110 protein-coding genes and 1 tRNA gene (2 of these 111 cut by a window edge) are annotated in these 110,336 nt (G+C 69.1%); 72 read left to right on the top strand and 39 right to left on the bottom strand.

The window, feature by feature from the left end; genetic code table 11:
* Positions 1-874 carry the end of a xanthine dehydrogenase family protein molybdopterin-binding subunit gene (locus tag HHL11_RS23310; RefSeq protein WP_169420944.1) on the top strand. The gene continues 1,355 nt to the left of window position 1, outside the view, so the window shows 874 of its 2,229 coding nt (coding positions 1,356-2,229); its start codon lies beyond the left edge, outside the window; it ends in the stop codon at positions 872-874.
* A 27-nt stretch (positions 875-901) separates the two neighbouring features.
* Here the strand turns inward: HHL11_RS23310 and HHL11_RS23305 are convergent, their stop codons facing one another.
* Positions 902-1,090, bottom strand: coding sequence for a 4-oxalocrotonate tautomerase (locus HHL11_RS23305; protein WP_169420943.1), 189 nt, complete (start codon positions 1,088-1,090; stop codon positions 902-904).
* A gap of 70 nt (positions 1,091-1,160) precedes the next feature.
* Here HHL11_RS23305 and HHL11_RS23300 point away from each other — a divergent pair, with 70 nt between their 5' ends.
* On the top strand, positions 1,161-2,000 hold the full coding sequence (locus tag HHL11_RS23300) for a ZIP family metal transporter (protein ID WP_169420942.1): 840 nt from the start codon (positions 1,161-1,163) through the stop codon (positions 1,998-2,000).
* Positions 2,001-2,061: 61 nt separating this feature from the next.
* Here the strand turns inward: HHL11_RS23300 and HHL11_RS23295 are convergent, their stop codons facing one another.
* Positions 2,062-2,445: a YXWGXW repeat-containing protein gene (locus tag HHL11_RS23295; RefSeq protein WP_169420941.1), complete on the bottom strand. Its 384-nt coding sequence runs from the start codon at positions 2,443-2,445 to the stop codon at positions 2,062-2,064.
* A 240-nt stretch (positions 2,446-2,685) separates the two neighbouring features.
* Here HHL11_RS23295 and HHL11_RS23290 point away from each other — a divergent pair, with 240 nt between their 5' ends.
* The 3 genes from HHL11_RS23290 to HHL11_RS34490 are packed head-to-tail and all read left to right on the top strand — an operon-like array spanning position 2,686 to position 5,183.
* Positions 2,686-3,978, top strand: coding sequence for a hypothetical protein (locus HHL11_RS23290; protein ID WP_169420940.1), 1,293 nt, complete (start codon positions 2,686-2,688; stop codon positions 3,976-3,978).
* 59 nt (positions 3,979-4,037) lie between these two features.
* Positions 4,038-4,541 carry a DUF4142 domain-containing protein gene (locus HHL11_RS23285; RefSeq protein WP_169420939.1) on the top strand — a complete coding sequence of 168 codons (504 nt, stop codon included), beginning with the start codon at positions 4,038-4,040 and terminating at the stop codon, positions 4,539-4,541.
* 42 nt (positions 4,542-4,583) lie between these two features.
* Positions 4,584-5,183 (top strand): DUF4142 domain-containing protein, encoded by a 600-nt coding sequence (locus tag HHL11_RS34490; protein WP_169420938.1) that lies wholly within the window; start codon positions 4,584-4,586, stop codon positions 5,181-5,183.
* A gap of 3 nt (positions 5,184-5,186) precedes the next feature.
* Here HHL11_RS34490 and HHL11_RS23275 read toward each other — a convergent pair whose 3' ends face one another.
* Positions 5,187-5,657 (bottom strand): DUF4019 domain-containing protein, encoded by a 471-nt coding sequence (locus HHL11_RS23275; RefSeq protein WP_169420937.1) that lies wholly within the window; start codon positions 5,655-5,657, stop codon positions 5,187-5,189.
* A gap of 50 nt (positions 5,658-5,707) precedes the next feature.
* Complete coding sequence (locus HHL11_RS23270) at positions 5,708-6,613, bottom strand: DUF72 domain-containing protein (RefSeq protein WP_169420936.1); 906 nt, start codon at positions 6,611-6,613, stop codon at positions 5,708-5,710.
* 75 nt (positions 6,614-6,688) lie between these two features.
* Here HHL11_RS23270 and HHL11_RS23265 point away from each other — a divergent pair, with 75 nt between their 5' ends.
* The 11 genes from HHL11_RS23265 (at position 6,689) to HHL11_RS23215 (ending at position 16,668) form a co-directional block, all read left to right on the top strand.
* Entirely contained in the window at positions 6,689-8,758 is a 2,070-nt protein-coding gene (locus HHL11_RS23265; protein WP_169420935.1) for an ATP-dependent helicase, read from the top strand.
* A gap of 246 nt (positions 8,759-9,004) precedes the next feature.
* On the top strand, positions 9,005-9,556 hold the full coding sequence (locus tag HHL11_RS23260) for a hypothetical protein (RefSeq protein WP_169420934.1): 552 nt from the start codon (positions 9,005-9,007) through the stop codon (positions 9,554-9,556).
* Between the two features lie 32 nt (positions 9,557-9,588).
* Positions 9,589-10,284 (top strand): tyrosine-protein phosphatase, encoded by a 696-nt coding sequence (locus HHL11_RS23255; RefSeq protein WP_169420933.1) that lies wholly within the window; start codon positions 9,589-9,591, stop codon positions 10,282-10,284.
* Between the two features lie 164 nt (positions 10,285-10,448).
* Complete coding sequence (locus tag HHL11_RS23250; protein ID WP_205964532.1) at positions 10,449-10,787, top strand: serine/threonine protein kinase; 339 nt, start codon at positions 10,449-10,451, stop codon at positions 10,785-10,787.
* A gap of 22 nt (positions 10,788-10,809) precedes the next feature.
* Complete coding sequence (locus HHL11_RS23245; RefSeq protein WP_169420932.1) at positions 10,810-11,628, top strand: alpha/beta hydrolase; 819 nt, start codon at positions 10,810-10,812, stop codon at positions 11,626-11,628.
* A 69-nt stretch (positions 11,629-11,697) separates the two neighbouring features.
* Complete coding sequence (locus HHL11_RS23240) at positions 11,698-13,017, top strand: cation:proton antiporter (RefSeq protein ID WP_169420931.1); 1,320 nt, start codon at positions 11,698-11,700, stop codon at positions 13,015-13,017.
* A gap of 247 nt (positions 13,018-13,264) precedes the next feature.
* A complete protein-coding gene (locus HHL11_RS23235; RefSeq protein ID WP_240980371.1) occupies positions 13,265-13,765 on the top strand; it encodes a hemerythrin domain-containing protein in 501 nt (166 codons plus the stop codon).
* Positions 13,766-13,910: 145 nt separating this feature from the next.
* Positions 13,911-14,213, top strand: coding sequence for a hypothetical protein (locus HHL11_RS23230; RefSeq protein ID WP_169420929.1), 303 nt, complete (start codon positions 13,911-13,913; stop codon positions 14,211-14,213).
* Between the two features lie 2 nt (positions 14,214-14,215).
* Complete coding sequence (locus HHL11_RS23225) at positions 14,216-14,521, top strand: hypothetical protein (protein ID WP_169420928.1); 306 nt, start codon at positions 14,216-14,218, stop codon at positions 14,519-14,521.
* 99 nt (positions 14,522-14,620) lie between these two features.
* Positions 14,621-15,685: an adenosine deaminase gene (gene add / locus HHL11_RS23220; RefSeq protein ID WP_169420927.1), complete on the top strand. Its 1,065-nt coding sequence runs from the start codon at positions 14,621-14,623 to the stop codon at positions 15,683-15,685.
* Positions 15,682-16,668 (top strand): Bug family tripartite tricarboxylate transporter substrate binding protein, encoded by a 987-nt coding sequence (locus HHL11_RS23215; RefSeq protein WP_169420926.1) that lies wholly within the window; start codon positions 15,682-15,684, stop codon positions 16,666-16,668. Before add ends, HHL11_RS23215 begins: the two co-directional genes overlap by 4 nt.
* 4 nt (positions 16,669-16,672) lie before the next feature.
* On the opposite strand, the gene HHL11_RS23210 is transcribed toward HHL11_RS23215, so the two are convergent.
* The 3 genes from HHL11_RS23210 to HHL11_RS23200 form a co-directional block, all read right to left on the bottom strand.
* Positions 16,673-17,557, bottom strand: a complete 885-nt coding sequence (locus tag HHL11_RS23210) for a sulfurtransferase (protein WP_169420925.1) — start codon at positions 17,555-17,557, stop codon at positions 16,673-16,675.
* 77 nt (positions 17,558-17,634) lie between these two features.
* Positions 17,635-18,534 carry a DMT family transporter gene (locus HHL11_RS23205; RefSeq protein ID WP_169420924.1) on the bottom strand — a complete coding sequence of 300 codons (900 nt, stop codon included), beginning with the start codon at positions 18,532-18,534 and terminating at the stop codon, positions 17,635-17,637.
* Between the two features lie 3 nt (positions 18,535-18,537).
* Positions 18,538-19,680, bottom strand: a complete 1,143-nt coding sequence (locus tag HHL11_RS23200) for an aromatic ring-hydroxylating oxygenase subunit alpha (protein WP_169420923.1) — start codon at positions 19,678-19,680, stop codon at positions 18,538-18,540.
* A gap of 137 nt (positions 19,681-19,817) precedes the next feature.
* Between HHL11_RS23200 and HHL11_RS23195 the strand changes: the two genes are divergently transcribed.
* From HHL11_RS23195 to HHL11_RS23125, 15 genes are all read left to right on the top strand, one after another.
* Positions 19,818-20,045, top strand: a complete 228-nt coding sequence (locus HHL11_RS23195; RefSeq protein WP_169421231.1) for an exodeoxyribonuclease VII small subunit — start codon at positions 19,818-19,820, stop codon at positions 20,043-20,045.
* A complete protein-coding gene (locus HHL11_RS23190) occupies positions 20,042-20,929 on the top strand; it encodes a polyprenyl synthetase family protein (RefSeq protein WP_342593262.1) in 888 nt (295 codons plus the stop codon). The genes HHL11_RS23195 and HHL11_RS23190 overlap by 4 nt, the downstream gene beginning before the upstream one ends.
* Before the next feature lie 113 nt (positions 20,930-21,042).
* Positions 21,043-22,932: a 1-deoxy-D-xylulose-5-phosphate synthase gene (gene dxs / locus HHL11_RS23185; protein ID WP_169420922.1), complete on the top strand. Its 1,890-nt coding sequence runs from the start codon at positions 21,043-21,045 to the stop codon at positions 22,930-22,932.
* A gap of 63 nt (positions 22,933-22,995) precedes the next feature.
* Positions 22,996-24,024 (top strand): hypothetical protein, encoded by a 1,029-nt coding sequence (locus HHL11_RS23180; protein WP_169420921.1) that lies wholly within the window; start codon positions 22,996-22,998, stop codon positions 24,022-24,024.
* A 225-nt stretch (positions 24,025-24,249) separates the two neighbouring features.
* Complete coding sequence (locus HHL11_RS23175; protein WP_169420920.1) at positions 24,250-25,332, top strand: TRAP transporter substrate-binding protein; 1,083 nt, start codon at positions 24,250-24,252, stop codon at positions 25,330-25,332.
* 91 nt (positions 25,333-25,423) lie between these two features.
* Entirely contained in the window at positions 25,424-26,503 is a 1,080-nt protein-coding gene (locus tag HHL11_RS23170) for a TRAP transporter substrate-binding protein (RefSeq protein ID WP_169420919.1), read from the top strand.
* A gap of 89 nt (positions 26,504-26,592) precedes the next feature.
* Positions 26,593-27,675, top strand: a complete 1,083-nt coding sequence (locus tag HHL11_RS23165; RefSeq protein ID WP_169420918.1) for a TRAP transporter substrate-binding protein — start codon at positions 26,593-26,595, stop codon at positions 27,673-27,675.
* A gap of 97 nt (positions 27,676-27,772) precedes the next feature.
* The gene (locus tag HHL11_RS23160) at positions 27,773-29,458 is read left to right on the top strand and encodes a cation:proton antiporter domain-containing protein (protein WP_169420917.1); all 1,686 of its coding nucleotides are present in this window, start codon (positions 27,773-27,775) and stop codon (positions 29,456-29,458) included.
* A gap of 282 nt (positions 29,459-29,740) precedes the next feature.
* Positions 29,741-30,763 (top strand): NAD-dependent epimerase/dehydratase family protein, encoded by a 1,023-nt coding sequence (locus tag HHL11_RS23155; RefSeq protein WP_169420916.1) that lies wholly within the window; start codon positions 29,741-29,743, stop codon positions 30,761-30,763.
* Position 30,764: 1 nt separating this feature from the next.
* Positions 30,765-31,832: a dihydrodipicolinate synthase family protein gene (locus HHL11_RS23150; protein WP_169420915.1), complete on the top strand. Its 1,068-nt coding sequence runs from the start codon at positions 30,765-30,767 to the stop codon at positions 31,830-31,832.
* Between the two features lie 85 nt (positions 31,833-31,917).
* Positions 31,918-32,916, top strand: a complete 999-nt coding sequence (locus HHL11_RS23145; protein ID WP_169420914.1) for a tripartite tricarboxylate transporter substrate binding protein — start codon at positions 31,918-31,920, stop codon at positions 32,914-32,916.
* A 12-nt stretch (positions 32,917-32,928) separates the two neighbouring features.
* Positions 32,929-33,462 (top strand): tripartite tricarboxylate transporter TctB family protein, encoded by a 534-nt coding sequence (locus tag HHL11_RS23140; protein WP_169420913.1) that lies wholly within the window; start codon positions 32,929-32,931, stop codon positions 33,460-33,462.
* Positions 33,463-33,481: 19 nt separating this feature from the next.
* Complete coding sequence (locus HHL11_RS23135) at positions 33,482-35,017, top strand: tripartite tricarboxylate transporter permease (protein WP_169420912.1); 1,536 nt, start codon at positions 33,482-33,484, stop codon at positions 35,015-35,017.
* Positions 35,018-35,023: 6 nt separating this feature from the next.
* On the top strand, positions 35,024-35,875 hold the full coding sequence (locus HHL11_RS23130) for a sugar phosphate isomerase/epimerase family protein (RefSeq protein ID WP_169420911.1): 852 nt from the start codon (positions 35,024-35,026) through the stop codon (positions 35,873-35,875).
* Complete coding sequence (locus HHL11_RS23125; protein ID WP_169420910.1) at positions 35,868-37,262, top strand: enolase C-terminal domain-like protein; 1,395 nt, start codon at positions 35,868-35,870, stop codon at positions 37,260-37,262. Before HHL11_RS23130 ends, HHL11_RS23125 begins: the two co-directional genes overlap by 8 nt.
* A 42-nt stretch (positions 37,263-37,304) precedes the next feature.
* Here HHL11_RS23125 and HHL11_RS23120 read toward each other — a convergent pair whose 3' ends face one another.
* Positions 37,305-39,065, bottom strand: coding sequence for a TRAP transporter large permease (locus HHL11_RS23120; RefSeq protein WP_205964531.1), 1,761 nt, complete (start codon positions 39,063-39,065; stop codon positions 37,305-37,307).
* A gap of 19 nt (positions 39,066-39,084) precedes the next feature.
* Positions 39,085-39,681, bottom strand: coding sequence for a TRAP transporter small permease subunit (locus tag HHL11_RS23115; protein ID WP_169420909.1), 597 nt, complete (start codon positions 39,679-39,681; stop codon positions 39,085-39,087).
* Between the two features lie 167 nt (positions 39,682-39,848).
* Between HHL11_RS23115 and HHL11_RS23110 the strand changes: the two genes are divergently transcribed.
* Positions 39,849-41,096 carry an SUMF1/EgtB/PvdO family nonheme iron enzyme gene (locus HHL11_RS23110; protein ID WP_240980370.1) on the top strand — a complete coding sequence of 416 codons (1,248 nt, stop codon included), beginning with the start codon at positions 39,849-39,851 and terminating at the stop codon, positions 41,094-41,096.
* A 107-nt stretch (positions 41,097-41,203) separates the two neighbouring features.
* On the opposite strand, the gene HHL11_RS23105 is transcribed toward HHL11_RS23110, so the two are convergent.
* The gene (locus HHL11_RS23105; protein ID WP_169420908.1) at positions 41,204-42,310 is read right to left on the bottom strand and encodes a substrate-binding domain-containing protein; all 1,107 of its coding nucleotides are present in this window, start codon (positions 42,308-42,310) and stop codon (positions 41,204-41,206) included.
* Between the two features lie 112 nt (positions 42,311-42,422).
* Between HHL11_RS23105 and HHL11_RS23100 the strand changes: the two genes are divergently transcribed.
* The 8 genes from HHL11_RS23100 to HHL11_RS23065 all read left to right on the top strand — a co-directional run bounded on the left by HHL11_RS23100 (position 42,423) and on the right by HHL11_RS23065 (position 50,515).
* Positions 42,423-43,157, top strand: coding sequence for an ABC transporter permease (locus tag HHL11_RS23100; protein ID WP_169420907.1), 735 nt, complete (start codon positions 42,423-42,425; stop codon positions 43,155-43,157).
* On the top strand, positions 43,154-43,852 hold the full coding sequence (locus tag HHL11_RS23095) for an ABC transporter ATP-binding protein (protein ID WP_169420906.1): 699 nt from the start codon (positions 43,154-43,156) through the stop codon (positions 43,850-43,852). The genes HHL11_RS23100 and HHL11_RS23095 overlap by 4 nt, the downstream gene beginning before the upstream one ends.
* A complete protein-coding gene (locus HHL11_RS23090) occupies positions 43,849-44,655 on the top strand; it encodes an ABC transporter substrate-binding protein (protein ID WP_169420905.1) in 807 nt (268 codons plus the stop codon). Before HHL11_RS23095 ends, HHL11_RS23090 begins: the two co-directional genes overlap by 4 nt.
* A gap of 40 nt (positions 44,656-44,695) precedes the next feature.
* Positions 44,696-45,712 (top strand): iron ABC transporter substrate-binding protein, encoded by a 1,017-nt coding sequence (locus HHL11_RS23085; RefSeq protein ID WP_240980369.1) that lies wholly within the window; start codon positions 44,696-44,698, stop codon positions 45,710-45,712.
* Complete coding sequence (locus HHL11_RS23080; protein ID WP_169420903.1) at positions 45,712-46,722, top strand: FecCD family ABC transporter permease; 1,011 nt, start codon at positions 45,712-45,714, stop codon at positions 46,720-46,722. Before HHL11_RS23085 ends, HHL11_RS23080 begins: the two co-directional genes overlap by 1 nt.
* Before the next feature lie 2 nt (positions 46,723-46,724).
* A complete protein-coding gene (locus HHL11_RS23075) occupies positions 46,725-47,483 on the top strand; it encodes an ABC transporter ATP-binding protein (RefSeq protein WP_169420902.1) in 759 nt (252 codons plus the stop codon).
* A 110-nt stretch (positions 47,484-47,593) separates the two neighbouring features.
* Positions 47,594-47,938, top strand: a complete 345-nt coding sequence (locus tag HHL11_RS23070; RefSeq protein WP_169420901.1) for a hypothetical protein — start codon at positions 47,594-47,596, stop codon at positions 47,936-47,938.
* Positions 47,939-48,052: 114 nt separating this feature from the next.
* On the top strand, positions 48,053-50,515 hold the full coding sequence (locus HHL11_RS23065) for a membrane-bound PQQ-dependent dehydrogenase, glucose/quinate/shikimate family (RefSeq protein WP_169420900.1): 2,463 nt from the start codon (positions 48,053-48,055) through the stop codon (positions 50,513-50,515).
* A gap of 22 nt (positions 50,516-50,537) precedes the next feature.
* On the opposite strand, the gene HHL11_RS23060 is transcribed toward HHL11_RS23065, so the two are convergent.
* From HHL11_RS23060 to HHL11_RS23040, 5 genes are all read right to left on the bottom strand, one after another.
* Positions 50,538-50,960: a GNAT family N-acetyltransferase gene (locus HHL11_RS23060; protein WP_169420899.1), complete on the bottom strand. Its 423-nt coding sequence runs from the start codon at positions 50,958-50,960 to the stop codon at positions 50,538-50,540.
* Between the two features lie 97 nt (positions 50,961-51,057).
* A complete protein-coding gene (locus HHL11_RS23055) occupies positions 51,058-51,732 on the bottom strand; it encodes an AbiU2 domain-containing protein (RefSeq protein WP_169420898.1) in 675 nt (224 codons plus the stop codon).
* 644 nt (positions 51,733-52,376) lie between these two features.
* The gene (locus HHL11_RS34940) at positions 52,377-52,676 is read right to left on the bottom strand and encodes a transposase (RefSeq protein ID WP_169420897.1); all 300 of its coding nucleotides are present in this window, start codon (positions 52,674-52,676) and stop codon (positions 52,377-52,379) included.
* Complete coding sequence (locus HHL11_RS23045; protein ID WP_169420896.1) at positions 52,624-52,938, bottom strand: helix-turn-helix domain-containing protein; 315 nt, start codon at positions 52,936-52,938, stop codon at positions 52,624-52,626. Before HHL11_RS23045 ends, HHL11_RS34940 begins: the two co-directional genes overlap by 53 nt.
* Positions 52,922-53,233, bottom strand: coding sequence for a type II toxin-antitoxin system RelE/ParE family toxin (locus HHL11_RS23040; RefSeq protein ID WP_169420895.1), 312 nt, complete (start codon positions 53,231-53,233; stop codon positions 52,922-52,924). The genes HHL11_RS23045 and HHL11_RS23040 overlap by 17 nt, the downstream gene beginning before the upstream one ends.
* 106 nt (positions 53,234-53,339) lie before the next feature.
* On the opposite strand from HHL11_RS23040, the gene HHL11_RS23035 reads away from it, so the two are divergent.
* Genes HHL11_RS23035 through HHL11_RS23025 form a run of 3 tightly spaced genes read left to right on the top strand, consistent with a single transcriptional unit; the run spans position 53,340 to position 55,979 of the window.
* Complete coding sequence (locus HHL11_RS23035) at positions 53,340-54,323, top strand: Bug family tripartite tricarboxylate transporter substrate binding protein (protein ID WP_169420894.1); 984 nt, start codon at positions 53,340-53,342, stop codon at positions 54,321-54,323.
* Positions 54,324-54,327: 4 nt separating this feature from the next.
* Positions 54,328-55,467, top strand: coding sequence for a mandelate racemase/muconate lactonizing enzyme family protein (locus HHL11_RS23030; protein WP_169420893.1), 1,140 nt, complete (start codon positions 54,328-54,330; stop codon positions 55,465-55,467).
* A 2-nt stretch (positions 55,468-55,469) separates the two neighbouring features.
* Positions 55,470-55,979: an SRPBCC family protein gene (locus HHL11_RS23025; RefSeq protein WP_169420892.1), complete on the top strand. Its 510-nt coding sequence runs from the start codon at positions 55,470-55,472 to the stop codon at positions 55,977-55,979.
* Here the strand turns inward: HHL11_RS23025 and HHL11_RS23020 are convergent.
* The 5 genes from HHL11_RS23020 to HHL11_RS23000 form a co-directional block, all read right to left on the bottom strand.
* Complete coding sequence (locus HHL11_RS23020; RefSeq protein ID WP_169420891.1) at positions 55,949-56,596, bottom strand: methyltransferase domain-containing protein; 648 nt, start codon at positions 56,594-56,596, stop codon at positions 55,949-55,951. The genes HHL11_RS23025 and HHL11_RS23020 overlap by 31 nt on opposite strands.
* A gap of 44 nt (positions 56,597-56,640) precedes the next feature.
* Positions 56,641-57,084: a hypothetical protein gene (locus tag HHL11_RS23015; RefSeq protein WP_169420890.1), complete on the bottom strand. Its 444-nt coding sequence runs from the start codon at positions 57,082-57,084 to the stop codon at positions 56,641-56,643.
* A gap of 152 nt (positions 57,085-57,236) precedes the next feature.
* A complete protein-coding gene (locus HHL11_RS23010; protein WP_205964529.1) occupies positions 57,237-57,692 on the bottom strand; it encodes a GNAT family N-acetyltransferase in 456 nt (151 codons plus the stop codon).
* Between the two features lie 11 nt (positions 57,693-57,703).
* Positions 57,704-58,450, bottom strand: a complete 747-nt coding sequence (gene map, locus HHL11_RS23005; protein ID WP_169420888.1) for a type I methionyl aminopeptidase — start codon at positions 58,448-58,450, stop codon at positions 57,704-57,706.
* Complete coding sequence (locus HHL11_RS23000; RefSeq protein ID WP_169420887.1) at positions 58,447-58,944, bottom strand: hypothetical protein; 498 nt, start codon at positions 58,942-58,944, stop codon at positions 58,447-58,449. Before HHL11_RS23000 ends, map begins: the two co-directional genes overlap by 4 nt.
* A 409-nt stretch (positions 58,945-59,353) precedes the next feature.
* Between HHL11_RS23000 and HHL11_RS22995 the strand changes: the two genes are divergently transcribed.
* From HHL11_RS22995 to HHL11_RS22980, 4 genes are all read left to right on the top strand, one after another.
* Positions 59,354-59,740: a response regulator gene (locus HHL11_RS22995; RefSeq protein WP_169420886.1), complete on the top strand. Its 387-nt coding sequence runs from the start codon at positions 59,354-59,356 to the stop codon at positions 59,738-59,740.
* 2 nt (positions 59,741-59,742) lie between these two features.
* Entirely contained in the window at positions 59,743-61,473 is a 1,731-nt protein-coding gene (locus tag HHL11_RS22990; protein WP_169420885.1) for a tannase/feruloyl esterase family alpha/beta hydrolase, read from the top strand.
* 66 nt (positions 61,474-61,539) lie between these two features.
* Positions 61,540-64,203 (top strand): response regulator, encoded by a 2,664-nt coding sequence (locus HHL11_RS22985; RefSeq protein WP_169420884.1) that lies wholly within the window; start codon positions 61,540-61,542, stop codon positions 64,201-64,203.
* 32 nt (positions 64,204-64,235) lie between these two features.
* A complete protein-coding gene (locus tag HHL11_RS22980; RefSeq protein ID WP_240980368.1) occupies positions 64,236-64,847 on the top strand; it encodes an ATP-dependent Clp protease proteolytic subunit in 612 nt (203 codons plus the stop codon).
* 63 nt (positions 64,848-64,910) lie between these two features.
* On the opposite strand, the gene HHL11_RS22975 is transcribed toward HHL11_RS22980, so the two are convergent.
* The 5 genes from HHL11_RS22975 to HHL11_RS22955 are packed head-to-tail and all read right to left on the bottom strand — an operon-like array spanning position 64,911 to position 70,947.
* Positions 64,911-65,156, bottom strand: a complete 246-nt coding sequence (locus HHL11_RS22975) for a formate dehydrogenase subunit delta (RefSeq protein WP_169420883.1) — start codon at positions 65,154-65,156, stop codon at positions 64,911-64,913.
* The gene (fdhD, locus tag HHL11_RS22970) at positions 65,146-65,976 is read right to left on the bottom strand and encodes a formate dehydrogenase accessory sulfurtransferase FdhD (protein ID WP_169420882.1); all 831 of its coding nucleotides are present in this window, start codon (positions 65,974-65,976) and stop codon (positions 65,146-65,148) included. Before fdhD ends, HHL11_RS22975 begins: the two co-directional genes overlap by 11 nt.
* Positions 65,973-68,831 carry a formate dehydrogenase subunit alpha gene (gene fdhF / locus HHL11_RS22965; protein ID WP_169420881.1) on the bottom strand — a complete coding sequence of 953 codons (2,859 nt, stop codon included), beginning with the start codon at positions 68,829-68,831 and terminating at the stop codon, positions 65,973-65,975. The genes fdhD and fdhF overlap by 4 nt, the downstream gene beginning before the upstream one ends.
* Positions 68,832-68,842: 11 nt before the next feature.
* Entirely contained in the window at positions 68,843-70,378 is a 1,536-nt protein-coding gene (locus tag HHL11_RS22960; protein ID WP_169420880.1) for a formate dehydrogenase beta subunit, read from the bottom strand.
* Positions 70,375-70,947 carry a formate dehydrogenase subunit gamma gene (locus HHL11_RS22955; protein WP_169420879.1) on the bottom strand — a complete coding sequence of 191 codons (573 nt, stop codon included), beginning with the start codon at positions 70,945-70,947 and terminating at the stop codon, positions 70,375-70,377. The genes HHL11_RS22960 and HHL11_RS22955 overlap by 4 nt, the downstream gene beginning before the upstream one ends.
* A gap of 287 nt (positions 70,948-71,234) precedes the next feature.
* On the opposite strand from HHL11_RS22955, the gene fdnG reads away from it, so the two are divergent.
* From fdnG to HHL11_RS22905, 10 genes are all read left to right on the top strand, one after another.
* Positions 71,235-74,321 carry a formate dehydrogenase-N subunit alpha gene (fdnG, locus tag HHL11_RS22950; RefSeq protein WP_169420878.1) on the top strand — a complete coding sequence of 1,029 codons (3,087 nt, stop codon included), beginning with the start codon at positions 71,235-71,237 and terminating at the stop codon, positions 74,319-74,321.
* 1 nt (position 74,322) lies between these two features.
* The gene (gene fdxH, locus HHL11_RS22945) at positions 74,323-75,252 is read left to right on the top strand and encodes a formate dehydrogenase subunit beta (RefSeq protein WP_169420877.1); all 930 of its coding nucleotides are present in this window, start codon (positions 74,323-74,325) and stop codon (positions 75,250-75,252) included.
* Position 75,253: 1 nt separating this feature from the next.
* Positions 75,254-75,874 (top strand): formate dehydrogenase subunit gamma, encoded by a 621-nt coding sequence (locus HHL11_RS22940; RefSeq protein ID WP_169420876.1) that lies wholly within the window; start codon positions 75,254-75,256, stop codon positions 75,872-75,874.
* Positions 75,871-76,854 (top strand): formate dehydrogenase accessory protein FdhE, encoded by a 984-nt coding sequence (fdhE, locus tag HHL11_RS22935; protein ID WP_169420875.1) that lies wholly within the window; start codon positions 75,871-75,873, stop codon positions 76,852-76,854. Before HHL11_RS22940 ends, fdhE begins: the two co-directional genes overlap by 4 nt.
* A complete protein-coding gene (gene selA / locus HHL11_RS22930) occupies positions 76,854-78,302 on the top strand; it encodes an L-seryl-tRNA(Sec) selenium transferase (RefSeq protein ID WP_169420874.1) in 1,449 nt (482 codons plus the stop codon). The genes fdhE and selA overlap by 1 nt, the downstream gene beginning before the upstream one ends.
* Complete coding sequence (gene selB, locus HHL11_RS22925) at positions 78,299-80,206, top strand: selenocysteine-specific translation elongation factor (protein ID WP_169420873.1); 1,908 nt, start codon at positions 78,299-78,301, stop codon at positions 80,204-80,206. Before selA ends, selB begins: the two co-directional genes overlap by 4 nt.
* 4 nt (positions 80,207-80,210) lie before the next feature.
* Positions 80,211-80,306 (top strand) — tRNA-Sec (locus tag HHL11_RS22920).
* A 17-nt stretch (positions 80,307-80,323) separates the two neighbouring features.
* Entirely contained in the window at positions 80,324-80,749 is a 426-nt protein-coding gene (locus HHL11_RS22915) for a glycine cleavage system protein H (RefSeq protein ID WP_169420872.1), read from the top strand.
* Positions 80,746-81,132, top strand: coding sequence for a DsrE family protein (locus HHL11_RS22910; protein WP_169420871.1), 387 nt, complete (start codon positions 80,746-80,748; stop codon positions 81,130-81,132). Before HHL11_RS22915 ends, HHL11_RS22910 begins: the two co-directional genes overlap by 4 nt.
* A 60-nt stretch (positions 81,133-81,192) precedes the next feature.
* Positions 81,193-81,402, top strand: coding sequence for a TOBE domain-containing protein (locus tag HHL11_RS22905; RefSeq protein WP_169420870.1), 210 nt, complete (start codon positions 81,193-81,195; stop codon positions 81,400-81,402).
* Here HHL11_RS22905 and tsaA read toward each other — a convergent pair.
* From tsaA to modA, 5 genes are read right to left on the bottom strand one after another with little or no spacing between them, the layout of a single operon-like run.
* Positions 81,399-81,887, bottom strand: a complete 489-nt coding sequence (gene tsaA, locus HHL11_RS22900; protein WP_169420869.1) for a tRNA (N6-threonylcarbamoyladenosine(37)-N6)-methyltransferase TrmO — start codon at positions 81,885-81,887, stop codon at positions 81,399-81,401. The genes HHL11_RS22905 and tsaA overlap by 4 nt on opposite strands.
* A 32-nt stretch (positions 81,888-81,919) precedes the next feature.
* A complete protein-coding gene (locus HHL11_RS22895; RefSeq protein WP_169420868.1) occupies positions 81,920-82,786 on the bottom strand; it encodes a glycosyltransferase family 25 protein in 867 nt (288 codons plus the stop codon).
* A 5-nt stretch (positions 82,787-82,791) separates the two neighbouring features.
* Positions 82,792-83,862 carry a molybdenum ABC transporter ATP-binding protein gene (gene modC, locus HHL11_RS22890; RefSeq protein ID WP_169420867.1) on the bottom strand — a complete coding sequence of 357 codons (1,071 nt, stop codon included), beginning with the start codon at positions 83,860-83,862 and terminating at the stop codon, positions 82,792-82,794.
* A complete protein-coding gene (gene modB, locus HHL11_RS22885) occupies positions 83,859-84,542 on the bottom strand; it encodes a molybdate ABC transporter permease subunit (RefSeq protein WP_169420866.1) in 684 nt (227 codons plus the stop codon). Before modB ends, modC begins: the two co-directional genes overlap by 4 nt.
* 3 nt (positions 84,543-84,545) lie before the next feature.
* A complete protein-coding gene (gene modA / locus HHL11_RS22880; RefSeq protein ID WP_240980367.1) occupies positions 84,546-85,307 on the bottom strand; it encodes a molybdate ABC transporter substrate-binding protein in 762 nt (253 codons plus the stop codon).
* Between the two features lie 28 nt (positions 85,308-85,335).
* Here modA and HHL11_RS22875 point away from each other — a divergent pair, with 28 nt between their 5' ends.
* Entirely contained in the window at positions 85,336-86,082 is a 747-nt protein-coding gene (locus HHL11_RS22875) for a TOBE domain-containing protein (RefSeq protein ID WP_169420865.1), read from the top strand.
* A 14-nt stretch (positions 86,083-86,096) separates the two neighbouring features.
* Here HHL11_RS22875 and HHL11_RS22870 read toward each other — a convergent pair whose 3' ends face one another.
* Positions 86,097-86,654, bottom strand: a complete 558-nt coding sequence (locus HHL11_RS22870) for a hypothetical protein (protein WP_169420864.1) — start codon at positions 86,652-86,654, stop codon at positions 86,097-86,099.
* Positions 86,655-86,840: 186 nt separating this feature from the next.
* Positions 86,841-87,962 carry a sigma-54-dependent Fis family transcriptional regulator gene (locus HHL11_RS22865; RefSeq protein ID WP_169420863.1) on the bottom strand — a complete coding sequence of 374 codons (1,122 nt, stop codon included), beginning with the start codon at positions 87,960-87,962 and terminating at the stop codon, positions 86,841-86,843.
* Positions 87,963-88,131: 169 nt separating this feature from the next.
* Here HHL11_RS22865 and HHL11_RS22860 point away from each other — a divergent pair, with 169 nt between their 5' ends.
* The 13 genes from HHL11_RS22860 (at position 88,132) to HHL11_RS22800 (ending at position 102,631) form a co-directional block, all read left to right on the top strand.
* Positions 88,132-88,602, top strand: coding sequence for a (2Fe-2S)-binding protein (locus HHL11_RS22860; protein WP_169420862.1), 471 nt, complete (start codon positions 88,132-88,134; stop codon positions 88,600-88,602).
* Position 88,603: 1 nt separating this feature from the next.
* Entirely contained in the window at positions 88,604-90,979 is a 2,376-nt protein-coding gene (locus HHL11_RS22855) for a xanthine dehydrogenase family protein molybdopterin-binding subunit (protein WP_169420861.1), read from the top strand.
* Positions 90,980-90,994: 15 nt separating this feature from the next.
* Entirely contained in the window at positions 90,995-91,789 is a 795-nt protein-coding gene (locus HHL11_RS22850; protein ID WP_169420860.1) for an FAD binding domain-containing protein, read from the top strand.
* A gap of 107 nt (positions 91,790-91,896) precedes the next feature.
* Entirely contained in the window at positions 91,897-92,808 is a 912-nt protein-coding gene (locus tag HHL11_RS22845) for an AAA family ATPase (protein ID WP_169420859.1), read from the top strand.
* A gap of 13 nt (positions 92,809-92,821) precedes the next feature.
* Complete coding sequence (locus tag HHL11_RS22840; protein WP_169420858.1) at positions 92,822-93,997, top strand: vWA domain-containing protein; 1,176 nt, start codon at positions 92,822-92,824, stop codon at positions 93,995-93,997.
* A 15-nt stretch (positions 93,998-94,012) separates the two neighbouring features.
* Positions 94,013-94,597 (top strand): SRPBCC family protein, encoded by a 585-nt coding sequence (locus tag HHL11_RS22835; protein WP_169420857.1) that lies wholly within the window; start codon positions 94,013-94,015, stop codon positions 94,595-94,597.
* Positions 94,598-94,679: 82 nt separating this feature from the next.
* Positions 94,680-95,609, top strand: coding sequence for a tripartite tricarboxylate transporter substrate binding protein (locus tag HHL11_RS22830; protein WP_240980366.1), 930 nt, complete (start codon positions 94,680-94,682; stop codon positions 95,607-95,609).
* A gap of 2 nt (positions 95,610-95,611) precedes the next feature.
* The gene (locus HHL11_RS22825; RefSeq protein WP_169420855.1) at positions 95,612-96,358 is read left to right on the top strand and encodes an ABC transporter ATP-binding protein; all 747 of its coding nucleotides are present in this window, start codon (positions 95,612-95,614) and stop codon (positions 96,356-96,358) included.
* 145 nt (positions 96,359-96,503) lie between these two features.
* Positions 96,504-97,415: a PQQ-dependent catabolism-associated beta-propeller protein gene (locus tag HHL11_RS22820; protein WP_342593261.1), complete on the top strand. Its 912-nt coding sequence runs from the start codon at positions 96,504-96,506 to the stop codon at positions 97,413-97,415.
* On the top strand, positions 97,412-98,587 hold the full coding sequence (locus tag HHL11_RS22815; RefSeq protein ID WP_169420853.1) for an ABC transporter substrate-binding protein: 1,176 nt from the start codon (positions 97,412-97,414) through the stop codon (positions 98,585-98,587). Before HHL11_RS22820 ends, HHL11_RS22815 begins: the two co-directional genes overlap by 4 nt.
* Positions 98,584-99,390: an ABC transporter permease gene (locus HHL11_RS22810; protein ID WP_169420852.1), complete on the top strand. Its 807-nt coding sequence runs from the start codon at positions 98,584-98,586 to the stop codon at positions 99,388-99,390. The genes HHL11_RS22815 and HHL11_RS22810 overlap by 4 nt, the downstream gene beginning before the upstream one ends.
* Before the next feature lie 56 nt (positions 99,391-99,446).
* Positions 99,447-101,564: a TonB-dependent receptor family protein gene (locus tag HHL11_RS22805; protein WP_169420851.1), complete on the top strand. Its 2,118-nt coding sequence runs from the start codon at positions 99,447-99,449 to the stop codon at positions 101,562-101,564.
* A gap of 11 nt (positions 101,565-101,575) precedes the next feature.
* Positions 101,576-102,631 (top strand): XdhC family protein, encoded by a 1,056-nt coding sequence (locus HHL11_RS22800; RefSeq protein ID WP_169420850.1) that lies wholly within the window; start codon positions 101,576-101,578, stop codon positions 102,629-102,631.
* 7 nt (positions 102,632-102,638) lie between these two features.
* Here the strand turns inward: HHL11_RS22800 and HHL11_RS22795 are convergent, their stop codons facing one another.
* Positions 102,639-103,607: a TRAP transporter substrate-binding protein gene (locus HHL11_RS22795; RefSeq protein WP_169420849.1), complete on the bottom strand. Its 969-nt coding sequence runs from the start codon at positions 103,605-103,607 to the stop codon at positions 102,639-102,641.
* A gap of 131 nt (positions 103,608-103,738) precedes the next feature.
* Between HHL11_RS22795 and HHL11_RS22790 the strand changes: the two genes are divergently transcribed.
* The gene (locus tag HHL11_RS22790) at positions 103,739-104,605 is read left to right on the top strand and encodes an alpha/beta hydrolase (protein WP_169420848.1); all 867 of its coding nucleotides are present in this window, start codon (positions 103,739-103,741) and stop codon (positions 104,603-104,605) included.
* 7 nt (positions 104,606-104,612) lie between these two features.
* Here the strand turns inward: HHL11_RS22790 and HHL11_RS22785 are convergent, their stop codons facing one another.
* From HHL11_RS22785 to HHL11_RS22760, 6 genes are all read right to left on the bottom strand, one after another.
* Positions 104,613-105,908: a TRAP transporter large permease gene (locus tag HHL11_RS22785; protein WP_169420847.1), complete on the bottom strand. Its 1,296-nt coding sequence runs from the start codon at positions 105,906-105,908 to the stop codon at positions 104,613-104,615.
* A complete protein-coding gene (locus HHL11_RS22780) occupies positions 105,901-106,410 on the bottom strand; it encodes a TRAP transporter small permease (RefSeq protein ID WP_169420846.1) in 510 nt (169 codons plus the stop codon). The genes HHL11_RS22785 and HHL11_RS22780 overlap by 8 nt, the downstream gene beginning before the upstream one ends.
* Before the next feature lie 84 nt (positions 106,411-106,494).
* Positions 106,495-108,243: a M14 family metallopeptidase gene (locus tag HHL11_RS22775; RefSeq protein ID WP_169420845.1), complete on the bottom strand. Its 1,749-nt coding sequence runs from the start codon at positions 108,241-108,243 to the stop codon at positions 106,495-106,497.
* A complete protein-coding gene (locus tag HHL11_RS22770; protein WP_169420844.1) occupies positions 108,240-109,109 on the bottom strand; it encodes an ABC transporter permease in 870 nt (289 codons plus the stop codon). Before HHL11_RS22770 ends, HHL11_RS22775 begins: the two co-directional genes overlap by 4 nt.
* A gap of 2 nt (positions 109,110-109,111) precedes the next feature.
* Positions 109,112-110,035, bottom strand: a complete 924-nt coding sequence (locus HHL11_RS22765) for an ABC transporter permease subunit (protein ID WP_169420843.1) — start codon at positions 110,033-110,035, stop codon at positions 109,112-109,114.
* A 21-nt stretch (positions 110,036-110,056) separates the two neighbouring features.
* Positions 110,057-110,336: the 3' portion of an ABC transporter substrate-binding protein gene (locus HHL11_RS22760; RefSeq protein WP_169420842.1), read on the bottom strand. It continues 1,235 nt past the right edge of the window; 280 of the gene's 1,515 nt are visible here — the last part of the coding sequence; the start codon falls outside the window, past its right edge; the stop codon is at positions 110,057-110,059.

Genomic DNA, 110,336 nt, shown 5'->3' with positions numbered 1-110,336 from the left:
CGGCAACTTCCTGCGGCCGTCCAAGTGCAAGGTGCATATCGACGGCAATGGCATGCTGACGGCGAAGATGTCGATGACCGACATCGGCACCGGCAGTTACACGGTGTTCACGCAGGTCGCGGCGGAGATGCTGGGCCTGCCGCCCGCGCAGGTGAGCATGCAGCTGGGCGACAGCGACTTCCCGGAAACGGCCGGTTCGGGCGGCTCGTTCGGCGCGGCAAGCGCCGGCTCGGCGCTGTACGACGCCTGCGACAAGCTGCGGACGAAGCTGGCGCAGTCGGCCGGCATCGACCCTGCACAGGCCCGCTTCGCCGACGGCAAGATCACCGGCTGCGGCAAGACGGCGACGCTTGCCACCTTGGCGGGCGCCTCCGGCATCGAGGCCGACGGCGAGATCCAGCCCGGCGACATGATGAAGAAGTATTCGCAGCAGGCCTACGGCGCCTTCTTCGCCGAGGTGGCGGTGGACACCGAGTCGGGCGAAGTGCGCGTGCGGCGCATGCTGGGCGTGTTCGCCGCCGGCCGCATCCTCAACGCGAAGACGGCGCGCTCGCAGGCGATCGGCGGGATGATCTGGGGCGTCGGCGAGACCCTGCACGAGGAAGCGGTGCTGGACGCGCGCCACGGCTGCTTCGCCAACCACGACCTCGCCGAATACCACGTGCCGGCGCATGCGGACATCCCGGCGCTGGACGCCTACTACCTGCCCGAAGTGGACGACAAGACGAACCCGCTGAAGATCAAGGGCGTCGGCGAACTGGGGATCAGCGGCGCCGGCGCGGCGATCGCCAACGCGATCTACAACGCCTGCGGCGTGCGCGTGCGCGATTTCCCGATCACGCTGGACAAGGTGCTGGCGGGGATGTCGGCCTGATTCAGGTGCGCAGCGGAGCTGCGCACCCTACTTTTTCTCCGACCACAACTCCCCGCCCGTCGCCCAGTCCTGCTTCTTCAGTTCGTAGATCAGGACGTCGATGCCTTCGGCCTTGCTGCCCAGGGTCTGGACGCAGGCTTGCGTGAGCGCTTGCACGAGGTTTTTCTTCTGTTCGAGGGTGCGGCCCTCGAACATCTCGACGCGGATGGTCGGCATGGGATCTCCTGGCTTGGGATGAGGCCCGGATTGTGCGCCCTGCCGCGTTGATAAGATCGCGCGGCCCTTCATGACCGCAACTCTCGCCTTCATCCTCCTCGCGACCTTCGCCGCCGGCATCGGCAGCGTGTGGCTGGCCGCCGGCCTCATGCGCCTGGGCTGGGGCCCCGAGCCGCGCGTGCGCGGACTCAAGGAGCAGCACCTCCTCAGCCTCGCCGCCGGCGCGCTGCTGGCCACCGCCTTCATGCACCTGCTGCCCGAAGCGCTGGAAAGCCAGGCCGGCGCGCACGCGATGTTCGCCACGCTGCTGGTCGGCGTGGTGTTCTTCTTCCTCCTGGACAAGGCGGAGCTCTGGCACCACGGCCACGAACACCACCACGGTTCGCACGACGAGGAACACAGCCACGCGCACGGGCTGGCGCATGCGCACGACCACGACCATGAGCACAAGGACCAGCGTACCGGCGGCTGGGCGGTGCTCACCGGCGACAGCGTGCACTGCTTCGGCGACGGCATCCTGATCGCCTCGGCCTTCGCGGCGAGCACGCATCTCGGCCTGGTGGCCGCGCTCGCGGTACTGGCGCACGAGGTGCCGCACCACATCGGCGACCTGGCCGTGCTGCGGCAGTCCAGCCGCTCGCGGCGCGCGGCCTTGGTGAAGGTGTCGCTGGCCGGCGCGGTGACGCCGCTGGGCGGCCTCGTCGGCTGGTGGCTGGTGGACCGGCTGGCGGACTACCTGCCTTACTTCCTGGTCGTGGCCAGCAGCAGCTTCATCTACGTGGCGCTGGCCGACCTCATCCCGCAATTGCAGAAGCGCCTGGGCGCGCGGGAGACGCTGGCCCAGGTCGCGTGGTTGCTGTCGGGGATTGCGCTGGTGACGGTGGCCAGCTTGATGGGGCACGGACACTAGCGTTGCAAGCTGGGGTCGGCGTCCGCCGAACCCAGCCTGCGAAGGGCGCCGAACCCCGCTATCAGCTGCGGTGCGGGTTGTCCGGGTGGCGATCGAAGCGGTCCGGCACGCCGTCGTGATCGCGGTCGCGTTCCGCGCGTTCCCAGCGGCCCGGCTCGTAGCTCCAGCGGCCGCCCACCTGCACCCAATGGGGCTCGGCATAGCGGTAGCCCGGGCGCATCGCCACGTAGTAGCCCGGCGCCCACACGTACTGGTGGCGGCGCCATTCCCAGTGGCCCGGCACCCAGCTCTGGCCATGGCGCGGCTGCGGCACGGCTTCCACGCGCGGCGCCGGCGGCGCGATCTCGACATACACGCCGGCCGCCTGCGCTGGCGCAGCGAGCAGGGCGCTGGCCGCGGCGAGCGCGGCGGCGGCGGTGACGATCCAGGTTTTCTTGCTGCCCATCGACGTTCTCCGGTTGGTTGGGGGTGAGGCCATCCTGCGCAGCGCATGTGAATGCGCTCCCACTGCCGTGCAAATGCCGCGTGAACGCTGCAGCCGTTCGTAAATGCAAGGCCGGGCAGTCCTACACCTGCCCGGATGTTGTCCGACAGGGTGACGGGAGGGGGCGGCCCAAGATGAACCGGCGGATGGAGGACACGCTCCATCCGGCATCGACCGACTTTGATCCCGAAGGAGAATGAGATGGCATCTCGTGACTACGAAGACCGCGACCGCCAGGGCCGCTGGGGCAGCGGCGACCAGCAGCAGGATCGTGGCCAGGGGTACGGTGGCGGGGATTCGCGCGGCGGCTGGGGCAGCCAGCAGGGCCAGCAGGGCGGCAGCTCCGGCATGCAGGGTTCGCAAGGGGCACTTGGCGGCTACGGCCAGCGCGCCGGCACCGAGTTCGGTTCGCAGCAATCTTCGGGCTACGGCGGCTATGGCGGCGAGAGCCACGGCTATGGCCGCGGCAATTCCGAGTTCGGCGGGCAAGGCGGCGGCCAGGGCAGCTGGGGCCGCGGCGAGCAATATGGCGGTGAATACGGCGGCGGCACGCGCAACGCGGCGGGCATGCAGTCGTCCGGCTTCGGCGGCTCGAGCGGCACCTATGGCCAGGGTGGCGGCTACGGTGGCCAGAGCTACGACCAGCGCGGCCAGGCCTATGGCCAGCGCGGAAGCTGGAGCGGCGGCAGCTACGGCGGTGGCTCGACCTACGGCCAGGGCGGCAGCAGCTACGGCGGTGGCTCGTCCTACGGCCAGGGCGGCAGCGGCTACGGCGGCCAGGGCGACACCTACAACCGCGGCAGCGACGGCGGTGGCATGGGCGGCAGCATGGGCCCGCAAGGCGTGCAGGGCGGCGGCATGCAGGGCAGCTATGGCGGCAGCCAGGGCTACGGCTCTGGCAACCAGGGCCATGGCGGCGCCAACTACGGCGGCGGCATGGGCAGCACGCGCATGGGCCAGCAGGGCTCGGGCTACGGCCAGGACGCATGGGGCCAGGGCGCCGGCAGCTTCGGCGGCCAGGCGCAAGGCGGCGCCTGGGACCAGGGCGGCGGCACCGGCATGCACACGCACACCGGCGGCTACAGCCAGGGCCACCACGACCCCGAATACCACCAGTGGCGAGAAGAACAGATCCGCAACCTGGACAACGACTACCAGAACTGGCGGCAGGAGCGCTACAAGAAATTCAGCGACGAGTTCACGAGCTGGCGCAACAGCCGCAGCGGCGGCCTCGGCCCGAACCAGGGGCAGGGCAGCGGTGGCTCGGGCGCGGGCAGCGGCGGCGGCATGTCCGGCACCGGCGGGTCCGGCGCCAGCTCGGGCAGCCCCGCGGGTTCCGGCCAGGGCAGCTCCAGCAACCTGGGCGGCTCCAGCGGCATGGGCAGCGCGGGTACCACGATGAGCGGCGCCAACGCCAACCCGGGCAGCGTGGGCAGCGGTTCCTCGGGCGGCAACAGCGGCGCGTCCTCCGGTTCGTCCTCCAAGAGCAAGTGATGGCCTGACCCGGCCGCAGCGGCGCCGCGATGCGGCGCCGCCTTTCTGGGAGATCACGGATGAAGCGATTCGCGCTGCTCGTGCTGGCGCTGGCCTTCGGCGCCGCGCAGGCCGGGAACCTGGCGCACGCCGACCGCAAGTTCATCGAGCACGCTGCCGAGAGCGGCATGTTCGAAGTGCAGATCGCCCAGCTGGCCAACGCGAAGGCCAACGACCTGCAGGTGAAGAACTTCGCCGGCATGCTGGCGGACCAGCACACCGCCGCCAACAACGAGCTGGTGAAGATCGCCAGCGCCAAGGGCGTGGAGCTGCCGCCGGCGCCCACCCGCAGCCAGCGGCGCGAGATCGACAAGCTGGGCAAGCGCAACGGCGCCGACTTCGACCAGCACTTCGTGCGCGAGGTCGGCATCAAGGCGCACGAGAAGGACATCAAGTCGTTCCAGAAGGCCCGCGACGACGTCCAGGACGCCGACCTGAAGGCCTTCATCGAGAAGACCCTGCCGATGCTGCAGGACCATCTCGCGCAAGCGCAGAAACTGCCGGAAGCTGCGGCAAAGAAGTAACTCGACCGTTCACGCTGGCTGGACCGCTCCTAAAATCGGCGCGTGATCCGAGGTCGAAAGCAGTTCCCCGCATTCCCGCCGCTGGCGTTCGCAATCCTGGCGCTGGCGCTTGCCGGCGCGCACGCGCAGCCGCGCCCCCCGAGCTACGCCGCGGCCGCCGCCGCCGAGGCCAGGCCGCTGGGCAGCGCGCAGAAGCTCGAGCGCCACTTCCTGCAGCTCACGGCGGCCAACGCCCGTTTCGAGGCCGATGCCTCGCGGCTGGTGCCCACCCGTTCCACCAGCCCCGCCGCCAAGGAAATCGCCCGGGCGGTGATGGACCGCCAGAAGACGATGCAGCCGGAACTGTTGCACCTGCTGCAGGCGCGCGGCATGGCCATGCCCATCCTGAGCAACGACCACAACAAGGTGATGAAGCAGCTGGGCAAGGCCAGCGGCGCGAAGTTCGACCGCATGTACGTCGAGGAGGTCGCGCTGCGCACCTACCAGGCCGACATCGAGAACTTCGAGAAGATGGCCACGCAGGCCGAGGACCCGGTGCTGAAGGCCTGGGTCGAAAGGCAGCTGCCGGCGCTGCGCAACCAGCTCGCCGCCGTCAACCGCGCGCTGCCCAGCGCTTCGCTGCGCGGGCAACGCGCCGTGTGAGGCTCAGTTGGCCGGCGAGGGCTGGTAGCCCGTCACGCGCCAGCGGCCGTCCTGTTCGCGCACCGTCGCGACGATCTCCTGCAGCGTGCCCTTCTGGAACTTGCTGAGAAAACGCACGGTCACGTACTGGCCGTCCGGGCGGCCCGGCAGGCTGGTCTTGTAGATCGCTTCCACCGGTTCGCGCTCCACCAGCGGCCCGAGCGGCTGGCGCACCGGCGGCACCTTGTCCATCCACGTGCCCAGCGGCACGCTGCTGCGGAACATCGCCGCGGACGCATCCCAGGCGGTGCCCCAGTCATTGCGATCCAGCAGCGTCAGCCAGCCGGTGGCGGCCAGCTGGCCAGCCTTGGCCATGTCTTCGACGCTGGGCGCCGAGGCCGCGGCGGCGGCCGGGGCTGCGGCGGGCTGCGCCTGCGCGCCTGCGCACAGGGCGAGGCCAAGGGCCAGCAGGGAGAGGCGGGAATTCACTTTCATGGGGCGCAGTCTAGCGGCTGGGCAAAGGCACCCCGGCGAGGTACAACTTTTTACCGCGCCTTTACCCGCAGCAGCTGCCTCAGCATGCGGGCGCCGAGCTGCCCCTGGTCCTCGTTGTTGGTGTTGAAGACCACGTGCACGCGGCGCGCCTGGGTGGCGAGGTGCTCGATTTCCGGCACCATGGCCGCCAGTTCGTCGGCGCTGTACTGGTAGTCGAAGCGCGACGAGGAAGCCGCGAGCCCTTTCTTGTTCCAGGTCTCCTTGTTGCGCCCGTGCAGGCGGACGACGGCGAGCTCGGGGCTGGTCACGTCCCAGACGCAGGGCACGCAGTCGGCGAAGCCCTGGGGCGAATCGACCACCGTGTGGACGACGCCCAGTTCGCGTTCCCAGTCCAGCGTCTGCTCCAGGTGATCGCCGTGGAACCAGGTGGCATGGCGGAACTCCGCAGCCACGAGGTGGCCCTGCATCCTTTCCACGCAGTGCTCCACGTGCGCGATGCTGGCGCGATCGCGCAGCAGCCAGGGCGCGAACTGGAAATGCACGGCGCCCAGCTTGCCGCTGGCGCGCAGCGGCTGCAGCGCCGCGATGAAGCGCCGCCAGAGTTCGTCGCGCAGCTCCGGCGGCAGCTTGTCGTAATACAGCGTGCGCGGCGCCTCGGGGCCCAGCGCCTTCTGCAAGTCGCGGTCCAGCGCGGTGACCAGCGCCTGGTGGCCGGTGAACAGGCGGAAGGCCTTGACGTTGAAGGTGAAGTCGCTCGGCGTGCGCTCGGCCCACAGCTGCGCGGTCTGCGGCAGCGGCATGGCGTAGTAGCTGGAATCCACCTCCACCAGCGGGAACTGCTGCGCGTAGAAGCGCAGGCGCTGTTCGGCGGTCTTGCACTGCGGCGGGTAGAAGCGGCCGCATCGGATCAGGGTGGGGTCGGTCCACGAAGCCGAGCCGACCAGGACATTTTCCATAGTCAGTTGGGGACAGAGCAGGCGCTGCGCTTCCTGGTCTGTTCCGCAAAAATACTGGACTAATATACAGGTTCCATGCAGTCCCGTGACCCTCTCGAATCTCTCAATCAGCAGCAGCGCGAAGCCGCCACCCACGGCACCGGCGAGTCCGCCGGCGACACGCGGCCGCTGCTGGTGATCGCGGGCGCGGGCTCCGGCAAGACCAACACGCTGGCGCATCGCGTCGCCAACCTGATCCGCCACGGCGCCGACCCGCAGCGCATGATGCTGCTCACCTTCAGCCGGCGCGCGGCGCAGGAGATGGAGCGCCGCGTGGGCGGCGTGCTGCAGCAGGCGCTTGGATTGCAAGGCACGCAGTCCCTACCCAACCTGCCCTGGAGCGGCACCTTCCACAGCATCGGCGCGCGCCTGCTGCGCGAGTACGCGCCGCGCATCGGGCTGGAGGAGAACTTCACCATCCACGACCGCGGCGACTCCGAGGACCTGATGGGCCTGGTGCGCCACGAGATCGGCTTCTCGGAAACGAAGAAGCGCTTCCCGCTCAAGGGCACCTGCCTCGGCATCTATTCACGCGTGCTCAACACGCGCGACCCGCTGTCGCTGGTGCTGCAGAACACCTACCCGTGGTGCACGCAGTGGGAGGACGAACTGAAGAAGCTGTTCGGCGCCTATGTCGAGGCCAAGCAGCAGCAGAACGTCCTCGATTACGACGACCTGCTGGCCTTCTGGGCCGACATGATGGCCGAGCCCGCGCTGGCCGAAGAGGTCGGCGCGCGCTTCGACCACCTGCTCGTCGACGAATACCAGGACACGAACAAGCTGCAGGCCGAGATCATCCTCGGCATGAAGCCGACGGGGCAGGGCGTCACGGTGGTCGGCGACGACGCGCAGAGCATCTATTCCTTCCGCGGCGCGACGGTGCGCAACATCCTCGACTTCCCGCGCCAGTTCACGCAGGAAGCGCGCATCGTCACGCTGGAGCGCAACTACCGCAGCACGCAGCCTATCCTGGAAGCGAGCAACGCGGTGATCGCGCAAGCGCGCGAGCGCCATGCCAAGGACCTGTACACCGACAAGGTGTCAAGCCAGAAGGCGCAGCTGGTGCTGGTGCCGGACGAGGCGCAGCAGGCGCGCTGGGTGGCCGACCAGGTGCTGCGCCAGCGCGAGGCCGGCGCGGTGCTGAAGTCGCAGTCGGTGCTGTTCCGCGCCAGCCACCACAGCGCCGCGCTGGAGCTGGAACTGGCGCGCCGCAACATCCCCTTCGTCAAGTTCGGCGGGCTCAAATTCCTGGAAGCCTCGCACATCAAGGACCTGCTGGCGGTGTTGCGCTTCGCCCAGAACCCGCGCAGCCGCATGGCGGGCTTCCGCGTCGCGCAGCTCGTGCCTGGCGTCGGCGCGGCCACCGCCACGCGCCTGCTCGATGCGATGGGCGAGGCCAGCGACCCGCACGTGGCGCTGCAGGGCTTCGAGCCGCCGGCGCAGGCGAAAGAAGACTGGGCGCCGCTCGCCTCGCTGTTCGCGAAGCTCAATGACGCCGAACTCGCCTGGCCGGCCGACATGGAGCTGGCCAAGGCCTGGTACCAGCCGCACCTGGAGCGGCTGCACGAGGACGCGCAGGTGCGCAAGCTGGACCTGGACCAGCTCGCGCGCCTCGCGGCCGGCTATGGCAGCCGCGAACGCTTCCTCACCGAGCTGACGCTGGATCCGCCCGAAGTGACCAGCGACCAGAGCGGCCCGCCGCTGCGCGACGAGGACTACCTGATCCTCTCCACCATCCACAGCGCCAAGGGCCAGGAGTGGAAGGCGGTGCACGTGCTGAACTGCGTGGACGGCTGCATCCCGAGCGACATGGCCACCGGCACCACCGAGGAACTCGAGGAAGAGCGCCGGCTGCTCTACGTGGCGATGACGCGCGCCAAGGAGCAGTTGCACCTGCTGGTGCCGCAGCGCTTCTACATCTCGCAGCAGGCGAGCGGCGGTGACAAGCACGTCTATGCCGGGCGCACGCGCTTCATCAGCGAAGCGATGCTGGCGGCCTTCGAGCAGGTGTGCTGGCCGGACGCGCCATCGCTTTCGGCCGCCTCGGCGCAGCCGCAAGCGCCGGTGCTGCAGGTGCGCAGTCGCGCCCGCTCGATGTGGAAGTAAGCCTCGCGACAGCAAGAGCAGCCGTTCGCGCTGAATGCAACGAAGGTGCGACCTTTTACCGGAGGCCGATCGCTCTGATTCCTATACTCGATTCGTAGTTTCCTAACATTGAATCGAGGAGAGAATGCGGAGAAATGCAGTATTGGCGGGCCGCGCGGCGGCCTTGGCCCTGGCCGTGCGGCAGCCACCAGCTGGGACATCACGCCGCGCGCCGTCCTGGCCGGGGCCGCCAGCAGCTCGGAGTACATGATTCCCAGCTGGCTCACGCGCAGCGGCAACACGTTGACCTTCCAGCCGCCCGCGACCTTGCTGCCTACCGATGGTCCTTACGGGCTGGAGTTCCAGCTGGAGGCGAACGTACCGGATGTGAAGGACCCCAGCTCGACGCAGCACCTGGTGCGCAAGCTGACCGTGCGGCACGCCGTCGTGCCGACCGGCTTGTATGCGATGACGCCGGCGTCGGAAACCGTCACGGCTACCGCCTCGCTGGACGCCCATCCGGCTGGCACGATCATCCCGCAGCTGGTGGCGCAGGTGCCGGGCACCTTCTCCCGCCGCGGCACGCGCACCGATTCCTATCCCGCGGCGGCCGCCGGCAATCCGCTGCTCGCGAACTGGCTGGCCTTCTATGCATTCAATGGCGGAGTCAGCGAGCACGTCCTGAACTACTGCGACCCGTTCACCCGCGCCTGCCTGCCGGCAGGGACCTACAACGGTGCCTTGCTGATGCGGTTCACCGCGAACGATGGCCGGACTGCGGATTTCGAGTTCCCGGTCTCGCTGACATTGACGCCCTGAGCGGGGCAAGGCCGGTGCGGGACAATAGGGGCATGCGCCTCGCCGGTTCCACCAACTTCCGTCCCGTCCACACCCTGCGTCCCGTCCTGTTCCGCTCCGACCACCTCGGGGCGCTGCAGGAGGACGACCTGCGCCAGCTGCGCGCGCTGGGCATCCGGCGCGTGCTCGATTTCCGCGGCGTGACCGAGCGCGAGGCCGCTGCCTGCAGGCTGGCCGGCGTCGCCGTGCATTCGCTGCCGATCGAGCCGACCATCGTGCAGCGGCTGCACGCGCTGCGCGAGGCCGGCGAACGCATCACGCCGGCCGACGTGGCGCTGCACATGCAGGACACCTACCGCGGCTTCGTGCGCGAGAACACGCCGCGCTTCGCCGAGTTCTTCGCGCACCTGCTGGAATCCGACGCCCCCACCGTCTTCCACTGCACCGCCGGCAAGGACCGCACCGGCTTCGCCGCGGCGCTGGTGCTGCGCGCCGTGGGCACCAGCGAGGCCGAGGTGATGCAGGACTACCTCCTCACCAACGAGCGGCTCGCCTTCCCGGCCGAAGGCCGCTACGCCATGCCGCGCGAGGTGATGGAGGTGCTGTGGCGCGTGCAGCCGGATTTCCTGGCCGCGGCCTTCGACGAAGTCGATTCGTCCTACGGCTCGCTGGAGGCCTACTTCCAGCGCGGCCTGGGCCTCGGCGAGGCCGAGCGCGCGCGCCTGCGCGCCTGGTACCGACCCGCTTGAGGGCGGGCGGCTCTCCGCGCCTGCAGGCGTCCATTTCCTGATCCGCTGCCGGGCCGGCTTCCTACGCCACGTCCCTGTGGGTGCCGACAGGTCGGCCGTTGGCCACGGGGAACACTCCATGCCATGGCGGACCACAAGCCCGCCGGGAAGCAAAGGAGAAGACGATGCCCAAGCAGCAAGAACCCCGCGACGGGATGCCCCGCACGGACAAGGGCGACGGCTCCGGCAAGGTCGGCGTGACCAGCGACCGGCAGCCCGACCTGGTCCCCCCGTCGGGCGCCAACCAGGGCGACCACGGCGTGGCCGATGACCGGCCCGACGCCGGCGGCGAGCTGCAGTTCGACGACGGCACCGACATGGTCCACCCGCGCGGCAAGGTCACGGAGGCCGGCCGCACGTGGGACGACAAGAAGCCCAGCGACGCCGGCGAACTGGGTGCGCCGAATCCCGGCATGTCCGACAGGAACGGCCCCAGTGACCCCGACGCGAAGCGCGGTCGCTAGGCCCATGCCCGGAGGAGGCAACATGGTTTACGCGATCTTCACCGCCTCCGTCCTGCTGGCCATCGGCGCCGTCTACGCCGGTGCCGTGGGATGGCTCTGGTTCCGCCAGGAACGGCTGCTGTTCGAGCCCGACCCGCTGGCGCTGGACGAACCGATCTCGAAGGACCCCGACACCCGCGAGTTCTTCGTCGACGTGCCGGGCGCGCGCCTCTCCGTCGCGCACCTGCAATGCCCCAATCCGCGCGGCGTCTTCTTCTTCCTGCACGGCAACTCCGGCAACTTGAAGAAGTGGTTCGTGGAGCTGGACGCCTTCCGCCAGGCCAACTTCGACGTCGTGATGTTCGACTATCGCGGCTTCGGCAAGAGCAGCGGCCAGATCGAAAGCGAAGAACAGCTGCGTGCAGACGTGCGAGCGGTTTGGGAGCAGGTCGCGCCCATGTACTCGGGCAAGCGCGTGGTGATCTCCGGCCAGTCGCTGGGCACGGGCCTGGCCGCGGGGCTGGCGGCGCACCTGTGCTCCGAAGGCCGCGCGCCGGACCTGACGATGCTCGTCTCGGCGTACAGCAGCATGCGCGTGCTGGCGGCGGAGATCTATCCCTGGGTGCCGGTGCAGGTGCTGCGCTATCCGCTGCACACGCTGGAACATGCGGCCAAGCTGCTCGGTCCGGTGATGTTGATCCACGGCGACAAGGACGAACTGATCCCGATCTCGCACAGCGAGAAACTGTGCAGCGCCTTCCGCTCGGCCCAGCTGCTGCGCGTGACCGGCGCGGGCCACAGCGACGTGCACCAGTTCCCCACGGTGCGCAAGGCGCTGAAGGCGGCTCTCGGGAGGCTCTGAGTTCGCGGCAGGCAAGGACGCGGCGTTTGCTCACACGCAGGCGCCATCCGCTCCTGAACAATTCCCCGCATGGAATTTGCCATCTGGTCCGTCCTCGTGGGCTTGCTGCTGGTGCTGATGGCCCTGGGTTCCACGGTGCTGAAGCGGCTGCCGCTGTCGACCGCCATGCTCTACCTCCTGGTGGGGCTGGCGGTCAGTCCTTTGCTGCTGCACCTCGTGGCCCTCGAGCCACGCCTCGATGCGCACTTGCTGGAGCGCATCGCCGAAGTGGTGGTGCTGCTGTCGCTCTTCACCTCCGGCCTCAAGCTCAGTTCGGGCCTGCGTGACAAGCGCTGGGCGCTGCCGGTGCGGCTCGCGGTCAATTCGATGGTGCTGACGGTGCTGCTGATCGCCGTGGCGGCCTGGATGTTCCTCGGCCTGCCGTTCGGTGCGGCTGTGCTGCTGGGGGCGATCCTGGCGCCCACCGATCCCGTGCTCGCTTCCGAAGTGCAGGTGCACGACGTCGGTGACCGCGACAAGCTGCGTTTCGCGCTGACGGGCGAAGGCGGCCTCAACGACGGCATCGCCTTTCCCTTCGTGATGCTGGGCCTCGGCCTGATGGGGCTGCACGAGATGGGCGCTTTCGAGTGGCGCTGGTTCGCGCTCGATGTGGTGTGGGCCACCACTGCGGGGCTGGGCGTGGGCTGGGCGCTGGGCCTGGCCGTGGGCCGGCTGGTCCTGTACCTGCGGCGGCAGCACCAGGAGGCGATCGGGCTCGACGACTTCCTCGCGCTGGGCCTCATCGCGCTGTCCTATGGCTGTGCGCTGCTGCTGCACGCGTACGGCTTCCTCGCCGTGTTCGCCGCCGGCGTGGCCCTGCGCCGCCTCGAGCAGCGCCAGAGCGGCGACGCCAGCCTGAAGAAGGCGGAAGAGGCATTGGCCTTGCCGCATCGCAGCGCCGCCGAGGCGCTGGCGGTGGATCCGCAGCACGCGCCGGCCTTCATGGCGCAGGCGGTGCTGGGTTTCAACGAGCAGGCCGAGCGCATCGGCGAAGTGGCGATCGTCATCACCCTCGGCGCGCTGCTGTGGTCCGTGCAGTGGCAGTACGCGGCATGGTGGTTCGTGGCGCTGCTGCTGCTCGTGATCCGGCCGGTGGCCGTGAACATCGGCCTGGCCGCCGCCGGCGCCACGCGCAGCCAGCGCCTGTTGATCGGATGGTTCGGCATCCGCGGCGTCGGCTCGCTGTACTACCTGATGTACGCGCTGAACCACGGCGTCAGCGGCGAGCTGGCCGATCGCCTGGTGACGCTCACGCTCTCGGTCGTCGTGGTGTCGATCATCGTGCATGGCATTTCCGTGACACCACTGATGTCCGCTTACGAACGCCGCATGCAGAGGCAGCACGGCTGAGTCCCTTTACAGACCTCCCGCTTTCCTACAAGACCGGCTTCTCCGGGCTGACAGCATTCGGACAGCGCTTCTCTAGAGTAAGCCTGCACAAGAGGTCACACATGGAATCACGCAAAAGCAAGCCTTCGACGCAAGAATCCCGCAAGCCGCAGGCGAAGCGCGTGCCCGCCACCGACATGCAGACCGAAGACGCCGGCACCGGCCGCCGCGGCAAGCAATGAAAGCATTGGCAAACGCAGGCAACACCATGAAGAAGCAAGCGCCCGACGCCATCGACCTGCTCGATGCCGACCACCTGGCCGTGCACGCGCTGTTCGAGGCCTACCGCGAGCTGGTGCGCAAGCGCGCCCCTGCGCTGCAGCGCCGCGCGCTGGCCGAGGAGATCTGCCTGGAGCTGACCATCCACGCGAAGCTGGAAGAGGAGCTGTTCCATCCCGCCGTGCGCGAGGCGCTGCACGACGACGACCTGCTGGACGAAGCCGAGGACGAGCACGGCAGCCAGCGCGAGTTCGTCGCGCAGATCCTGGCCACGCAGCCGCAGGACGAGCTGTACGACGCCAAGGTCGCTGTCCTCGGCGAATACGTCGAACGCCACGTGCGCAAGGAACGTGAAGAAGTGTTCAACCGCGTGCTGGCTTCGCGCCTCGACCTGCAGGCGCTGGGCCGCTCGATCACCGTGCGCAGGGAGGAACTGCGCGCGGTGGCCGACGCCCTGCGCGAAGACGCACTCGCCTCGGCGATGGCCTGAGGCGTGCCTCCGTCCCGCTGTGCCTTGTCCTACAGCCTTCGACATTGGCGGATGACACGGCCGTGGAGGCCGGTCCCGAAAATGCACCGCAGGCCAGCGGAAACGCTGTCCCTCTCTCACACCTGAACGAAACAAGGAGTTCCTGATGAAGACCATTTCTATCGCGGCCGCCGTGGCCCTGATGGCTGCCCTGGGCCTGTCGGCCTGCAGCAAGCACGAAGCGACCGACACTTCGACGACGTCGTCCACCACGACGACCACGCCGTCGCCGTCGTCCACCGACACCACCGCCTCCACCACCACGCCGGCCACCCCGAGCACCGACACCACCGCGGCGGGCAGCGCCAGCATGGGCGCGGCTCCGGGCGCGGCCGGCACCGCGGGCACGACGCCCGACACGAGCGCCGCGACGCCCAGCACGCCCAGCACCACCACCACGACGCAGTGACGATGAAGCGGACCGCCTGGACGACCCCGGCCAGCCTGCTGCTGGCGATGCTTGCATCGCTGGCGCTGGACGCCTGCAGCAAGCAGGCCGAGACCGGCGCGGTCCCGCCCGCTGGCACCACCGGCGCCGGCACCATGGGCGCGGCCCCGGTGCCCGGCACGGGCCTCAATGGCGGCCTCGGCACGGGTGGCGGCCTTACGCTCAGCACGACCAGCAGCGGCAGCGCCACGGCGCCCCTTGGCAACCCGGCAGCCGTCCCCGGCAGCGCCAACACCACCACCAACAGCTCGGTCGGCAACCGTCCCTGACGCCAATCTGACTCGAGACTGACCGGTGCCTGACCCGGAGCGCCAGTCATGTGGAGATTGCGGACCACGGCCCCCCTTGGCCGCGGCTAGCATTTGTGCATGCCGCTGTCCCTGGAAGATTTCCTGCGCCAGATCCCCAAGGCCGAACTGCATTGCCACCTGCTCGGCACGGTTCGCCGCGAGACCTTCACGGCGCTGGCGAAGCGCGAAAACGCGCCCATCCCTGACGAAGAGATCGCCGCCTTCTACACCCGCGGCGAGAAGCCCGTGGGCGCGATCCGCGTGCTGCGTGCGCTCGACGCCTGGCTGATCCGCAAGCCGGACGACCTGCACCGCCTCACCTACGAATACCTGCAGGACGCCGCCGCGCACAGCGTGCGCTACGCCGAGTTCTTCTGGAACCCGACCGGCACCGCGCGTGAATCCGGCATCGCCTACCCGCAGGCGCAGGCCGCCATCCTGCGGGCGGTCGAAGACGCGCAGCAGGACTTCGGCATCACCGGCCGCATGATCGCCGCCATCGACCGCGAGGCGCCAGCCGCCGACGCGTTGGAGATGGTGCAGTGGGTGCTGGCGAACCGCGACGAGCGCGTGCCCGGCATCGGCATCGACTACCGCGAGAACGACCATCCGCCCGAGCATTTCGCGCAGCCCTATGCGGCCGCGAAGAAGGGCGGCCTGCGTTCCACCGCGCACGCGGGCGAGTTCGGCATGCCGTGGACGAACATCCGCACGGCGATCGAGGACCTGCAGGTGGACCGCATCGACCACGGCTACACCGTCGTCGACAACCCCGAATTCGCGGCGCGCTGCGCCGAGCGCGGCATCGTCTTCACGGTGGTGCCCACCAACACCTACTACCTGCGCACGCTGCCGCCCGAGCGCTGGGCGCTGGACCACCCGATCCGCCGCATGCCCGGCCTGGGCCTGCGCATCCATCCCAACACCGACGACCCGACGCTGCACCACGTCACGCCCACGCAGGCCTGGCACATGATGGTCAAGGACTTCGGCTTCGGCCTCGACGACCTGCGCGGCTTCCTCGTGAACGGCATCGACGGCGCCTGGATGGACGACTCCGACAGGAACCGCCTGCGCGCAGAGTGGACGGCGCACTTCGATGCGCTGCGCGCCGGCCTGGACGCACCCGGAGGAAAAGTATGATCACCCGACGCACTGCGCTCGCGGCCCTGGCGGCCGCCCTGGCCGGCAGCGCCGTGCAGGCGCAGCCGCCGCACGGGAACTGGCCCACGGGCCGGCCCATCACCATCATCGTCCCCTTCAGCGCCGGCGGCAGCGTCGACGTGGTGGCGCGCGTGGTGGCGCAGAAGCTGGCCGAGCGCCTGAAGACCTCGGTGGTCGTGGACAACGTCGGCGGTGCCGGCGGCGCCATCGGCGTGGCGCGCGCGGTGGCCGCCGCGCCGGATGGCTTCACGCTGGTCATGGGCGCCGACAGCCCGATCGCGATCGCGCGCCTGGTGAACCCGGCAGCCGTGAAGTACGACGCGCTGAAGGACCTGGCGCCCATCGGCCTCGTGAACACCGCGCCGATGGTGCTGGTGGCGCGCCCGGGCCTGCCGGTGAACAACCTGGCGGACGTCATCAAGCTGGCGCACGCGCAGCCGGGCACGCTGAACTACGCGACCTCGGGCATCGGTACCGTGCTGCACCTGGCCATGGAGCTGATCAAGGAGCAGTCGCATGCGTTCATCACGCACGTGCCTTATCGCGGCGGCGCGCAGATCGTCACCGACGTGGTCGGCAACCAGGTGGACCTGGCGCTGCTGGTCAGCGTGACGGCGACGCCGCAGATCCAGTCGCACAAGGTGAAGGCCATCGCCGTCACCGACGACAAGCGCCTGGCGGCGCTGCCGGACGTGCCCACCGTCGCCGAGACGCCGGGTTTCCAGGGCTACGACATGGTGTCGTGGACGGGGCTGTTCGCGCCGGCCCACACGCCGGCGCCCATCGTCGAACGGCTGAACCACGAGCTGAACGAGATCCTGCGGTCCGAGGACGTGAAGTCCCGGATGGCGGAGCAGGGCGCCGTCGCCGGCAGCGGCAGCGCCGCGGACTTCGGCCGCTTCGTGCAGCGCGAGCAGGAGCGCTACGCGCGGATCGTGAAGGCGGCGAACATCAAGGAGTGAGGGCTCAACCCTTCTCCACCGGCAACTTCGGGTCCCGCGACCACTCGCTCCAGCTGCCCGCGTACAGCCCCGTCGGCGCATAGCCGGCCAGCTCCATCGCCAGCAGGTTGGGCACGGCGCTGACGCCGCTGCCGCACTGGTGCACCACCGTCGCCGGGTCGCGGCCGCCCAGCAGCTGCTCGAACTCCTGCCGTAGCTGCGCCGCCGGCTTGAACTTGCCGTCGGCGCCCAGGTTCTGGCCGAAAGGCCGGTTCAGCGCGCCAGGGATGTGGCCCGCCACCGGGTCCAGCGGTTCCACCTCGCCCTTGTAGCGCGGCGTCGCCCTCGCGTCGACCATGGTCTGGCCCGCGCCCAGCTTGCGCACGACTTCCTCGGTCACCACCAGCTTGCGCAGCGGCGTGCCCAGCTCGAAGTTGGTCTGGAAGTGCGCGGGCTCGGTGCCCGCGCGCACTTCGCCGCCCGCGGCCTGCCAGGCCTGCAGGCCGCCATCGAGCGCCGCCACCGCGTCGTGGCCGGCCCACTTCAGCATCCACCACAAGCGGCCGCAGTAGTTGGCGCCGTTGCGGTCGTAGACCACCGCCTGCATGTCGTTGGCGAAGCCGACGGACGACAGCCACATCGCGAATTTCTCGCGCCGCGGCAGCGGATGCCGCCCGCCCGAGGCGGCGCCGGCATGCGGCATCACCTTGCCGTCCGGGCCCAGCGAGCCCTTGTCGCTGAGGTCGTGGTCGAGGTCGGCGTAGACCGCGCCGGCGATGTGCGAGCCGAGGTAGTGTTCGCGCCCGGCCGCGGGGTTCATCAGCTCGAAACTGCAGTCGAAGACCAGCACGCGCGCCTTGGTGCGCTGCAGGTCCAGCAACTGCTCTGCGGAGATCAGGGTGGTGTACATGGTTGGGCGTTGAGCGTTGAGCGTTGAGCGTTGAGCGTTGAGCGTAGTTTGTCACGCCGAACGCTCAATGCTCAACGTCAATGCTCTTCTCCCGGCGCGTCCGGTGCCGCCCGCGAGCGCAGCACGGTGGCGGCGATGCCGCTGGCCAGGATCAGCCCCATGCCGGCCCAGCCCGCCAGCGGGATGTTCTCACCGAACAGCAGCAGGCTGTACAGCGCGCCGAACACGATGCCGGAGTACTGCAGGTTGGCCACCAGCAAGGTGGCGCCCCGGTTGTAGGCGCGGGTCATGCACAGCTGGCCGATGGAAGCCGTCAGGCCCACGGGCAGCAGCCAGAGCGCATGGCCCCAGTTCCACTCGGACACGCTGCCGGTGGCCATGCCCACGGCGCCCGCCACCGCGGAACCGACGGCGAAATAGAACACCGTGCGCGCCTCCGGCTCGCCGATTTTGCCCAGCGCCATCACCTGCATGTACGCGAAGGCTGAAAGCAGGCCCGAGAGCAGGCCCACCAGGCCGGCGAAGGCCTGGTGCTGGCCGAGCGTCGGCCGCAGCATCAGCACCACGCCGGCAAAGCCGGCCATCACGGTGAAAGTCAATGCGCCATTGCGCCCCGGCATCGGCTGACCGCCGCGCGGGTTCCACGCCAGCAGCGCGCCGCCGACCAGGAAGGCCGCGATCCAGACGCTGCTCATGTAGTTCAGCGTCATGGCCGTGGCGAGCGGCAGGTTGCCCAGCGCATAGAACCAGGCGCCCAGCGACACCACGCCGATCATGCTGCGCCAGGCGTGCATCAGCGGGTAGCGCGTGCCCAGCGTCTCGCCGCGGGCACGGCACCACAGCCACATCAGCACCATGCCGATGAGGCCGCGCCAGAACACCAGTTCGGAGGGGGAGAACCAGGCGGCGGCGAACTTGACGCACACCGCCATCGTGGCGAACGCCAGTGACGCCGCCAGCATCCACAGAGCCGCCATCCGCTAGCGGCTCGGCACGTGGCTGTGCATGACCTCGCGGTACCACTCGTGGAAGTGCTGCATGCCGTCTTCCATCGGGCTCTGGTAGGGGCCGACTTCGTTGTCGCCGCGCTCCATCAGGGCCTTGCGGCCGGCGTCCATGCGCAGCGCGATCTCGTCGTCCTCGACGCAGGTCTCCATGTAGGCGGCCTGCTGGGCTTCGACGAACTCGCGCTCGAACGCGTGGATTTCCTCGGGATAGAAGAACTCCACCACGTTCAGCGTCTTCTGCGGTCCCTTGGGGTACAGCGTCGAAACCACCAGCACGTTCGGGTACCACTCCACCATGACGTTGGGGTACAGCGTCAGCCAGATCGCGCCGTGCTTGGGCGGCTTGCCGTCCTGGTAGCGCAGCACCTCGTCGTGCCACTTGCGGTAGATGTCCGAACCGGCCTTGCCCAGCTTGCCCGCGACGCCGACGGTCTGCACCGAGTAGTCGCGGCCGAACTCCCAGCGCAGGTCTTCGCAGGCGACGAAGTTGCCCAGCCCCGGATGGAACGGACCCACGTGGTAGTCCTCCAGGTAGACCTCGATGAAGGTCTTCCAGTTGTAGTCCACCTCGTGCATGACGACGCTGTCGCGCACGTAGCCGGCGAAGTCCAGGTCCGCCTTGGGACCGAGTTTCGCCAGCGTGCGGTTCACGTCGAAGCCGTTGGCTTCGAACAGCAGGCCGTTCCAGTTCTGCACCTGGTAGTTGTTCAGGTCCAGGCAGGGATCGGTCGCGAAATGCGGGGCGCCCAGCAGCGTTCCGGCCGGTGCATGCTGCCCGGCGCTATAGGTCCAGCGGTGTAAAGGGCACACGATGTTGCCTCCCCCGCCGTTGGCCTGGACGGAACCGCGGCCACGCAGCATCACCGCCTGGCGGTGGCGGCAGACGTTGGAGATCAGCTCGATGCCTTGCGGCGTGCGCAACAACGCGCGCCCTTCGCTTTCTTGCGGAAGTGCGTAGTAGTCGCCCAGTTCGGGAACGGCCAGTTCGTGCCCCAGATAACGGGGCCCGGACTGCCAGATCAGCTCCAGCTCACGCGTGAAGAGCGCCTGGTCGAAATAGCTGGTAACGGGAAGTTGGCTTGCGGCCTGCTGGAGTTGAAGACTTAAATCAGACATTTCACCTGACCTAGAGGCTCCCCCTATGAAGGGGCAGGGCCGAGCTTGGGAGCGCGGCTGAGGGGACGGGATTCTACCCCGCGGGGAAGAGCTGGGCTGCGAGGGAATAAAATCCACCGTTGATCCAAAGCAATTCCATGACCCAGGCGCCCACCAACCCTCCAGCCAGCTATGAAGCTGCCATGGAAGAGCTCGAGCAGCTCACCGGCCAGATCGAATCGGGCCAACTCCCGCTGGAGCAATTGCTCGCGGGCTACGAGCGCGGCGCGGAGCTGCTGAAGTTCTGCCGCGACAAGCTGCAGGCCGTCGAGGAGCAGATCAAGGTGCTCGACGCGGGCGTCCTCAAGCCCTGGGCCAGCGAGTGAGTTTCAACCTGAAGGGCTGGTCGACCGAACGACTCGCGCAAGTGGAACGGGCGCTGTCGGCCTGGGTGCCGCTGCAAGCGCCCGCCGGGCTCGGCGAGGCCATGCGTTATGCAGTGCTCGATGGCGGCAAGCGCCTGCGCCCGCTGCTGGTGCTGGCGGCCTGCGAAGCCGTGGGCGGCCACGCCGAGGCCGCGCTGCGCGCCGCCTGCTCCGTGGAGCTGATCCACGCCTACTCGCTCGTGCACGACGACATGCCGTGCATGGACAACGACGTCCTGCGCCGCGGCAAGCCGACGGTGCACGTGAAGTTCGGCGAAGCCACTGCGCTGCTGGCCGGCGACGCGCTGCAGGCGCTGGCCTTCGAGCTGCTGGCGCCCGAGCAGAGCACCATTCCCGACACCGTGCAGGCGCGCCTGTGCCGCCTGCTCGCGCAATCGGCAGGGCAGGCCGGCATGGCCGGCGGCCAGGCGATCGACCTGGCGTCGGTGGGCCGCTCGCTCACGGAGGACGAGCTGCGCCACATGCACCGGCTGAAGACCGGTGCGCTGCTGCAAGCCAGCGTGATGATGGGCGCCGCCACCGGTGACGCCGCTCCGGCCGCCGCGCAAGGCCTCGCGGGCTACGGCCGCGCGCTGGGCCTGGCCTTCCAGGTGGTGGATGACATCCTCGATGTCACCGCGGATTCGGCGACACTGGGCAAGACCGCCGGCAAGGACGCCGCGCAGGACAAGCCCACCTACGTGTCGCTGCTGGGCCTGGACCGCGCCCGCGCCCATGCGCAGGAGCTGCTGCACGAAGCGCGCACCGCGCTCGCCACCAGCCGCCTGAGCGACACGCGCGCGCTGGAAGCGCTGGCCGAAATGGTCGTGGTGCGCGAAAACTGAAATGAAAGCCCACCCCCGAAGCGCCTTCGGCGCCTCCCCCTCAAGGGGGCGCCACCAGCGGCCCGGCAAAGCCGGTTCCGCGGTGGCCCGCGAAATGGATCATTGAGACGAACATGGCGACCAAGCTGCTGCAAACGATCAACGACCCGGCCGACCTGCGCCGCCTGCCGCGCGCGGAGCTGCCGGAGCTGGCGGACGAACTGCGCAACTACGTGCTGGAGTCCGTCTCCAAGACCGGCGGCCACCTGAGCTCCAACCTGGGCACGGTGGAACTGACCATCGCGCTGCACTACGTCTTCAACACGCCGGAAGACCGCATCGTCTGGGACGTGGGCCACCAGACCTACCCGCACAAGATCCTCACGGGCCGGCGCGACCGCATGGCCTCGCTGCGCCAGCTGGGCGGCCTGGCCGGCTTCCCCCAGCGCAGCGAAAGCGAGTACGACAGCTTCGGCACCGCGCATTCGTCCACCAGCATCTCCGCGGCGCTGGGCATGGCGATGGCGGCCAAGCAGAAGGGCGAGCAGCGCCGCGCGATCGCCGTCATCGGCGACGGCGCGATGAGCGCGGGCATGGCCTTCGAGGCGCTGAACAACGCCGGCGTCTGCGAATGCGACCTGCTGGTGATCCTGAACGACAACGACATGTCGATCAGCCCGCCGGTGGGCGCGCTGAACCGCTACCTTGCGCAGCTGATGTCCGGGCGCTTCTACGCGGCCACCAAGGAGCTGGGCAAGAAGGTGCTGCACGTGGCGCCGCCGCTGTTCGAACTGGCCAAGCGGCTGGAGGAGCAGGCCAAGGGCATGGTGGTGCCGGCCACGCTGTTCGAGAAGTTCGGCTTCAACTACATCGGCCCCATCGACGGCCACGACCTCGATTCGCTGATCCCGACGCTGGAGAACATCCGCAAGCTGAGCGGTCCGCAGTTCCTGCACGTCGTCACGCGCAAGGGCCAGGGCTACAAGCTGGCCGAGGCCGACCCCGTGGCCTACCACGGGCCCGGCAAGTTCGACCCCGCCGTGGGCCTGGTGAAGCCGGCCACGCCGGCCAAGCCCACGTTCACGCAGGTGTTCGGCCAGTGGCTGTGCGACATGGCCGCCAAGGACCCGCGCCTCGTGGGCATCACGCCCGCGATGCGCGAAGGCTCGGGCCTGGTCGAATTCGAGAAGCGCTTCCCGGAGCGCTACTACGACGTCGGCATCGCCGAACAACACGCGGTGACCTTTGCCGCCGGCATGGCCTGCGAAGGCCTGAAGCCGGTGGTGGCGATCTACTCCACCTTCCTGCAGCGCGCCTATGACCAGCTGGTGCACGACGTGGCGCTGCAGAACCTGCCGGTGGTGTTCGCGCTGGACCGCGCGGGCCTGGTCGGCGCCGACGGCCCGACGCACGCGGGCGCCTATGACATCCCCTTCCTGCGCACCATTCCGAACGTCAGCGTGGCCTGTCCCGCCGACGAGAACGAGTGCCGCAAGCTGCTGACCACCGCCTACGAGCAAGACCATCCGGTGGCCGTGCGCTATCCGCGCGGCGCCGGTGTCGGCACCGCCATGGAGCCGGGCCTGCAAGGCCTGCCCTTCGGCAAGGGCGAACTGCGCCGCCAGGGCAAGGGCATCGCGATCCTGGTCTTCGGCACGCTGCTCTATCCGGCGCTGCAGGCCGCGGAGCGCCTGGGCGCGACGGTGGTCAACATGCGTTGGGCCAAGCCGCTCGATACCGAACTGCTGCTGTCCGTGGCGGCCTCGCACGAGGCGCTGGTGACGGTGGAAGAGGGCGCCATCATGGGCGGCGCGGGCAGCGCCGTCACCGAGGCGCTGAACGCCGCGGGCGTCGCCAAGCCGGTGCTGCAACTGGGCCTGCGCGACGAGTTCATCCCGCACGGCGACCCGGCGCGGCTGCTGTCGCTGCAAGGGCTGGACGCAGCCGGCATCGAGGCATCGATCCAGACGCGCTTCGCGTCGCTGATCGAGCGGCCGGCGCCGAGCCTGAAGGTCGTGGGCTGAAGACGGCGCCGGCCTCGCGCCGGCGGCCGCAAGAAAAAGATTCAAGCAAGGAAAGAGGGAATCATGAAAGCATGGATGCGTTGCGTCCAGGCCGCGCTGCTGTGCGCGGGCCTGGGGCTGTTGGCCAGTTGTGGCGGCGGAGGGGGCGGGGGCAGCACGGATGCGGGCGGTGGCGGCAGCACCACGTCGACGGGCGGCGAAACGCCCGTGCCAAGTGGCGGCAGCAGCGCGGATACGCACCAGCTGTTCGTGAGCGATCGCAACCACTCCAAGATCGCCATGCTCGCCAGCGCCAACCCGCCGGCCGGCACGACGCTGGCCACGCAGGGCATGCTCGATGTGCCCGGAATGGTCGATACCCTCGCCTATGACAGCGGCCGCAACGTCCTGTACGCGGTGACGTTTACTTCGGTGACCAGTTCGTCGGTCGTGGTGTATGCGGATGCCAGCAAGCTCGCCAACGGGGCGACGCCGTCGCGGACCATCACGCTGCCCGCGGATGTGCTCTTGCCCCAAGGCGTTGTCGTGGATGCGGCGCACGACACCGTGTACGTCGCCGTTTCGCGCCAGTACGACCGTCAAGTGCTGGTCTACGCCAATGCCAGCACCGCGTCAGGGGCGGCGCCGGTCGCCCGGACCATGACTTTCAGCGGCGCGATCAATTCCTTCGACATCGATTTCCAGCGGAACCTGATGTACGTGGTGAGCTCCGGCTATGGCGTCCTCGTGTTCAAGGATGTGAACACCGCGAACGGCACGATCACCCCGAGCGGCAGCTTGCTCGCCGGCGTCATGACCAGTGCCGTCACCATCGACGCCCAGCGCGATCGCCTGTATGCCGCCGATGTCTTCGCTGGCGTGCACATCGTCGGCGGCGCCAGCCTGGCTTCGCCCACCAACGCAGGAACGATTGCCATCCCCTACGCTCGTGTCATTGCGGTCGATTCCGCCAACGACCGCCTCTACGTGGGTGCCTACGAGACGGCCTACCTGCTGCAATCGGCAAGTACTCTCAGCGCGTCTTCCTCGGCTCCGGCCGCGGCGGTGAACGCGGGCACGGGCTCTTCCATCGGGGGCTTCGCCTTCCGCTGACCGACGCCCGTCGCGCCGGAGAAGGGCCGCGGGTGCGGCCCTTTCTCATCGGGGAGGCTGAAAGTTTTCTGACGGCGTCACCGCCTCGCCACATGTATCCATTCGCAAGGGAAAACCCCGGCTGACAGGAACCTTGCGGCTCCGAAGAATGAGCCACCCCGCGCATCGACACGAAAGTAGTGAGGCGCGGCTTGGTGTGTCCAATATGTCAAGGAGATCTTCGAGATGGATCGTCGTGCAGTCATCAAGTCCGCTGGCATCGCCGGCGTCCTGGCCGCGGGTGTCGCGCCCGCCGTTCACGCGCAGGCGGCCATCCGCTGGCGCCTGGCTTCCAGCTTCCCGAAGTCGCTGGACACGATCTTCGGCGCCGCCGAAGTGTTCGCGGCCAAGGTCAAGACCATGTCGGGCGGCAAGTTCGAGATCTCCACCCACGCCGCCGGCGAGTTGATGCCGGCCTTCGGCGTGGTCGACGGCGTGCAGCAGGGCACCGTGGAAGTGGCGCACACGGCGCCGTATTACTTCTTCGGCAAGAACGAGGTCTTCGCGCTGGGCTGCGCCATCCCCTTCGGCCTGAACAGCCGGCAGATGACGGCCTGGATGTTCGAAGGCAACGGCCTGAAGCTGATGCGCGAGTTCTACGCCAAGTACAACATCGTCAACCTCCCCGGCGGCAACACCGGCGCCCAGATGGGCGGCTGGTACCGCAAGGAAATCAAGTCGATGGCCGACATGAAGGGCCTGAAGTTCCGCGTGGGCGGCTTCGCGGGCAAGGTCATCGAGCGCATGGGCGGCGTGCCGCAGAACATCCCCGGCGGCGAGATCTACCAGGCGCTGGAGAAGGGCACCATCGACGCCGCCGAATGGGTGGGGCCGTACGACGACCTGAAGCTGGGCTTCAACAAGGTCGCGCCCTTCTACTACTACCCCGGCTGGTGGGAGGGCGGCCCGGAGCTGGACTTCTTCATCAACGACAAGGCCTGGAACGGGCTGTCGCCGGAGAACAAGGCCATCGTCGAATCGGCCGCGGCCGAAGCCCACGTGGTGATGCAGGCGCGCTACGACGCCCGCAACCCGGCGGCGCTGAAGCAACTGGTAGCCTCCGGCACCAAGTTGCGGCCCTTCTCCAACGACGTGATGGCCGAGGCCTTCAAGCATTCCGAGGCGCTGTACAGCGAGCTGAGCGGCAGCAACCCGGACTGGAAGAAGATCTACGCGGACTATTCCAAGTTCCGCACCGAACAGAACCTGTGGTTCCGCTTCACCGAAGCCACGTTCGACCGCTTCATGCAGAATCAGAAGCTGGCCTGAAAGGGCTGCTTGCAGGCAAGGGGCCCCGCGGGGCCCCTTTTTGCTGCCGGACCGGGGCTCGTCCCGCTTCGCGCGGCGCGAAGGACCCCACTTGGATCGCCGTTCCCTCCTGAAGAATGCCGGCATCGCGGGCGTGCTCGCCACCGGCGCCGCGCCCGCGGTCCATGCGCAGCCGGTGGTGCGCTGGCGCCTGGCCTCCAGCTTTCCGAAGTCGCTGGACACCATCTACGGCGCCGCCGAGGTGTTTGCGCGGCAGGTGCGCGCCATGTCCAACGGCCGCTTCGAGATTTCGGTGCACGCCGCCGGCGAGGTGATGCCGGCCTTCGGCGTCGTCGATGGCGTGCAGCAGGGCTCGGTGGAGGCCTGCCACACCGTGCCCTATTACTTCTTCGGCAAGGACGACACCTTCGCCATCGGGGCGGCCATTCCCTTCGGCCTGAACAGCCGGCAGATGAGCGCGTGGATGTTCGAAGGCAACGGCATGGCGCTGATGCGCGAGTTCTATGCCCGCTACGGCATGATCAACCTGCCGGGCGGCAACACCGGCTCGCAGATGGGCGGCTGGTTCCGCCAGGAGCTCAAGTCGGCGGCCGACGTGCGCGGGCTCAAGTTCCGCATCGGCGGCTTTGCCGGCCGTGTCATCGGGCGCATGGGCGGGGTGCCGCTGAACCTGCCCGGGGGCGAGATCTACCAGGCGCTGGAGAAGGGCACCATCGACGCCGCCGAATGGGTGGGACCCTACGACGACCAGAAGCTGGGCTTCCACAAGGTCGCGCCCTATTACTACTACCCGGGCTGGTGGGAAGGCGGCCCGCAGGTGGACTTCCTGATCAACCGCAAGGCCTGGGACGCGCTGCCGGCGGACTTCAAGGCGATCGCCACCAATGCCTCCGGCTTCACGCACGTGGACATGCAGGCCAAGTACGACGCCCGCAACCCGGCGGCGCTGAAGCAGCTGGTGGCCGCGGGCGCCAAGCTGCGCCCCTTCCCGCCCGACCTGATGACGGAAGCCTTCAAGGTGTCCAGCCAGCTGTACGAGGAGCTGTCGGCGAAGAACCCGGCCTGGCGCAAGGTCTGGGCCGACTACCAGCGCTTCCGCGCCGACCAGAACCTCTGGTTCCGCTTCACCGAAGCCACCTTCGACCGCTTCATGCAGGCCCAGAAGCTCTGAGCGTGCCGCCAGTTTCCTGACAGGTTCGCGCACCGCCGTCGCGCATCATCGCCGCGCACAAGCTCATACCTGACAGGAGACTGATTCCCATGGACCGTCGTTCCATCCTCAAGCACGCGGGCATCGCCGGCGTGCTGGCCGCGGGCGCCGCCCCCGCCGTGCGCGCGCAGGCCGCCCTGCGCTGGCGCCTCGCCTCCGCCTTCCCGAAGTCGCTGGACACCATCTTCGGCAGCGCCGAGAAGATGGCCCAGACCGTGCATGACCTCTCGGGCGGCAAGTTCGAGATCTCCGTGCACGCCGCCGGCGAGCTGATGCCCGCCTTCGGCGTCGTGGACGCGCTGCAGAACAGCACCATCGAGATGGCGCAGACGGCGCCTTACTACCACACCGGCAAGGACCCCATCTTCGCCTTCGGCTGCGCCGTGCCCTTCGGCCTGACCGCGCGCCAGATGGACAGCTGGATGGAGCACGGCAACGGCCGCAAGCTGCTGGACGCCTTCTACGCCAACTTCAACATCAAGAGCTTCAGCGCGGGCAACACCGGCACCCAGATGGGCGGCTGGTACCGCAAGGAGATCAAGACGGTCGCCGACCTGAAGGGCCTGAAGATGCGCATGGGCGGCGGCCTGTTCGGCGAGGCGATGGCCAAGCTGGGCGTGGTGCCGCAGAACATGCCGGCCGGCGAGGTGTACCAGGCCCTGGAAAAGGGCACGCTGGACGCCGTGGAATTCGTCGGCCCCTACGACGACGAGAAGCTGGGCTTCGCCAAGGTCGCGCCCTTCTACTACTACCCGGGCTGGTGGGAAGGCGGCGCCGAGCTGGAGTTCTTCGTCAACCAGAAGGCGCTCGCCGCGCTGTCGCCGGAGAACAAGGCGATCCTGGAAGCCGCGACCAAGGTGGCCGCGCGCGACATGACGGCCAAGTACGACGCCGTGAACCCCGTCGCGCTGAAGCGCCTGGTGGCCAACAAGACGCAACTGAAGCCCTTCTCCAAGGAGCTGATGGACGCCGGCTTCAAGGCTTCGATGGAAGTGTTCGCCGAGCACGAGGCCAAGTCGCCCGAGTTCAAGAAGATCCACCAGGACATGCGCGCCTTCCAGCGCGACCAGCTGCTGTGGACCCGCTTCTCCGAATTCCGCTACGACAGCTACATGACGACCGTAAAGGTCTGACGACGCGATGACTGCCGCGGCGCTGCGCGCCCCGGCTCGTGCAAGGCCCGCTTCGGCGGGCCTTCGCCGTTGCGCCATGCGTTAGAGTGGTCCCGACATGGACCACGACCTGCCCCTCATCACCACCATTGCCGCTGGCCTGGGCCTGGCCCTCGTGCTCGGCTTTTTCGCCGCGCGCGCCAGGCTGCCGGCCCTGGTGGGCTACCTGCTCGCCGGCGTGCTGATCGGCCCGTTCACGCCCGGCTTCGTCGCCGACACGCACATCGCTTCGCAGCTCGCCGAGATCGGCGTGATGCTGCTGATGTTCGGCGTGGGCCTGCACTTCTCCTTCGAAGACCTGCTGGCGGTGCGCCGCATCGCGATCCCCGGCGCCGTGGTGCAGATGGTGGTCGCCACCGCTTTCGGCATGGGCGCCGCCAAGCTGTGGGGCTGGAGCCTGCCGGCTGCATTGGTGTTCGGCCTGTCGCTGTCCTGCGCAAGCACGGTGGTGCTGCTGCGTGCGCTGGAAAGCCTGGGCATCCTGGACAGCTTCAACGGCCGCATCGCGGTGGGCTGGCTGGTGGTGGAAGACCTGGCGATGGTGCTGGTGCTCGTGCTGCTGCCGCCGCTGGCCGGCGTGTTGGCCGGCACGGGCGACCTGAGCGCGCAGGAGATCTGGTGGAGCGTGGGCCGCACCTTGCTGCAGGTGGGCCTGTTCGTCGTGCTGATGCTGATGGTCGGCCGGCGCCTGTTCCCGTGGGTACTGTGGCAGGTGCAGCGCGTCGGTTCGCGCGAGCTGTTCACGCTGTGCGTGGTCGCAGCGGCGGTGAGCATCGCCTACGGCGCGACGCTGGTGTTCGGCGTCTCCTTCGCGCTGGGTGCCTTCTTCGCCGGCATGGTGCTGCGCGAGTCGCAGTTCAGCCACCGCGCCGCGGAAGAGACGCTGCCGCTGCGCGACGCCTTCGCCGTGCTGTTCTTCGTCTCGGTCGGGATGCTGTTCGACTGGCACATCCTCATCGACGCGCCGCTGCGCGTGCTGGCCGTCGTCGGCATCATCGTGTTCGGCAAGTCGGTGGCGGCAGCTGTGCTGGTACTGTTGCTGCGCTATCCGCTGCACACGGCGCTCACCGTCTCGGCCAGCCTGGCGCAGATCGGCGAGTTCTCCTTCATCCTGATCGCGCTGGGCGGCTCGCTCGGCGTGATGCCCAAGGACGCGCAAAGCCTGGTGGTGGCCGGGGCGCTGATTTCCATCGCGATCAATCCGGTGGTGTTCCGCGCGATGCAGCCCTTGCAGCGCTGGCTGCTGGCGCGCTCGCAGTTCGCCCGCGACCTGGCCGCCCGCGACGACCCGCTGGCCGAACTGCCCGCCGCGACCGAGGAGAAGTACCTGTCGCGCCAGGTGGTGCTGGTGGGCCATGGACGCGTCGGGCGCAAGGTGGCCGAAGCGCTGGCCGCGAACAGCATCCCTTATGTGGTGGCCGAGCAGAACCGCGAGATCGTGGAGAGCCTGCGCAAGCAGGGCGTGCCGGCGGTGTTCGGTGACGCGGGCCTGCCGGAGGTGCTGGTGCAGGCGCACATCGCCCGCGCCCGCATGCTGGTGATCGCCACGCCGGACACGCTGGACGTGCGCCGCATGGCGGACAACGCGCGGCTGCTGAACCCCGGCATCGAGATCGTCGTGCGCACCCACAACGAGGAAGAAGGCAGCCGCCTGGCGCAGGAAATCGCCGCCCGGGTGTTCGTCGGCGAAACCGAGCTGGCGCATGCGATGACGCGGCACGTGCTGGAGCGCTGCGCGGCTTGAGGGAAGGCGGACTGCCGGCCGCAAACGAAGGCGGACTGCCGGACGCAAAGGAAGGCAGACTTCCGGACGCAAAGGGCGCGAAGGTTACGCAAAGGACGCAAAAAAGGCATTCTGTTTTTGGGTGAGCCCGCGATGAACCAAAAAAGGCATTTGGTCTTTTTTTGCGTCTTTTGCGCACCTTTGCGTCTTTTGCGTCCGGCAGTTGGTAGTTGGCCGTTCTAGGGGTTCTCCCGTTGTCTTAATTCACCATCTGGTGAATAGTGCGGGCAGCAAGGAGGATCCATGGACCTGCCGCAACGCATTGCCGACGTCGAGGCGCTCGAGGAGCTCCTGAGCCGGCCGACGCCCGAACTTGCGCGCGCGCTGGCGCAGGCGCCGGGCGACCTGATGGTCCTGGGCGTGGGCGGCAAGATGGGCCCCACGCTGGCCCGCATGGCCCGCCGCGCCGACCCGCAGCGGCGCGTGATCGGCGTCGCCCGCTTCTCCGAACCTGGCCTGCGCGAACGCCTGGAGGGCTGGGGCGTCGAATGCATAGCAGCCGACCTGCTCTCGCGCGAAGCGCTGGCCGGCTTGCCCGAGGCGCCGAACATCGTCTTCATGGCCGGCCGCAAGTTCGGCTCCACGGGCAGCGAGTGGCTGACGTGGGCCATGAACGCGCACGTGCCGGCGCTGGTGGCCGAGCGCTTCGCCCGCTCGCGCATCGTCGCCTTCTCCACCGCCTGTGTCTATCCCTTCACCAGCACGGCGGGCGAGGGCGCGAAGGAAGACGTTCCGCCCACCGCGCCTTCCGGCGAATACGCCAACTCCTGCGTCGCGCGCGAGCGGATGTTCGAGCACTTCTCGCATGCGCTGCGCACGCCGGGCCGCCTGCTGCGCCTGTCCTATGCCATCGACATGCGCTACGGCGTGCTGCACGACGTGGCGACCAAGGTGATGAACCAGCAGCCGATCGACCTGGCGATGGGCTACGCCAACATCATCTGGCAGGGCGATGCCAACGACTGGGCGCTGCGCTCGCTGGCGCACTGCACCGCGCCCACCAGCGGGCTGAACCTGAGCGGCCCCAAGGTGAGCATCCGCGCCGCTGCCAAGGCGCTGGGCGACCGGCTGGGCGTCGCGCCGGTGTTCACCGGCCAGGAAGCCGAAACGGCCTGGCTGGTCGATTGCGCGGAAGCCTTCCGCCTGTTCGGCCAGCCCCGGGTGGCGCTGGACCGCATGCTCGATTGGACCGCCGACTGGGTGCAGCGTGGTGGCGCCAGCCACGGCAAGCCCACGCATTACGAAGCGCGCGACGGAAAGTATTGAGATGCACTGGTCCGCCATCCCGCAAGACTCGCTCGCGGTATTGCGCCGCGGCTCGGTCATCCCCGCGCACCTGCTGGCGCTCGACGCGAATCGCAAACTCGATACCCGCCGCCAGCGCGCGATGACGCGCTACTACCTCGACGCCGGCGCCGGCGGCGTGGCGGTGGGCGTGCACTCGACGCAGTTCGCGATCCGCGACGTCGGCCTGTATGAGCCCGTGCTCGAACAGGCGATGCAGGCCGCGCGCGAGTGGGAGCCGCTGGGCGGCAAGCGTCCGCTGTTCATGGTCGCGGGCCTCGCGGGCCGCACCGGGCAGGCGCAGCGCGAAGCGAAGATCGCGCGCGGCCTCGGCTACCACGCGGGCCTCCTCAGCCTCGCGGCGATGAAGGGCGCCAGCGACGACGAGATCGTCGCGCATTGCCGCGCGGTGGCGGAGGTGATGCCGCTGGTGGGCTTCTACCTGCAGCCGGCGGTGGGCGGCATCCACCTGCCGATGACTTTCTGGAAGCGCTTCGCCTCCATCGACAACGTGGTGGCGATCAAGATGGCGCCCTTCCACCGCTACCGCACGCAGGACGTGATCCGCGGCGTGGTCGCGGCCGGCGCGGAGGAACGCGTCACGCTCTACACCGGCAACGACGACCACATCGTGCTGGACCTGGTCGCGCCCTTCACCTTCGTGCGCGACGGCGCGCCGGTGACGGTGCGCATCCGTGGCGGCTTGCTGGGGCACTGGAGCGTTTGGGCGCGCGCCGCCGTGCAACTGCTCGATCGCATCCACGCCGCGGTGGAGAAGGGCAGCGCGCCGCTGGACCTGCTGGCGCTGGACAGCCAGGTGACCGACTGCAATGCGGCGCTGTTCGACGTCGCGCACGACTTCCACGGTTGCATTGCCGGCTGCCACGAGATCCTGCGCCGCCAAGGCCTGTTGCAAGGCACCTGGTGCCTCGACCCGGGAGAGGGCTTGAGCCCGGGCCAGGCCGAAGCCCTGACGCGCGTGAGCCGCGACTACCCGCACCTCACGGATGACGCCTTCGTCGCCGAACACCGGGAGCGTTGGTTGGGGTGAAGTAGGGCAAGCCGCGTTGACAGCGACTGCGGCTGGCCCGTAGAGTGGATTAATTAACCAACTGGGGAATTACAGGAGACAACCCATGCACAAACGCCTCTTCCTGACCGCCGCCATCCTCGCCGCCGTCGCCCTGCCGGCCGCCGCCCAGAACTGGAAACCCACCCGCCCGATCAACCTGATCGTGCCCTGGGCCGCAGGCGGTTCCACCGACCAGGTCACGCGCGTCACCGCGGCCGAACTGGAAAAGGCGCTGGGCCAGACCATCGTCATCATCAACCAGCCGGGCGCGTCCGGCGCCATCGGCACCAAGAGCGCGCTCGAAGCGCCCAAGGACGGCTACACCTGGACCGCCGGCGCCGCGCAGGACCTGGGCGCCTACCAGTCGCTGGGCTCGGTCAACACCAGCATCAAGGACTGGCACCTGTTCCTGAACGTCGCCAACATCCAGGTGATCGGCGTGAACCCGGGCCGGCCCTGGAAGAACGCGCAGGAACTGATCGACGACATGAAGAAGCGTCCCGGCCAGATCAGCGTGGCCACCGCCGGCGTCACCTCCGCCGCGCACGCGGCGATGGACTCCATCGTCAAGCACACCGGCGTCAAGTACAAGGAAGTGTCCTATGACGGCGGCAACCCCGCCGTGGTGGCCACCGTCGCCGGCGAAGCCGACCTCACCACCCAGCTCGCGGTGGAACAGGCCGACATGATCCGCGGCAAGCGCCTGCGCCCGCTGGCCACCGTCAGCGACAAGCCGCTGGAGCTGGAAGGCTACGGCACCATCCCCCCGCTGTCGGCCAGCGTGCCCGGCTTCAATGCGCCGGCCAACTTCTTCGGCATCTTCATTCCCAAGGGCGTGCCCGACGACGTGGTGAAGACGGTCGAACGCATCTGGGCCCAGAACATCGCCAAGAGCGACGTGCTGAAGAAGTACGCCACCAGCCGCGGCGCGCTGTTCGCCCCGCTGTATGGCGACGAGGCGCAGAAGGCCGTGTGGCCCGCGGTGCAGATGAACGCCTGGAACCTGCATGACAGCGGCAAGACCAAGGTCTCGCCGGACACCGTCGGCATTCCCAAGCCGTAAGCAGGAGAGCGCATGTCCGCATCGTCCAGCGAGCACGATCACAGTCCGGCCCGCGCCGACCTGCACGACGCGACCGGCTGGATCGCGCTGGGCGTGGCGATCCTGGTGGGCTCGCTCACCATGGACCGCCTGCAGAGCCAGAACATCAACCCCTACACGGTGCCCGGCCTGCTGCCGGGCCTGCTGGGGGCGGCGATGATCCTCCTGGGCAGCGTGCTCGCCTTGCGCAGCTGGCGGCGCGGCGCCCTGCACGAGGCACGCGTGCCGGCCACGCCGGAGCAGCGCGCGCAGCGGGTGCGCATCGCCGTCATCCTGGTGCTGTGCATCGGCTATGCCGCCGGCCTGGTCGGCCACGGCCTGCCGTTCTGGGTGGCGTCCGCGCTGTTCGTCGCGACCACCATCCTCGTGCTGCAACGCATGAACCCCGACCCGCAAGAGCGTGTGCTGACAGCGAAGACCTGGGCCCAGGCCATCGTCGTCGGCCTGTGCGCCGCCATTGCCATCCAGCTGGTGTTCCAGGAACTGTTCCTGGTGCGCCTGCCCTGATCCATTTCGACACGACACCATGTTCCAGGGACTCGCCGACCTCGGCAACGCCTACCTGAGCTTCATGAACCCGCTGACGCTGGCCTACGGCCTCGGCGGGGCTTTCGTCGGCATCACGATGGGCATGCTGCCTGGCCTGTCGGCCACGCTGGCCATCGCGCTGCTGACCACGCTCACCATCAAGCTGCAGGCCAACGACGCCATCCTGGTCCTGATCTGTTCCTATGTCGGCGCGCTGTATGGCGGCTCGCGCACGGCGATCCTCTTGAACATCCCCGGCACGGCCGCCAACGCGGCGTCCTGCGCCGACGGTTACGCGCTGGCGTTGCGCGGCGAAGCGGGCCGCGCGATCGGCATTGCCACCTCGGGGGCCTTCGTCAGCACCCTGATCGGCGTGCTGTGCCTGGCGGCCTTCACGCCGATGCTGGCCGAAGTGGCCTTGCAGTTCGGCGCCTTCGAATTCTTCTGGCTGGCGCTGTTCGGCGTCACCATGTCCGGCAGCATCGTCGGCAAGGACCCGCTCAAGGGCTGGCTGATGGGCCTGCTGGGCCTGTTCATCGCGCAGGTCGGGCAGGAAGGCCTGTATGCCTTCGACCGCTTCACCTTCGGCTGGGACCAGCTCTCCGGCGGCATCGCGCTGATCCCCGCGCTGGTCGGCGCCTTCGGCATGGCGGAAGTGCTGACCACGCTGGCGCAGCCGGTGGAGCGCAAGATGATCGAGCTGAAGGACTCGGTGCTGCCGCGCTGGCGCGAGGTGGTCCAGTACAAGTGGACGGTGCTGCGCTCCGGGATCATCGGCGTGCTCACCGGCCTGCTGCCCGGCGTGGGCGAGGACTCCGGCGCCTGGATGTCCTATGCCGCCGCCAAGGCCGTGAGCAAGGAGAAAGAGCAGTTCGGCAAGGGTTCCATCGACGGCCTGATGGCCGCCGAGACCGGCGACATGGCCTCGATCCCGGGCCACATCATTCCCTCGCTGGCGCTGGGCATCCCCGGCTCCGCGCCGTCGGCGGTGCTGATGGCGGCGATGATCATCCACGGCATCCAGCCCGGGCCGATGCTGATGATCCAGCATCCGCAATTCATCTACCACGTGGTCGCCATGACCACGCTGGCCTCGATCGCCATCCTGCTGTTCGGACTGTTCGGCGTGCGGCCGCTGCTGAAGGTGCTGCGCGTGCGGCGCGCCATCCTGATGCCGATCGTGTTCCTGCTGTGCACGGTGGGCGCCTTCGCCACCGCGTCGCGCCTGTTCGACATCTATGCGATGCTGGCCATCGGCGTCGGCGCCTTCTTCCTGCGCCGCCGCGGCTACGAGATGGCGCCGCTGGTGCTGGGCCTGGTGCTCGGCCCGCTGTTGGACAAGAGCCTGCGCCGCGGCCTGGTGCTGTCGGACGGGAACCTGGCCCCGTTCTTCACGCGGCCGATCTCGATGGCCTTCGCGGCGGTCACCATCTTCACGATCCTGCTGTACGTGCCGGCCTTCAAGGGCGCGGTGGTCCGCACCCGCGCCGCGGTCACCGATGGCGTGCGTTCGCTGTTCGCGCGGCAGGCCTGAAGACGCATGCGCTTCGCCCTCTGCAACGAAGTCCTGCAACCGCTGCCTTTCGCGCAGCAGTGCAAGCTGGCCGCGGACCTGGGCTACGACGGCCTGGAGGTGGCGCCGTTCACGCTGGCCGCCGATCCCATGGCCTTGAAGGACAGCGAGGCCGCGGTGTTGCGGCGCGTTGCCGAAGACCACGGTTTGAAGATCTTCGGCCTGCACTGGCTGCTGGTGGCGCCGGCGGGCCTGTCCATCGTCGATGAGGACGCGGCGGTGCGCAGCCGCACGGTTGCCGTGATGCAGCGGCTGTGCGAGTTGTGCGCGCTCTTGGGCGGCAGCTACCTCGTGCACGGCTCGCCGAAGCAGCGCAGCGTGCCGGCCGGGAGCAGCCGCGCGCAGGCTTACGAGCGGGCCCGTGACTGCTTTGCGCAAGCAGCGAAGGCCGCCGCGCAAGCGGGCGTCATCTACTGCGTGGAACCGCTGTCGCCGCGCGAGACCGACCTGCTGAACACGGTGGCCGAAGCGGCGGAACTGGTGCGCGAGGTCGGCCAGCCGGCGCTGCGCACGATGATCGACTGCAGCGCCGCCGGCCAGGCCGAAAGCGAGCCGGTGCATGCCTTGATGCAGCGCTGGCTGCCTACCGGCCTGATCGGCCACGTGCAGGTGAACGACCCCAATCGGCGCGGGCCGGGGCAGGGCGACCTCGACTTCGGCCCCATCCTGCGCGTGCTGCGCGATGCCGCAGCTTTGGGGCAGTTCCCCGGCATCGTTGCCGCCGAACCTTTCGACTACGTCCCCGACGGCCCGGGCTGCGCCGCCCGCGCCATCGGCTACCTGCAAGGCGTGCTGAGCGGCCAGGAGGGCCATGGCTGAACCCCTGACTTTCCGCATCCGCGAGATCGCGCTGCACGAGCGGCCGGTGAAACTGCGCATGCCTTTCCGCTTCGGCGTGGTCACGCTCACCGAGTCGCCGCAGGCTTTTGCCCGCGCGCGCATCGAGCTGCCCGATGGCCGCAGCGCCTGGGGCGCGGCGGCGGAGCTGATGGCGCCCAAGTGGTTCGACAAGAACCTGGCGCTGACGAACGAGGACAACTTCGAGCAGCTGCGCGCCGTCACGCGGATGGCGCGCGGGGCCTACCTGGCCGACGCGAGCGCCGCTACCGCCTTCGGCCAGTTCGCGCGCCACCACGAAGCGCATCGCGAAGCTGCGAGCCAACAAGGCTTCAACCCGCTGCTGGCCGCCTACGGGCCGGCGCTGGTGGACCGGGCCGTCCTCGATGCGCTGTGCCGCGCGCTGGGCGTTTCCTTCTACGAAGCGATGCGCGCCAACCTGCCGGGGCTTGCCTTCCCCGGTTTCGATTTCGATTCCTTCCTGGCCGGACTGCGTCCCGCCGGCAGCATCCACGCGCGCCACACGGTGGGCCTGGTCGATGCGATCACCGCGAGCGATCAAACAGAGAGAGTGGGCGACGGCCTGCCCGAAACGCTGGAAGAAGTGGTCGCCGCTTACGGCCACCGCTACTTCAAGCTGAAGGTGGGCGGCAAGGTGGAGGCCGATCTCGCGCGCCTGCAGGCCATCGCTTCGGTCCTGGATCGCTCGCCGCAACCCTACTTCGCCTCGCTGGACGGCAACGAGCAGTACGAGAGCGCCGACGGCGTGCTGGAGCTGGTGCGCCGCATCCGCGCGACGCCGCGCTTGCAGCGCCTGTGGCAGTCCATCCTGTTCATCGAGCAGCCGATCGCGCGCAAGCTGGCGCTGGACGTGGACCTGCGGCAGGCGGACCTGGGCCGGCCGGTGATCATCGACGAATCGGACGGCGAGCTCGATTCATTCGTGCGGGCCCGCGCACGCGGCTACAGCGGCGTCTCGTCCAAGACCTGCAAGGGCTTCTACAAGTCGGTCCTCAATGCGGCGCGCTGCGACGCGTGGAACCATGAGGAAGACTCGAACCACTACTTCCTCTCGGCCGAGGACCTCACCACGCAGGCGGGGCTGGCCGTGCAGCAGGACCTGGCCCTGGTGAACCTGCTGGGGATCACGCACGTGGAGCGCAACGGCCACCACTACGTCAACGGCATGGCGGCTTTGCCGACCGCGGAGCAGCAGGCCTTCCTGCTCGCCCACCCGGACCTGTACGAGGACAGCCACGGCGCGGTGCGCCTGCGCATCCGCGAGGGGCGCATCGCGCTCGGCTCGCTCGCGCAGCCCGGTTTTGCCAGCGCCGTGCTGCCGGACTTCGCCGGCGTGCCGGCGTTGTAAGCGCGCGCATGAAAAAGGGCCCTTGCGGGGCCCTTGCCTTGCTTACTTCTTGGTGCCGAACAGTTCGTCCATCTTCTTCTGTTCGTCGTCGTCGCCCGCGCCGGGCGCGCTCCCCGGTGCCGCCGGCGGCGCCAGCGGATCCTGCGCCGGGCCATAGGAGGGCGCGTCGGGCATCTCGATCTTCACCTTGTCCAGGTCGATCTTCTGTTCCACGTCGCGCGACACGATCTTGGGGAAGGCGATGATCATGCCCACCATGACGATCTGGATCAGCACGAAGGGCACCGCGCCCCAGTAGATCTGCATGGTGGTCACCGGCGCGATCGCCTTGCGCGTGATCTTGTCGATGTACTCCTTCTCCGGCGCCACGCTGCGCAGGTAGAACAGCGCGAAGCCGAAAGGCGGGTGCATGAACGAGGTCTGCATGTTCACGCCCAGCAGCACGCCGAACCAGATCAGGTCCACGCCCAGCTTTTCCGCCACGGGGCCGATCAGCGGCACCACGATGAAGGACAGCTCGAAGAAGTCGAGGAAGAACGCCAGGAAGAACACCAGGATGTTCACCACGATCAGGAAGCCCAGCTGGCCGCCGGGCAGGCTGGTCAGCAGGTGCTCCACCCAGCGCGGGCCGTCCACGCCCTGGAACACCAGGCTGAAGAAGGTCGAGCCGATCAGGATGAACACCACGAAGCAGGCCAGCTTGGTGGTGGTGTTCAGCGCCTGCTTCAGCAGGCTGAAGGACAGCCGGCCGCGGGCCGCCGCCATGATGGTGGCGCCCAGCGCGCCCATGGCGCCGCCTTCGGTGGGCGTCGCGATGCCCAGGAAGATGGTGCCCAGCACCAGGAAGATCAGCAGCAGCGGCGGGATCAGCACGAAGGTGACGCGCTCGGCCATCTTCGACAGCAACTTGAGGCCGCTCACCTTGTTGACGACGGCGATCACGAAAGCCAGCATCACGCCGGCGCACAGCGACACCACGATGGTCTCGTCGGTCGCCACCGGCGTGATTTCGGTCGCGCCCTTGCTCCAGGCGACGATGCGGGCGTAGTTCTCACCCATCCAGATCGCCAGGCCGGCGGAGATGGCCGTCAGCACCAGCAGCGAGGGAATGCCGCTCTTGCCGTTGTCCTCGCGGATGGAGCGCGCCTCCGGCGGCAGCGCCGGCACCCAGGTGGGCTTGAAGATCGCCAGCAGGATGACATAGCCCGCGTACATCCCGGTCAGCATGAAGCCGGGGATGAAGGCGCCCTTGTACATGTCGCCGACGCTGCGTCCCAGCTGGTCGGCCAGCACGATCAGCACCAGCGAAGGCGGAATGATCTGCGCCAGCGTGCCCGACGCCGCGATGACCCCGCTGGCCAGCCGCCGGTCGTAGCCGTAGCGCAGCATGATCGGCAGCGAGATCAGGCCCATGGAGATCACGGACGCGGCCACCACGCCGGTGGTCGCGGCGAGCAGCGCGCCGACGAAGATCACGGCCAGCGCCAGGCCGCCGCGCACCGGGCCGAACAGCTGGCCGATGGTGTCCAGCAGGTCCTCCGCCATGCCGCTGCGTTCGAGGATCAGCCCCATCAGGGTGAAGAAGGGGATGGCCAGCAGCGTGTCGTTCTGCATGATGCCGAAGATGCGCAGCGGCAGCGCCTGCATCAGCGACTCGGGCAGCACGCCGAGCTCGATGCCGACGATGCCGAAGAAGAGGCCGCAGGCCCCGAGGCTGAAAGCCACCGGGAAGCCGAACAGCATGAACACGATCAGCCCCAGGAACATGATCGGGGCGAGGTTCTGCGTGATGAACTGGATCATTGTTGTTTTCCTCCGGGGCTCAGGCCTTGCTGTCCCGTTCTGCCAGGCGCCGGATTTCTTCGGCCAGTTCCTCCTCGGCCGATTTCGCCGCGGCCTTGGCCGTCGGGTCGGGGATCAGGCCTTGCAGGAAGGCGATGCGCTTGACCAGCTCCGACAGGCCCTGCAGCAGCAGCAGCGTGAAGCCCACGGGCATCATCAGGTAGACGGGCCAGCGGATCAGCCCGCCGGCGTTGGAGGACATCTCGCCCGAGTGGAAGCCTTGCAGGAAGAAGGGGATGCCGAAGTACAGCACCACCAGGCACATCGGCGTGAGGAACAGCGTGAATCCGATGATGTCGATCCAGATCTGCTTGCGCTTGGACAGGCGGCTGGCCAGGACGTCGATCCGCACGTGCTCGCCCTGCAGCAGCGTGTAGCCCGACGCCAGCAGGAAAGCCGCGGCGAACAGGTACCACTGCACCTCGAGGTAGGCGTTGGAACTGGTGTTGAAGGCCTTGCGGACGATGGCGTTGATGCCGCTGATGACCGTCGATGCGAGAATGAGCCAGAGGACCCAGCGGCCGACGAAGGCGTTGAGGGAATCCACGGCCCGCGAGAAGCGGAGTAGGGCGCGCATGTTGTCTCCAGGGAGGGCAGACGCCTCCCCATTCTGTCAGTTAGAGTAAGAAGGAAATTCTAGGAACGGGGTTTCGAGCAACCTGACAGCATCGTGACGCTCGAGCTTCACGGGCATAGGGGTTTGTCCGTGCTTGCGCCGAGCGTCCGTTCCGCCGAATCACCACCATGCACGCCCTCAACGCCGTGATCGACTCCCCCGCGATGCGCAGCGCCGACCGGGAGCGCCTGTCGCTGGCGCTGATGGACGCGCGCAACCACACCCTGCAGCTGCTGGCGCGGTTCGAGGCCGCGCTCGGCGAAAGGCTCGAAGTGCCGCAGGCACCGGACACGCTGCCGCCCCTGTGGGTCGCGGGCCACATTGCCTGGCTGGCCGAATACTGGATCGCCCGCAATCCGCAGCGGGCGCTGGGCCCGCGCTGCCCCGCCGACGCCGTGCGCATCGGCTCGGTGGAACCGCAGGCCGATGCCTGGTTCGACCCGCGCGTGCGCTCGCACGCGGAGCGCTGGTCGCCGGCCCTGCCGCCGCTGGAACACGTCAAGGCCTACCTGCTGGACACGCTGGAAACGACGCTGGACCTGTTGGACAAGGCCGACGACAGCGACGACGCGCTGTACTTCTTCCGCCTGGCGCTGTTCCACGAAGACCTGCGCTGCGAGCAGCTGGCCGTGCTGGCCCAGACCGTGGGCGTGCCGCTGGGGCTGCAGCTGCCTGGGGGCGTGCAGGCGCGGCCGCCGCTGGTGCTGCCGGCCACGCGCTGGAGCCTGGGCTGGCCCGATGGCGGATTCGCGCTGGGCGTGGAGCAGGGCGCCGAAGCGGTGGCCGTGCCGGAATTCGAGATCGATGCGCAGGCGGTGAGCTGGGCGCAGTTCGTCGAGTTCATCGACGACGAGGGCTACGACCGCCCGGAGTTCTGGCATCCGCAGGGCTGGGAGTGGCTGGAGCGCGAGGCGCAGATCGAAGGCCGCCGCGGGCCGCGCCACGTGGAGCAGATCGGCGTGGCGAGCGGCGCGGTGCTGCAGAACCTGTTCGGCCGCGCGGCGCGCATGGGGCCGACGCAGAGCGTGCTGCATGCGAGCTGGTGGGAGGCCGACGCCTGGGCCCGCTGGGCCGGCCGGCGGCTGCCGACCGAAGCCGAGTGGGAAGTCGCGGCGCATGCCGGAGCGCGCCGGGGCTTCCGCTGGGGCGAGGTGCGCGAATGGACGGCCGGTACCTTGCGGCCGTGGGCGGGTTATCACGCCGATGCCTGGTCGGCGCATGCGGAGCTGGAGCCGTCGTCGGTGTTCGGCATCGCGCGGGTGCAGCGCGGGGCGTCGTTCGCGACCCGCGCGCGGATGAAGAACCTGCGGGCGCGCTGGTGGGCGCTGCCGGAACGGGACGAAAGTTTCGTCGGCTTCCGGACCTGCGCGCTTTGACGGGGATGTCAATGTTGCCAATGTAGGGTGCGCAGCTTTGCTGCGCACCTCACGAGGACGACGAGCGTGCGGTGCGCAGCGGAGCTGCGCACCCTACAGCTGCGGCCTCAAGCGGCGCGGAGCTTCTTCTTCGGCGGCAGATTCCACCAGGGCAGCTGCGCCTTCAGGCTCAACACCTCGCCGCTGCGCCAGGGCGCATAGCCTGGCAAGCCCGCCAGCCGGGCCTGCCACTCGGGCGTCTGCAGCAGCTTGCGCAGGCTCGCGATCGGCGGCTGGTCCAGCGCGTCCTTCAGGCACACCAGGTAGTAGTGCTCCTGCAGCAGGGGCACGAAGTCCAGCCCGCGCGCGCGCGCCGCGGCCTCGATGCCCAGCCCGCAATCGGCGCTGCCGGCCGCCACCGCCAGCGCCACCGCGGCATGCGAGGGCTCGTCGTGCTCGTAGCCGGAGATGTCCGACGGGCGCAAGCCGTCGCGGGCCAGCAGCTCGTCGCACAGCAAACGCGTGCCCGTGCCCCGCGAGCGGTTGACGAAGCGCGCCTGCCGCCGCGACACGTCCAGCAGGTCCGACAGCCGCAGCGGGTTGCCCGCGGCGACGATCAGCCCCTGGCTGCGCTGCGCAAAGCCGATCAGCTTGTGATGCCCCGGCTGCAGCAGCGGCTGGTAGGTGCGCTGCGTGACGCTGCCCAGCCCCGGCTGCAGCGAACTGTGGAAGCCGGCCAGCGTGCAGCGGCCTTCGTTCAACGCGGAGATCGCGTCGACGCTGCCGCAGAAGCGCACGTCCAGGTGCAGCCGCTCCTGTTCCACCGCGAAGCCGCGCAGCAGCGACAGGCCGTCATCATGGCTCGCGAACAGCGTGAGCACCTGCGCGTCCTGGTCGAAGGCCACCGCGAAGGCGCGCTCCAGGTCCGCATGCAGCGCTTCGATCTGCGGGGCCAGCCGCGCCTGCGCCTGGCGCTCGGCCCACAGCAGCTTCTCGCCGAAGGGTGAAAGCCGGGCCCGCTGGCCTTTCTCCCACTGGATCAGCGGCTGGCCCAGCTCGGCCTCCCAGCGCTTCAGCTCGCCCCAGACGTGCCGGTAGGACAGGCCCAGCGCCTTGGCGGCCGCCGAAATGGAGCCTTCCTCGCGCACCGCGTGCAACAGGTCCACCAGCGCATTGCGGATCCAGCCGCCCGGGGGACGGCCGCCGAAGGAATACGAGAGTTCCACCTTGCGCATCGCCCGAGTATGCGGCAGCCGGGCTGTCACGCTGAAGACCGCTATGCAAGCAGGTTCATAACTCGCAAGACCCGACGCGGCCCCAGCGCGCGAAGGATTAGCATGCCCGCCGATGAACAGTTTTGCGGAAAGCTTCGAGCGCGCCCTGTCGCTGATTCTGGGCGCCGACCCGATGCTGCTTTCCATCGTGGGCCGCTCGCTGGCCGTCAGTGCCAGCGCCTGCGCCATCGGCTGCGAGCTGGGGCTCGTGCTGGGCGCCTGGCTCGGCGTGGCGCGCTTCCGCGGGCGCGGAACGCTCATCACCCTGTTGAACACTTCGCTGGCCATTCCCTCCGTTGTCGTAGGGCTGGTCGTCTACCTGTTGCTGTCACGCTCGGGCCCGCTCGGCTTCCTGGGCTGGCTGTTTTCCTTCCCCGCCATGGTGGTGGCGCAGGCGCTGCTGGTCCTGCCGGTGTGCACCGCGCTCACGCGCCAGGTGGTCGAGGATGCCGAGCGGGCCAATGGCGAGCAGCTGCAATCGCTGGGCGCGGGCGGGCTGCTGCGCAGCTTGCTGCTGGCTTTCGACGAGCGCTATGCGCTGCTGACGGTGCTGCTGGCGTGCTTCGGCCGCGCCATCTCGGAAGTGGGCGCGGTGATGATCGTCGGCGGCAACATCGACGGCTTCACCCGCGTCATGACGACGGCCATCGCGCTGGAAACCAGCAAGGGCGACCTGCCGCTGGCGCTGGCCCTGGGCATCGTGCTGCTGGGCGTGGTGCTGGCGCTGAATGCGCTGATCGCCGGCGTCGCGCGCTGGCGCGGCGCGCGCACCGAGCGGCTCGGCGTGCTGCAGGGAGCGGCGGGATGAGCGCCTGGGTGCAGCTGAAGGGCGTGGACCTGCGCTACGGCGCGTTCCATGCGTTGAAGGGCGTGGACCTGCGCATCGCGCCCGGCGAACACGTGGCACTGATCGGCGCCAACGGCAGCGGCAAGAGCACGCTGCTGCGGGTGCTGCACGGCCTGCTGAAGGCCAGCGCCGGCTCGGTGCTGCGCGACGGCGCGCTGCGCCAGGCCATGGTGTTCCAGCGGCCGTATGCCTTGCGCGCCTCGGTGCTCACCAACGTGGCGCTGGGCCTGTGGCTGGGCGGCCGGCCGTGGAAGGCGGCGCGCGAAGACGCGCTGGCAGCCCTCGGCAAGGTCGGCCTGGCCAACGTGGCGCTGCGCGATGCGCGCACGCTGTCCGGCGGGCAATTGCAGCACATGGCGCTGGCGCGCGCCTGGGGCCTGCGGCCGCACGTGCTGCTGCTGGACGAACCCACCGCCAGCCTGGACCCCCACGCCAAGCGCGAAGTGGAGTCGCTGATGGCGGATTTCGCCGAGGCCGGCATGACGCTGGTCTTTGCGAGCCATAACCTGGGCCAGGTCAAGCGCCTGGCCACCCGCGTCGTTTACCTCGAGCAGGGCCGCGTGCTGGCGGACCTGCCGGTGAAGGCATTTTTCGAAGGGCCGCTCGGGGCGACGTCCCGCGAGGCCGAACTGTTTGTCAGGGGAGAACTGGGATGAAGTGGAAGCATTGGTTCGTGGCGGCCGCCGTGGCGCTGCAGTTCGCAGCCGGCGCGCGGGCGCAGACCACCACGATCACGATGGCGTCGACCACGTCGACCGAGCAGTCCGGCCTGTTCGGCCACCTGCTGCCGGCCTTCACCAAAAGCACCGGCATTGGCGTGAAGGTGGTGGCGGTGGGCACGGGCCAGGCCATCGACATGGCCAGGCGCGGCGACGCCGACGTGCTGTTCGTGCACGACCAAGCCGCCGAGGAGAAGTACGTGGCCGAGGGCTATGCGCCCAAGCGCTACCCGGTGATGTACAACGACTTCGTGCTGGTCGGCCCCAAGGCCGACCCGGCCGGCGTGAAGGGCAACGACATCGTGGCGGCGCTGAAGAAGCTGGCGGCCGCCAACGCGCCCTTCATCTCGCGCGGCGACCGCAGCGGCACCGACGCCGCCGAGAAGCGCTACTGGAAGCAGGCCGGCCTGGACAACAAGGGCAGCGGCTACAAGGAGTGCGGCTGCGGCATGGGCCCGGACCTGAACATCGCTTCGTCCAGCAATGCGTACACGATCTCCGACCGGGGCACCTGGCTCAGCTTCAAGAACCGTGGCGAGCTGGCAGTGCTGGTGCAGGGCGACAAGCGCCTGTTCAACCAGTACGGCGTCATGCTGGTGAGCCCGCAGAAGTTCCCGCACGTGAAGGCGGCCGAGGCGCAGAAGTTCATCGACTGGGTCACCTCGTCGGCCGGCCAGGCCACGATCGCGTCGTACAAGGTCAACGGCGAGCAGCTGTTTTTCCCCGACGCCAACCCGTGATGCCATGCGGGGGCTCGCGCCACTGCTGCCGGCCAGCCTGATGCGACGCCGCGAGGTCCTGTCCGCTGCCATCGCTCTGCCCTTCGCCGCACGAGCACAAGCCGCGTTGAGCGATGGCGCCGGCCGCCGCGTCTCCATTCCCGCCAAAGTGGAGCGCGTCTTCCCCGCCGGGCCGCCGGCCGCGATCCTGCTCTACACGCTGGCGCCCGACCTGCTGCTCGGATGGCCGCGCGCGAACAAGGCGGAGGAACTGGAGTTCCTGCTGCCCGGCATCGGCAACCGGCCCGAGGTGGGCCGCGTCACCGGCCGCGGCAACACCGCCAACCTCGAGTCCGTGCTGGCGCTGAAGCCGGACCTGATCGTCGACAGCGGCTCCACGCGCCCGACCTACGTGGAACTGGCCGACCGCGTGCAGCAGCAGACCGGCATTCCCTATGCGCTGCTCGATGGCCGCCTGGAAACCACGCCGGGCAGCTATCTCACCCTGGGCCAGCTGGTACAGCGGCGCGAACGCGCACGCGAGCTGGCGCGCTACGCCGAGGAGACGCTCTCCACCGTGCGCGCCCGCTGCATGGCGGTGCCGGCGGCGCAGCGCCCGCGCGTGTACTACGCCCGCGGGCCCGCGGGGCTGGAGACGGGACTCTCGGGCTCCATCAACGTGGAGACCATCGAATTCCTGGGCCTGCGCAACGTGGCCGCCGAAACGCCCGGCGGCCTGGCCAACGTGTCGATGGAGCAGGTGCTGCGCTGGGACCCGGAGGTGATCGTCACGATCGACCAGGACTTTGCTGCGGGCGTGCGCGACAACCCGCTGTGGCGGGGCGTGCGCGCGGTGAAGGAAGGGCGGGTGCACCTGAGCCCCAAGCTGCCCTTCGGCTGGATCGATTTCCCGCCCGGCGTCAACCGCCTGGTCGGCCTGTGGTGGCTGGGCAAGGTCGTGTACCCCGAGCGCTTCCCCGAGGACTTGCGCGTGCTGGCCCGCGACTTCTACCAGCGCTTCTACCAGGTGCAGCTGACCGACGCGCAGGTCACGCGCGTGCTGGCCGGGCGCAGCTGATGAAACCTGCCTGGCCAGGCGCGCTGGTCGCCGTGGCCGTGCTGGCCGCGGGCGTGCTCGTCGCCTTTGCGCAAGGACGCTACTCCGTTTCCTTGGAACAGCTGGCACATCTCGTGTGGGCGCGCCTCAGCGCGCAGCCTTCGGGCTTGCCCGCCAACGTGGAGACCGTGGTCTGGCAGATTCGCGGCCCGCGCGTCGTCGGTGCCCTTGCAGTGGGTGCGGCGCTTTCCGTGGCGGGCACCGCGTTCCAAGGCCTGTTCCGTAACCCGCTGGTGTCGCCCGACATCCTGGGCGCTTCTGCCGGCGCGGCATTGGGTGCGGTGCTGGGCATCTACTTCTCGCTGGGCATCTTCGGCATCCAGGCCGCGGCCTTTGCCGGAGGCTTGCTCGCGGTGGCGCTGGTCTACCTGCTCGGCGCCTCGCTGCGCGCTGGCGATCCGGTGCTGATGCTGCTGCTCACGGGCATCGTCGTCGGTGCGCTGCTGGGCGCGGGCATCGGCCTGGTGAAGTACCTGGCCGACCCGTACAACCAGCTGCCGGCCATGACCTTCTGGCTCCTGGGCAGCCTGTCGGCGATGTCGTCGAAAGACCTGCTGCCCTTGCTGGTGCCGGTGCTCGCGGGCACGGCCTTGCTGCTGGCGCTGCGCTGGCAGCTGAACGTGATGTCGCTGCCCGACGAAGAAGCCCGCGCGCTCGGCGCCCGCACGCGCGTGCTGCGGCTGGCGATCGTCGCGGCGGCCACGTTGGTCACTGCGGCGAGTGTCGCCGCGGCCGGCGTGGTGGGCTGGGTGGGGCTGGTGGTGCCGCATCTTGCGCGCATGCTGGTGGGCCCGTCGTTTCCGCGTCTGCTGCCGACCGCGGCGATCCTGGGCGGCGGCCTGCTGTTGTTCATCGATACCTTGGCGCGCACGCTGGCCTCCGTGGAGATCCCCCTGGGGATCCTGACCGCGGTGGTGGGCACGCCTTTCTTCCTCGCCTTGCTGCGCAGCGCGCAGAGGCGCGCGGGCTGAACATGCTGCAGGCGCGCCAGCTCGCGATCGGCTATCCGGGGCGGCGCGTGGGCGCGGGCTTCGACGTGGACCTGGATGCGGGCAGCGTGCTCGCGCTGCTGGGGCCCAATGGCGGCGGCAAGACCACGCTGCTGAAGACGCTGCTGGGGCTGATCCCCGCGCAAGGTGGCGAGGTGTTGCTGGAAGGCCAGGCCATCGCGCGCGTGCCCTTGCGCGAACGTGCATTGCGTCTCGCGTATGTGCCGCAGGCGGCCGCCACCGGCTTCGGCTTCCCGGCGCGTGAAGTGGTGCTGATGGGCCGCACCGCGCATGGCGGACTGCTCGCGCGGCCCGGTGCGCGCGACCACGCGGTGGTGGACCAGTCGCTGCAGCGCCTGGGCATCATGGCGCTGGCCGAGCGCCCCATCAACGAACTCTCCGGCGGTGAACGCCAGCTGGTGCTGGTGGCGCGCGCGCTGGCACAGGAACCGCGCGCCGTGATCCTGGACGAGCCCACCGCCAGCCTCGACTTCGGCAACCAGGGCCGCGTGCTGCGCGAAATCCGCCGGCTCGCGGACGACGGGCTCGCCGTGCTGTTCACGACGCACGATCCCAACCATGCGCTGCGCTTCGCCGACCGCGTGCTGCTGATGCGCGATGGCGCGACGCTGGCGCAAGGGCCGGTGGCGGAACTGGTGCGGCGCGAGCAGCTGCAGGCGCTGTATGGCGCGGCCGTGGAAGAAGTCGGCAGCGGAAACGGCCGCGCTTTCCTGCCCGCCTGAGCCACTTCGCATGTAGGCGCAGTCTGAGCCGGATGCGGGCGCTGCGTCCGGCAAGCGCGTACGCGTGGGCCCGCTCCAATGAGAACTCTTGTCAATTGGAGCCAAGCAACATGCAAGCTGATCAACTCAAGGAACGCATCCACCGCATCGAAGAATGCGCCGACGAAGCCAAGCGCGCCGTGCAGGCCGGCTCGGCGTCCAGCGAACTGCGCGAGTGCGTCGATTCGCTGCACAGCCAGGCCAAGCAGGCGCAGCAGGCGTGCGACAGCGGCATGCAGCAGCAGCAGGGCGGCCAGGACATGAAGCAGCAGGTGATGCAGATGGAGCAGGCCGGCGACCGCGCCATGCAGGCGTGCAAGCAGGCCGGCAACAGCGTAGACCAGCAGACGCAGCAGGCCGTGAAGCGCGCGCACGACGAGATATCGAACCTGAAGCACGAGATGCAGATGGGTTGAGCGCGGCGCGGGGCAGGGCGTTCTCCGACACGCCCGTGCTCCGCGCGACTACAGGGGGGTGCGCGGCGCGGCGCGATGGTCTGGTCCTCCTGAGCCAGAAAAATCATTACAACGATGCTGCGTCCTGCCCGCTCCTTCTTCCTCGTTCTTTCCGCCTTCCTTTTCCTCGTGGCCGGCCTCGCTTGCGTCGTCGGCGGCGCATGGTTGATCGCGCTCGGCGGCTCCTGGTATTACCTGCTGGCCGGCATTGCGCTGGTCGCCATCGCCGTGCTGCAGTGGCGGCAGCAGGGCGCGGCGCTGTGGCTGTTCGCGCTGCTATTCCTGGCCACGCTGGTGTGGGCCTTGTGGGAAGCGGGATTGGACTGGTGGCCGCTCGCGGCGCGCCTGGGCATCCTGTTCCTGCTGGGGCTGCTGTTGCTGTGTGTGCGGCGGCGCCTCGTGGGCGGCGGCGGTGGGGCCGTTGCGATCAGCCTGGTGCTGTTCGTGATGGTCACGGTGGCCACGTGGGTGCGTGATCCGCACACGCTGGTGGGCACGCTGCCTGTGGCGGCTGCCGTGCCGGCGGATCCGAGCGTGCCGCCGGGCGAGTGGCAGGCCTACGGCCGTACGGGTGCGGGCCAGCGCTATTCGCCTTTGACCGCCATCACGCCTGCCAACGTCGATCACCTGCAGGTGGCCTGGCACTTCGAAACCGGCGACCTGCGTGGCCGTCCCGGCGACCCGGTGGAGACGACTTTCGAGGTCACGCCGCTGAAGGTGGGCAACCGCCTCTACTTCTGCACGCCTCACCAGTCGGTGATCGCGCTCGATGCGACGACGGGCCAGCAGGTGTGGCGCTATGAGCCGCAGGTGCAGGTGCAGGGGAAGCTGGCGCTGCAGCACCTCACTTGTCGCGGGCTGGGGTACCAGCCGGCGGCTGCTGTCGCGACGGCTGCGGGACCCGCAGCGAGCGCCGCGACCGCTGCGGCCAGTGCGCCACTCGCGAGTGCCAGCGCGCCGGCTCCCACAGCGGCCGACAGCGGCGCCGCCGTCCCGGCCGCCAGCGGCGCCAAGGACGCGAGCTGCAGCGCGAAGCTGTTCATGCCCACCGCCGACGGCCGCCTCATCGCCATCAACCCCGGCACCGGCCACGTGTGCAGCCGCTTCGGCGGCGGCAGCGGCGAGATCAACCTGTGGGCAGGGATGCCGAACCTGATGCCCGGCTCCTATTACTCCACTTCGCCGCCGGTGGTGACGAAGCGGCTGGTGATCGTCGGTGGCACGGTGCTGGACAACGTGTCGACCAAGGAGCAGTCGGGCGTCATCCGCGCCTATGACGTAGACACCGGCGCGCTGGTGTGGAACTGGGACTCGGGCCGCCCGAGCGAGACCACGCCGCTGCCCGCGGGCCAGACCTATACCGTCAACTCGCCGAACAGCTGGTCGATCTCCGCCGTCGACGAGAACCTGGGCCTGGTCTACGTGCCCATGGGCAACCAGCCGCCGGACCAGTGGGGCGGCCAGCGCTCGGCCGACGTGGAGCGCTATTCGTCCTCGGTGGTGGCGCTGGACCTCGCCACCGGCGCGGTTCGCTGGGTCTACCAGACCGTGCACCACGACCTGTGGGACTACGACGTGCCCGCGCAGCCGAGCCTGGTCGACCTGCAGGTCGGTGGCAACACCGTGCCGGCGCTGGTGCAGCCCACCAAGCAGGGCGAGCTGTTCGTGCTGGATCGCCGCACCGGCACGCCCATCCTGCCCGTCACCGAGCAGGCGGCGCCGCAGGGCGCGGCGCAAGGCGACCACACGGCGCCGACGCAGCCGAAGTCCGCGCTGTCCTTCGACCCGAAGCCGCTCACCGGCGCGGACATGTGGGGCGCGACGATGTTCGACCAGCTGTGGTGCCGCATCGCATTCCACCGCCTGCGCTACGAGGGCCGCTTCACGCCGCCTTCGCTGCAAGGCTCGCTGGTCTACCCGGGCAATTTCGGCGTGTTCAACTGGGGCGGCGTGGCCGTGGACCCGGGCCGCGGCGCGGTGTTCGCCACGCCCGACATGCTGGCCTTCGTTTCGCAGCTGGTGCCGCGCCCCGACGCCACCACGCCCATCGTGCAGGACAAGCCGCCGCAGGGCGCGCTGCCGGCGCTGAACGAGAACTTCGGCGCGCCGTTCGCGGTGAAGCTGCATCCCTTCATCTCGCCGCTGGGCATCCCCTGCCAGCAGCCGCCCTGGGGCGCGGTGGCGGGCGCGGACCTGCGCACCGGGCGCATTGCCTGGGAGCATCGCAATGGGACGGTGCGCGACCTGGCGCCGGTGCCCATGCCCTTCCGCATGGGCGTGCCGAACCTGGGCGGCCCGATCGTGACGGCGGGCGGCGTGGCTTTCCTCTCGGGGACGCTGGACTACTACCTGCGCGCCTACGACGTGTCGAACGGCAAGGAGCTGTGGCGCGCCCGCTTGCCGGCAGGCGGGCAGGCTACGCCGATGACCTATCTAGGTGCCGATGGCCGCCAGTATGTGCTGGTGGTGGCGGGCGGGCATGGGTCGCTGGGGACGAAGGCGGGGGATTCGGTGATTGCTTATGCGGTGCCGCGGTGAGGGGCGGACGCCATGGCATGCCTCAGAGCCGCTTGGTCATGCGCGCCAGATAGAAGTCGCCGACGTACTTCTCGGTCCGTCCTTCTTCTTCGTATCCGTGCCTGGCGTAGAACCCGGGCGCCTGCCACTCGAATGTCGTCAGGGATGCGTTCTTCGCCCCGAGCTCTCTGGCCTGGCGCTCCGCCTCGAGCAGAAGCGCGGACCCTATGCCAGTCCCACGCATCGACTCGTCGACGAACAGCACCTCGATCTGCAGCCAATACATGAAGACGAAGCCCCGAATTCCGCCGACGACCCTTCCCATGGCGTCGCGCGCATTCAGCCGAACGTATTGGGTCTCCGGGTACTCGCCTATCACGCCGTAGTTGAATTGGCGAAGCCGACGGCCGATGTCGCCGGAGCGGACTTCTTCTTCCGTGGCAGCTGAGACGGTGACTGTTTCCATGAGGGAGAACGCAAAGATGACCGGTAACCGATAGGAGTGACTGGAGAGAGCGGATGTAGTTGAGCGTCCGTGTCTACCGACAAGTTAGGGCGCACCGTCAAATTGCCTCATGCTTCAAGTCCTCAGGTGAGAAGACGCCCTTCCGTAGCCGCTCCATCCGCTGCTCCTCGAATCGAAGGCCGTCGCGAAGAATAAGCAGGAGCCCCAAAGCGTCGGCGCCGCCCGGCCCAAGGTGAAACCCGGTGGTCGAATCCAGATAGTGGGCCGAAATTGCGTTCAAAACATCGACGACCGCCTTCAAGGCCGTCTTCACATCTGCCCTGGACGCGGGCGCTAGCGTCTGCGCACGGCCGCCGAGGGCAAGTTGGAGGTCGCGGTGTGCAAGCTTTCGGTTTCGCCAATCCCGTGCGAACTCCGTGGCAGCAATTGCCTCTTGTACCAGCTTGGCGACCTCCTTCCCGATGGGAGTTCCGGTCGTTAGCTTTACGACTCGGCGCAATGAAAGGACGTTCTTCGAAGGATCTGTGAGACGGGCGAGGTGTAGCAGCACGGCCTCAAAAAGTGTGTCTTGAACGGTCCTGAATAAAGGAGGTGCGGCCTGGTTCATCAGGTCGATACGTTCAGGCTTGGTTCCGAACAGTTCCACGAAATGCGCCCACCGCTGGTGGATCCAAGCGACCTCCTGCCAGAGTTCGCTGTAGATCGAACCCAGCGCGTCGCCCATCGCTGTGATGTTCGCGACCTTCGACTCTTGTGCGGTACGTTCAGTCATAGTGCGCTCCACTTAGAAGTGGCCAGTAGGCGGGCGAATGCCCGCCGATAGGACGTGCGTGTCGACGGTCATGCTAAACGCGTTCTTCATCAACGTCGTCCTGGTGCGCTTCGCGTGTATCCTCTCACGGAGCTCCCATCTGCCCGCGTATAGCCTCGTACCGAAACATCCGAACCGGCAGAGGATCGCCCGCCACCGCGATAGGTTAGGCTGCGGGAGGAATTCGAAAAGTCAAATCCCCCAGCCCCGTAGCCATTCGAAGCGGAACCTGAAGCTTCCTGCCTGCACGGCTCCGATAGTCCCTCCGAATAGACGAGACGTTCATCCCCCCTTGCGCATGCGACCTGCTGCTTGGCGGCGAGGCATGGCTTATCTTGGAACTCGACCCTTCCGTTCGACTCGCACTTGAACAGAGGGCCGGAAATAGCGGCGTCGCTCCAAAGAAATCCGCAGAGGACGGCCAGACGTATGCGAGTCATCAAGCGTGTGAAAAAACGCCGATGTCCACCGCTCTGGTGGCATCGGTTCCTGGTCTGGGTGCCCTGCATCGCCTCTCCTCCGGCTTTCAGCTTGCTTCTGATTTCTAGAAGCATTCTGACATTCCGCATCGCTGCGGTAAGCCCTGATGGCATTTCGAGCACCCTTCAGCGCCCGCTTTCCCCTGATTCGTCGCGTGCCAGCTTCTCGATGTGTACCAGGCAATACGGACGGCACTGCGTGCTCACCCTTTCCTTGCCTCGCAACGTGAATCGATCGAGCCGCTTGGTGTGGCGGATATTGGCGGACGCCGGCTCCCCGTTGGCAATGCGTTGGCTGTAGATTGCCCGGCCTCGCGCCGAGTCGATCGCCCGCGGTGTCGGCCTCGACCGAGCCGCTATGCCTGACGCCCCACTACTCGCCAGCGACTGCCAGCAACGCCTTGGGGTTTTTACGGGCGATTGCAAGAAGAGTCCGGGCGGCGCCGCTCGGTTGCTTGCGGCCTTGTTCCCACCCCTGAAGGGTGCGCACGGACACTCCAAGGAGTTTGGCAAATTGCGACTGCGAGAGCCCGGTGCGCTCACGAGCCTCGATAGCGGGAGAAGAAACCACCTGGGTCTTCCCGGCCTTCATCTGCTGCACTGACTCGAGCAATTCGGCTGCCAAGTCGCGCTTGGATTCGTAGGCGCGCAATTGCGCTTCGGTCAGGGGTTTACTCTTCGAGGGCACGGCGGATCTCCTTCAACTTCGCGCCGGTGAGGTTGTCGGTCTTCGACTTCGCGTACAGCGTCAGAAGAACCAGGTCTTCCTGAGCGGTCCGAACGTAGTAGATGACCCTCACACCACCGGACTTACCTGTCCCGGCCCGGCTCCAGCGCACCTTACGTATCCCACCAGAGCCAGGCACCACATCTCCGGCGTCGGGACGCGCCGCGATGAACGCGGCGAACTCGCCCCGCTCCTCTTCAGTCCAGTAGAGCGGCCACTGCTTCTGAAAAAGAAGGGTCTCGACGACCGTGAGCATTCGGTGACTATACGCCTAAGGCGCACAGTTGTCCAGCCGAGCAGAGGAGTACAGTTCCAGTAGCCGCGCCGCCACGAGCGCGGCGCGCCACGATCAAAAGTATTCCATGAGACGCTCCACCTTCCTGCGCTTCGCCGCAGGCTCCGCCCTGCTGCCCTCGCTGGCCTTCGCGGAAACCTACCCCGACAAGCCCGTCCGCATCATCAACCCCTTCCCGCCCGGCTCGCCCGTCGACGCCGTCGGCCGCCTGATGGCGCAGCGCCTGGGCACCGTGTGGAAGGAGCCGGTGATCGTGGAAAGCAAGAGCGGCGCCGGCGGCACCGTGGGCGCGGCGTTCGTGGCGTCGGCGCCGGCGGATGGCGCGACGCTGCTGGTGACTACGCAGTCGCCGATCACCGTCGCGCCGCTGATCTACAAGTCGCTCACCTACGACCCGGCGCGCGACTTCACGCCGGTGTGGGGCATCGCTTCGTCCGGCCTCGTCATCGTCGTCACGCCGGGACTGCAGGTGCACACGCTGGCAGAACTGGTGCAGTACGCCAAGGCGCACCCGAAGGAAGTGGCCTACGCCTCGTCCGGCGCCGGCACGGTGCAGCACCTGGCCGGTGAATTGTTCATTGCCAAGACGGGCGCACCGCTGCTGCACGTGCCGTACCGCGGCGGCGCGCCGGCGGCCACCGACCTCATCGCCGGCCAGGTGCAGGTGATGTTCGATTCGCTGTCCAACCAGTTGGCCAACATCAAGGCCGGCCGCGTGCGCGCGCTGGCCGTGATGCGGCCCACGCGCGCAGGCGCATTGCCTGACGTGCCGACCACCACCGAAGCGGGCGCGCCCGGCGTGCAGATGCGCGGCTGGATCGGCGTGCTGGCGCCCAAGGCCATGCCCGCCGCTTCGCTGGCGACGCTGCGCGCCGACGCGCTGCGCACGATGAAGGGCCCCGAGGTGGCGCGCACTCTGGGCAACCTGGGCCTGGACGGCGAGATCCTGGACGCGGAGAAGTTCGGCCAGTACATCACGGCCGACGCCCAGCAGATCGGCGAGATCGTGCGCAGCGCGCACATCCAGCTCGACGCGCCGAACACGAGGTAAGACCATGAGCAAGATCACGCGAGTCGAAGCGGTGCTGGTGTCGGTGCCGCTCAAGCGCGACTACAAGGGCAGCACCTACAACGTGCCCGAGAAGAACGCCATCATCACGCGCATCCACACCGACGACGGCCTCGTCGGCGAATGCGCCAATGGCGAGGGCCGCCTGCCGGCGCACGAGCAGGGCTTCGCCATCCTGCGCGACGAACTCGCGCCCATGCTGCTCGGTGCGGACCCGACGCGCATCGAGCACCTGTGGGCGAAGATGTTCAAGGTGACCTATCGCCACACGATGAACCCGCGGCCCGCGGTGCGCGCCGTCGGTTGCGCAGACAGCGCGCTGTGGGACCTGATGGGCCAGCGCACGAAGCTGCCGCTGTTCCGCCTGTGGGGTGGCGCGCGCGAAGCAGTGCCCATTGTCGCCATCGGCGGCCAGTACGTCGACGGCTTCACGCTGGCCGACTACGGCCGCGAGATGGAGACCTATCGCAAGCTGGGCCTGGCGGGCTGCAAGTTCAAGGTGGGCGGCCGCAGCCCGGAGGAAGACGCGCAGCGCACTGCCGCCGCGCGCGAGGCCGGTGGTGCGGACTTCGTGCTGTGCGCCGACGCCAACCGCGCGTGGAACCGCCACGACGCCTTCGACTACGCACGCCTGGTGCGCGACCGCGGCCTCAACCTGCGCTGGTTCGAGGAGCCCTGCCACTGGAACAACGACCTGCAGGACATGGCGCTGCTGCGCGCCACCACCGGCCTGCCGATGGCGGCGGGGCAGAGCGAGATCACGGCCGAAGGCTGCCGCAACCTCATCGCCGGCGGCGCCGTCGACGTCTGCAACCTCGATGCGTCCTGGGGCGGCGGCCCCACCGTGTGGCTGCGCGTGGCCAAGCTGGCGGCCTGCTACGGCGTGCAGATGGCGCACCACGGCGAGCCGGTGGTGGGCGCGCACCTGCTGGCCGCGGTGGAGAACGGCACCTACGTCGAGACGCACCATCCGGACCGCGACCCGCTGTTCCACGGCGGCATCACGAACCGCGGCGAGATCGCGAACGGCCTGTACCACCTCAGTGAAAATCCGGGGTTCGGTGTCGGCTACGATCCGGACTTCATCAAGGCGCACGAACATGCGCGATTCGATGTAAAGGCCTGACCATGGACTCCTTTGCCCCGTTCACCACGTCCCACGAGTTCGATGCGCCGCGCGACCTCGTGTGGGCGGTCAACACGCAGCCCGAGCACCTGTTGAAGTGGATGGGGCCGGACGGTTTCGACGGCATCCACACCGCCATGGACTTCCGTCCCGGCGGCTCGCACCACTACGGCCTGCGCGGCCCGGGTGGCAACGAGATGTGGGGCAAGCAGGTCTTCCGCGAGATCGAGCCGGGGCGCAAGATGGTCTACCTGCAGGCCTTCTCGGACAAGGACGGCAACATCACCGCCCACCCGATGGCCCCGACCTGGCCGCGCCAGATGCTGGCCACGGCCACCTTCGAGGACGCGGGCCCGGGCCGCACGCGCATGACCATCAGCTGGCTGCCCTACGAGGCCGACGACGCCGGCCGCGTCACCTTCGACGCGGCGCGCGCGGGCATGGGGCAGGGCTTCGCCGGGATGTGGGCGAAGCTCGAGGCTTACCTCAAGTCGTACTCCAGCGCCCAGTAGTACTGCCACTGCAGGAACTTCACCTCGCTGGCGACGTCCTTCACCGCCTCGCGCAGCTCCGCCTCGGTCGGGAAGTTCTTCAGCACGCGGTGCGTCGAACCATCCTCCAGCTTGCGCAGTTGGTACTGGTTGCCATCCGCATCCCGCTCCGCGATGGGCGTGCTGCTGCCCTCGACATAGCGGTTGTCCAGGAGCACGACTTTCGCACCGGGCTTCAAGGCCCCGTGCAGCCCTTGCAGGAATTCCTGCACGCGTGACCGCGGCACATGCGAATACCAGAAGCCCGCGAAGGCCGCATCGAATTGGCGTGGCGCCACCGGGAGCCGGTATGCGTCCCCCAGCACGAACTGCACGCCTCCGGCCTTCGCTCTCGCCTGCGCGATGTGCAGCACCTCGGATGAAGCATCCACGGCCGCCAGTGACTTGACCGCCCCGGCCATGAACTGCGTCCAGTAGCCGGTGCCGCAGGCCACCTCCAGCGTGTCCCGTCCGGCCAGCACCGAGGGCAGCCACTGCTCGATCGCGCGCAGATCCTGCTGGCGCTCGGGCTTCTGGTAGACGCGGTCGTACTCGGGCGCGCGGGCCGCGTAATAGTCTTGCAGGGGTTCGGTCTTCACGCCCGCACTTTACGCCGCGCGTGTGTCGGCCGGTTGACGGCAGCTCAGAACGACTCGATCAACCAGGCTCCGCGGACCTTGACGACCTGCGCATCGACCAGCCGGTTCTGGCTCTCGCTGACCTTGACCACCGTGCGTACCGTGACCGTATCCCCCGAGATCGCCTGCGCGCTGACGTCGACCACGTCGCGTGACAGGTCCGGCAGCCGCGCCCGCGCGCTCATGTCCCGCAGCGAGGAGGCGAGGGCGGTCCGGCCACCGGGGCTCAGGCAGGCCAGCACGCCCTCCAGGTCGTTCCTCGAGGCTGCCTTCAGGAAGCGCTTCCAGATGCTCAGCGCACCTTCCGCCGGATCCGTGGCCTGTGCGTAGCCGCGTGGCGGAAGAACGGCCACACCCAAGCCGAAGAAGATGGCCAGCACGAACTGGCGTCGACGTCGAATCCCCGCATGGCGCAATGGCCACGCGCCCCCTTTTGCGATGTTTCGCATTGCCTGGCTCCCATCGTTGTACTTGGGCCGGGTTCACCCGGCCTCGATCTCGTTCCTGGGCGTGCTGCCCATTCTCGGGAAAGGGGGAGGCGCCGCCAACTGCGGCGAGGCGGGATTACAACAAAGCCGCGGGCGTGCTTGCCGGCATGCGTTCAGAGTTCACGGGCGTAGACGATGAATCCGCGGTGCTCCGCCATCTTGTCGTACAGCGCCCGGCCGGCGGCGTTGGTGTCCTGCGTGTGCCAGTACACGCGCGAGCTGCGCTTCTCCCTGGCGGCATCCACCACGGCCTGGATCAGCGCGCGGCCGATGCCGCGTCCGCGCAGCGATTCGTCGGTGAAAAGGTCCTGCAGGTAGCAGACGTCGGCCAGGCGCGAGGTGCTGCGATGGAACAGGTAATGGACGATGCCGACGATGCGTCCATCCGCCTCGGCCACGAAGGCATGCATCTGTTCGCCGGCGTCGAAGAAGCGGTCCCAGGTCTGCGCCGTGACGCGCTCGTCGAGGGCCGTGGCGCCGCTGCGGCCGTAGAAGGCGTTGTAGCCGTCCCAGAGCGGGCGCCAGGCGGCGTAGTCTTCGCGCGCAACGCGCCGGACCGAGACGGGCATCGCCACTACGATCAATGCCGGGTGACGACGATCGGTTCGCCGCGCGTGATGATCATCGTGTGCTCGTACTGCGCCGACAGGTTGCCGGGCGCGCCGACCAGCGTCCAGCCGTCGTCGGCCTCGTCCACGATGCGGCTCTTGGTCGAGAGGAAGGGTTCGATGGTGATCACCATGCCTTCCTTCAGCACGCGTCGGTCCTTGGGATCGAAGTAGCCGGGAATGTGCTCGGGTTCTTCGTGCAGCGCGCGACCGACGCCGTGGCTGGCGAGGTTCTCGATGATCTTGAAGCCGTAGGTCTTCGCGGTCCGCTCGATGGCGGCGCCGATGCCATTGAGCGGGCGGCCGGCGCGCGCCTGCTTCATGGCCTGCTCGAGGGCCGTGCGCGTGGCATGGCAAAGGCGCGTCTTCTGCGGATTGGTCGGGGGCACGACGCGCGTGCCGCCGGTATCGGCGAAGTAGCCGTCCAGCTCCGCGGAGACGTCGACGTTCAGCATGTCGCCGGCGCGGATCACGCGGTCGCCCGGGATGCCGTGCGCGGCTTCCTCGTTGATGCTGATGCAGGTGGCGCCGGGGAAGTCGTAGGTGAGCCGGGGCGCCGAACGCGCGCCGTGCTGTTCGAGCAGCTTCTCGCCCAGTTGATCGAGCTCGCGCGTGGTCATGCCGGGTTCGGCGGCTTCGAGCATTTCTTGCAGCACGTACGAGACGATCTTGCCAATGCGCTTGAGGGCGGTGACGTCGTCTTCGGTTTCGATGGTCATGGGGTTTCCGATCTGGTTTCCTGAGCGTACCCGAGAACCGCCGGCACCGCGCGATCCGCCTTCCTGACGGCCCAGGCGAACGGCTCCACCGAAGAACTCTTCACGGCGGCAGACATCTGGTCGTTCAGTTGCATGAGGCGCTTGCGCAAGTCGTCTTCGCCGGCGTGCACACCGAGGTTCTCGTAGTCCTGCGCGATGCCGCGGTAGAAGCTCTGCATCTTGCGGCACTCCGCCTGGTACCTCTCGCATCCGAGCTTGGCATGAATGGTGGTGAGGGCGCTGCTGAAAAGTGCGATGGCGCCGATGGTGATTTTCGGCAGCAAGTCGGCGATGACCGTCGCCCCGGCCACGAGCGACAACAGCGCCGCGCCCACGATCAGCAGGAAGTTCGCCGGCGTCAGTCCTGCCTGCGTCCTCGCATAGGCGTCCCCCATGATCCTCGCTTCACGGAGCTTCGCGCTGGCCACATGCTGCATGATTTCGGTCGCGTCCATGGTTCCTCCTGTCAGGCGTCATGCTGCTCAATATCCGGCGGGTTCGCATCTGCGCGGTGTGCCTGCCGGGAAAGATGGTGCTCATGGCGAACTCCGGGACAGCGTGGGTGCAGCCTCGCGCAGAGTATCAGGCGGCGGGCCCATGCTTTACTCGCGCCCGTGCATTGCGCCTGCCACTGCGCGAACCGGTCGTTGCGCAACGCATGAGCGCATGCAGCATTCGCGCGACAAGGCGTACGAATCGATACCAATCGACACGCGGCCAACAGCTACGGGAATTGGGAGAAATCCGGGTCTCGGGCACCCCTCCAACCCGGACCAGCGGCACCAGCCGATGCCCCGTCCGCGTTACTATGCCAACGCCGCGCGCGTCCGTCGCGGCAGGAGGGAAGCCGTGGTGGGGAGCAGCGTGAGGTCCGCGATCCGGGTGGCCTTGGCCGAAGACGATCACATGGTGCGCGCGGCACTGCGCCGCTACCTGGCCACCGAACCAGGCCTGCACGTGGCCGGCGAAGCCGCCGATGGCAACGAGGCGCTCGACCTGGTGCGCTCCACGCCCGTCGACGTGCTGCTGCTCGATCTCTCCATGCCGGGCCTGAGCGGCCTGGAAGCCATCCACAAGATCCGCCAGGCCGTGCCCTCGGTGCGCATCGTGGTGCTGTCCTCGCATCCGGCCGCCCGCTATTCCGCCGACGTCATGCGCGCGGGCGCCAGCTCCTACGTGCAGAAGGGTTGCGACTCCTCCCAGATCGTGCGCGCGGTCGAAGCCGCCGCCGCCGAAATCCGGGAGGCCTGAGCATGCGGGCACCGCTGTCCGCCTTGCTGCTGCTGGCCGCCGCGGCCTGCGCTTCCTGCAGTGCGCCGGGTTTCGTGCCCGGCCACGTGCCCGTCGCTTCGGGCTCCATCTTCCCGTCCGTGGCCTGCCCGACGCTCGCCGGGCGCACCATTCCCGCCGACGCCATCGGCTTGCCCAGCGGCAACGCGGTCATCACCTCCGCCGCCTACGTGCCGGCCGCCGGCGCGCTGGCAGAAGGCACTTCGTATACGGCTGCGAGCCCCGAGCACTGCCGGGTGGTGGGCCGCATCGCACCCGTGGACAAGGCGGCGCAGGACATCCAGTTCCAGGTCAACCTGCCCAGCAGCTGGAACGGCAAGGCCGTGCAGTACGGCGGTGGCGGCTACAACGGCACGCTGGTCACCGGCCTCGCGCCGCTGCGCGACGCCGCCCCGGACGACGCGCCGCCGCTCACGCGCGGCTACGTTACGCTGGGCACCGACTCGGGCCACCAGGCCGCCAGCTTCGCGCCCAACGCCATCGGCCAGTTCGGCCTCAACGACGAGATGCTGGCCAACTACGCCTTCGCCTCGTACAAGAAGGTGCGCGACGTCGCTGTGGCCGTCATGCGCACCTACTACGGGCGCAAGCCGGCGCGCATCTACTACTTCGGCGGCTCCGAAGGCGGCCGCGAAGGCCTGACGATGGCGCAGCGCTTCCCCGCCGACTACGACGGCGTGGTCAGCGTGGTGCCGGTGGTGCAGCTGTCGATGCTGTTCCAGTCGTATATCCCGCGCTCGGTGCCGCAGTTCGAAGGCGGCTGGTTGTCGCCGGCCAAGGTGCGCACGCTGGCCAGCTACGTGGCGCAGCGCTGCGACGCGCTCGACGGCCTGGCCGACGGCGTCGTCAACAACTATCTCGCCTGCCCGCGCCAGGTGGACTTGCGGGCGCTGCGCTGCACCGGCGGCGCCGACACGGGCGACAACTGCCTGTCGGATGCGCAGATCGCCGTGGTCGATTCGGTGCACCGGCCGTACAACTTTCCGTTTCCCCTGGCCAACGGGCGGCAGGTCTACCCCGGCTGGTTCTACGGCAACGAGACCACGCCCGATCCGGTGCTGCCCACCATGACGCGCTGGGCCACCGGCGCGGCCGTGCCCACCGAGCCGCCCGACGCGCGCAGCGCGGCGCAGTACTGGCTGTACGGCTCCAACTACGTGAAGTATTTCGTGGTACGCGACGGCAACTTCGACGTGCGCACCTATCGGCCCGAAAACTTCCGGCCGCGGCTGGAGCAGGTTTCGGCCATCCTCGATTCCAGCAACCCGGATCTGTCGGCCTTCTTCGCGCGCGGCGGCAAGCTGATCCTTCGCGAGAACATGGGCGACCTGGCGCAGAGCCCGCAGGCTGGCATCGATTACTTCCAGGCTGTGCGCGCCAAGCTGGGTGACGCGGCGGTGGAGCGCTCGATGCGCCTTTATATTTCCCCCGCTTCCACGCACAGCGGGCCCGCCGCCAGCGTCACCACCGGTGCGCCGGTTGCCACGATGGTGGACCTGCTGGAGCCGCTGGACCGGTGGGTCACGCTGGACGACGCGCCGTACGACGCGCTGGTGCAGGTGTCCAGGCTGCCGGTGCCGCCGTTCACGCTGCAGGCTTCGCGCCCGATGTGCCGCTACCCGGCCTATCCGCACTTCATCGGCGGCGATCCGGCGGCAGCCAGCAGCTATCAGTGCCGGGAATCGCGACCTTAGGCCGAGCGGCGGCCCTACACTGTCCGGATGTCGTTCGGCCGGGGCTTGCTAGCCTCTTTTCTTGCCTTGCTGTTCCTGCTGGCCGCCGGCCCGGCCGCGGCCGACCACACCTTGCCGGCGGCGATGGCGGGCCGGCTGGAACTGGCGTGGGTGCCGGACGAGCCGCTGCCGCTGCAGGGCGAATGGGGCTTTGCCTGGCATCGCTTCGTCGATCCCCATTGGCAGGGCCTGCCCACGAGCGCCTTCGCGCCGGTGCCTTCCAGCTGGAACGACCTGACGGTGGACGGCAAGCCGCCCGGCGAGAACGGCTGGGGCACTTACGCGCTGCAGGTCGATTGCCCGGCCGGCCGCTCGTTGGCGGTGGAGGTGAACGGCCAGCGCACCGCTTCGCGCCTGTACATCAACGGCGAGGAAGTCGCCGCGCACGGCGAGCCGGGCCCTGACCGCGAGCGCAGCTGGCCCGCGGTGTACAGCCGGGTCCCCGTCACGCGCGTGTTTGCCTGCCCGCTGCGGCTGACGCTGCACATCTCCAATTTCGACCACCGCGCCGGTGGCTTCGTGCGGCCCATGATGGTCGGCACGGTCGACGTGCTGGAGCGCGCCCGCGAGCGGCGGATCATCTACGACACCGTGCTGCTGGCCGCCTACCTGATCACGGGCGGGCTGAGCCTGATCTTCTTCACGGTGCGCCGGCGCGAAATGGCGCCATTGGTCTTCGGCCTGTTCTGCGTGTGCATGGCCATCTACACCGACATGATCGGCGAGCGCCTGTTCCTGCGCTTCTTCGGCCCGCAGGTGGCCTGGTACCCGTACATGCGCGTGGAGTACCTGAGCTGGATCGCGTCGATGGCGCTGTTCTTCCTGACCCTGCGCGGGCTGTTCCCGGCGGAGATCCACCGCCGCGCCGTGCAGCTGGTGCTGGCCGGCCTGGGGCTGGGCGCGGTGGCGGTGCTGGCGCTGCGACCGGGGCAGTATTCGTACGTGGTGGTGCCGGGCCAGGCCATCGCCGTGATCGTGGCCATCTACATCGCGGTAGCCATGGTGCGCGCCGGGCGGAGCGCGCGCACGGATGCGCGGGTGCTGCTGGCCGGCATGCTGGCCATCTTCGCGGCGCTCGTGGCCGACCTGCTGCTCATCGACGCGCCGGGTCCGGACAAGAAGTTCGCGCCGATCGGCTTCGCGCTGTTCATGCTGTCGCCGGCTGTCGTCATCGCCCGGCGCCTCACCAAGGCGCTCAACGCCGAGGAGCGCAGCCGCACGCTGGAGGAGAACGCGAGGCTGCGCGAGGATGTCGAGCGCATGTCGCGGCACGACCTGAAGACGCCGCTGAACAGCATCCTCGGCGCAGCGCGCCTGCTGCGCGACGAGGACCGGCTCACGGCCGACCAGCGCGAGCTGGTGGGCGTGCTGCAGCGCGCGGCACTGCGCATGCTGGAGATGGTCAACCTGTCGCTGGGCCTGTTCAAGATGGAGACCGGCAACTACGACCTGCGGGCGCAGCCGGTGGACCTGCGCCAGGTGGTCACCCGCGTGCTGGTGGACCTGCACCCGTTCGCCGACGCCAATGCCGTCACGCTGTTCTCCCAGGGTTCCGGCCACGCGCCCATCTACGTGCGCGGCGAGGAGCTGCTGTGCTACTCCATCATCGCCAACCTGGTGAAGAACGCGGTGGAGGCGGCCGGCCCGGGCAAGCGCGTGTCGCTGGCGCTGGCGGGCGGCGACCCCGTGACGGTGACCGTGCACAACCCCGGGCAGGTGCCGCCGGAGATCGCGGCCCAGTTCTTCGAAAAATACGTGACCAGCGGCAAGAGCGGCGGCACCGGCCTGGGCACCTATTCGGCGCGGCTGATGGCGCGGGCGCAGCAGGGCGAACTGGCCATGCGCACGGATCCGGCCGAAGGCACCACGCTCACGCTCACGCTGCCCCCGCTGAAGGGCGAGCCGCCGGCGCCGCTGCCCATGCTGCCGATCGACCAGCCGGCGCTGGCCCTGGACGGCGTGCCGCCGCGCACGGTGCTGCTGGTGGACGACGACGAATTCATGCGGCTGGTGACGCGCCGCCTGCTGCCCAGCCCGCCCTTCACGGTGGAGACCGCCGCCAACGGCCAGGCCGCCGTGGAGTCCATGGGCCGGCACTGGCCGGACTTCCTGCTGCTGGACATGGAAATGCCCTTGCGCAGCGGCGTGGACACGGTGCGCTGGGTGCGCGAGCAGGAAGCCGTGCATGGCCGGCCGCGCTGCGCGGTGGTCATGTTGTCGGGCAATGACGACGAGGCGTCCACCGCGCGGGCGCTGCAGGCCGGCGCCGACCGCTTCCTCGTCAAGCCGGTCAGCCGCGAGCACCTGCTGGCGACCCTGCGCGAGCTGGAGGCCGGCTTGCCGCCTTCGGAAGCCGACGGGCTGGCCATCCCGCCGCACGAGCCGGCCAGGCCGGCGGACGAGATCGTCGTCGTCGATCCCGAGTGGGTCGAGTTCTTCCCCGACCTCATGAGCTACCAGCGCGACACGGTGGAGGCGATGGCGCGCGCGCTGGCCGCCGGCGACCGCGAGGACCTGCAGTTCCTGGCGCACCGGGCCAAGGGCGGCCTGGCGACCATGGGCCTCGAATGGGCGGCGCGCCAGAGCCGGCTGCTGGAACGCGATGCGCTGACGGCGCCGGCGACCGAGCTGGAGCACATCATCGCGGCGATGCGCGAGCACCTGGTGAGGGTCCGGCTCGAGTCCAAGTGAAGCCGGGCCGCGGTTGTGGGACACTGCGCTCCATGAACCACATGCACTCCCCCGAAGAGGAACGGGAAGCCGGCCAGGCGCCCGTGCACGAGCCGCGGACCTCGTTCCTGGAAGAGAAGGCCTTCAAGGCGCGCATGGTGCTGGTGTTCGGCACCGTCACCGACACGCTGGCGGCCGACGTCGCGCGCCGCCTGCTGGCGCTGGACGCCGAGTCCAACATGCCCATCGACATGCTGGTCAGCTCGCCGGGCGGCCACCTGGAGTCGGGCGACGCCATCCATGACATGGTGCGCTTCATCAGCTCGCCGGTGAACATGATCGGCACCGGCTGGGTGGGCAGCGCCGCCACCCACCTGTACCTGTCCGTGCCCAAGGAGCGCCGCTTCTGCACGCCCAACACGCGCTTCCTGATCCACCAACCGTCCGGCGGCGCCGGCGGCCCGGCCAGCGACATCGCGATCCACGCCCAGGAAATCATCAAGGCGCGCGAACGCATCGCCAAGACCATCTCCGACGCCACCGGCCAGTCCTACGACCAGGTGGCCCTGGACATCGAGCGTGACCGCTGGCTGTCGGCGGAAGAGGCGATCGAGTACGGCCTGGTGGGGCGGATCATCAACCAGAAGACGGATATCCACCCGTAAGGTGCGCAGCTCCGCTGCGCACCGCACGAAACGCTTCGCATGGTGCGCAGCAAGCTGCGCACCCTACGCGGTCGGCACCGGCCGGGCAGGTGTCAACATGGCGCGATGCCGTGCTATTGCTTCGAGAACCTCCGGCCGCAACCCCGAATCCCCCGCATCGATCGCCGCCAGCAGCTGCGTGCGCATGCGCGGCTCCCAGAACTTGCGGATGTGGTTGGCGATGCCGTCCAGCGCTTCTTCGCGGTCCGGGAAGGATTCGAAAAAGTCGCCGATGCGGTTGGCCATGCGGACCAGGCTTTCACTTTCCATGGCGGATGCGCTGCGGGTGCGCGTAAAGGTTGAGGCTGTCGCCCCGGGCGAAGCCGGCCAGGCACAGGCCCGCTTCCTCTGAAACTTCGACGGCGAGGGCCGTGACGCCGGAGACGGCTGCCAGCAGGGGCGCGCCGAGACGAGCCGTCTTGCCCGCCATCTCGTAGCTCGCGCGGCTGGTGACGGCGACGAAGCCGGAAGACGCGTCGCGCCGCTCACGCAACATCGCGCCCGCCAGCTTGTCCAGCGCGTTATGGCGGCCGACGTCTTCGCGCACGACCCGCAACGCGCCAGAACAATCGGCAAATGCAGCGGCATGCGAAGCACCGCTGGCCGCATGAAGCGGTTGCCGTTCGCGCAAGGCTTCCATGGCCAACCTGACGGCAATGGCATCGAAACATGCCGCAGACTGCAAGACCGGCGGACGCCGCACCGCCTGAGGCAGGCTCTCCGCGCCGCACAGCCCGCAGCCGGTGCGGCCGGCCAGGCTGCGCCGCCGCTCCTTCAGCCGCACGAAGCACGAAGAAGCGATCTCCAGCCGCACGGTGATCCCGAGCTCGCCTTCGACGACCTCGATGTCACGCACGTCGGAAGGCGAATCGACCAGGTCCTCGGTGAACGAGAAGCCCAGGGCGAAGTCCTCCAGGTCCGCCGGCGTCGCCAGCATCACGGCATGCGACAGGCCGTTGTACTCCAGCGCCACCGGCACTTCCTCGGCCACCCAGTCCTGCGTCTCGCGCAGCTCCGCGCCGCGCCGCTGGCTCACGGCCAGCGCGCGCACGCCGGCCGGCGGCGCCAGTGGTGCATCGAAGGGCTTCATTTGCCGGTGACGGCCGAAGCCGCCTCCAGGTGGCCCAGCTGCTCGCGGTTGAAGCGCGCATAGGCCTGCTGCCACTCCGAGGGCTGCGCCACCGGCAGCACCTGCACCGCCGTCACCTTGTACTCGGGGCAGTTGGTCGCCCAGTCGGAGCTGTCGGTGGTGATGACGTTGGCGCCCGACTCCGGGAAGTGGAAGGTGGTGTAGACCACGCCCGGCTGGATGCGCTCGGTGACCAGCGCGCGCAGCACCGTCTCGCCGGCCCGGCTGGAGATGCCGACCCAGTCGCCGTCCTGGATGCCGCGGTCCTCGGCGTCGTGCGGATGGATCTCCAGCCGGTCCTCGCTGTGCCACTGGCTGTTGGGCGTGCGCCGCGTTTGCGCGCCCACGTTGTATTGCGACAGGATGCGGCCCGTCGTCAGCAGCAGCGGGTACTTCAAGGTGACCTTCTCGTCGCTGGCCACGTACCTGGTGATCAGGAAGCGTCCCTTGCCGCGCACGAACTGGCCCACGTGCATGATCGGCGTGCCCAGCTCGCCGGTCTCCTCGTTGCAAGGCCACTGCACGCTGCCGTGCTGCGCGATCTTCTCGTAGGTCACGCCGGCGAAGGTGGGCGTCAGCGCCGCGATCTCCGCCATGATCTCGCGCGGATGGGTGTACTCCATCGGGTAGCCCAGCGCGTTCGACAGCAGCTGCGTCACCTCCCAGTCGGCGTAGCCGCCCAGCGGCTTCATCACCTTGCGCACCATCGAGATGCGGCGCTCGGCATTCGTGAAGGTGCCGTCCTTCTCCAGGAAGGAGGAGCCGGGCAGGAACACATGCGCGTACTTGGCCGTCTCGTTCAGGAAGATGTCCTGCACCACGATGCATTCCATAGCCGAAAGCGCCGCCGCCACGTGCTGCGTGTCGGGGTCGGACTGCACGATGTCCTCGCCCTCGCAGTACAGGCCCTTGAAGCTGCCGGCCAGCGCCGCATGGAACATGTTGGGGATGCGCAGGCCGGGCTCGGCGTCGAGCGCCACGCCCCACGCGGCCTCGAAAGTGCCGCGTACCGTGCTGTCGGAGATGTGGCGGTAGCCGGGCAGCTCGTGCGGGAAGCTGCCCATGTCGCAGCTGCCTTGCACGTTGTTCTGGCCGCGCAGCGGGTTGACGCCCACGCCCTCGCGGCCCACGTTGCCCGTGGCCATGGCGAGGTTGGCGATGCCCATCACCATCGTCGAGCCCTGCGCGTGCTCGGTCACGCCTAGGCCGTAGTAGATGGCAGCGTTGCCGCCGGTGGCGTACAGGCGTGCAGCCCCGCGCACCAGGTCCGCGGGAACGCCGGTGATGGCTTCCATCGCCTCGGGCGAGTTCTCCGGCCGGGCGACGAACTCCTGCCATTGCAGGAACGACTTCTCGTCGCAGCGCTCGGCGATGTAGTCCTGCGCCAGCAGGCCTTCGGTCACGACCACGTGCGCCAGCGCGCTGACCAGGGCGACGTTGGTCCCCGGCCGCAGCTGCAGGTGGAAGGCCGCCTGGATGTGCGGCGACTTCACCAGGTCGATCTGCCGCGGGTCGATGACGATCAGCTTGGCGCCCTGGCGCAGCCGCTTCTTCATGCGCGAGGCGAACACCGGGTGGGCGGCCGCCGGGTTGGCGCCGATCACCAGGATGACGTCGCTCTTCTCGACCGACTTGAAGGTCTGGGTGCCGGCGGACGTGCCGAAGGTCTGGCCCAGGCCATAGCCGGTGGGCGAGTGGCAGACGCGGGCGCAGGTGTCGACGTTGTTGTTGCCGAAGGCCGCGCGCACCAGCTTCTGCACGAGGTAGGTCTCTTCGTTGGTGCAGCGCGAGGAAGTGATGCCGCCAATGGACTCGCGCCCGTGCCTGGCCTGGATGCGCCGGAACTCGGACGCGGCGTAGCCGATGGCCTCTTCCCAGCTCACCTCGCGCCAGGGCTCGGTGATGCTCTTGCGGATCATGGGCTTGGTGATGCGGTCCTGGTGCGTCGCATAGCCCCAGGCGAAGCGGCCCTTGATGCACGAGTGGCCTTCGTTGGCCTTGCCGTCCTTCCAGGGCACCATGCGCACGACCTGGTTGCCCTTCATCTCCGCCTTGAAGCCGCAGCCCACGCCGCAGTAGGCGCAGGTGGTCAGCACGCTGTGTTCCGGCTGGCCCAGCTCGATGACCGTCTTTTCCTGCAGGGTCGCCGTGGGGCAGGCTTCGACGCAGGCGCCGCAGCTGACGCACTCGCTTTCCATGAAGGGCTGGTCCTGGCCCGGCGACACGCGCGACTCGAAGCCGCGGCCGCTGATGGTCAGCGCGAAAGTCCCTTGCTGCTCCTCGCAGGCGCGCACGCAGCGGCTGCAGACGATGCACTTCGATGCGTCGTAGGTGAAGTAGGGATTCGATTCGTCCTTCTTCGCGTCGAGGTGGTTGGCGCCCTTGAAGCCGTAGCGCACGTTTCGCAGGCCGGTGACGCCGGCCATGTCCTGCAGCTCGCAGTTGCCGTTGGCGCTGCAGGTCAGGCAATCCAGCGGATGGTCGGAGATGTAGAGCTCCATCACGCCCTTGCGCAACTCCTGCAGGCGCGGCGTCTGCGTGCGCACCTTCATGCCGGCTTCGGCCGGCGTGGTGCAGGAGGCCGGGAAGCCCTTGCGGCCCTCGACCTCCACCAGGCAGAGGCGGCAGGAGCCGAAGGGCTCCACGCTGTCGGTGGCGCACAGCTTGGGCACGCGCCTGCCGGCTCCGACGGCGGCGCGCATCAGCGAAGTGCCCTTGGGCACGGTGACCGACGCGCCGTCGATCTCCAGGGTCACTTCCTGTTCGGACTCGCGCTTGGGCGTGCCGTAGTCCTCGGCTTTCAGGTGGTCCAGCATGGCGGCTCCTTTCAGGCGGCGGCGCGGCCGGGAGCCGCGATGCCGAAGTCCTCGGGGTAGTGGTTCAGGGCGGACAGCACGGGGTAGGGCGTCATGCCGCCCATGGCGCAGAGCGAGCCGTGCAGCATGGTGTCGCACAGGTCGCGCAGCAGCTTCACCTGCTGCGGCCGCAGCTGCGGGTCGGCGGCGGCGATGCGGTCCACCACTTCGACACCGCGCGTGGAGCCGATGCGGCAGGGCGTGCACTTGCCACAGGATTCGATGGCGCAGAACTCCATGGCGTAGCGCGCGAGTCGCGCCATGTCGGCGCGGTCGTCGTGCATCACGATTCCGCCGTGGCCGACCACGGCGCCGACCGCCGCATAGGCTTCGTAGTCCAGCGGCAGGTCCCACTGCGACTCGGGCAGGTAGGCGCCGAGCGGGCCGCCCACCTGCGCGGCCTTCAGCGGCCGGCCGGACGCAGTGCCGCCGCCGTAGTCGAACATCAGCTCGCGCAAGGTCACGCCGAAAGCCTTCTCCACCAGCCCGCCACGCCGCACGTTGCCGGCCAGCTGGAAGGGCAGGGTGCCGCGCGAGCGGCCCATGCCGAAGTCGCGGTAGGCGAGCGGCCCCTTTGCCAGCACCGTCGGCACCGCGGCGAAGGTGAGCACGTTGTTGATGACGGTCGGCTGGCCGAACAGGCCCTGGAGCGCCGGCAGCGGCGGCTTGGCGCGCACGATGCCGCGCCGGCCTTCCAGGCTTTCCAGCATCGCCGTCTCCTCGCCGCAGACGTAGGAGCCGGCGGCCTTGCGCACTTCCAGCTCGAAGTGCGGGCCCAGCAGGCCGGCGCCGCGGGCGCTGGCCACGGCCTCGCGCAGCGTCGCAATCGCATGCGGATATTCGGAGCGCACGTAGACGTAGCCGCGCGTGGCGCCGGTGGCCAGGCCCGCGATCGCCATGCCTTCGATCAGCAGGAAGGGGTCGCCCTCCATCAGCATGCGGTCGGCGTAGGTGCCCGAGTCGCCTTCGTCGGCATTGCAGACGACGTACTTCTGCGGCGCCTGCGCGGCCGCTACCGTCTGCCACTTGATGCCGGCCGGGAAGGCCGCGCCGCCGCGTCCGCGCAGGCCCGAGTCCAGCACCTGCTGCACGATGGCCGCCGGGGGCAGTGACTGCGCCTGCCGCCAGCCGGCCAGGCCACCGTGGGCCTCGTAGTCGGCGAGCGAGAGAGGATCGGTGATGCCCACGCGGGCGAAGGTCAGGCGCTCCTGCGACTTCAGCCAGGGCAGGCGGTCCGTGATGCCCACCAGCAGCGGATGTTCATCGCCTTGCAGGAAACCGGCTTCGATGAGCGAGGGCACGTCTCCGGGCGCCACCGGGCCGTAAGCCACCCGGCCCAGCGGAGTTTCCACTTCCACCAGCGGCTCCAGCCACAGCATGCCGCGCGAGCCGTTGCGGACGATCTCGACCTCAGCGGGCGCGAGGGCCGCGATGCGCGCGGCGACTTCATCGGCGCCCACAGCCAGTGCCGCGCTGTCGCGCGGGACGAAGACACGAATCCGGTTCATGCGGCCTCCACGCTGCGAGCGACGAGGGACGACATGCGCCCGGTATCCAGCCGCGCATGCGGATGGCCGTCGAGCATCGCTGCAGGCGACTGTGCGCAAAGCCCCAGGCAGTACACGGGCTCCAGCGTCAGCGCTCCATCCACCGTCGTGCCGCCGCCAGCCGGCAGGCCCAGGCCCGCGCAGGCCTCGTGCCACAGCGCCTCGCTGCCCATGGCCTGGCAGGACTCGGCGCGGCACACCTCCAGCACATGGCGTCCCGCCGGCTCGCTGCGGAAGTGGTGGTAATACGTGATGACGCCGTGCACCTCGGCGCGCGACAGGTTCAGCCCTTCGGCGATCGGGCCCACCAGCTCGGGCGGGATGCAGCCGAAGGCGTCCTGCACCGCATGCAGCACGGGCAGCAGCGGCCCCGGCTGCGCACCGAGCTCGCTGAGGATGGCGTGCACCTGCGCGAGACGCGGATCGTCGGCGCGCGCCGCGGGTTTCCCGAGCTGCCGGATGCGGTCGCGCAGCTCGGACGGCGTGGCCAGCAGCACTTCCTGCTGGCGGGGAGTGGATGGATCGCGCATGCCTGCCTCCTGTTGTTCGTCGGCGCGAGTGTCAGCGGCGGTTTCACGGCGGGTCAAATTGAATCGACGCATGCGGTGATTCGTCGATGGCGCCTTGCATATCCATCGATTCACGCCTTGAATGACGGAGTGGGAGAGCTATGCGCGGGCGTTCATAAGGGTTTGAAATGCCTGGCCGCCCGCCATGCAGCACGTCAATTGCGGCAAGCTAGCGCTTTCGGCAACGGAGCCGTCATGACCAGCCCTTCCTTTCGTGTCGGCCGCCCAATGATCCCGAGGAGGACCCGATGGACATGAACCGAAGGCAGTTCTTCCGTGCCAGCGGCGCAGGGCTCACGGCCTCGACGCTCGCGGTGCTGGGCTTCTCGCCGACCGCGGTGCTGGCGGAGACGCGCCAGTTCAAGCTGGGGCGCGCCTCGGAGACCCGCAACACATGCCCCTACTGCTCGGTGGGCTGCGGCATCCTGATGTACGGCCTGGGCGACAAGTCCAAGAACGCCCTGTCTGACATCATCCACATCGAAGGCGACCCGGACCACCCGGTGAACCGCGGCACGCTGTGCCCCAAGGGCGCCGGCCTGCTCGACTTCGTGCACAGCGAGAACCGCCTGAAGTATCCGCAGATCCGCGAGCCGGGCGCGAGCGAATGGAAGCGCGTGAGTTGGGACGAAGCGCTGGACCGGCTGGCGCAGCTGATGAAGGCCGACCGCGACGCCAACTTCCAGGCCACCAACGCCGACGGCAAGACGGTCAACCGCTGGATCACCAGCGGCATGCTGTGCGCCTCCGCCTCGTCCAACGAGACCGGCTACATCACCCACAAGACGATGCGCTCCCTCGGGATGCTCGTCTTCGACAACCAGGCGCGGGTTTGACACGGACCGACGGTGGCCAGTCTGGCCCCGACGTTCGGACGCGGCGCGATGACCAACCACTGGGTGGACATCCGGAACGCCGACCTCGTCCTCATCATGGGCGGCAATGCCGCCGAGGCCCACCCCTGCGGCTTCAAGTGGGTGGTGGAGGCCAAGCACAACAACAAGGCCCGGCTGATCGTCGTCGACCCGCGCTTCACGCGCTCGGCGGCCATGGCCGACTACTACGCGCCGATCCGCGCGGGCAGCGACATCGCCTTCCTGGGCGGCGTCATCAACTACCTGCTGTCCAACAACAAGATCCAGCAGCAGTACGTGGCGGCGTACACCAACGCGCCCTTCCTCGTGGGCGAGGGCTTCAAGTTCGACAACGGCCTGTTCTCCGGCTACGACGAAACGAAGCGCAGCTACGACCCGGCGAGCTGGGCCTACGAGCTGGACGAGCAGGGCTTCGCGAAGACCGACCCGACGATGCAGCATCCGCGCTGCGTGCTGCAGCTGATGAAGCAGCACTTCTCGCGCTACACGCCAGAGATGGTGAACCGCATCTGCGGCACGCCCAGGGAAGCGTTCCTGAAGATCTGCGACATGATCGGCGCGACCGCGGTGCCGGACCGCGCCATGACCATCATGTACGCGCTGGGCTGGACGCAGCACAGCACGGGCTCGCAGATGATCCGCACGGCGGCCATCGTGCAGCTGCTGCTGGGCAACATCGGCATCCCGGGCGGCGGCATGAACGCGCTGCGCGGCCACAGCAACATCCAGGGCCTCACCGACCTGGGGCTGCTGTCGAACTCGCTCACCGGCTACATGTCGCTCGCGCGGGACAACGAGCAGGACCTGGAGACCTACTACAAGACCCGCGCGCTGAAGCCGCTGCGTCCCAACCAGATGTCGTACTGGCAGAACTACCCCAAGTTCTTCGTCAGCCTGCAGAAGGCCTGGTGGGGCGACGCCGCGACGGCGGACAACAAGTGGGCCTTCGACTACCTGCCCAGGATCGACAAGCTGTACGACGTGCTGCAGGCCTTCGAGCTGATGAACCTGGGCAAGCTCAATGGCTACATCTGCCAGGGCTTCAACCCGGTGGGCTCCTTCCCGAACAAGAAGAAGATCGTCGCCGGCCTTTCCAAGCTGAAGTGGCTGGTGACCATCGACCCGCTGAACACCGAGACGGCGGAGTTCTGGCGCAACTTCGGCGAGCACAACGACGTCAAGACCGCGGACATCCAGACCACGGTGATCCGCCTGCCCTCGACCTGCTTCGCGGAGGAGGACGGCTCCATCACCAACTCCGGCCGCTGGCTGCAGTGGCACTGGAAGGGCGCCAACCCGCCGGGCGAGGCGCGGGGCGACGTCGAGATCATGGCCGGCCTGTTCAGCCGCATCCGCGCGCTGTATGCGAAGGACGGCGGAGCCTTCCCGGACCCCATCCTCAAGCTCACCTGGCCGTACAAGATTCCGTCCGCGCCCTCCGCCGAGGAGATCGCGATGGAATACAACGGCAAGGCGCTGGCCGACGTGCTGGCGCCGCCGGACCCGAAGAACCCCGGCGCGGCGCCGGCGGTGCTGGCGAAGGCGGGCGAACAGCTGTCCGGCTTCGGGCTCCTGCGCGACGATGGCAGCACGGCTTGCGGCTGCTGGATCTTTGCCGGCGCGTGGACGCAGGCCGGCAACCAGATGGCGCGGCGCGACAGCGCCGACCCCTGGGGCATCGGCCAGACGCTGAACTGGGCCTGGGCCTGGCCGGCCAACCGCCGCATCCTCTACAACGCCGCGTCCAGCGCGCCCGACGGCAAGCCCTGGGACCCCAGGCGCAAGCTGGTGCAGTGGACCGGCAAGGCCTGGGGCGGGGCCGACGTGCCGGACATCCGCCCCGACGCGGATCCGTCGGATCCCGAGCGGGTGCAGCCCTTCATCATGACCGCCGAGGGCGTGGCGCGCCTGTTCGCGCCGACTGGCATGGCCGACGGGCCGCTGCCGGAGCACTACGAACCCTTCGAGTCGCCGCTGGAAACCAACCCGATGAACAGCAACCCGAAGGCGCGGGCCAACCCCGCCGCGCGGGTGTTCAAGGGCGACATGGAAGCCTTCGGCAAGCCCAGGGACTTCCCGCTGGTGGCCACCAGCTACCGGTTGACCGAGCACTTCCACTACTGGACCAAGAACGTGCTCACCTCCGCCATCCTCCAGCCGCAGCAGTTCGTGGAGATCGGCGAGGAACTGGCGAAGTCCAGGGGCATCGCCAACGGCGACATGGTGAAGGTCTCGTCCAACCGCGGCTCCATCAAGGCGGTGGCGATGGTCACCAAGCGCATCCCGCGCCTCACGGTGGACGGCAAGACCGTGGACACGGTGGGCCTGCCCAACCACTGGGGCTTCGTCGGCGTCGCCCGGCCCGGTTACCTGGTCAACACGCTGACGCCGTTCGTGGGGGACGCGAATTCGCAGACCCCCGAGTACAAGGCGTTCACCGTGAACATCGAGAGGGCATGACATGAGCTCGCTGCAATCCCTCGACATCGCGGCGCGCTCGGCCACCACCACGGCCACGCCGCAGGCCCGCCACACGCCTGAAGTGGCGAAGCTGATCGACGTGTCCAGCTGCATCGGCTGCAAGGCCTGCCAGGTGGCGTGCATGCAATGGAACGACCTGCGCGACGAGGTCGGCGTGAACGTGGGTTATCTCGACAACCCGCCCGACCTGACGCCGAAGTCGTGGACGGTCATGCAGTTCCACGAAGTGGAGATGAAGCAGCCGGACCAATCCACGCGGCTCGAATGGTTGATTCGCAAGGACGGCTGCATGCACTGCGCCGACCCCGGCTGCCTGAAGGCCTGCCCGTCGCCGGGCGCCATCGTGCGCTACAGCAACGGCATCGTCGATTTCATCAGCGAGAACTGCATCGGCTGCGGCAACTGCGTCACCGGCTGCCCGTTCGACATTCCCCGCTTATCCAGGACGGACAACAAGGCGTACAAGTGTTCGCTGTGCTCCGATCGCGTCGCCGTCAACCTGGAACCGGCCTGCGCGAAGGCGTGCCCGACCGGCGCGATCCGCTTCGGCACCAAGGAGGACATGTTGGAGTTCGGGGCAGAACGCGTGGCGGAACTCAAGCAACGCGGCTTTGTCCAACCCGCTATCTATAACCCGGAGGGCGTTGGGGGGACGCACGTCATGTACGTGCTGCAGCACGGTGACCAGCCGGAGATCGTCGGCCTGCCGGCGCATCCGACGATCAGCCCGCTGGTGGGCCTGTGGAAGGGCCTGGCCAAGCCACTGGCCGCCGTGGCGATGGTGGGTGCGGTGCTGGCCGGCTTCTTCCACTACATGAAGGTCGGCCCGCTGGAGGTGGAGGAAGACGAAGAGGACGAGAGCAGGGAAGACAGGCGCAAGCGCGAAAACCAATCCATGGAGGTGAAATGACATGGCCCGCCTGATCCGCCGCTATTCTGACGGCACGCGCATCAACCACTGGATGGTCGCGCTGCTGTTCCTGTGCGCCGGGCTCACGGGCCTGGCCATCTTCCATCCGGTGTTCTGGTTCTTCACCGCGTTGTTCGGCGGCGGCACCTGGACGAAGATCCTGCATCCCTTCTTCGGCCTGCTGATGGTGCTGGGTTTCGTCTTCCTGTTCTTCCAGGTCTGGCGCGACAACCTCTGGCAGCCGCGCGACAGCGAGTGGATGCGCCGCTCGCCGCGCCTGCTGCGCGGCGACGAGGACGCCATGCCCCCGATCGGCAAGTACAACGCGGGGCAGAAGGGCGTGTTCTGGCTGTTCGCCGTTTGCCTGCTGGTGCTGTTCGTGACCGGCTTCGTGTTCTGGCAGCCGTACTTCGCGAACGCCTTTCCCATCCTGCTGCGGCGCATCGCCGTGCTGCTGCACGCCATTGCCGCCTTCCTGCTGATCCTGGGCGTGATCATCCACGTCTATGCCGCGATCTGGGTGAAGGGCTCGGTGCGGGCCATGACCCGCGGCTGGGTCACGCCGGCCTGGGCGCGCCGCCACCATCCGCTGTGGTACCGGCAGGTGAACGGAGACCAATGAACCCCAGCCCCCTGCTCAGCCCGGAGGAGATCGCGGCCCGCGCGGGCCAGCAGGCGTCCCTGCTGTACATGCCCGTGCGCGGCGAGGTGTTCGCCGACCGCGCGATCCGCCTGCGCCAGCGCGCCGCCGGCCACGCGATGCGCGACTACCTGCTGCTGGTCGCGGACATCGCGCAGGCGCAGCACGCCGTGCTGCAGGACTTTCCCGCCGTGCGCGTGCCGGATCCGCAGGCACTGATGGCGGCCGCCTATGCGGGCCAGCCGCCGCTGCCGGCGCCCTTGTGGCCGCGCGCGCCGCAGTGGCGCGACGGCCTGCATCCGATTCTCGATGCGCTGCTGCAGCGGCTGCCGTCCGGGCCCACCCGGACCGCCGTCGAGGCCTTGCGCGGCGCGCCCGACGAGATGCTGGAACGCCAGGCGGACCGCCTGCTGGATGGGGTGACCCTGGGGCTGGACCTGGCGGCCGCGCCCTTCATCGCGGCGGCCTTGCAGGTCTACTGGACGCACCTGGTGCTGGCCACCCAGGAGGCGCACGGCACGGATCGCCTGCCGCCTTTCGGCCGCGTCGACGACCCGACCCGTTGCCCGTGCTGCGGCAGCCGGCCGGTGGCGAGCGTCATCCGCATCGACCCCGGCGCGGGCGGCCTGCGCTACCTGCAATGCTCGCTGTGTTCGACCCAGTGGCACATGGTGCGCGTGAAGTGCAGCCGTTGCCTCAGCACCAAGGGCATCGAGTACCGCTTGCTGGCGCCCATGGATGGCGGCGAGACGGCCCGGCAGCCCGCGGTGGAGGCCGAGACCTGCGACGAATGCGGCAGCTACCTGAAGATCGTGCGGCGTGACCGCGACCCCCTGGTGGAGGCCGTCGCGGACGACCTGGCGTCGGTCACGCTGGACCTGCTGGTGGAGCAGGCCGGCTTCGAGAACCACGGCGTCAACCTGATGCTGCTGTTCGGCGACCCTGACGGCGGAGGCGGGTGATGGCCGCGCCCGAAGAGTCCGTGGTCCACGGCTCGAAGGCGAGGCCCCAGGATCTGCCTTCGGTCGACAAGCTGCTGCGGCTGCCCGCGCTGCAGGACCTGCTGGGCACGCAAGGCCACACCTTCGTGGCGCGCGAGGCCCGCGCGCTGCTCGACGAACTGCGGCAGCTGGCCGTGGCCGGCGCGCTCGATCGCGAGCAGCTGCTGGCGCCCACGCTGGGCGCGGCGCTGGCGGCGCGGGTGCGGCAAAGGCTGGCGCCGAGGCTGCAAAGGGTCCTCAACCTCACCGGCACGGTGATCCACACCAACCTGGGCCGCGCGGTGCTGCCGCCGGCCGCGCTGGCGCATGTCGCGCGGATGATGGAAGGGCCCGTCAACCTCGAATACGACCTGGCCAGCGGCGACCGGGGCGAGCGCGACACGATCGTCGAGGAGCTGCTGTGCGAGATCACCGGCGCCGAGGCGGCGACGGTCGTCAACAACAATGCCGCGGCGGTGCTGCTGACGCTGGCCGCGCTCGCGGGTGGCCGCGAGGCGATCGTCTCGCGCGGCGAACTGGTGGAGATCGGGGGCGCCTTCCGCATGCCGGACGTGATGGCCAGCGCCGGCGCGAGGATGGTGGAGGTCGGCACGACCAACCGCACGCACCTGGCCGACTATGCCCGCGCGATCAACGCCCACACCGGCTTGCTGCTGAAGGTGCACACCAGCAACTACGCGGTGCAGGGCTTCACGTCCTCGGTGGCGGAGGCGCAGCTGGCGCAGCTCGCGCAGGAGCACGAGCTGCCGCTGGTGACGGACCTGGGCAGCGGATCGCTCGTCGACATGAGCCTGTGGGGCCTGCCCAAGGAGCCGACGGCGCAGGAGATGCTGGCGGCCGGCTGCGGCGTCGTCACCTTCTCGGGCGACAAGCTGCTGGGCGGCCCCCAAGCCGGCCTGATCGTGGGCCGCCGCGACCTCGTCGCGCGCATCCGCAGCTTCCCCATGAAGCGCGCGCTGCGCCTGTCCAAGCTGCCGCTGGCCGCGCTGGAAGCCACCTTGATGCTGTACCGGCAGCCCGAGCTGCTGGCGCGCGAGCTGCCCACGCTGCGCTGGCTGGCGCGGCCGCAGGCCGAGGTGGAGGCGGTCGCGCGCGTGCTGCTGAAGCCGCTGCAGGCGAGCGTGGCGCCGCGCTATGGCGTGCGGCTCGCCGCGATGCAAAGCCAGATCGGCTCGGGCTCGCTGCCGGTGGAGCGGCTGCCGTCCGCGGGACTGGCGATCGCGCCGGCACTGGACGGCAAGCGCGGCACCGGCACGGCACTGGAGGCGCTGGCCGAAGCCCTGCGGGCCTTACCGCTGCCGGTGATCGGGCGCATCACCGGCGACGAACTGCTGCTCGATTGCCGTTGCGTCGACGAGCCCGCGGAACTGCTGGCGCAACTGCGCATGTTGAAGGAGTCGCTGGCGTGATCGTCGGCACCGCCGGCCACATCGACCACGGCAAGACGGCCCTGGTGCGCGCGCTCACGGGCGTGGACACCGACCGCCTGCCGGAGGAGAAGCGCCGCGGCATCACCATCGAACTGGGTTACGCCTCGCTCCCGCTCGCGGACGGCCGCGCGATCGGCTTCGTCGACGTGCCGGGCCACGAGCGGCTGGTGCACACGATGGTGGCCGGCGCGAGCGGCATCGACTTCGCGCTGCTGCTGGTGGCGGCCGACGACGGCGTGATGCCCCAGACGCTGGAGCACCTGGCGATCCTGGCGCTGCTGGACGTGCGGCGCGGCGCGGTCGTCATCACCAAGATCGACCGCGTGGCGGAGGGCTTGCTGGGCCAGCGCACCTCGCAGGCGCGGACCTTGCTGGCCGATGCGGGCCGGGCGGACTGGCCGGTGCTGTGCGTGTCTTCCATCCACGGTGACGGGCTCGATGCACTGCGCGAACTGCTGCTGCGCGAAGCCGATCTGCCCGTGCCACCGCCGCTGCCGGGCCAGGGTTTCCGCATGCCGCTGGATCGCGTGTTCACGCTCCCGGGCACCGGCACCGTCGTGGCGGGCAGCATCGCCGCAGGCAGCGTGCGCGTTGGCGACGCGCTCTGCCTGGCCCACGCGCCGCAGCAGCCGCTGCGCGTGCGCAGCCTGCAAAGCCATGGCGTGGAATTGCAGGAGGCGCAGGCCGGGCAGCGCTGCGCCGTCGGCTTGGCCGGCCTCGCCCGCGAAGACGCGCAGCGCGGGCAGGTGCTGTGCGAGCCCGCGATCGCGCAGCAATCGGAGCGCCTGGACGTGCTGCTGCGCGTAGCGCCGGCCGAAGCGCGCGCGCTGCGTTCGGGAACGCTGGTGCACCTGCACCTGGGCACGCAGGATCGCATGGCGACGGTGGCGGTGCTCGGCGCGGCGGCCATCGCCGTGGGGGAAGAAGGCCTGGCGCAACTGGTGCTGCGCGGCAGCGTGCACGCGTGGCAGGGCGATCGCTTCGTGCTGCGCGATGCTTCGGCGCAGTGCACCTTTGCGGGCGGCCGCGTGCTGGCCACCGCGGCGCCGGCGCGTTACCGGCAGGCGCCGGAGCGCCTCGCCTTTCTGCAGTCGCAGCGCGCAGGCGATGCGGCCGAACGCTTCGCCGCCACGCTGGCCCATGCGCCGCACGGCGTGCACGGCAGCGACTGGCTGCGGGCCGCGGGCTACGCGGGCTGGCCTTTCGATCCGGCGACCGTGCCCGGCGCCACGCTGGCGGCTCAGGACGGCTGGATGATCGGCCGCGCGCAACTGGATGCGGCCGAAGCCGCCGTGCTGGGCGCGCTGCGGAGCTTCCACGCCGGGGCGCCGCAGGAGATCGGCCCCGGGTTGCAGCGTGCGCGCCGGCTGGCTGCGCCGCGCATGCCCGAACCCTTGTGGGACGGCCTGGTCGCGCACCTGGTGCGCGCCGGGCGCGTGAGCCTGCGCAACGGCTTCCTGCACTTGCCGCAACACGGCGAAGCCTTGCGGGCCGCCGACCGCGTCGTCGCCGAGCGGGCGCTGCCGCTGCTGGCGCAGGGCCGCTACGACCCGCCCTGGGTGCGCGACATCGCCGGCGACACGCGGCTGCCGGAAGCGCAGGTGCGGCAGGTGCTGGCGCGGCTGGCGCAGACCGGCGAGCTGTACCAGGTCGTGAAGGACTTGTACTATGCACCGCGCGCCGTGCAGGAGCTCGCGGGTCTCGCGCGCGCACTCGACGCGCGTGAAGGCGTGGTGACCGCGGCGAGCTTCCGCGACGCGACCGGCCTCGGGCGCAAGCGCGCGATCCAGGTGCTGGAATTCTTCGACCGCGTCGGCCTGCTGCGGCGGGTCGGCGACCGGCATCTCCTGCGTCCGGACACGCGGCTGTGGGAGGCGCCATGAACAGGGAAGGAAATCGCTCCTGGTGGGGCGGCTGGGCTTCAAACCCAGTGGGTGGCGCCATGCGCCGCCGGGTGGGTTCGACTCCCACTTTCTTCCGCCAACTTCCGCCCTGAAGCCATGGACGTCCTCGGCTTCGCCTGGCCGGAAGACTGCTTCCACTTCCTCTCGCACGACATGTGGTGCCGGCCCTGGGGCGATGGCTGCATGGAGGTGGGCGTCAGCGCCTTCGGCGTGCACCTGTCCGGCGACTTCTACATGTGCCGGCCCAAGCCCGTGGGCACGCGGGTGACGCAGGGCGAAACGCTGGCCGTGGCCGAACTGAGCAAGTGCGTGGTCGCGATCAAGTCGCCGCTGACGGGCGAGGTGAGCGCGGTGAATCCGCTGCTGGCCGAGACGCCCGAGGTGGTGCATCTCGACCCGTTTGGCCGCGGCTGGCTGGTGCGCATCGCGGTTTCGCGCTGGGACGCGGATCGCCCGCAGCTGGCCCACGGTGGCGGCCTCGAAGCGGCGGTGCGCGCGCGCGTGCAGATGGAGGACCTGTGACGCCGGCGCGCGGTGGCCTGGCCCTGATGGTCTGGTCCTGTGGACCCGGCGACGCGGAGCGCGCCGCCACCCCCTTCGTCGTCGCCCAGGCCGCGGCGGCGCTGGACCTGGAAGTGGAGATGCTGTTCACCGCCCGCTCGGTGCACTGGCTGCTGGCCGCGCAGCAGGGCACGAAGCTCGGCTTCGGGTCCGAGCAACTGCCGGTGCGCGACTACCTGCAAGCCTGCGCGGACGCCGGCGTGCGCATCCTCGCCTGCAGCCAGGCGCTGGCCGCGCGGGGGCTGGGGCGCGACGCGCTCGCTTCGCAATGCGCCGGCCTGGGCGGCACCGTGGCCTTCGTCGAACGGACGCAGGACCCGCGCTGGCGGGCGCTGGTGTTCTGACGAACGCAAGGCTCAGCGGGGCGGCGCAGCGCGAAAATGCCTGCCTCCTGGAGGTTCGCCATGAAGATCAGCGCCCGCAACGTGCTTCCCGGCACGGTCAAGTCCCTCGTGAATGGCCCCGTCACCACGCAAGTCACCCTGGAGATCGCGCCCGGCATCGAGATCGTCTCCACCATCACCACGGAGTCCGCGAAGTCGCTGGGCCTCAAGCCCGGCAGCCGCGCCTATGGCGTGATCAAGGCTTCCAGCGTGATGGTCGCCGTCGACTAGGGCTGGCCCATGCGGTCGTCGGCGACGGTGTGCGGCAGCGCGCCGAGGCGGCCCGCATACCAGCCGATGCGGTCCGTGGCCCGCACGTCGAAGGCGGGCACGTAGGGCTTGATGTCCAGCAAGGGCGTGCCGTCGGCGAAGTCGTTGCCGGCGAAGCGCAGCACGCGGCCTTCCAGCGCGATCACCCGCATGACCGACAGGCCGATGCGATTGGGCCGCGCCGGTGCGCGGGTGGCGAACACGCCATGCGGCACCTGGTCCAGGAAGGGCACCACCTGCAGCTTCTCGGTGGCGCGATGCATGTGGGCCAGCAGGATCAGGTATTCGAAGCCTTCGAGGTCCTGCAGGGCCGCGGCATAGGGCTCGAAGATCTCGGCCTGCGCAATTTCCTCCGCCGCCGCGACCGGCTGCAGCGGCATGCCGGCGGGATCGACGAAGCGGCTGCGGATCACGCCGATGGGCGTCATGGGGATGGGGGCCAGCATGCGCCGCATTGTTCGCCTTGGCCGGCCGGCTTTCAAGCGGATTTGCCGCCCTGGGCCTGCGCCTGCCGGTTCACGCCCGCCACTTCGCGCAGCACCAGCCCGAACATCTGCAGCGCCGGATCGACCTGCGCATCGGCCAGCGCCTGGGCCATCGGTTGCACCTCGTGCAGGCTGCCGGCGTAGAGCAGGCGCCGCATCACCATCAGGAAATCCGGCGGCGTGCGCCAGCCGTTGGCGATGGTGCTGCGGCCGTGCCATTGCAGCGCGGTCGTGGCGAGGAAGGGCACAGTGATCACGGCTTGCAGCTGGCGCGCGGCGACCGCCTGTTCGACACAGCGATCCAGCGGCAGCTGCGGGCCGGCCTGCAGCCATTCATGCATCAGTGCGAGCAGCTTGCCGCGGCCGGCCGGCGAGACCACGTAGGCCGCCGTGCCCCATTTGTAGAACTGCTGCGCCGGCACCAGCTCCACGCCCTGGGCCCGCCGCGCGCTGCCGGGTGGAAAAAGGCGGCAGGCCACGTCCCACAGCGCCGACAGGTGCGCGTGCGAGTAGTGCGGCTGGCATTCGAGGAAGGCGATGTCGACGCCGTCCAGCGGCCCGGCGATGGCCTTGGCCACCAGCTCGGGCAGCTGGTCGCTCAATTCCATGTCGTCTTCCAGCACCAGCGTGAAGCGGTCCGCGGGCGCGCTTTCCAGCGCCTGCAGGTGCGACAGGAAGCAGGCGCGCTCGCCGGGCAGCAGCGGGCAGCCGGCCGGCGCCGGCGGCAAGTTCGCGGCGTCGATGGCGGCATGCCGCAGCACGCCTGCCAGCCCCAGGCGTGCGAGCTGGGCCTCCATGAAGGCGGCGCGCTCGGGGCAGCGATCCAGGTTGATGTAGAGGCCGGCGATGGGAGGGGACATCCCCCTCAGGTTACCAGCGCCGCCGACTTCACCTGCGCCCACACCGCCCTGCCGGGTGCGAGTTGCAGGATGTCGGCCGCGCGCGCGGTGATGCGCGCGAGCAGCAGCGACTCGCCGCAGGCCAATTGCACCAGCGCCTGGGAAGGATGGCCGGCAGCGGCGACCGCGCGCACCGTGCAGGGCAGCACGTTCTGGATGCTGCTCTGCTCGGGCGGAGCCAGCGCGATGCTGATGTCGCGCGCCAGCACCCGTACGCGCACCGCGTGGCCCAGCGGCAGGCCGTTGTCCGGCAGCCAGAGCAGGCCTGCGTCGAAGCGCACCTGCATCAAGCTCCAGTGCGTGTCGCGTTCCACCACGGTCGCCTCCAGCACGGCGCCGGGTTCCTCGCCGGGCACCGCCGGCAGGTCGACGCGCGCGAGCGTTTGCGCCAGTGGACCGGAGGCGCGCACCTGGCCGGCTTCGAGCAGCACGAGGTGGTCGGCCAGGCGCGCGACTTCGTCGCCGGAATGCGTGACGTACAGCATCGGGATCCGCAGTTCGTCGCGCAGCCGCTCCAGCCAGGGCAGGATCTCGCGCCGGCGCGCCAGGTCCAGCGAGGCGAGCGGTTCGTCCAGCAGCAGCAGGCGCGGCTGCGTCGCCAGCGCGCGGGCAATAGCGACCCGCTGGCGCTCGCCGCCCGAGAGTTCGTGCGGGCGGCGGTGCAGCAGGCCCTCGATTCCCAGCAGCCGCAGCAAGGGCTCCAGCGGCTCGCTCGCGTGCGCGCGCTTGCGGCCGAAAGCCAGGTTGCCGGCCACGTCCAGGTGGTCGAACAAACTCGCCTCCTGGAACACGTAGCCCAGGGGCCGGCGATGCGTTGGCAGGCGCAGGCCTTGCGCGCTGTCTTCCCAGGCCTCCCCGTCGACGACGATGCGCGCTTCCGCCGCCTGCTCCAGGCCGGCGACGCAGCGCAGCAGCGTGGTCTTGCCCGAGCCCGAAGGGCCGAAGATGGCGGTGATTCCGGTGGCGGGGAGCGCCAGGTCGGCGTCCAGCATGAAATCGCCGCGCGCCAGGCGCAGCCGTACTTCGAGTGCGCTCATCCGAACACCCGCGTGCTGCGGCGATTCAACAGGGCCAGCGCCAGCAGCACGGCGAAGGAGAAGGCCAGCATGCCCAGCGCCAGCGCGTGCGCCTGCGGGTACTGCATGGCCTCGACGTGGCCGTAGATCTGGGTGGAGACGACGCGCGTCTGGCCGGGGATGTTGCCGCCGATCATCAGCACGACGCCGAATTCACCGACGGTGTGCGCGAAGCTCAGGACGGCGGCCTGGATGATGCCGCCGCGCGCCAGCGGCAGCACCACGTGGAAGAAGGTGTCCAGCGGGCCGGCGCGCAAGGTGGCCGCCACTTCCAGCGGCCGGCGGCCGACGGATTCGAAGGCATGCTGCAGCGGCTGCACGGCGAAGGGCAGCGAGTAGAGCATCGAGCCCACCAGCAGGCCGGCGAAGGTGAAGGGCAGCAGGCCCAGGCCCAGCGACTGCGTCAATTGCCCGCCCCAGCCCTGCGGGCCGAAGGTGACCAGCAGGTAGAAGCCCAGCACCGTGGGCGGCAGCACGAGGGGCAGGGCTACGACCGCCGCGACGGCGCCGCGCCAGCGCGCCTGCGTGCGCGCCAGCCACCAGGCCAGCGGCGCCGCCAGCACCAGCAGCAGCGCGGTGGTCGTTGCCGCCAGCTTCAGCGTGAGGGCGATCGCCTGCCAGTCCTCGCGCGTGAAGCCCATGGATCAGAATTCGTAGCCGTAACCGCGCAGCGTGGCACGCGCGGCGTCGCTCTTGAGGTAATTCACCAGCGCGGTGGCGGCGGGGTTGGCCGCGCCCGGCTTCAGCACGATGGCGTCCTGCTTCAGCGGCGTGTACAGCTGCGCGGGCACGATCCACGCCGAGCCCTTCGAAACCTTGCCGTCCGCCATCACCTGTGCCAGTGCCACGAAGCCGAGTGTCGCATTTCCGGTGGCGGCGAACTGGTAGGCCTGGCCGATGTTCTCGCCCTGCACGATCTGCGGCTGCCAGGTGGCCAGCAGGCCCAGCTTGGTCAGCGCCTCGATGGCCGCGGCGCCATAGGGCGCGAGCTTGGGGTCGGCGATGGCGAGCTTGCCCTTGGGCGGCTGCTTCAGCACCGCGCCCTGCGGGTCGACCGTGTTCGGGTCGGCGCTCCACAGCGCCAGCTTGCCGACGGCGTAGGTGAAGCGGGTGCCGGCCACGCCCAGGCCTTCCTTTTCCAGCTTGGCCGGCGTCTCGTCGTCGGCGGCCAGCAGGACCTCGAAGGGGGCGCCGGACTGGATCTGCGCGTAGAACTTGCCGGTGGACCCGATCGTCACGACCGCCTCGTGGCCGGTGGCCTGCGCGAAGTCGGCGGCGACCTTCTTCATCGGCGCGGTCATGTTGGCGGCCACGGCCACCTGCACCTGGCCGGCGTGGGCGGCGAAGAGGGGCGCGGCAAGCAGCAGGGGGATCAGGCGGCGGAACATGGCGACCTCGCTATTCATGATTGGAATAGCGCCTAGTATAGGGTCCATGTCCCGCAACAAGCTCGAACTGGCCGGCGCCCTCGGCCACGCCACCGCCGACAAGCGCGTGGAGATCCTGCGCCGCGTCGCCGCGGTGGGATCCATCTCGCAGGCCGCGCGCGATGCCGGCGTCAGCTACAAGGCGGCCTGGCAGGCACTGGACACCTTGAGCAACCTGGCCGGCGCGCCGCTGCTGGATCGCGCGGTGGGCGGCACGGGCGGCGGCGGCGCGCGGCCGACGCCGGCGGGCGAGCAGGTGCTGCACGCGGCCGACGAAATGGCGCGGGCCCGCCTCGCGGTACTGGGGCGGCTGCAGGCGCCCGCGCCGGCGCTGGGTGGCATCGCGCTGCGCACCAGCATGCGCAACCAGCTGCCCGCCACGGTGGCGGCGTTGCGTCCGCGCGCGGGCGCGATGGAGGTGGGGCTGACGCTGGCCGGGGGCGACCCGCTGGTGGCGCGGATCACGCGCGAGAGCGTGCAGTTGCTGGGGTTGAAGAAGGGCTTGCCGGTGCTGGCGCTTTGCAAGGCGACGGCGGTTGGCGTCGCGGGCGGCGAGCCGGACGCAGCAGCAGTGAACCAGCTCGCCGGCACGGTGACGCGCGCCCCGCGTGCCAGCGGCGGCGAAGTGGCCTTGTCGCTGGCCGGTGGTTTGCAGCTGGTGGGCTTCGCCGAGGCTGGCAGCGGCTTGCGCAAGGGCGCGCAGGCGGTGGCGCGGGTCGAGCCGTCGGCGGTGGTGGTGGCTTTGGGGGAGTGACGCCGGCCGCGCGTTCAACGCGGAAGCGATTCCCCCGGCTGGCTGTGCTGCGGCGCCAGCGGCGCATGGCTCGTCGCGCCGCTGGCGGGTGGCAGCTGGCCCAGCACGCTGCCGAAGGCGTCGTTGCCGCCCGTGCCCACCGGCGCCGGCTCGGGGGCCAGGGCCACCACCAGCCGGCGCAGTTCCTCCATCGCGTCGGTGCCGGCCAGCTGCTCGGACGCATGCAGCCACAGGCCGCCGAAGTGGCTGACTTCCATCAGCCACAGCGTGTGCAGGATCTTCCGGATCTTGGCTTCCAGCAGCGGCAGCCCCAGCAGGATGCGCAGGGCCGAGTCGCGCTCCCAGCGGGCGAGGCGGATCATGGCCAGGTAGACGTCGCGCCCGTGCGGCCCGCGGCCGGCATTGCGCACTTCCACCGTGATGCAGGTCTCCGAAATGCCCCAGCGCGTGCACTGCGACAGGATGAGGGCCTCGTATTCGGCCTCCAGGTTCGCGCCATGCGGCAGCTTGGAGTCGACCTGCGTGTTGTGGTCTTCCTCCGGCTGCTGCGTGACCGGCGCGTCACGTCCCATCAGTTTCCGCAGTCCAAACATCGCTACGGTTCCCCGCCGCGCGGGCGGGTCCTCTGTGTTCGCGCACGCGGCCTGCTTCGCTGCTGATGCGGCAGCGACGGCCTGGTGCGGGAAGTCCCCCGAAGACAAACTTGTTATGTGCCTGAACCACTGGCACGCGCCCATTCTAGGCGCGTCAGTCTTCTGTCAGCAGCTTTTGCCGGGTTTTCGTGACAGCTTGCGGTAAACCGTTGCGCGGCTGATACCGAGGGCGCGGGCCGCTTCCATGACGTTGCCGCGCGCGTCGCTGACCGCCCTGCGGATCATCGCAATTTCCACATCGCGCAATGGAACGCGCTGCGCCGAGGCGTTGTCGCGGGGCAGCTGGGGCAGGGCGGCCAGCCGCAGCCCGGACCAGAGCGGCAGTTCCAGCGCCGCCTGTTCCGAGCAGCGAGCCAGGTCGTACAGCGGTTCCCAAGGCTGGGCGAAGAGTTCGCTGCAGTGCACCGGCTGCCGGCCGGCGCCGGCCAGCGCGGGCACCATCTGGCGGGCAGCGCCGTTGCTGCCGGTCACCCAGCCGTCGCCATCGAGGCAGACGATGCCGTCGTCGTCGTCCCCCAGCAGCCGCCCCGGCCAGTTCAGGCGCAGCACCAGCCGGTGCGGTCGCGCGAGCGTCAGGGCGTTCTCGATGCTGCGGGCCGACTGCGTCACCAGGTGCTTCAGCTCCGGGCGTTCGGCGGCGTCGATGCCGGTCAGGTCCAGCATGCCGACGCAGCGGCCGTCCGGCCCGAACAGGGGCGCGCCGGCGCAGCTGTAGCAGCCGGTGTCCTGGAAGAAGTGTTCGCCGCGGTGCAGCCACACCGGCTGCAGCTCGGTCAGCGCCGCGCCGATGGCGGTGGTGCCGACGCTGCGCTCCGACAGGTCGACGCCGATGCGCGTGATGACGCTGGCGCGCGGGTCGCTGCGGTCGATCGGCCCGTGCGCGTCGACCACCACGCCTTCCTCATTGGTCAGGATGGCGAAGTAGCGGGTGCTGGCGATGGCACGGCCCAGTTGCTCCAGCACCGGGCGGGCGGCGGTCACGAGCTGGTGGTTGGCCTCCTCGACGCGCCGGATCTGCGGCGCCGGGATCAGGTCGAAGCCCACCGGGTCCTGCGGGCGCTGGCCGCTTTGCAGGCAGCGGCGCCAGGAGCGCTCGATCCAGGCGCCGTCGTACCAGCTGTTCACCAGCATGTCGGTCATGGAACTGCCTTCGTCCAGCACGGCGCGGCGCGCCTGCTCGATTTCCAGCAGGCGGTTCTGTGCGGCGACGGTAGCTGGCAGGTTCATTCGGCTGGCTCCCTGGGCTGGGCCGGGATGGTAAGGGGCCGCAGCGCAGCCATTGTTCCATTTTGAGAATTTCCCGCCAGTGGCGCCCGGACCTAGGGTTTCGCCTAGGGAACGGCCCAGGGTCGGGTTCAACAATCGTTTTTTGCTAGACCCTCAGGAGACAACAGACATGCTGGTACAACTCAAGGTCAACGGCAAGCAGGCGTCGGTGGACGTCGCGCCGAACACGTTGCTGGTCACGGCCATCCGCGAAAACCTGCGCCTGACGGGAACCCACGTGGGCTGCGACACCGCTCAATGCGGCGCCTGCACGGTCCTCGTCAACGGCCGCGCCATCAAGTCCTGCAACACGCTGGCCGCGCAGCACCCCGGCGCGGAGATCACCACCATCGAGGGCCTGGCCCAGGCGGACGGCACGCTGCACCCGATGCAGGCGGCCTTCAAGGAGTGCCACGGCCTGCAATGCGGCTTCTGTACCCCGGGCATGGTCATGAGCGCGCTGGACCTGTGCCAGCGCCACCCCGGCGCGGGCGAGGCGCAGATCCGCGAGCAGCTCGAAGGCAACCTGTGCCGCTGCACCGGCTACCAGAACATCGTCAAGGCCGTGCAGCAGGGCGCGGCCGACATGAAGGGGGTGTGACATGGGCGCATCCGACGGCTTCGCCAAGCTGCCCCACATCGGCGAGAAAGTCCGCCGCAAGGAGGACTACCGCTTCCTCACCGGCAGCGGCCAGTACACCGACGACATCAACCTGCCGAACCAGCGCTATGCCGCGTTCGTGCGTTCGCCGCATGCGCACGCAACGATCAAGAGCGTAGCCACCGAGCGCGCCGCGGCCATGCCCGGCGTCGTCAAGGTCTTCACCGGCGCCGACGTCGCCGGCAAGATGGGCGGGCTGCCCTGCGGCTGGCTGATCACCAGCACCGACGGCCAGCCGATGAAGGAGCCGCCGCACCCGATCCTGGCGCAAGGCAAGGTGCGCTACGTGGGCGACCACGTGGCGATGGTCGTCGCCGAAACCGTGGAACAGGCGCGCAACGCCGCCGAAGCCGTGGAAGTGGACTACGACGTCCTGCCCGCGGTGGTGGACGTGCGTGACGCCGCCCAGGCCAGCGCGCTGCACGACATCGCGCCGGACAACCACTGCTACAAGTGGGCGATCGGCGACAAGGCGGCGGTGGACGCCGTCTTCGCCAAGGCCGCCCACGTGACCAAGCTGGACCTGGTGAACAACCGCCTGGTGCCCAACGCGATGGAGCCGCGCGCCGCCATCGGCGCCTACAGCCGCGCCAACGACGAATACACGCTGTACGTCGCCAACCAGAACCCGCACGTCGAGCGCCTGCTGATGACGGCCTTCGTGCTGGGCCTGCCCGAACACAAGGTGCGCGTGATCGCGCCGGACGTGGGCGGCGGCTTCGGCAGCAAGATCTACCTGTACGCCGAGGACGTGGCGCTGACTTGGGCTGCCAAGCAGCTCAATTGCGCCGTGAAGTGGACCTGCGACCGCAGCGAAGCCTTCCTGTCCGACGCGCACGGCCGCGACCACGTGTCGCACGCCGAACTGGCCATGGACAGCCAGGGCAAGTTCCAGGCGCTGCGGGTGCACACCGACGCCAACCTGGGCGCGTATCTCTCCACCTTCGCCACCGCGGTGCCGACCATCCTGTACGCGACCCTGCTGGCAGGCCAGTACACCACGCCGCAGATCTACTGCGAGGTGGACGCCTGGTTCACCAACACGGCGCCCGTGGATGCCTACCGCGGCGCGGGCCGGCCGGAAGCGACCTACCTGCTGGAACGCATCGTCACGCGCGCGGCCTGGGAGATGAACATCCCGCAGGACGAACTGCGCGAGCGCAACATGATCACGGCCTTCCCCTACCAGACGCCCGTGGCCTTGCAGTACGACACCGGCGACTACGTCGGCGCCATGCACAAGGCCAACGCGCTGGCGGACGTGAAGGGCTTCGACGCCCGCCGAAAGGCGAGCGAGGCCAAGGGCCTGAAGCGGGGCATCGGCTACAGCAGCTACATCGAGGCCTGCGGCATCGCGCCGTCGAACATCGCGGGTGCCCTGGGCGCGCGGGCTGGCCTGTTCGAGTGCGGCGAGATCCGCGTGCACCCGACCGGCAGCGTCACGGTGTTCACCGGTTCGCACAGCCACGGCCAGGGCCACGAGACCACCTTCGCGCAGGTGGTGGCGGCGCGCCTGGGCATCCCGGTGGAGAACGTCGACGTGGTGCACGGCGACACCGGCCGCGTGCCCTTCGGCATGGGCACCTACGGCTCGCGCTCCATCAGCGTCGGCGGGGCCGCCATCATGAAGGCGCTGGACAAGATCGAGGCCAAGGCCAAGAAGATCGCGGCGCACCTGATGGAAGCGGGCGACGGCGACGTCGAATTCGCCAACGGCGAGTTCACGGTGAAGGGCACCGACAAGAAGATCCCCTTCGGCCAGGTGGCGCTGACGGCCTACGTGCCGCACAACTACCCGCTGGACAAACTGGAGCCGGGGCTGAACGAGACCGCGTTCTACGACCCGACCAACTTCACCTTCCCGGCCGGCACCTACGTCGCCGAAGTGGAAGTGGACCCGGCTACGGGCGTGGTGCGGCTGGACAAGTTCACCGCCGTGGACGACTTCGGCACCATCATCAACCCGATGATCGTCGAGGGCCAGGTGCATGGCGGGCTGGTGCAGGGCATCGGCCAGGCGCTGCTGGAAAACTGCGTGTACGACAAGGACAGCGGCCAGCTGCTGACCGGCTCGATGATGGACTACGCGATGCCGCGGGCCGACGACTTCCCGAGCTTCACGCTGGACACGGTCTGCACGCCCTGCACGCACAACCCGCTGGGCACCAAGGGCTGCGGCGAGGCCGGCGCCATCGGCTCGCCGCCGGCGGTGATGAACGCCGTGCTCGACGCGCTGCGCCCGCTGGGCGTGAAGGACCTGGACATGCCCGCCTCGCCGGCGCGCGTCTGGGAAGCCATCCAGGCGGCCAAGCCCTGAAAACGGAGGACCACCATGTACGCATTCGATTTCCAACGTCCTTCCTCGCTAGGCGACGCCGCCAAGCTGGCGGCCAACTCCAACGCCAAGCTGCTGGCCGGCGGCCAGACCCTGCTGGCTTCGATGAAGCTGCGGCTGGCCAACCCGGAGCAACTGGTCGACCTGGGCGCCATCGCCGAACTGGCGGGCATCAAGCGTGACGGCAACGCGATCGTGATCGGCGCGATGACGAAGCACGCCGACGTCGCCTCCGGCGCGGACGTCAAGTCCGCGATCCCGGCGCTGGCCGACCTGGCCGGCGGCATCGGCGACCGCCAGGTCCGTGCGATGGGCACCATCGGCGGTTCGCTCGCCAACAACGATCCCGCGGCCTGCTATCCGGCGGCGGTGCTGGCGCTGGGCGCGACGGTCAACACCAACAAGCGCAAGATCGCGGCCGACGACTTCTTCCAGGGCCTGTTCACGACTGCGCTGGAAGAAGGCGAGGTGATCACCTCGGTGAGCTTCCCGATCGCCAGGAAGGCGGCCTACATCAAGTTCAAGCAGCCGGCTTCGCGCTTCGCGCTGATCGGCGTGTTCGTCGCCCAGACGGACAGCGGCGTGCGGGTGGCGGTCACCGGCGGCGGCAACGGCGTGTTCCGCCACACCGGGCTGGAACAGGCCTTGACGAAGAGCTTCGACCCGCAGGCCGCGGCCGGCGTGAAGGTCGACTCGTCCGGGCTGTCGGCCGACCTGCATGCGAGCGCGGCCTACCGGGCGAACCTGGTGGGCGTGCTGACGCAGCGGGCGGTGGCGAAGGCCTTGGGGTGATTCTTCTTTGCTCCCTCCCCCTCTGGGGGAGGGCAGGGGTGGGGGCAGCTGCGTGCATGCCCCCACCCTGACCCTCCCCCAGAGGGGGAGGGAATAATTCATCCCAGATGACTGCCTCCCCGTTCCCCTCCATCGACGAACTCCAGCAAGCCCTGGTCGCGGCCGGCTACTACGCCGAGCGCCGCCTCGCCACAGCCGTCTTCCTGGCCCTGAAGCTGCAGCGCCCGCTGCTGCTGGAAGGCGAGCCCGGCGTCGGCAAGACGGAGCTGGCCAAGGCATTGGCGGTCGCCTTGCAGCGGCAGTTGCTGCGCCTGCAGTGCTACGACGGCCTGGAGCTGCGCGAAGCGCTGTACGAGTGGAACTACGCCGCGCAGCTGCTGCACATGCGCGCGGTCGAAGGCCAGGAAAGCGCCGACCAGGTGGAGCGCGAGGTCTACCAGGATCGCTACCTGATCCGGCGTCCCTTGCTGCAGGCACTGCAAGCGCCTGCGCCTGGCGCCGTGCTGCTGATCGACGAGGTGGACCGGGCCGACGAACCCTTCGAGGCCTTCCTGCTGGAATACCTGGGCGAGTACCAGGTGAGCATTCCCGAGATCGGCACGATCCAGGCGCAGCACACGCCGGTGACCATCCTCACCAGCAACCGCACGCGCGAGCTGAACGACGCCGTCAAGCGCCGCTGCCTCTACCACTGGCTGGACTACCCCGAGCGCGAACGCGAGCTCGCCATCGTGCGCGCCCGCGTGCCCGAGGCTGGCGAGGCGCTGTCGCAGCAGGTGGCGGACTTCGTCGGCCGGCTGCGCAGCCAGCCCTTCGCCAATGCCTTCCAGCGCGCGCCTGGTATCGCCGAGAGCGTGGAGTGGGCCAAGGCGCTGGTGGCGCTGGACACGCTGGCGCTGGACCCCGAGATCGTCGCCGACACCGCCGGTATCCTGTTCAAGCAGCGCGAGGACGTGGCGGCGCTCACCCGCGAGCTCGCCGGCGAGCTGCTCAAACCCGAGCCCGCCGCGGCGGCCTGAGGGAGCATGGGCCATGCTGCTCGGTGACGCGCGCAGCGGCAAGCTGGCCGACAACATCGCGGGCTTCGGCCGCGCGCTCAGGCGCGCCGGCCTGCGCGTGGACAGCGCCCGCATCGCGCTGGCGCAGGAGGCCGCGCAGCTGGTCGGCGTCAAGGACAAGGGCGATTTCGGCGCAGCGATGGAAGCAGTGCTGGTCAGCCGCGAACAGGAGCGCGGAGTCTTCCGCGAGCTGTTCGACGCCTGGTTCCGCGACCCCGAGATCGCCCACAAGCTGCTGCAGCAGATGCTGCCGAAGGCGCCGTCCGCGCAGCCGCAGAAGCGCCGCCCGCGCGTGAGCGAGGCGCTGGCGCCGCAGCAGCGCTACGGCGGCGCACCCAAGCCGCCCGAAGAAGAAGTGGAGTTCGACGCGGCCATGACGGCCAGCGCGATGCAGCGCCTGAAGCACGCCGACTTCAACGCGATGAGCGCCAGCGAATTCCGCCTGGTCGAGCGGCTCGCGCGCGAAGTGGCGCTGCCGGTGCCGCGAATTCCCGTGCGGCGCACGCGCCCCGGCACGCGTGGCGCGCAGCTGCACTGGGCGCGCACCATCCGCGCGGCGGCCCACACCGGTGGTGAGCTGATGCTGCTGCGCCGCTTGCAGCGCAACGTGGAGCCGTTGCCGCTGCTGGTGCTGGTGGATGTATCCGGCTCGATGGAGCGCTATGCGCGCCTGCTGCTCGCCTTCCTGCATGCGGCCACGCGTGGCCAGCGCCGGCGCGACGTGTTCGCGTTCGGCACGCATCTCACGGACCTCACGCCCGCCTTCCGTCTGGCCGACACCGACGCGATGCTGGCCGCGGCCAGTGCCTCCATCGACGACTTCGCGGGCGGCACGCGGCTGGGCGAGTCTCTTGCGACCTTGCACCAGCAGCACGCGCGCCGGCTCGTTGGCAGGCGCACGCTGGTGCTGGTCGTCAGCGACGGGCTCGACACCGGCGAACCCGAGGTGCTGGCGCGCGAACTCGATTGGCTGACGCATCGCTGTCGCCGGCTGCTGTGGCTGAACCCGCTGCTTCGCTACGAGGGCTATGCTCCGCTGGCGCGGGGAGCGGCGGTGCTGGACCGTTACGCCCACGGCATGCTGGCCGTGCACAACCTCGCCAAGCTGGAGGATCTCGCCGCCAGCCTGGCCACTCTCTTGAAAAACTAGAACGAGGCAAACGACATGGAAATGCAAGGCAGCCGCCGCCTGGCGGTCCCGCAACAACAGGCCTGGGATGCCCTCAACGACCCGGAGGTGCTGAAGGCCTGCATCCCCGGCTGCGACAAGGTCGAAGGCACCGGCGAGAACCAGTACGCCGTCGGCATGGCCGTGAAGATCGGGCCGGTGGCCGCACGCTTCAACGGCAAGATCCTGCTGACCGACGTGCTGCCGCCGAACAGCTACACGCTGAACTTCGAAGGCCAGGGCGGCCCGGCCGGTTTCGGCAAGGGTTCGGCCAAGGTGAGCCTGGCGCCGCCCAGCGAAGGCGCCGGCTGCGAGCTGACCTACAGCGCCACCGCGCAGGTGGGCGGCAAGATCGCGCAGGTGGGCCAGCGCCTGGTCGATGGCGTCGCGAAGTCGATGGCCGAAGAGTTCTTCAAGCGCTTCGACGCCGAGATGGAGCGCCGCTATCCGCAGGCCTATGCGGCCGAAGCCGCGCTGCCGCCGGACCCGCCGCCGGCCCCGAAGAAGAGTGGCGTGCCGGCCTGGCAATGGGGCCTGGTCGCAGTGGTCATCATCGTGCTGCTGTTCTTCCTGCTGCGCTGAGGGCGCCGGCATGAGGCCGCCGACCGCAACACCAAGCTGGCGCCGCCGGGCGTGGCTGGCGGGTGCGGCAAGCCTCGTGTCCATGCCGGCCTTCGCGTTCGCGCAGCAGGCGGCCTATCCCTCGCGGCCCATCTCGCTGATCGTGCCCTGGCCGCCGGGCGGCCAGACCGACCTGACCATGCGCGTGCTGTGCGACATCGCCGCGCGCCAGCTGGGCCAGCCCATCGTCGTCGAGAACAAGCCGGGCGCTGCCGGCACGCTGGTGGCGCCCTTGCTGAAGGCGGCGGCGGCGGACGGCTACACCATCGGCCAACTGCCGCTGACCATCTACCGCGCGGCGCTGCTGCGCAAGGTGCCCTGGGATCCGCTGAAGGACATCGCACCGGTGATCCAGATCTCCGGCGTCACCTTCGGCGTGGTGGTGCCCGCCGACAGCGGCTTCGCTTCCTGGGCCGACCTGCTGGCCTGGGGCCGCGCCAACCCCGGCATGCTGACGGTGGGCTCCACCGGCATCGGCAGCACGGCGCACCTGGCGATGGAGGACGTGCTCTCGCGCGAAGGCGTCCGCTACATCCACGTGCCGTACAAGGGCACGGCCGACCAGATGCTGGCGGTGGCCACGCACACGCTGATGGTGGGCGTCAATTCCAACGGCTTCACGCCCTATGTGGAGACCGGCAAGCTGCGGCTGCTGGCGGTGTTCAACGCCGAGCGCAGCAAGCGCTGGCCCAACGTGCCGACGATGCGCGAGCTGGGCTACCCGGAAGCGGTCTACACCTCACCTTATGGCATCGGCGCACCGATGGCCGTCGAGGCGGCCATCGTCCGCAAGCTGCATGACGCCTTCCGCATCGCGCTGTTCGACCCGCAGCACCTGCGGGAGCTGGCCCGCTACGAGCAGGAGCCGGAGTACCTGGCCACGGCCGATTACGGGCGCTTCGTGCAGGACGTGAGCGCGCGCGAGCGCCGCCTGCTGGCCCGGCTGGGCCTGGCCGGAAAGATGGTGGAGTAAGCATGGCCGCCGTGCTCTCCTGCCGCGACGTCAGCAAGCGCTATGGGCGCACGCAGGCGCTGGACAAGGTGTCGCTGCAGGTGGACGAAGGCGAGATGGTGGCGCTGCTGGGCCCCAACGGCGCCGGCAAGACCACGCTGTTCCAGCTGCTTACGGGCCTGTTCGTGCCGGACAGCGGCAGCGTGGAGGTGCTGGGCGCCGACATGCGGCGCAACCCGGTGGCGGCGCTGGCGCACCTGGGCGTCGTGTTCCAGCAGCCGGCGCTGGATCTCAATCTCACGGTGCGCCGGAGCCTGCGCTTCCATGCCGACCTGCATGGGCTGCCGTCGTCGGTATCGCGGCCGCGCATCGAGGCCTTGTTGCAGCGCTTCGGGCTCGCGGCTTCGGCGGGCGAGCTGGGGCGCAAGCTCTCGGGCGGCAACCGGCGCAAGGTGGAACTGCTGCGGGCGCTGCTGCACGAGCCGCGGCTGCTGCTGATGGACGAAGCGACCGTGGGCCTGGACCCGGCCTCGCGGGTGCAACTGCTGCAGGAAGTGCTGCAGGCGCGCGAGGAGCGCAGCATCGGCGTGCTGTGGGCGACGCACCTGGTCGACGAAGCGCAGCGCGCGCAGCGGGTGATCGTGCTGCACAAGGGCACGGTGCGCTTCGACGGCACACCGCAGGCGCTGTGCGCGGCGCAAGGGCAGGAGACGCTGGAGGCAGCCTTCCTGCAGCTCACTGGAGGAGAGAGACATGCGAAAGCTGCTTGAGGAAGGCAGGACTTCCGGACGCAAAAGACGCAAAGGTTCCGCAAAGGACGCAAAAAAAACCTGGTATGGATTTCCTTTGCGTCTTTTGCGTAGTTTTTGCGTCTTTTGCGTCCGGAAGTCCGCCTTCATCTTCGTATTTCTCGCCGTGCCCGCCTTCGCCGGCCAGGTCTACGTCTCCTCGGAGAAGGACAACGCCATGGCCGTCGTCGACCCGGTGAAGATGGAGGTCACCGGCTCCGTGGCGCTGTGCAAGCGCCCGCGGCACATGCAGCTCACGCCCGACAAGCAGCGCATGCTGATTGCGTGCGGCGACGACCACCGCGTGATCGTGTGGGACCTCGCCAGCGGCAAGACGGTGGACCGGCTGGACGTGGGCGAGGACCCGGAGGCCTTCGACCTCAGCCCCGATGGCAAGACACTCTACGTCTCCAACGAGGACAGCTCCGCGCTTACCGCCTTCGACCTCGCCACGCGCAAGAAGGCCTTCGAGGTGAAGGTGGGGGCCGAACCGGAAGGCGTCAAAGCCAGCCCCGACGGCAAGGTGGTCTACGTCACCTCCGAGGTGGCGAACATGGTCCACGTGATCGACGTCGCCAACCGCAAGCTGCTGAAAAGCATTCCGGTCGGCAAGCGGCCGCGCCGCTTCATCCTGGCCGGGCGCGAACTGTGGGTCAGCAACGAGCTCGATGCCGCCGTTTCCATCATCGACACCGGCGAACTCGCGGTGAAGGGCCGCATCGCCTTCCTGCCGCCCGGCATGCGCAGCGAGGACGTGACGCCGGTGGGCATGGCGCTGTCGCCCGATGGCAAGACGGCCTACGTCGGCCTGGGCCGCGCCAACCACGTGGCGGTGGTGGACGTGGCGAGCCGGCAGGTCCGTGCCTACGTGCTGGTGGGCAAGCGCGCCTGGGGCTTGACGGTGTCGCCGGACGGCGGCCGGCTCTACGTGGCCAACGGCCTGTCGGACGACATGACCATCATCGACACCGCATCGCTGAAGCCGCTGAAGACGGTGCGGGTCGGGCGCGTGCCTTACGGCATCGTGGTGACCGAGTGAGGCGCCGGCTGCTCCTGCAACTGGCGCTGGCCACGGGGGCCGCCGCGGCGCAGCCGGCGCGCGCTTTCCTGCTGGGTCTGCTGACGCAGGGCGACGACGAGCGTTTCTCGCCGCAGTCGCTGGAGCACGGCTACCCGGAGCATCCTTACGGCCGCTCGGCGCCGGCCGCGCAGATCGCGCTGGACGACAGCGCCTTCGCGTTGCAGAACGCGGGCTATGCGTCGGCGAAGCTGGTGACGGTGGAAGCGCCCGATGCCGCTGGCCTGCCGGCGGCGCTGGACCAACTGCTGCGGCAAGGCGTGCGCCACGTGCTGCTGGAGCTGCCGGCGGCCGGTGTCGCCGCCGTGGCGAATGCGGCGCGCGGCAAGGACGTGATCCTGTTCAACGTCGCCGCGCCGGAGGATGCGCTGCGCGGCGCCCAGTGCGCGCCCAACCTGCTGCACACGATCCCCAGCCACGCGATGCAGGCCGATGCGCTGGTGCAGTTGCTGGCCGTGCGCAAGTGGAACCGCGTGCTGGTGCTCGCCGGGCCGACACCGGACGATCGCCTGCTGCAAGCGGCCTTCCAGCGCAGCCTGAAGCGCTTCGGCCTGAAGCCGCTGGCGGAGAAGCCTTTCAAGCTGTCGAACGACCCGCGCGAGCGCGACCTGGGCAACGTGCGCCTGCTGACGGCCGAACGCGATTACGACGCGGTGGTGGTGCTGGATGCCGACGGCGAGTTCGCGCGCGACGTCCCTTATCGCACGGTGCTGCCGCGGCTCGTGCTGGGGAGCAGTGGGTTGACCGCAGGCGCGTGGAGCTTCTACTTCGAGCGCCAGGGCGCGCCGCAGCTCAATCATCGCTTCGAGAAGAAGACGAACCGCGTCATGGGCAGCTACGACTGGGCGACCTGGATGGCGGCGCGCGCCGCGGCGGAGGCCGTGGGTGCCAATCCCAAGGCGACGACCGCGCAGCTGTTGCAGGCGCTGAAAAGCGACGCGCTTAGCTTCGACGGCTACAAGGGCCGGCCGCTGTCCTTCCGCGCCTGGGACGGGCAGTTGCGGCAGCCGCTGCTGCTGGCGCATGGCAATGGTGTCGCCGACATCGCGCCGCTGGAAGGCTTCCTGCACCAGCGGACCACGCTCGACACCCTGGGCTACGACGCGCCGGAGACGGCGTGCAAGGCGCGATGAGGCCTGCCCACGCCCTGCGCGCGCTGCGCGCCGTCGCCGGCCGCGAGCTGCACAGCTTCGTGCGGCAGCCCGGTCGGCTGGCGTCGGCACTGGTGAGGCCGCTGCTGTGGCTGCTGGTGTTTGCCGCCGGTTTCCAGAACGTCTTCGGCGTCGCCATCAACCCGCCTTACGACACCTACATCGAATACCGCGTCTACCTCGCGCCGGGCCTGCTGGGCATGGTGGCCTTGTTCAACGGCATGCAGAGTTCGCTGGCCATGGTCTACGACCGCGAGATGGGCGTGATGCGGCTGCTGCTGACCGCGCCCTTGCCGCGCTGGTGGATCCTGGCCTGCAAGCTGGCCGGCGGCGCGACGCTCTCGCTGGCGCAGATGATCGCCTTCCTGCTGGCCGCCTGGGCCTTCGGCATCGACATCGACCCCTGGTACGCGCTGGCCTCATTGCCTGTGTTCGCACTGGCGGCGCTGATGCTGGGCGCGCTGGGCCTGGTGCTGTCGGTGTACGTGCGCCAATTGGAGAACTTCGCCGGCACGATGAACTTCGTGATCTTCCCGATGTTCTTCCTGTCCACTGCGCTGTACCCGCTGTGGAAACTGCAGGAGTCGGGCGCCTGGATCGTGCACGGTATCGCGCAGTACAACCCCTTCACGCATGCCGTGGAGGCGATGCGCTTCGCGCTGTATGGCCAGGCCTTGTGGAGCAGTCTCGCGGTGGTGGCGGGCTGCACGATCGCATTCTTTGCATTGGCGCTGTGGGGCTACGACCCGCAGCGCGGGACGCCGCGGAGGGCGGGTCCGCCGTAAGCTTGTCATCCCGGGCCAGCCCCGGGATCCATCACGACAACGAGGAGGAGGCAGGCATGAGGCAAGGCGTCATCGCCCTGGCAGCGCTCGCGTCGCTGCAATCCCTGGCGCAGACTACGCCGGATGCACCGGCCGTGACCTTGCGTCCTGTGGTCGTCACCCCGCAACCGGGCTTGGTGCAGTCGGCCTTCGACACGCCGGCCTCGGTGGACGTGATCCCCTCGCAGGCCATCCACGAAGACCAGTTGCAGGTGAACCTGTCCGAATCGCTGGTGCGGGCGCCCGGCGTGGTGGCGCTCAATCGGCAGAATTACGCGCAGGACCTGCAGATCTCCATCCGCGGCTACGGCGCGCGTTCCACCTTCGGCGTACGAGGTCTCCGCCTCTACGTGGATGGCATCCCGGCCACCATGCCCGATGGCCAGGGCCAGATCTCGCATTTCGACCTGCCTTCGGCCGACCGCATCGAGGTGCTGCGCGGGCCGTTCTCGGCGCTGTACGGCAATTCATCCGGTGGCGTCATCAGCCTGTTCACGGCCGATGGCACGCCCAACACCGTGATCGATGCGGGCGCGGCGGTGGGCAGCGACGGCGTGCGCCGCGTCAACGCGCAGGTCAGCGGCACCGCGGGCGCGGTCGATTACCGCATGGACGCCTTGCGCTTCGAGACCGACGGCTTCCGCGACCACAGCGCGGCCACCCGCGAAGGCTTCAACGGCAAGTTCAACGCGCACTTCTCGCCGGACACGAAGCTGAGTGTCGTCATCAACTACGTCGACATGCCCGACGTGCAGGACGCGTTGGGCCTGACGCGCGCCGAGTTGCAAGCGAACCCGCAGCAGGCCAGCCCCGCCGCCTTGCAGTTCAACACCCGCAAGTCCGCCAACCAGTTGCAGGCCGGCGCCATCCTGGAGCAGCGGGTCGACAACGAGAACTCGCTCAAGCTCACGGCCTGGCGCGGCCAGCGCGGCACCGAGCAGTTCCAGGCGATTCCAGTCGCCACGCAAGTGCCGGCCTCGAGCCCGGGCGGCGTCATCGTGCTCGATCGCGACTACCAGGGCGCGGACGGCCAGTGGGTCTACAAGACGAAGATCGCCGGCCATCCTTTCGCGCTGACCGCCGGCCTGACCACCGAGGACCTGCAGGAACACCGCCAGGGCTTCCAGAACTTCGTCGGCTCGACGCTCGGCGTGATGGGCGCGCAGCGGCGCGACGAGGACAACGAGGTGCGCAGCTTCGACCAGTACCTGCAAGGCACCTGGACCAGCGAGCACTTCACCCTGACGGCGGGCCTGCGCCATTCGCAGCTGAAGTTCGACTCGCAGGACCTCTACATCACGGCGGGCAACGGCAACGACAGCGGCTCGGTGGACTACAGCGCCCTCACGCCGGTGCTGGGGGCCGTCTGGCACGTCAACGAGACGCTGAACCTCTATGCGGCGGCGGGCAAGGGCTTCGAGACGCCCACCTTGAACGAGCTCGCTTACCGCCCCAACGGCCAGCCGGGCCTGAACCTGGGACTGCAGCCGGCCACCAGCAAGCAATGGGAACTGGGCATGAAGGCGGAGCCGCTGCAGAACTGGCGCACCACCGTCGCCCTCTTCCAGGCCAGGACCAGCAACGAGATCGTGGTGCAGACCAACACCGGCGGCCGCAGCACCTACCAGAACGCGAGCGCCACCACGCGGCGTGGCCTGGAAGCTTCGCTGGACGGCAAGTGGGCCGAGACCTGGTCGCTGCTGGCCACGGCGAGCTGGCTGGACGCCACCTATAGCGAAGGTTTCCTGACCTGCGTCAGTGCGCCGTGCGCCACGCCGAATACGCTGGTTCCCGCGGGCAGCCGCATCCCGGGCATCCCGCGCGCTTTCGGGTTTGCCGAGCTGGCCTGGCGGCAGCGCGGCGTGGAAGCGGCGCTGGAGTACCGCTATATCGGCAAGATCGCCGTGGACGACCGCAACACCGATTTCACCTCCGCGGCCAGCCTGTTCGCGCTGCGGCTGGGGCTGAACCAGAAATGGGACCGCTGGACCCTGCGGGAATTCGTCCGGGTGGACAATGTGCTGGACCGGCAGTACGTGGGGTCCGTGATCGTCAACGAGGGCAACCGGCGCTTCTTCGAGCCGGCCCCCGGGCGCACGTGGCTGCTCGGGGTGAATGCGACTTATGCGTTCTGAGAGGTAGCTGCATGGAAAACCTGGACGTGATGGTGCTGCGCACCTTGCGCGATTGGCGCAAGGCGGGCAAGCGCGCGCTGCTGGCGACGGTGGTGCGGACCTGGGGTTCGTCGCCGCGGCCGATCGGCTCCATCATGGCGCTGGCCGAGGACGGCGCCGTGGTGGGCTCCGTCAGCGGCGGCTGCATCGAGGACGACCTGATCTACCGCCACACGCAGGCCTATGCGGCCCAGGAGCCGGGGCACCAGATCCCGTCCGGCCCGCCCGGCTTCGTCAAGTACGGCGTGACGGCGGACGAGGCGCACCGCTTCGGCCTGCCTTGCGGTGGCACGCTGGAACTGCTGCTGGAATACGACCCCGACGCGGCAAGTCTGAATGCATTGGTGCAGGCGCTGGAGTCGGGCCGGCTGGTGCGGCGCACGGTCCTCCTGGCCGATGGTTCGGTGACGTTGGAAGACGCGCAGGCGCCCGAGGAGCTGACCCTGGACGGCACGCGGCTGGTCAACACCTTCGGCCCCGAGTACCGCATGCTCTTGATCGGCGCGGGGCAGCTGACCGAATACCTGGCCACCATGGCCTTGTTCAGCGGCTTTGCGGTGACCGTGTGCGACCCGCGCGAGGAATACCGCGGCGCCTGGAGCGTCGCTGGCGCGATGGTTGTGAGCGACATGCCGGACGACGTCGTCACGGCGTTCCGGCCGGACCGCCGCAGCTGCGTGGTGGCGCTGACGCACGACCCCAAGCTCGACGACCTGGCGCTGATGGAAGCGCTGCGGACCGAGGCCTTCTACGTCGGCGCCATCGGCAGCCGGCGCAACAACGAGGCCCGGCACCAGCGCATGATCGAGCACTTCGGCCTCACGGCCGCGGACCTGCAGCGGCTGCGCGGACCGATCGGCATCTTCATCGGCAGCAAGACACCATCCGAGATTGCGGTGAGCATCATGGCGGAGATCCTGGCCGTGAAGAACGGCGTCGTGCTGCCGCGGGACATGGAAGTGGCGCAGGCGAAGAATCTGCGGGCCGTGCAGCCGAACGACCCGGGCCTGGTTTGCGCCACGCGCTAGCCGCGCCTTACATCTTGCGGTAGGCGTCCACGAGCTGCTGGCCTTCCGGGCCCGCCTTCTCCAGCCATTCCTTCAGCATGGTGTCGCCGACCTTCTTCATGTCGGCCTTGAGCTGGGGCGAAGGCTGCAGGATCTGCATGCCGTTGGCCTTCAGCTTCTCCAGCACTTCGAGGTTGGCTTTCTTGCTCGCGGCCCAGCCGCGGGTCTCGGCTTCCGCGGCGGCCTTCAGCAGCGCGTCCTGCGTGGGCTTGTCCAGCGCGTTGAAGGCGGCCTTGTTCACGATCACCGCGTTCTTGGGCAGCCAGGCCTGGGTGTCGTACCAGTTCTTGATGTGCTCGTAGGTCTTGGTGTCGTAGCCGGTGGAGCCGGAGGACATGTAGGAATCGACCACGCCGGTGGCCATGGCCTGCGACAGCTCGGCGGCCTGCACGGTCACCGGTTGCGCTCCCACCAGTTCGGCGATGCGTGCCGTGGCGGGGCTGTAGGCGCGCCACTTCAGGCCCTTCATGTCGGCCGCCGAGGCGATCGGCTTCTTGCTGTAGATGCCCTGTGGCGGCCACGCCACCGCGTACAGCACCATCATGCCCTGCTCGCCCAGTTTCTTGTCCAGGACGGGCTTCTGGGCCTTCCACAGCTTGGCGGCTTCGTCATAGCTGTCGGCCAGGAACGGGATGCCGTCCGCGCCGAAGATCTGCCATTCGTTCTGGAAGTTCACCAGCAGGATCTCGCCGAGCTGCGCCTGGCCGCCCTGCACGGCGCGCTTGATCTCGGGCGCCTTGAACAGCGAGGCGTTCGCATGCACGGTGATCTTGAGCTTGCCGCCGCTGGCCTTGTCCACGTCCTTCGCGAACTGCTCCAGGTTCTCGGTGTGGAAGTTGCTGGCCGGGTAGGCTGCCGGCAGGTCCCACTTGGCCTGGGCGAAGGCCTGGCCCGCGAAGGCGAACGCGGCGAGGGACAGGGCGAACTTGAGTCTCATGCTTGCTCCATGACACCGGGTTGTTGAATCGGCCCAGCTTACTTGCAAGTTGTGCGCCAGCAGATGCGGTCTTACCCCAAGCGTCGGCGCCGGACGATGCGCGCCGGCCCCGCCCTTGCTAGAGTGGGCCGATGGCAGAACAAGAGGTCTCGCTCCCCATGCACTGGGGCCGCCTGTGCGGCAGCCTGCTGCTGCCGGAGCGCGCCGGCCCATGGCCGGCGGCGCTGCTGGTGGCCGGCTCCGGGCCCACCGACCGGGATGGCAACAACTTCCTGCTGGATGCGCCCTGCGACAACCTCAAGCTGCTGGCGCAGGCCCTGGCCGCGCGCGGCATCGCGTCGCTGCGCTACGACAAGCGCGGCGTCGGCGCAAGCAGCTACCCAGGCCTCAGCGAGGACGCGCTGCGCTTCGAGCAACTGGTGGACGACGCGACCGCCCTGGGCCGCCATCTGCAGCAGGACGACCGCTTCCTGGACCTCACGCTGCTGGGGCACAGCGAAGGTGCGCTGATCGCATCGCTGGCCGCGCTGGAGCTGGGGCCGCGCGCGCTGGTGTGCGTGGCTGGCGCGGGAGAACGCGCTTCCGACCTGATCCGCCGGCAGCTGGAGCCGCGCCTGCCGCCGGACCTGCTGGCTCCCGCGCTCGCCGCGCTGGACGCGCTGGATGCGGAGGAGACCGTGGACGACGTGCCCGACGCCCTGACCCTGCTGCTGCGCCCCAGCGTGCAGCCTTACCTCATCTCCTGGTTCCGGCACGACCCGCCGCAAGTGCTGGCGCAGCTGGACCTGCCGGTGCTGCTGCTGCAGGGCGACGCGGACCGGCAGGTGGACATGCAGCAGGCGCGGCAGTTGCACGTCGGCCGGCCCGACGCGGCGCTGAAAGTGCTGCGCGGGCTGGACCACCTGCTGGCGCTGGATGGCAGCATTGCCGGCGGCACCGACAGGGTGGCCGCGGAAGTGGCGCAGTGGCTGGAGGCGCTGGAGAAGGAAGCCGCCTGAAGCCGCCTCACATCCGCGCCGGCAGCCAGGTCGCCAGCTGCGGCACGAACCACAGCAGCAGCACCATCGCGCACATCAGGAAGAAGAAGGGCAGCGTCACGCGGGCGATCCAGGTGATCTCCTTGCCGGTCATGCCCTGCAGCACGAACAGGTTGAAGCCCACAGGCGGGGTGATCTGCGCCATCTCCACCACGATGACGATGAAGATGCCGAACCACACCAGGTCGAAGCCCGCGGCCTGCACGGTCGGCAGGATCACGCCCATGGTCAGCACCACCATCGAGATGCCGTCCAGGAAGCAGCCCAGGATGATGTAGAAGACCGACAGCGCGACCATCAGCATGAAGGGCGACAGCTTCAGCGAGCCGACGAACTCCGCCAGGTGGCGCGGCAGGCCGATGTAGCCCATCGCCAGCGTCAGGAAGGCGGCGCCGGCGAGGATCAGCGCGATCATGCAGTACAGGCGCGTGGCGCCCATCAGCGCTTCGCGGAAGGTGGCCCAGTTCAGCGAGCCTTGCACGGCGGACAGGACGATGGAGCCCACCACACCGACCGCGGCCGCTTCCGTGGCCGTGGCGAGGCCGGAATAGATGGAGCCCAGCACGGCGGCGATCAGCAGCACCACGGGAATCAGGTGGCGTGACTCGTGCATCTTCTCCGCGAAGCTCAGCACGCGGTCCGGCACCGGCACCTTGTGCCCGTTCAGCAGCGCCCACGCGGCGAGGTAGCCGGAAAACAGCGCGGCCAGCACGATGCCGGGCAGGATGCCGGCGACGAACAGCCTGGCGATGGACACGTCCGCCGTCACGCCGTAGACGATCATGATGATCGAGGGCGGGATCAACAGGCCCAGCGTGCCGGCGCCGGCCAGCGAGCCGATCGTGATCTCCTCCGGGTAGCCGCGCCTGGCCAGTTCCGGCAGGGTCATCTTGCCGATGGTGGCGCAGGTGGCCGCCGACGAGCCGGACACCGCCGCGAAGATGGTGCAGCCCACCACGTTGGTGTGCAGCAGCCGCCCGGGCAGGCGCGAGACCCAGGGCGCGAGGCCGCGGAACATGCTTTCGCTGAGCTTGGTGCGGAACAGGATCTCGCCCATCCAGATGAACAGCGGCAGCGCCGTGAGGGTCCAGCTGGAAGACGAGCCCCAGACCGTGACAGCCATCGCGTCGCCGGCCGGACGCGAGGAGAACAGCTGCATGCCGATCCAGGCGACACCGGTCAGCGTGAGGCCGATCCAGATGCTGCTGCCCAGGAGCAGGAACAGCGTGAGGATCAGGAGGGCGGTGATGCCGAAGTCACTCATTGTGCAAGGCCTCCTCGGAGCTGGCCGCGACACGGCGGCCCTGCAGTTGCAGCACCCACTCGTCGATGAAGGCGACCAGCAGCACCAGCGTGCCCAGCGCCATCGCCAGCTGCGGGATCCACAGCGGCGTGGCGTCGTTGGAGGTGGAAACGTCGTTGATGGCGCGCGACACCCAGGCCAGGCGCAGCGAATACCAGGCGAACAGGCCGGCGAGGAACACGCCCGCCGTCATTGCCCACATTTCGAGGCCGTCGCGAGCGCGGCCTTTCAGGCTTCCGAGCAGCAAGGTCACCCGGATGTGCTCGTTGCGCTTGAGCGTGTGGGCCAGTGCCAGGAAGCCCGCGGCCGCCATGCAGTAGCCGGCATAGGCGTCCGTGCCGGGCACGTGGAAACCGAGCTGGCGGCTGACGATGGACAGCAGCACCATCGCGAGCACGCCCACCATGGCCAGCGCCGCCAGCCAGGCGCACGCGTCATAAAGGAAATCCAGCAAACGTCGCATACCTCGTCCCGTCCGTTGTTGTTCCAGGGGCGAGTGTAGGGGCGCGGGTGCCGGCGCCGTATCCCGGGATGCCCGTAGGCCGCGCTAGCTGCGTCGCGCGAGCTCTTGCCAGGCCGCCACCGCCGCCAGCACGGTCTCCATCTGCACGGTATGCGCAAAACGGAAAGCCTCGCCGTGCACGGTCTCGTCGGGGAACTCCGTGATCAGGGTGACCGGCGCGCTGTCGGCGCGTTCGACTTCGGTGACGGTGCAGGCCATGCCATGCAGCAGCTCGAAGGGCAGGCCGCCGGCATGCTGCTCGTACAGCGCGAGCTGGCGGGCGTTGTAGTCGGCCAGCCCCGGCACTGCGGACAGCGCCTGCGCAACTCGTGCCAGCAGCGCGCGGGCCTCGGCCTGCCAGTCGCGGTGGTGCCGCAGCACCAGGAAGAAGCCCTTGGGCACGGTCCACAGCTCGAAGCCCTGGGGCAGGTAGCCCGAGAGCGGCCGCGTCCATTCGTGCGCCGGATAGCCATGCAGGTTGACGTGCAACTGCGCGTCCGACAGCGCCAGCGCTTGCCGCCGCGCCTCGCGCTCGAACCAGGGCGCCTGCTCGCGATATTCCAGGTCGTCGCCGAGCGCGGTGTAGCGCGCGGCGTGCAGCATGTGCTCGGGATGCCAGGCCGCCAGCTCGCTGCGGAGAGCGTAGCCGTCGGGGTTTTCCAGCCCGATCAGGGCGAAGTGCTCGCCGCGGGCGCGCAAGGTCTCGGCGGCGCGCAGGGCGCCGACGATGCCCGAGGTTTCGTTGGCGTGCTGGCCGCCGCTGACCAGCACGGGCGCGGTGGGGCCGGGCTGGTAGAGGCCCAGCACGGGGCGGCCTTGGCGGGTGAGGGCGGTGAAGGGTTGGCCGCCGAGTTGCTGCATCTCGCGGGTGATGCGGGTGGCGGTGGGGGCCTGCGCCAGCTGCGCAAGTGGCACATCGTCGCTCGTGCCCTCACCCCGGCCCTCTCCCAGGGGGAGAGGGAGAAAGGCGCGCAGGGCAATGCGCAAGCCGAGAGGGCCAGCTGCAGCGCGCACATCCGGCACGATCTGCCCTGGCTGCAGGCGACGATCGCCGGGCGCGCGGCCCGAGCGGCGCTGGAAGATCTCCAGCAGCGAGAAGTAGATGTCCTCGTGCAGCGCCTCGTGCGTGCTTACCGTCTCGTGTCCCACCGGCAACCGCTGCGCGATGCCGGGCAGCTCCACGCGGATGTCGAGGCGCTCGAAGAAGGGTTCGGCCTGCGGCCAGGCATGGCCTTCGACGCATTCGACGATGCGGGCGAAGACCTGCTCGTAGTCGGTGGACTCGGCGGCGTCGCCATGCTGCGTGCGCAGCCAGCCGGTGGGCGAAAGCAGCGGGCTGCCCGTCGTGCCCACATGCACGCGGTTCGGCGCGAACACGCAGGCCTGCTGTTCGCGGCCGTCGTGCCAGCGCAAGTTCACCTCGTAGTCCAGCCCTTCGCCACCGGCGACGAACTCGAAGCGGCACTGCGGCCACAGGCCGGCCAGCGGATAGGCCTCCAGCAGGAAGCGCTGCGCCGAAGCCTGCGCGTGCACCGGGTAACGCACCGTCGCCGACACCAGGCCGGCCGCCTCGACTTCTTCCAGGAAGAAGTGCAGCAGCGGCTTGTAGGCGCTGCGGAAGAAGGCCTGCACGCCGGCGGCGGCCAGGCGGCGCTCGGCGGCCCGGCGCGCGGCGGCGTCCTCGAACAGCCATCCCTCGACACGGGTGCCGCGCCAGGAACCGTCCTCGAAACGGGCCAGCCAGGCGTCCAGCGTGCGGGGGACGGTCGTTTCGAGCAGAAGCGTTTCGGTCATCGGGTCTTGCCGGTGGGGTCGATGCGGTCCCGCAGCCAGTCACCCAGCAGGTTCAGGCCCAGTACCGTGAGCATGATGGCCACGCCGGGGAACACGCTGACCCACCAGGCCGTCTGCATGTAGGTGCGGCCGTCGGCCAGCATGCCGCCCCAGCTGGGGATCAGCGGGTCGACGCCCAGGCCGAGGAAGGTGAGGCTGCTTTCCAGCAGGATGTTGTTGGCCACGTTGAGCGTCATCAGGATGATGACCGGCCCGAACACGTTGGGCAGCACGTGGTGCCAGACCATGGGCAGGTCGCGCACGCCGAAGGCGCGGGCCGCCTGCACGAATTCGCGCTCGCGCACCGACAGCACCATGCCGCGCACCAGGCGCGCGAACTGCACCCACTGCGACAGGATCATGAACAGGATGATGTTGCCCAGTCCGCCGCCCAGGATGGAGATGAAGGTGAGGGCGATCAGGATGAAGGGCAGGGCCAGTTGCACGTCGACGCAGCGCATCAGCACCATGTCCCAGACGCCGCGGTAGTAGCCGGCGACGAGGCCGACCGCCACGCCGAGCACTGTGGCGCCCAGCACCGACAGCACGCCCACCATCAGCGAGATGCGGCCGCCCACCAGCACGCGGGCCAGCACGTCGCGGCCCAGGGGGTCGGTGCCGAGGATGTGCGACCAGTTCGTGAAGGGCGTGCTCAGGCGCGCGGCCAGGTCCATCGCGGCGCCGCGGTCGGGGAAGAGCAGGGGCGAGAACAGCACCAGCAGCACCATCAACCCGGTCAGCAGCCCGCCGACGACGAATTCCAGCGAGCGCCAGGGCAGGCCGCTCCGCGGCGGAGCGCTGTCCAGGGTGGGGGCAACAGTCTGCATGCTCACTTGCTGCGGATGCGCGGATCGACCAGGCCGTAGGCCATGTCGACCAGCAGGTTGACCAGCACGATGATCAGCGAGAGCACGGTCACCGTGCCTTGCAGCACCGGGTAGTCGCGCCCGGAGATCGCGTCGAAGGCCAGGGTGCCGAGGCCCGGCCAGTTGAAGACTTTCTCCACCACCACGATGCCGCCGATCAGGTTGCCGAACTGCAGGCCGATGTAGGTGATGAGGGGAATGGCGCAGTTGCGCAGCGCATGCTTGTACAGCACGATGCGCTCGCTCAAGCCCTTGGCCCGCGCCACCATGATGTACTGCGCCGACAGCGTCTCCAGCATCGCGGTGCGCACCAGGCGCACGTTGGTGGCGGAGAGGATGATGGCCATGGTCAGCGCCGGCATCACCAGGCTCAGCGGCCCGTCCCAGCCGGAAGGCGGCAGCAGCGGAAAGGTGATGGACAGCAGCAGGACCAGCATGATGGCCAGCCAGAAATTGGGGAAGCTCAGGCCGACCAGGGAGATGATGCGAATGAACTGGTCGGTGCCCTTGCCCTGGTGGATGGCCGCCTGGATGCCCAGCGGCACCGAGACCAGCACCGACAGCAACAGCGACAGGCCGGCCAGCGACAAGGTGGCGGGCAGGGCGTCGCCGATCAATTGCGCCACCGGCGTGCCGCCCATGAAGCTCTTGCCGAAGTCGCCGTGCAGCAGGCCGCGCAGGAAAGCGCCGTATTGCACCAGGAAGGGCTGGTCCAGGCCGAGGCCCTTGCGGATGTTCGCCAGGTCCTGCTCGGTGACGCTGCCCGCGCCCTGGGCCAGCATGATGGCGGGGTCGCCCGTCAGCCGCACCGCATAGGACACGAACAGGGTCACCACCAGCAGCACGAACGCTGCCTGCAGCACCCGCTTGAGGACGAATCCGCTCACTTCACCCTTCCCGTGCCAGGCTTAGTCGACGCGCGCGTCGACGAAGCGGAAGCGGCCGTCGGCCGGCAGCGCCAGGTCCTTGGCGCGCTTGTTGATGCCGTACACCGTGTTCAGCGAGTACAGCGGCATTTCCAGCGACTGGTCGGCGACGTAGCGGGCGATCTCCTGCAGCGTGTCCTTTCGCGCGGCCTGGTCCCAGGTGTTGCGCTGCTGGTGCAGCAGGGCGTTCAGCTTGGCGTCGTCGTCGAACGGGTTCCAGCGCTGCTTGGTGTAGTACATCGCGTAGGCGGTGTTGTCGTAG

Source organism: Ramlibacter agri, assembly GCF_012927085.1.
GTDB classification, from domain to species: domain Bacteria; phylum Pseudomonadota; class Gammaproteobacteria; order Burkholderiales; family Burkholderiaceae_C; genus Ramlibacter; species Ramlibacter agri.
The sequence above is the reverse complement of the archived record's forward strand: the minus strand, read 5'-3'. Positions and strand labels throughout refer to the sequence as shown.

What these genes read in the sequence shown, in the direction of transcription:
- HHL11_RS23275 (WP_169420937.1), bottom strand. Translation starts at nt 5,657, where the DNA reads ATGAAAGTGAATTCCCGCCTCTCCCTGCTGGCCCTTGGCCTCGCCCTG.
- HHL11_RS22845 (WP_169420859.1), top strand. Translation starts at nt 91,897, where the DNA reads ATGACTGCCTCCCCGTTCCCCTCCATCGACGAACTCCAGCAAGCCCTG.
- HHL11_RS23130 (WP_169420911.1), top strand. Translation starts at nt 35,024, where the DNA reads ATGCGCTTCGCCCTCTGCAACGAAGTCCTGCAACCGCTGCCTTTCGCG.
- HHL11_RS22810 (WP_169420852.1), top strand. Translation starts at nt 98,584, where the DNA reads ATGAGGCCTGCCCACGCCCTGCGCGCGCTGCGCGCCGTCGCCGGCCGC.
- HHL11_RS23210 (WP_169420925.1), bottom strand. Translation starts at nt 17,557, where the DNA reads ATGTACACCACCCTGATCTCCGCAGAGCAGTTGCTGGACCTGCAGCGC.
- HHL11_RS22770 (WP_169420844.1), bottom strand. Translation starts at nt 109,109, where the DNA reads ATGCAGACTGTTGCCCCCACCCTGGACAGCGCTCCGCCGCGGAGCGGC.
- HHL11_RS23080 (WP_169420903.1), top strand. Translation starts at nt 45,712, where the DNA reads ATGAAACCTGCCTGGCCAGGCGCGCTGGTCGCCGTGGCCGTGCTGGCC.
- HHL11_RS23065 (WP_169420900.1), top strand. Translation starts at nt 48,053, where the DNA reads ATGCTGCGTCCTGCCCGCTCCTTCTTCCTCGTTCTTTCCGCCTTCCTT.
- HHL11_RS22805 (WP_169420851.1), top strand. Translation starts at nt 99,447, where the DNA reads ATGAGGCAAGGCGTCATCGCCCTGGCAGCGCTCGCGTCGCTGCAATCC.
- fdhE (WP_169420875.1), top strand. Translation starts at nt 75,871, where the DNA reads ATGAACCCCAGCCCCCTGCTCAGCCCGGAGGAGATCGCGGCCCGCGCG.
- HHL11_RS22835 (WP_169420857.1), top strand. Translation starts at nt 94,013, where the DNA reads ATGGAAATGCAAGGCAGCCGCCGCCTGGCGGTCCCGCAACAACAGGCC.
- HHL11_RS22800 (WP_169420850.1), top strand. Translation starts at nt 101,576, where the DNA reads ATGGAAAACCTGGACGTGATGGTGCTGCGCACCTTGCGCGATTGGCGC.
- HHL11_RS23180 (WP_169420921.1), top strand. Translation starts at nt 22,996, where the DNA reads ATGAAAGCATGGATGCGTTGCGTCCAGGCCGCGCTGCTGTGCGCGGGC.
- HHL11_RS23165 (WP_169420918.1), top strand. Translation starts at nt 26,593, where the DNA reads ATGGACCGTCGTTCCATCCTCAAGCACGCGGGCATCGCCGGCGTGCTG.
- HHL11_RS22960 (WP_169420880.1), bottom strand. Translation starts at nt 70,378, where the DNA reads ATGAACCGGATTCGTGTCTTCGTCCCGCGCGACAGCGCGGCACTGGCT.
- HHL11_RS22980 (WP_240980368.1), top strand. Translation starts at nt 64,236, where the DNA reads ATGAACCACATGCACTCCCCCGAAGAGGAACGGGAAGCCGGCCAGGCG.
- HHL11_RS23160 (WP_169420917.1), top strand. Translation starts at nt 27,773, where the DNA reads ATGGACCACGACCTGCCCCTCATCACCACCATTGCCGCTGGCCTGGGC.
- HHL11_RS22780 (WP_169420846.1), bottom strand. Translation starts at nt 106,410, where the DNA reads ATGCGACGTTTGCTGGATTTCCTTTATGACGCGTGCGCCTGGCTGGCG.
- HHL11_RS22990 (WP_169420885.1), top strand. Translation starts at nt 59,743, where the DNA reads ATGCGGGCACCGCTGTCCGCCTTGCTGCTGCTGGCCGCCGCGGCCTGC.
- map (WP_169420888.1), bottom strand. Translation starts at nt 58,450, where the DNA reads ATGACCATCGAAACCGAAGACGACGTCACCGCCCTCAAGCGCATTGGC.
- HHL11_RS23200 (WP_169420923.1), bottom strand. Translation starts at nt 19,680, where the DNA reads ATGTCTGATTTAAGTCTTCAACTCCAGCAGGCCGCAAGCCAACTTCCC.
- HHL11_RS23215 (WP_169420926.1), top strand. Translation starts at nt 15,682, where the DNA reads ATGATCACCCGACGCACTGCGCTCGCGGCCCTGGCGGCCGCCCTGGCC.
- HHL11_RS22940 (WP_169420876.1), top strand. Translation starts at nt 75,254, where the DNA reads ATGGCCCGCCTGATCCGCCGCTATTCTGACGGCACGCGCATCAACCAC.
- HHL11_RS23240 (WP_169420931.1), top strand. Translation starts at nt 11,698, where the DNA reads ATGGAATTTGCCATCTGGTCCGTCCTCGTGGGCTTGCTGCTGGTGCTG.
- HHL11_RS23205 (WP_169420924.1), bottom strand. Translation starts at nt 18,534, where the DNA reads ATGGCGGCTCTGTGGATGCTGGCGGCGTCACTGGCGTTCGCCACGATG.
- add (WP_169420927.1), top strand. Translation starts at nt 14,621, where the DNA reads ATGCCGCTGTCCCTGGAAGATTTCCTGCGCCAGATCCCCAAGGCCGAA.
- HHL11_RS23075 (WP_169420902.1), top strand. Translation starts at nt 46,725, where the DNA reads ATGCTGCAGGCGCGCCAGCTCGCGATCGGCTATCCGGGGCGGCGCGTG.
- HHL11_RS23290 (WP_169420940.1), top strand. Translation starts at nt 2,686, where the DNA reads ATGGCATCTCGTGACTACGAAGACCGCGACCGCCAGGGCCGCTGGGGC.
- HHL11_RS23060 (WP_169420899.1), bottom strand. Translation starts at nt 50,960, where the DNA reads ATGGAAACAGTCACCGTCTCAGCTGCCACGGAAGAAGAAGTCCGCTCC.
- HHL11_RS23055 (WP_169420898.1), bottom strand. Translation starts at nt 51,732, where the DNA reads ATGACTGAACGTACCGCACAAGAGTCGAAGGTCGCGAACATCACAGCG.
- HHL11_RS23245 (WP_169420932.1), top strand. Translation starts at nt 10,810, where the DNA reads ATGGTTTACGCGATCTTCACCGCCTCCGTCCTGCTGGCCATCGGCGCC.
- HHL11_RS23135 (WP_169420912.1), top strand. Translation starts at nt 33,482, where the DNA reads ATGTTCCAGGGACTCGCCGACCTCGGCAACGCCTACCTGAGCTTCATG.
- HHL11_RS22785 (WP_169420847.1), bottom strand. Translation starts at nt 105,908, where the DNA reads ATGAGTGACTTCGGCATCACCGCCCTCCTGATCCTCACGCTGTTCCTG.
- HHL11_RS23140 (WP_169420913.1), top strand. Translation starts at nt 32,929, where the DNA reads ATGTCCGCATCGTCCAGCGAGCACGATCACAGTCCGGCCCGCGCCGAC.
- HHL11_RS23300 (WP_169420942.1), top strand. Translation starts at nt 1,161, where the DNA reads ATGACCGCAACTCTCGCCTTCATCCTCCTCGCGACCTTCGCCGCCGGC.
- HHL11_RS23250 (WP_205964532.1), top strand. Translation starts at nt 10,449, where the DNA reads ATGCCCAAGCAGCAAGAACCCCGCGACGGGATGCCCCGCACGGACAAG.
- modA (WP_240980367.1), bottom strand. Translation starts at nt 85,307, where the DNA reads ATGAATAGCGAGGTCGCCATGTTCCGCCGCCTGATCCCCCTGCTGCTT.
- HHL11_RS22790 (WP_169420848.1), top strand. Translation starts at nt 103,739, where the DNA reads ATGGCAGAACAAGAGGTCTCGCTCCCCATGCACTGGGGCCGCCTGTGC.
- HHL11_RS23040 (WP_169420895.1), bottom strand. Translation starts at nt 53,233, where the DNA reads ATGCTCACGGTCGTCGAGACCCTTCTTTTTCAGAAGCAGTGGCCGCTC.
- HHL11_RS23070 (WP_169420901.1), top strand. Translation starts at nt 47,594, where the DNA reads ATGCAAGCTGATCAACTCAAGGAACGCATCCACCGCATCGAAGAATGC.
- modC (WP_169420867.1), bottom strand. Translation starts at nt 83,862, where the DNA reads ATGAGCGCACTCGAAGTACGGCTGCGCCTGGCGCGCGGCGATTTCATG.
- HHL11_RS23235 (WP_240980371.1), top strand. Translation starts at nt 13,265, where the DNA reads ATGAAGAAGCAAGCGCCCGACGCCATCGACCTGCTCGATGCCGACCAC.
- HHL11_RS23000 (WP_169420887.1), bottom strand. Translation starts at nt 58,944, where the DNA reads ATGGACGCGACCGAAATCATGCAGCATGTGGCCAGCGCGAAGCTCCGT.
- HHL11_RS23225 (WP_169420928.1), top strand. Translation starts at nt 14,216, where the DNA reads ATGAAGCGGACCGCCTGGACGACCCCGGCCAGCCTGCTGCTGGCGATG.
- HHL11_RS22850 (WP_169420860.1), top strand. Translation starts at nt 90,995, where the DNA reads ATGTACGCATTCGATTTCCAACGTCCTTCCTCGCTAGGCGACGCCGCC.
- fdhD (WP_169420882.1), bottom strand. Translation starts at nt 65,976, where the DNA reads ATGAAGCCCTTCGATGCACCACTGGCGCCGCCGGCCGGCGTGCGCGCG.
- HHL11_RS22860 (WP_169420862.1), top strand. Translation starts at nt 88,132, where the DNA reads ATGCTGGTACAACTCAAGGTCAACGGCAAGCAGGCGTCGGTGGACGTC.
- HHL11_RS22855 (WP_169420861.1), top strand. Translation starts at nt 88,604, where the DNA reads ATGGGCGCATCCGACGGCTTCGCCAAGCTGCCCCACATCGGCGAGAAA.
- HHL11_RS23035 (WP_169420894.1), top strand. Translation starts at nt 53,340, where the DNA reads ATGAGACGCTCCACCTTCCTGCGCTTCGCCGCAGGCTCCGCCCTGCTG.
- HHL11_RS22975 (WP_169420883.1), bottom strand. Translation starts at nt 65,156, where the DNA reads ATGGAAAGTGAAAGCCTGGTCCGCATGGCCAACCGCATCGGCGACTTT.
- fdhF (WP_169420881.1), bottom strand. Translation starts at nt 68,831, where the DNA reads ATGCTGGACCACCTGAAAGCCGAGGACTACGGCACGCCCAAGCGCGAG.
- HHL11_RS22895 (WP_169420868.1), bottom strand. Translation starts at nt 82,786, where the DNA reads ATGTCCCCTCCCATCGCCGGCCTCTACATCAACCTGGATCGCTGCCCC.
- HHL11_RS23255 (WP_169420933.1), top strand. Translation starts at nt 9,589, where the DNA reads ATGCGCCTCGCCGGTTCCACCAACTTCCGTCCCGTCCACACCCTGCGT.
- HHL11_RS23120 (WP_205964531.1), bottom strand. Translation starts at nt 39,065, where the DNA reads ATGATCCAGTTCATCACGCAGAACCTCGCCCCGATCATGTTCCTGGGG.
- HHL11_RS23195 (WP_169421231.1), top strand. Translation starts at nt 19,818, where the DNA reads ATGACCCAGGCGCCCACCAACCCTCCAGCCAGCTATGAAGCTGCCATG.
- tsaA (WP_169420869.1), bottom strand. Translation starts at nt 81,887, where the DNA reads ATGCTGGCCCCCATCCCCATGACGCCCATCGGCGTGATCCGCAGCCGC.
- HHL11_RS23100 (WP_169420907.1), top strand. Translation starts at nt 42,423, where the DNA reads ATGAACAGTTTTGCGGAAAGCTTCGAGCGCGCCCTGTCGCTGATTCTG.
- HHL11_RS23125 (WP_169420910.1), top strand. Translation starts at nt 35,868, where the DNA reads ATGGCTGAACCCCTGACTTTCCGCATCCGCGAGATCGCGCTGCACGAG.
- HHL11_RS23015 (WP_169420890.1), bottom strand. Translation starts at nt 57,084, where the DNA reads ATGCGAAACATCGCAAAAGGGGGCGCGTGGCCATTGCGCCATGCGGGG.
- HHL11_RS23110 (WP_240980370.1), top strand. Translation starts at nt 39,849, where the DNA reads ATGCACGCCCTCAACGCCGTGATCGACTCCCCCGCGATGCGCAGCGCC.
- HHL11_RS23305 (WP_169420943.1), bottom strand. Translation starts at nt 1,090, where the DNA reads ATGCCGACCATCCGCGTCGAGATGTTCGAGGGCCGCACCCTCGAACAG.
- HHL11_RS23155 (WP_169420916.1), top strand. Translation starts at nt 29,741, where the DNA reads ATGGACCTGCCGCAACGCATTGCCGACGTCGAGGCGCTCGAGGAGCTC.
- HHL11_RS23295 (WP_169420941.1), bottom strand. Translation starts at nt 2,445, where the DNA reads ATGGGCAGCAAGAAAACCTGGATCGTCACCGCCGCCGCCGCGCTCGCC.
- HHL11_RS22955 (WP_169420879.1), bottom strand. Translation starts at nt 70,947, where the DNA reads ATGCGCGATCCATCCACTCCCCGCCAGCAGGAAGTGCTGCTGGCCACG.
- HHL11_RS23175 (WP_169420920.1), top strand. Translation starts at nt 24,250, where the DNA reads ATGGATCGTCGTGCAGTCATCAAGTCCGCTGGCATCGCCGGCGTCCTG.
- HHL11_RS23270 (WP_169420936.1), bottom strand. Translation starts at nt 6,613, where the DNA reads ATGGAAAATGTCCTGGTCGGCTCGGCTTCGTGGACCGACCCCACCCTG.
- modB (WP_169420866.1), bottom strand. Translation starts at nt 84,542, where the DNA reads ATGGGCTTCACGCGCGAGGACTGGCAGGCGATCGCCCTCACGCTGAAG.
- HHL11_RS23150 (WP_169420915.1), top strand. Translation starts at nt 30,765, where the DNA reads ATGCACTGGTCCGCCATCCCGCAAGACTCGCTCGCGGTATTGCGCCGC.
- HHL11_RS22775 (WP_169420845.1), bottom strand. Translation starts at nt 108,243, where the DNA reads ATGACCGAAACGCTTCTGCTCGAAACGACCGTCCCCCGCACGCTGGAC.
- HHL11_RS23090 (WP_169420905.1), top strand. Translation starts at nt 43,849, where the DNA reads ATGAAGTGGAAGCATTGGTTCGTGGCGGCCGCCGTGGCGCTGCAGTTC.
- fdxH (WP_169420877.1), top strand. Translation starts at nt 74,323, where the DNA reads ATGAGCTCGCTGCAATCCCTCGACATCGCGGCGCGCTCGGCCACCACC.
- HHL11_RS22875 (WP_169420865.1), top strand. Translation starts at nt 85,336, where the DNA reads ATGTCCCGCAACAAGCTCGAACTGGCCGGCGCCCTCGGCCACGCCACC.
- HHL11_RS23010 (WP_205964529.1), bottom strand. Translation starts at nt 57,692, where the DNA reads ATGCCCGTCTCGGTCCGGCGCGTTGCGCGCGAAGACTACGCCGCCTGG.
- HHL11_RS23230 (WP_169420929.1), top strand. Translation starts at nt 13,911, where the DNA reads ATGAAGACCATTTCTATCGCGGCCGCCGTGGCCCTGATGGCTGCCCTG.
- HHL11_RS23085 (WP_240980369.1), top strand. Translation starts at nt 44,696, where the DNA reads ATGCGACGCCGCGAGGTCCTGTCCGCTGCCATCGCTCTGCCCTTCGCC.
- HHL11_RS22840 (WP_169420858.1), top strand. Translation starts at nt 92,822, where the DNA reads ATGCTGCTCGGTGACGCGCGCAGCGGCAAGCTGGCCGACAACATCGCG.
- HHL11_RS22865 (WP_169420863.1), bottom strand. Translation starts at nt 87,962, where the DNA reads ATGAACCTGCCAGCTACCGTCGCCGCACAGAACCGCCTGCTGGAAATC.
- HHL11_RS22795 (WP_169420849.1), bottom strand. Translation starts at nt 103,607, where the DNA reads ATGAGACTCAAGTTCGCCCTGTCCCTCGCCGCGTTCGCCTTCGCGGGC.
- HHL11_RS23285 (WP_169420939.1), top strand. Translation starts at nt 4,038, where the DNA reads ATGAAGCGATTCGCGCTGCTCGTGCTGGCGCTGGCCTTCGGCGCCGCG.
- HHL11_RS23025 (WP_169420892.1), top strand. Translation starts at nt 55,470, where the DNA reads ATGGACTCCTTTGCCCCGTTCACCACGTCCCACGAGTTCGATGCGCCG.
- HHL11_RS23260 (WP_169420934.1), top strand. Translation starts at nt 9,005, where the DNA reads ATGATTCCCAGCTGGCTCACGCGCAGCGGCAACACGTTGACCTTCCAG.
- HHL11_RS22905 (WP_169420870.1), top strand. Translation starts at nt 81,193, where the DNA reads ATGAAGATCAGCGCCCGCAACGTGCTTCCCGGCACGGTCAAGTCCCTC.
- HHL11_RS22830 (WP_240980366.1), top strand. Translation starts at nt 94,680, where the DNA reads ATGCCGGCCTTCGCGTTCGCGCAGCAGGCGGCCTATCCCTCGCGGCCC.
- HHL11_RS23095 (WP_169420906.1), top strand. Translation starts at nt 43,154, where the DNA reads ATGAGCGCCTGGGTGCAGCTGAAGGGCGTGGACCTGCGCTACGGCGCG.
- HHL11_RS23145 (WP_169420914.1), top strand. Translation starts at nt 31,918, where the DNA reads ATGCACAAACGCCTCTTCCTGACCGCCGCCATCCTCGCCGCCGTCGCC.
- HHL11_RS23265 (WP_169420935.1), top strand. Translation starts at nt 6,689, where the DNA reads ATGCAGTCCCGTGACCCTCTCGAATCTCTCAATCAGCAGCAGCGCGAA.
- HHL11_RS23115 (WP_169420909.1), bottom strand. Translation starts at nt 39,681, where the DNA reads ATGCGCGCCCTACTCCGCTTCTCGCGGGCCGTGGATTCCCTCAACGCC.
- selA (WP_169420874.1), top strand. Translation starts at nt 76,854, where the DNA reads ATGGCCGCGCCCGAAGAGTCCGTGGTCCACGGCTCGAAGGCGAGGCCC.
- HHL11_RS22825 (WP_169420855.1), top strand. Translation starts at nt 95,612, where the DNA reads ATGGCCGCCGTGCTCTCCTGCCGCGACGTCAGCAAGCGCTATGGGCGC.
- HHL11_RS23030 (WP_169420893.1), top strand. Translation starts at nt 54,328, where the DNA reads ATGAGCAAGATCACGCGAGTCGAAGCGGTGCTGGTGTCGGTGCCGCTC.
- HHL11_RS23105 (WP_169420908.1), bottom strand. Translation starts at nt 42,310, where the DNA reads ATGCGCAAGGTGGAACTCTCGTATTCCTTCGGCGGCCGTCCCCCGGGC.
- HHL11_RS22870 (WP_169420864.1), bottom strand. Translation starts at nt 86,654, where the DNA reads ATGGGACGTGACGCGCCGGTCACGCAGCAGCCGGAGGAAGACCACAAC.
- dxs (WP_169420922.1), top strand. Translation starts at nt 21,043, where the DNA reads ATGGCGACCAAGCTGCTGCAAACGATCAACGACCCGGCCGACCTGCGC.
- HHL11_RS22915 (WP_169420872.1), top strand. Translation starts at nt 80,324, where the DNA reads ATGGACGTCCTCGGCTTCGCCTGGCCGGAAGACTGCTTCCACTTCCTC.